Genomic DNA, 112828 nt, shown 5'->3' with positions numbered 1-112828 from the left:
CAGGGCGAAGCCGACGACCAGGATGATCGACCCGGCGACGATGTACGGCTTGATCTTCCCGGAGGACGTGATCAGCCGGCCGGCGACGATCGAGGAGAGCAGCACGCCGGCCATCATCGGGATGGTGAGCAGGCCGGCCTCGGTCGGGCTGTAGCCGCGGCCGATCTGGAAGTACTGGCCGAGGAAGACCGCGCCGCCGAACATCGCCATGCCGACCGCGAGGCTGCCGAGGATCGCCAGCGCCGTGGTGCGTTCCCGGACGATCTCCAGCGGCACGACCGGCTCGGCGGCCCGGGACTCCACGAGGACGGCGAGGGCGAGCAGCAGCACCGAGCCGCCGACCATCGCGCCGGTCTGCCAGGACAGCCAGGCGAACGAGTCGTCGACGAACGAGATCCAGATCAGCAGCAGGCTGACGCCGGCGGCGATCAGCGTCGCGCCCAGGTAGTCGATCTTCACGTTGTCCCGCCGCGCGGTGGGCAGGTGCAGGGTGGCCTGGAGCAGGAGCAGCGCGACGGCCGCGACGGGCACGCCGACGAAGAAGCACCAGCGCCAGCCGAGCCAGGAGGTGTCCACGATGAGGCCGCCGAGCAGCGGGCCGCCGACCGTGGCGAGGGCCATCACGCCGCCCAGGTAGCCGTTGTAGCGACCGCGCTCCCGGGGCGGGATCATCGCCGCGATGGCCACCTGGACCAGGGCCTGGAGACCGCCGACGCCGATGCCCTGGAAGGCGCGGGCGGCGATGAGCTGGCCGGCGGAGTGCGCGAAGCCGGCCGCGACCGAGCCGGCCAGGAAGACCACGATGGCGACCTGGATGAGCAGCTTCTTGTTGAACAGGTCGGCGAGCTTGCCCCAGATCGGGGTGGTCGCCGTGGCGGTGAGCAGGGTGGCGGTGACCACCCAGGTGTACTGGGTCTGCGAGCCGTTGAGGGCTCCGATGATCTTCGGCAGGGCGGTCGAGACGACCGTGCTGCTCAGCATGGCCACGAAGAGCACCAGCAACAGGCCGCTGAGGGCTTCCAGCGTCTTCCGCCGGCTCATGGGCGCGGCGTCCGCCGTCGCGGTGGGTGCGCTCATCGCGCGTCCTCCAGGTTGTCGTGTCGGGTGAGGGCGACCTCGAGGTCGCGGGTGAGGCGGCCGAGCGCGGCGGACAGGGCCGCCACGTCGCCGGGGGTCCAGTCGGCGAGCGCCCGGGAGAGCACTCCGCCGTACCAGTCGTAGGCCTCGGTCATGGCCGCCCGGCCGGCCGGGGTGAGCGTCAGGTGGCTGGCCCGCCGGTCCTGCGGGTCGGTGCGCCGGTCGACCAGGCCGTCGGCGACCAGGGCGGCGACCGCCCGGCTGACCGTCGACGGGTCGAGCCGGCTCCGCTCCGCCAGGTCCCGGGCGTGGCAGCCGGTGGCACCGTCCTGGTCGATGTGCCGGAGCAGGCCCACGAGGCCGGGCGGCACGGCCGGCCGGTCGTCGGCACGCCGCTGCTTGAGCACCCGCACCCCGGTCAGCAGGTCCTGCAACCGGGCGACGAGCTCACGGCTGGTCGCGTCCACTCTTCCCCTCCCCTGCCTTGGTTGCCTCAAGCAATCATTCGCGAATCTTGCGCATCAGGCAAGTTTGCTCATTGAGAAACGAATCACGTACGCTGGGGAGCCATGGAGGAGTCCACCGGGCTGCGCGAGCGGAAGAAGGCGGCCACCCGCCTCGCCCTGCACGAGGCGGCCCTGCGTCTCGCCGCCGAGCAGGGGCCGGACCGGGTCACCGTCGAGGCGATCGCCGACGCCGCCAACGTGTCCCGGCGCACCTTCTCGAACTACTTCTCCAACAAGGAGGAGGCCCTCTTCTACGGCGACACCATGCGGCTGCGCCGGCTGCTCGACCTGATCGCCGAGCAACCCGCCGACCTGACGCCGTGGGCGGCGCTGAGCGGAGCCGCCCTGCGCCAGGCCGACGAGATGTACGACGAGCCCGCCGAGTCCTGGCTCAACCGGCGCCGCCGGCTGCACGGCAACCCGGGCCTGCTGGCCCACCAGGTGGCCGCGTACACGGCGATCGAGCGCGAGCTCGTCGGGGAGATCGCCCGCCGGCTCACCGGCCCCGACGTGCCGCTGCGCGCCCGGATCCTGGCCGCGACCCTCCTGGCCACGCTGCGGGTCGCCGTCCAGCAGTGGATCGAGCAACCGGACCACCCGCTGACCGACACCCTGCGGGCCGCGCTCGCCCACGCCGCCCCGGCGGCCGGCTGACTGTCGCACCGTGGGGCTAGCGTTCTCGGCGTGGTGACCGTCGACGACGTCCGCGCCCTGGCCCGCACGCTGCCCCGCACCAGCGAGCACCTGATCCACGACCGGGTCAAGTTCCGGGTCGGCGCGATCGTCTACGTCGCGTTCAGCCGCGACGAGCAGACCATGGGCTTCGGCTACCCGAAGGAGCAGCGCGACGGGCTGATCGCCGCCGAGCCGGCGCTGTTCTTCCTGCCCCGCCCCTCCGACCTGAGGTTCAACTGGGTCTGCTGTCACCTGGAGCGGCTCGACCACGCCCAGATGACCGAGCTGGTGTGCGAGGCGTGGCGGATGGTGGTGCCGAAGTTCCTGGCCCGCCAGCGGCTGGGCGGGTGAGCCACCGGCGGGGCTTCGGTGAGAGCGATACCACGCCGTACGGTCCCGGCATGAGCGGCACCACGACATCCACGGCGGCCGTGCGGCCGTACCGGCCCGCCGACCACGACGCGGTCTACGACGTCTGCGTCCGCACCGCCGACGCCGGCGGCGACGCCCGCGGGAGGTACGCCTCCGACGACCTCATGCCTGACCTCTTCGCCGGCCCCTACGTGCACCTCGAGCCGGATCTGGCGTTCGTGCTGGCCGACGCCGGCCGGGTGGTCGGCTACGTGGTCGGCACCGCCGACACCCCCGCCTTCGTCCAGGCCTACCGGCGCGTCTGGATCCCCCGGCTGGCCCACCGCTACCCCGAGCCGTCCGGCACCCCGCGCACGCCGGACGAGGAGATGATCGCCCTGCACCACCGCCCCGAGCGGATGCTCCTGCCGGAGCTGGCCGACTATCCGGCCCACCTGCACATCGACCTGCTCCCCAGCCACCAGGGGCGCGGCCATGGCCGGCGGCTGCTGGAGACGTTCCTGGCCGCCGCCGCCCGGGCCGGCGCGCCCGCGCTGCACGTCGGCATGGTCACCGCCAACGTCCCCGCCCGCGGCTTCTACGACCGGCTGGGCTTCCACGTGATCCCGGTGCCGGACGCGGGCCCGCTCACCTACCTGGGACGGCCCACCACCTGAGCGGCGACGACGGTCCGGGCGAGGCGCAAGGGCGATCGATTCCGCCCCGCCGGCCGGTCCGGCGCTGACAGACTCGTGCGGTGGGCGGCGACCGGTGGCGCAAGGGGCTGGGTCCCGCCATGCCGATCGCCCCGGCCGCCCGGGTGGACAAGTTCGAGATCTTCTTCGACCTCGTCTTCGTGGTGTCGTTCTTCCTCATCACCCGGGCCACCGCGGCGAACGTGACCGGGCGCGAACTGCTGCACGCCATGCTGGTCCTCGCCGTGCTCTGGTGGTGCTGGGTGGTGCACAGCGTCGTGGCCAGCCGGCTCCGGCTGGGTGAGGGTTTCGTCCCCGCGCTCATGGTGATCGGCATGATCGCGCTGTTCACCTTCGCGCTGGCCCTGCCGCAGACCTTCGGCGACCTCCAGCAGGGCACCGCCGGGCCGATGCTGGTCACCGTCAGCTACGTGGTGATCCGCGCGGTACACCTGTCGCTCTACGTGTACGCGACCCGGGGCGACCCGCCGGGCCGGCGCAAGCTGTGGCAGTTCGTCCCCGAGGTGCTGATCACCACCTGCCTGCTGCTGGTCGCGGCGCTGCTCCCACCGAGGGTCGCGGACCCGGAACTCGGGTTGTGGCTGCGCGACGGGCTCTGGATCGGCGTGGTGGTCGTGCAGTACGCCAGCGGCCTGCTGTCCGGCACGAAGGGCTGGCAGATCACCTCCGCCGAGCACTGGACCGAGCGTTACGACCTGATCCTGATCATCGCGCTGGGTGAGTCGGTGATCTCGGTCGGCGTCGGCGGCAACCTGCTCGGCAAGCCGGTGACCTGGCCGGCCATCCCGGCGGCGATCTTCGGCATCCTGTTCACCGCGGCGCTCTGGTGGGCGCACTTCGACATGGTCGGCCCGGCCGCCCGGATCGCGCTGCACGCCGCCGAGGGCCGGCCGCGCGTGGCGATGGCAAGGGACGCGTACGCCTATCTCTACCTGCCCATGATCGCCGGGGTGATCCTGTTCGCGATCGGCGCGGAGGAGCTGGTGCGGACGATCACCGACCCGGTAGGCGGGGTGGCCGAGCGGGGCCACGGACCGGCCGTGCCGCTGCTCTTCGCCGGAGTGATGATCTATCTCGTCGCCGACATGGCGTTCCAGCTGCGCACCCTGAAGACCGTGTCGTGGAGCCGGATCGCCGCCCTCGCGGCGCTCGCCGTCGGGCTCCCGGTCGCCCGGCAACTGCCCGCGCTCGCCGCGCTCGGGCTGCTCACCGCGATCTGCGTCGCGCTCGTCGCGGTCGAGCTGGCGATTATGGCGGATGCCCGCACCGCGCTGCGCGGGGCGGTGTACGAGGAGAAGGCCAGCCACGAGGCGGGCGAGGCGGCGTTCCGTGCCCGCTGGCACGACGGCGGCCCGGACCGGTACACGGAGTAGCCGGTCGCCCGTTCCCCATGCTGGGACGGGCTGGCCTTAGAGTCTCCGCGTGATCGAGATCGCCACCGAGGTCGACCTGTCCCACCCGCCGGCACGAATCTGGCGGGCGCTGACGGAACGGGCGCTGCTCGCCAAGTGGTTCGCCGGCAGCGAGTCGCTGGGCGACCGGACGCTGCTGCGGACCGGAGGGCTGCCCGGCTACGACGCCGACACCGAGGTGGAGGTGGTCGAGCTGCGCGCGCCGGAACGGCTGGTGCTGCGCTGCCGCGAGGGCGACCGCAGCACCCGGCTGGCGTGCGACCTGGTCCCCATCGGCCACGGTTCGCGGCTGTCCGTGCGGGAGGTGCTGGAGGAGGGCGACTGGGACGCCGACCGGCGCGCCGAGCAGCACCAGCGGGCGGTGACCGGACGGCTCCCGGCGATCCTCGACTGGGTCGCGTTCCAGGAGATCGACCTGCGCCGGGCCGAGGGCGGGCTGACCGCCGAGCTGCCGGTGGTCCGGCCCGGTGAGGCGCGCAGGCGGGCCGGTCGCCGGCGGGCGCTGCTCGTGGCCGCGGTGCTGGCGGTGCTCGGCATGGCCGCCGGGGTGACGCTGTGGGCCACCCGACCCGCGCCCACGGCGCCGGCCGCCCAGCCGGCGTCGACACCGTCGGCGTCGCTGACCGCGTCCACGGCGAGCAGCGCGCCGCCCCGGGCCACCCCGTCCCGGCCCACGCCGTCGGCCACCCGCCGCAGCGCCTCGCCGAGCCCGACCGCGTCCGCCTCCCCCACCCGTACGCCCAGCCTCAGCCCGACGCCGGCCGCGCCGCTGGCGGCCAGCTACGAGACCGTCTCCGACCGGGTCTTCGGCTACCGCGGCCAGGTGGTGCTGAGCAATCCCGGTCCGGCGGCGAGGTCCGGCTGGACGGTGACCGTGACGCTCGGCGACGACGCGACGGTCAGCGGCGTCAACGGGGCCGAGGCGAAGCAGGACGGCACCGTGGTGACCTTCACCGGGGCGGCGGTGCCGCCGGGCGGCTCGGCCACCATCCGGTTCGACGTGCGGGATCCCAACCTGGCGGCCACGGAGCCGGAGGGCTGCACGGTGAACGGCACGGCCTGCGCCGGGCTGTGAGCGGGCAGCCCGGCGCCGCCGGGAGGACGGGGCCTCCCGGCGGCGCCGCTGATCCGAGGATCAGTTCCGGTTGATGGTGAACGTGCTGGTCGTGTTCCGGATGTCCTGGTAGTTGTCGGTGAGCCGGAGGTTGGTGAAGGTGGCGGAGCCGACCGCCGGGCCCTGCCCGGCCTCGGGCATCTCGTTGACCCAGATGCCGAAGCCCGACTTGGCGTCGAACGCGTCACCGCTGCGCTTCGCCCCGGAGATCGACACGTTGGTCAGGACCGTGTCGGTGACCGGGTTCTCCGGTTGGCTGCCGTTGTACTTGGTCTGGAACATGATCCCGGAGTACGTCGGGTCGACGATGTCCACGTCGGAGATCCGGATGCCGCGGAACTCCTTGGAGGCGGAGAAGAGCCACAGGGCCGGGAAGGTCTGCTGACCCCAGAAGTGCCCACCCGCCCGGATCAGCGAGACGTTCTGGAACTGGGTGGGCGGACTGGCCCCGAAACCGACGAACGGGTAGCCGAAGTCCAGCGAGCTGACGGTGATTCCCGAGTACGTCAGCATGTCGGCGATGTACAGGTTGCGGAAGACGTTGTCGTAGCCGCCGTACACCGCCACCCCGGCCGCCCGCCACGTCAGTGTGGCGGTCAGGTTCTCGAACACGTTGCCGTGGTTGCCGCCCGAGGCGCCCTGGTCGGTCGCGGAGAACAGCGCGAAGGCGTCGTCGCCGTTGGAGCGGCCCTCCGAGTTGGTGACCAGGTTGTTCGTGCTGCCGTTGGTCATGTTCACCGCGTCGGCGAAGGTGTCCCGGAAGCGGCTGTCCCGGATGGTCAGGCCGCTCACGCTCACGCCCCAGTAGGCGCAGACGGTGTGCTCGACCCAGACGCTGTCCAGCGTCATGTTGTCGACGTCCTTCAGCTCGCCCCACACCTTGCCCGGGCCGTCGATCCGGTTGGTGTAGTTGCCGAAGAAGGCCAGGTGGGCGAAGGTCGACCCGCTCGCCGACGACTCCACCCGGAAACCGGCGTCGGTGTTCTGCTGGTTGGTGGGCGTCTGGAAGCGGGTGTACCACATGCCCGCGCCCACCACCTTGACCGGCTTGCCGTACACCTGGAACTTCTGGGCGGTGTCATAGGTACCCGGCGGCAGGTAGACGCCGACCAGGTTGCCGGTCGGGTCCATCCGGACGGCGTCCAGCGCGTTCTGCACGTCGGCGTGGCTGAAGCCGTTCGGCACCGCGTACCGGGCCGGGTCCGGGTTGGCCCGGGGCGACACCAGCTCGGTGTTGACGAAGTCGATCGCGTACGTGGTGCTGTTGGCCGGGTCCTTCTGGAGCCGGATGGTGGCGCCGGCCGGGACCGTCGAGTTCAACATCACGTTGGCCTCGTCGTACAGGTGGCGGGGCGCGCCGGCGCCCGGGGAATCGCTGGGGCCGGCCTCGGCTCCGTAGAGCCAGATGTGCTTCGAGGTGAGGTTGATCGGCTTGTGCAGCACCCCGTTGACGTAGATGTTCAACGTCGAGTCGATCCCGCCGCCGCCCGGGGCGTCCGGGATGGAGAAGCGGGTCACCAGGGTGTTGGTGGGCGCCCGGGTGGTCCACTCGACGTACGCGCCGGTGGTGTTCAAGGTGACCGCCCGGCGGCCGGACGCCTCGCCGGCCAGGTCGCCGATGGTCCGGTTCGGCCCGAGCACCTGCGCCCCGCCGCCGACCCGGCCGTCCTCGGCCTCGTACATGTCGTACGGGACGTTCGCGCCCCGCCCGACGAAGAGGGGCCGCTCGCTGGTGTTGTTCTGCTGCTTGACCGGCAGCTCGTTGGCGTCGGCGGCGAGCACCACCCGTACGGTGTACCGCCCGTTCGCCGCCGTCCAGCTGCCCAGGCTGACCGCCGGGCTGGTCGCCCCGGCCGCCAGGGTGCCGCTGTACGAGCCGGTCAGGGTGCGCACCACCGCGCCGGTGTCGCTGAGCACGGTGAGCGTGATGCCGTGCGCCCCGCCGGCCGAGGCGACCGTGCCCTGGTTGCGGATCGACACGGTGAAGCCGACCGTGGCCCCGGCACTCGGCGTGCCGGGTGACCAGGCCACCGACCCGGCGACCAGGTCGGAGCTGGGCACCGCGCTGACCGTCAGCGAGGCGGTCCGGCTGTTGTTCGACTCGTTCTGCTCGATGACCGTGTTCGCCTCGTCGGCCGTGGCGGTCACCTCGTAGGTGCCGGCGTTGCGGGCGCCGATGTTCACCGACACGGTCGCGGACGCCCCGGCCGCGAGCGCGCCGACGGCCGCGGTGCCGACCTTCGTCGTACCCAGGGAGAAGGTGACCGCGGACGCGGCGGCCGGCGCCGTGCCGGCGTTGCGGACGGTGGCGGAGAGGGTGACCGGGTCGGTCTCCACCGGCGCGGACGGCGCCGCGGACAGGGCCGTGACGGTGAGGTCCGGGTTCGGCGCCGGGGTGCCGATCACCTGGAACTCGGCGACCTGCCCGTTGGACGAGCCCGAGTTGGCGGTGAACTGCAGCCGCACGTCCGCGGCGGTGGCGCTGACCGGGATGGTCACCGTGTTGCTGCTGGTCGGGTTGAACGAGTACGTCGCCGAGCCGACCACGGAGGTGAAGCCGGAGGCGGACTGCTCTCGGCCGAGCACCTGGAAGGTCTGGGTGCGCGGCCCCCACACCGGGTCCGGGTTGAGCTTGACGACGACCGCGCTGATGCTCGCGTTGGCGCCCAGCGCGACGGTCAGCGTGCTCGGGTACGCCCCCGGCGCCCCCTCCCAGTAGGTCGTCACGTCGCCGTCGTTGGCGTTGACCGCGGTGAACACGTGCACCACCGACGAGGCGGTGATCGGCTTGCCGGCGGCCAGGTTGGTGCCGCCCGGGGTGCTGCCGGTGCGGGTGACCGTGTTGGAGGTCGCCGAGACGTTCCCGGCCGCGTCCCGGGCCCGGACGTAGTACGAGACGGTCGCGGTGTCCGGCTGGGTGTCGGTGTACGTCAGGGTCGTGCCGTTGACGCTGCCGCGCAGCGCGTTGTTGGCGTAGACGTCGTAGCCGGTGACACCGACGTTGTCGGTCGACGCCGTCCAGGCCAGCCGGATCTGACCGGCCGCCGGCTGGGTGTACGCCAGGTTGCCCGGCGCGGTCGGCGCCGTGGTGTCCCCGGTGTTGCCGGTGCGGGTGACGGTGTTGCTGGGCGCCGACTGGTTGCCGGCCGCGTCGCGCGCCCGGACGGTGTAGGAGACGGTCGCGCCGGCCGGCTGGGTGTCGGTGTACGTGAGGGTCGACCCGCCGACGCTGGTGCGCAGCGTGCCGTTGGCGTACACGTCGTAGCCGGTGACGCCGACGTTGTCGGTGGACGCCGTCCAGGTGAGCCGGACCTGGTCGGCGGCGGGCTCGGTGAGGGCCAGGTTGCCGGGGGCGCTCGGCGGCTGGGTGTCGCCGGTGGCCGGACCGTAGACCTCCAGCTCGGCGAGCTGACCGGCGGGCCAGCCGGTGTTGGCGGTGAACAGCAGCCGCACATACCGGGTGGTGGCCGTGCCGAAGGTGACGGTGACCGTGTTGCCGCTGCCGGGGTTGAACGCGTACCCGGCGGAGCCGGCAAGGGTGCCGAAGGTGGACCCGTCGGTGCTGCTCTGCACGGTCAGCGTCTGGGTGCGCGCCGGCCAGCCGGCGGGGAGCTTCAGCACCACCTTGTTGACCGCCACGGCGGCGCCGAGGTCGACCCGGATCCACTGCGGGAACGCGTTGTTGGCGCTCTCCCAGTAGGTGGCCGGGTTGCCGTCGTTGGCGTTGCCCGCACCGTAGACGTCGGAGTGGCCGCTCTCCGCCATGGTCCGGCCCAGGGCCAGGTTCGTGGAGGAGTTCGCCGCCCCGTACACCTCCAGCTCGGCGAGCTGCGCGGCGGCCCAGCCGGTGTTGGCGGTGACGGTGATCCGGACGTGGCGGGTGCTGGTGGCCGGGAAGCTCAGCGCGACCGTGTTGCCGTTGGCCGGGCTGAACGTGCGCCCGGCCGAGGCGACCAGGGTGGTGAAGGTGCTGCCGTCGGTGCTGCCCTGCACCGACAGGGTCTCGGTGCGGGACTCCCAGCCGGTGGGGAGCTTCAGCACGACCTGGTCGACCGACTGGGCGGAACCGAGGTCGACCTGGGCCCACTGGGGGAACGTGCCGCCGGCGCTCTCCCAGTAGCTGCCGGCGTTGCCGTCGGTGAGGTTGCCGGCCGCGTAGGGGCCGTTGGCGCTGCTGGCCGTGGCGGTGCGGCCGAGCGCGAGGTTGGGGCCGCCGGCCGCGGCGGCCGGGGAGGGGGGCGGGGCCGTGACGGCCAGCGCGACCGCGGCGAGCACCGCGACCAGCCGGGTACGGAATCTGGACATGGTGGAGGGACACCTTCTTCCGGGGACGTGGAGAGGTGGGTGTGGTGGGGGGTGGACGGGGTCCCCGCCGCGCCGCGGGGACCCCGGGGCGGTCAGGTGGCGTACACCTCGAACTCGCCGAGCTGGCCCGCGGGCCAGCCGGTGTTGCCGGTGAAGGTCAGCCGCAGGTGCCGGCGCCCGGCGGACGGGAAGGTGATGGTGGCGGTGTTGCCGGTGGCCGGGTTGAACGTGTAGCCGGCCGACGCCTTCATGGTGGTCCAGGTCGACCCGTCGGTGGAGCCGAGCACCGACAGCGTCTGGGTGCGGGTCTGCCAGGCCGACGAGGGCGGCAGCTTCAGCACCACCCGGGACACCGGGTACGTCGCGCCGAGGTCCACGGTGAGCGACTGCGGGAACGCGTTGTTGGCGCTCTCCCAGTAGGTGCCGGCGTTGCCGTCGACCGTGTTCGCCGCGCCGTACACGTCGGCGTGGCTGGTCTCGGTGACCGGCCGCCCGGCGGCCAGGTTGCCGCTGGGCGGCGGCGGGGTGGTGGTCGGGGGCGGCGTGGTGGTCGGCGGCGGGGTGGTGCCGGTGCTTCCGTACACCTCGAACTCGGCGGCCTGGCCGGCCGGCCAGCCGGTGTTGCCGGTGACGCTGAGCCGCAGGTGCCGCCGCTCCCCCGCCGCCAGCGGGATCGTGACGGTGTTGCCGGTGGCGGGGTCGAAGGTGTAGCCGGCCGACGCCTTCAGCGTGGTCCAGGTCGACCCGTCGGTGGAGCCGAGGAGCGACAGGGTCTGCGTCCGCCGCTCCCAGCCGGGCGGCAGCTTGACCACGACCCGGTCGACGGTGCGCGCCGACCCGAGGTCGACGGTCAGCGTCTGCGGGAAGGCGTTGTTGGCGCTCTCCCAGTACGTCCCGGCGTTGCCGTCCACGGCGTTCGCCGCCGCGTACGTCTGGGTGCTGCTGGACGCGGTGGCCGGACGGCCGAGCGCCAGGTTGCCGCCCGACGGCGGCGGGGTGGTCGGGGTGGGGCTCGGCGTCGGGGTGGGGCTCGGCGTCGGGGTGGTCGGGGTCGGGGTGGGCGGGGTGGACGGGCCGTTGCCCCACTGCGGCTCGGGCCACGGCCCGCAGTACGGGTTCGCCGAGTACCAGCCGGAGTTGCCGGCGCCCTGGGTGATCTGGAAGCCGCTGCCGACGCAGTTGTACATGGGGTTGGCCTGGGCGATGCCGGTGGCCCGCACGTTCGTGAAACTGACCTGGCTGGGCGCCTGCACCTGGAGCGCGAAGGTCCCCGCGCCGTCGATGCGCACGTTGTTCAGGTTGATCCCGCTGGTCTGCCCCTCGATCCAGTGCAGCGCCGCGTAGGAGCTGTCCAGGATGTCGGTGTCGGTGACGTTGATGGTGGCGCCCTGGATCGGCTCGTTGAGCGCCGAGAACCAGAGCGCACCGACGCCGAAGCGCCAGTTGTAGTCGGAGTTGCCGTTGCGGATGAGGGTGTTGCGGGCGACGGTCACGGTGCCGGCGACGGCGGTCGGGCCGTTCACGCCGGGATAGCGGTTGGCCACGTGGATGCCGCCGCCGTTGGTGACCGAGTCGGCGGTCACGTTGTCGGTGATCCGGATGTCCCGGCCGCCGTAGGTGACCAGGTTGTTGGCCAGGATCGTCACGCCGACGGTGTTGAAGGTGAAGGCGTTGTTGACGTTCGGGACGCTCTGCGCCCACATGGCCAGGCCGTCGTCGCCGGTGTTGCGGACGAAGGTGTTCGTCACCGTGGAGTTCGTGACACCCCAGTGGAAGTTCACCCCGTCGGCCGTCTGGTCGAGGATCCGGCTGTTGCGGATGGTGAAGTTGTCCATGGGGCCGTCCATCCAGGCGCCGACCTTGGTGTGCTGCAACCAGAGGTTGTCCACCACCGAGTTCGACATGGCCCCGCCCAGGGCGTTGACCTGGTCCTCGTCGACCCGCTCGCGGATGTCGCCGATGATGGCGAAGTCCCGCAGGGTGACGTTGCGGCTGGGCCCACCGGCCTCGTGCGACCGGATCTCGCCGCCGTAGCCACCGCCGGGCACGTACTTGCCGTAGATGCCGGCGGCCCGCTTGCGGTCGGTGGGGTGCCGGCCGCCGAGCACCGAGTACCAGGGCCCGGCGCCGCGCAGGGTCACCCCGTCGACCACCACGTGGTCCCAGAGGGTGAAGGTGCCGGCGGGGATCCAGACGGTCCTCCCCTGCGCCCGGCCGGCGTCGACCGCGGCCTGGAACTTCGCCGTCGAGTCGGTGGCGCCGGTGGGGTCGGCGCCGAAGTCGGTGACCACGTCCAGCGCGCCGGTGGGCTTGGCGATCTGCCCGCCGACCAGCTCGAAGTCGGCCAGGTCGATGGTGAAGGTGGGCGACTGGGCGGTCGAGGAGACCTGGAGGCGGATCTTCGTGCCAGCCGGGTACGTGGTGCCGAACAGGGTGCGGGTCTCGTCGTAGAAGTGGTGCGGGTTGGTGTCGCCCGGGTTGTTGTTGAACGGGTAGCCGCCGTAGTACCAGCCGTACCGGGAGGTGACCGGGACGGACTTGACCAGGGCGCCGCCGGCGCGCAGGTCCATGCTCGCGTCCCGGCCGGTGCCGGCGGCGTTGTCCGGCAGGCTGTACCGGAAGGTGACCGCGTTGGCCGGCGCCGTGAGGGTGAACTCGACGTACTCGCCGACGGCGTCGAGGGTGACCGCCTCCCGGCCGGACGCCTCCGACGGGAGGGTGCCGTAGCGGCGGTCGGGGCCGATCCGGGTGCCGGTGTGGGCGGCGTTCTCGGCCTCCTGCTCGACGAAGGGAACGGTCGCGCCGCGACCGGCGATGTCGAACGGGGACAGCCCGGCGGCGCGGGCCGGGGTGGCGGTGGTGGTGAGCGCCACGACGGTGACGGAGGTGGCGGCCAGCGCGGCGCCGGCGAGGACGGCGAGCCCCGCGCGGAGCCGGCTGCGGCGGGGGTGGTGCGGGGTGGTGTGATCGGCCATGAGGGGTGCGCTCCCTTTCGTCGGATGGCCAGGTCCCCCGTGCGGTGCGGTGGTTCCTCCCCTCCCTCCTGTTCGGGTGGCGCGGCGGACGGCGCCGGCGGAGGGGCCGCCGGCGCCGGGGACGGGTCAGCCGGTGCGCAGCCAGACCGCGGTGTCCGGCGGCAGCCGGTCGTCGTCGAGCGGACCGCTGGCCAGCAGCAGCCGCTCGTGCCCGGGCAGGGGCACGGCGGCAGCGGAGAGGTTGGCCAGGCAGGTGAAGCCGGGCTCCCGGGCGAACGCGAGCACCCGGTCGGGGGCGGGCAGCCAGGTGAGCGCGCCGTCGCCGAGCGCCGCCTCGGAGCGGCGGATCGCGAGGGCCGCGCGGTAGAGCTCCAGCATCGAGTGCGGGTCGCCGGTCTGGGCACGGACCGTGCGGTCCTTCCAGTCGGCCGGCTGCGGCAGCCAGGGCCCGGCCGCCGCGCCGTCGGGGCTGAACCCGAACGGCGGGGCGTCACCGGCCCAGGGCAGCGGCACCCGGCAGCCGTCCCGGCCGGGGTCGACCCGGCCGGACCGTTCCCACATGGGGTCCTGGCGCAGCTCGTACGGGATGTCCTCGACCTCCCAGAGCCCCAGCTCCTCCCCCTGGTAGACGTACGCGGCGCCGGGCAGCGCCAGGGAGAGCAGCGCGGCGGCGCGGGCGCGGCGGGTGCCCAGTTCCAGGTCGGTGGGGATGCCCTCGCGCTTGGCGGCGAAGCTGAACCGGGTGTCCGCCCGGCCGTAGCGGGTGACGTGCCGGGTGACGTCGTGGTTGGAGAGCACCCAGGTGGCCGGCGCGCCGACCGGCGCGTGCGCGTGCAGCGTCCCGTCGATGCTCTCGCGCAGCGCCGAGGCGTCCCAGGCGCAGCCGAGGAAGTCGAAGTTGAAGGCGGCGTGCAGCTCGTCCGGACGCAGGTAGTTGGCGAACCGCTGCCGGTCCGGCAGCCACACCTCGCCGATCAGCGCCCGGTCGCCGGGGTAGGAGTCGGCGACCCGGCGCCAGCCCCGGTAGATCTCGTGCACCCCGTCCTGGTCGCGGAAGGGGTGCGGCCGGTCGGGCCGGGTCTCGGGCAGCGTGCCGTCCTTGACCAACAGCCCGGCCGAGTCGATCCGGATGCCGTCGACGCCCCGGTCGAACCAGAACCGCAGGACGTCCTCGAACTCGGCGCGCACCCGCGGGTGGTCCCAGTTGAAGTCCGGCTGCTCGGGGGCGAACAGGTGCAGGTACCAGTCGCCGGGGGTGCCGTCCGGGTTGACGGTCCGGGTCCAGGTGGGGCCGCCGAACTCGCCGACCCAGTCGGTGGGCCGCTCGTCACCGTTCGGGCCGCGACCCGGGCGGAACCAGAACAGCTCCCGCTCGGGCGCGTCCGGCCCGCCGGCGAGGGCCGCCTGGAACCAGGGGTGCGCGTCGGAGCAGTGGTTCGGCACGATGTCGACGATGCTCCGGATGCCCAGCGCGTGTGCCTCGCTGATCAGCGCCTCCGCCTCGGCGAGGGTGCCGAAGACCGGGTCGATGTCGCGGTAGTCGGCCACGTCGTAGCCGGCGTCGGCCATCGGGGAGGGGTACCAGGGGCTGAACCAGATCGCGTCGATGCCGAGCTCGGACAGGTAGCGGAGCCGGGACCGGATGCCGGCGATGTCGCCGACGCCGTCGCCGCCACCGTCGGCGAAGCTCCGCGGGTACACCTGGTAGATCACCGCTCCACGCCACCACGGACCGCTGTCTGCTGTGGACACGAGCACCTGCTTTCTGCGTCGGTACGTCGGCGGGTTCGCCGGACCTGGATGTGTCGGGCGAACGGTCGTCGGTCGCCGCGGGGGGTTTCGCCGGTGGTGTCCGGCGTGGTCAGCCCTTGAGGCTGCCGGTGGTCAGGCCGGACATGATGTTGCGCTGGAAGATCAGGAAGATCACGACGGTCGGGATCGCGGCGATGACCGAGGCGGCGATCACCACGTTCATGGGGGTGCCACCGGAGAAGGCGTAGATGCCGACGCTGACCGTCCGGGTCTCGGGCGACGGCATGACCAGCTTCGGCCAGAGGAAGTCCTTCCAGACCGCCGTCACCGCGAAGATCGAGACCACGCCGAGGATGGGCCGCGACATCGGCAGGATGATCGACCAGAGCGTGCGCAGCGGGGTCGCCCCGTCCACGAAGGCCGCCGCCATGAGGTCCTCGGGGATCGAGTCGAAGAACCGTTTCAGCAGGAAGATGTTGAACGCGTTGGCGACCAGCGGCAGCCAGATGGCGAACGGCGAGTCGAGCAGGTTGACGTGCAGGATCGGCAGGTCGATCACGGTCACGTACTGCGGCACGATGAGGACCATGGCCGGGATCATGAGCGTCGCCAGCATGAGGCCGAGGATCGCGTTGCCGAAGATCGGCCGGAGCTTCGACAGCGAGTACGCCGCCGCCGTGTCCAGGACGAGTTGGAACAGCACCGCGCCGGTCGCGTAGTAGAACGTGTTGAACAGCAGCTTGGCGAGGTCCAGGTTGCGCCACGCGTCGACGTAGTTCTGCGGCTGCGGGTCCTTGGGAAACAGCGACGGCGGCGTCTGCGCGATCTCCTGGCCGGACTTGAGCGCGCCGGTGACCATCCAGTAGAGCGGCCCGACGAAGACGAGCGTGAACCCCACGACGACCACGACGAGCAGCGTCCAGTAGATGATCCGGCCGCGCCCCCGTTCGAGCTGGGCCTGGGAGATGAGGGTCCGGGTCCCGGAGTCCTGTGCCATTCCTCGTCCGTCCTAGTCCTGTCTCGCGGTCAGCCGCACGTACACGGCGGAGAAGCCGGCCAGCACGACGAGCATGATCACGCCGAGCGCCGCGGCGCCGTTGAGGTCGTTCTGGAAGAACCCGTGCTGGTAGATGAGGTACGCCACCGACGTCGCCGAGTCCCCGGTGCCCGCGCCGTTGGCGAGGATCAGCGGCTCGATGAAGAGCTGCATGGTGGCGACGATCTGCATCATCGCCAGGAGCGCGAGGATCAGCCGGGTCTGCGGGATGGTGACGTGCCGGATCCGCCGCCAGATGCCGGCGCCGTCGAGTTCGGCCGCCTCGTAGAGTTCGCCGGGGATGTTCTGCAACGCCGCCAGGTAGATGAGCACCGCGCTGCCCATGTTCATCCAGGTCGACGCGAGCACCATGGCCGGCATGGTCATCCCGGGTGACTGCATCCACTCCGAGGTCGGCAGGTGCAGCGCCGCGAGGACCGCGTTGAACAGGCCCGCCTCGCTGGGGTCGTAGGCGTAGAACTTGAAGAGGAACAGCGCCGAGGCGGGCGGCAGCATCACCGGCAGGTAGACCAGGATCCGCAGGTAGCCCTTGGCGTGGCGGAACTCGTTGAGCAGGATCGCCACGAAGAACGGCACCGCGTACCCGAGGACCAGCGCGAGGAACGTGAAGTAGAACGTGTTCTTCCAGGCGGTCCAGAAGCTGGGGTCCGCGATGATGCGGGTGTAGTTGTCCCAGCCCACCCAGGTGGTCTCGCCCCGGCGGGTGCGCTGGAAGCTCATCACGATGCCGCGGACCATCGGGTACCAGGAGAAGACGGCGAAGCAGACGAGCGCCCCGATCAGGAACGTGTGCCCGGTGAGGTTGTCCCGGACCTTGCGGCCGAGGCTCGTCGCGCGGCGGCTCGACGGGTACGGCGGCTCGGGGCGGCCCGGTTGCCTGGTGGTACCCGGGACGGTGGTGATCGCCAAGGCTTCTCCTGCGGAAGTCGGTGGCCGGACGGGACGGGGCGGGGCGTGGGGGCCGGTGCGCCGGCCCCCACACCCGTGGGCTCAGCTGGCGGTGGCCAGCAGCTGGTTGACCTTGTCCTCGGCCGTCTTGAGCAGCGCGTCGATGTTCGCGTTCGGGTTCGTCAGGACCCCGGACATCGCGGCGTCGAGCACCGCGTAGATCGCCTGCGCGTTGCGGGGTTCACCCTTGATCGGGACCGGGTTCGCCTCGAAGATCGCGAAGTTCGCCGTGTCGACGTTGGCGTTCGCCTTGCGCAGCTCCAGCTCCTCCTTCTGGGCGTCGCTGCCGTTGGCGAACAGCAGCGGCTGGGGCAGACCGACCGGGTAGTTCTGCGGCTTGGCCCGGACGTAGTCGAACTGGCCCTTGCCCGGGGTCAACTTCTGGTAGGCGATCCACTTCAGACCGGCCTTGACCTGCTCGGGGGTCAGGCCCTTCTTGAAGAAGTAGCCCTCGCCGCCGCCGAGCGTCGCCTTCGCCGCGCCGTCCTGGCCGGGCAGCGGGCCCATGGCCCAGTCCTGGAACTTGCCCTGGAACTGGCTGACGATCGCCTGGGTGGCGTCCGGGGCGCCGATGAACATGCCGACCTTGCCCGCGCCGGCGTTGGTCAGCAGGTCACCCCACTGGAGCAGCTGGCGGCTGCCCATGCTGTTGTCGCCGTACCGCATGTCCTTGAGGTTCTGCAGGACCTGCTTGCCCATCGCGTTGTTGAAGTCGGCCTTCTTGCCGTCCTCGCTCAGCACCTGGCCGCCCTGCGAGTAGAGCAGGGAGGTGAAGTGCCAGCCGCCGGTGTTGCCGGCGCTGTACTCGGAGTAGCCGGCGATGCCGTTGCCCAGCGCGGAGATCTTCTTGGCCGCCTCCCGGACCTCCGCCCACGTCTTGGGTGGGTTGTTCACGTCGAGGCCGGCCCGCTGGAACAGGACCTTGTTGTAGACCAGGCCCATCGAGTAGTTCTTCACCGGGACGGCGTAGAGCTTGCCGCCGTCGGTGAAGACCCCCTTGAGCGCCGGGTCGACGCTGTCCCAGGTCGGGATGCTGTCCTTGTTGGCGTACTCCGTGATGTCCATGGCCTGACCGGAGTCGAGCACCTGCTGGAGATCGGTCATGTACCCGTAGAACACGTCGGTCACCGTGCCGCCGGCGAGGCGGGCCGTGAAGTCCGGCGGGTTGTTGCACTGCTCGCCGACGCTGACGCTCTTGATGACGATGTTCGGGTTCTGCTTCTGGAACTCGACCACGTCGTCGTTCCAGTTCTTCAGCAGCTCTTTCTGGGCGCCGACCGGCTGGCAGTCGACGGTGATGGTGACCTTGCCGCTGGCGTCCTTCGCCGCGTCGTCGCTCTTCGTGGAGCAAGCCGTCAGGCTGAGCCCCAGGCCGGCCACGAGCGCTATCGCCGCAGCCTTCCGGTACTGCGGTACGGACATCTGTCCATCCCTTCGGGGAACGGGGTATCCATGGCCTTCGCTTGATTTGCCGTGATCGCCACCGCCCGGCGTCGAGGCCGGGTGTGAGTGGAGTCACTGTAGCGAGGCCGACTAGTTGCGGCAAGGTTTCGATCGCGATGTGAAAGGACACGACTTTGTGACGACAGATGTCGACAGCTTCCCGCGTGCGCCTCGGTTCCGGCTCCAGTCCGCTTCGTTCCCAGCTCGGTGGGCCACGACGAGAACGGCCGCCGACCGCGGTGCAGCGGTCGACGGCCGGAAGGTCGCCGGGAGGTCAGGCAGCCGGTCGAGGGCCGGGCGCCCGCTCGGCGCCCGGCGCGGTGGTCAGCGGCCGGGGACGGGCGCGGTGGAGCCCCGCACCACGAGTTCGGGCTCGAACAGCAGCTCGTCGCGCAGCACGCCGGCTCCCTCGATCTGGGTGACCAGCAGGTCCACCGCGGCCTGCCCCATGGTCTCGATCGGCTGCCGAACGGTGGTCAACGGCGGGTCGGTGCAGGTCATGAAGGCGGAGTCGTCGAAGCCCACCACGGACACGTCGGCGGGCACCGCACGGCCCAGCCGCCGCGCGGCGCGGATGGTGCCCAGGGCCAGCACGTCACTGGCGCAGATGACACCGGTGACGCCACGCTCGATCAGCTTCGTCGCGGCGACCCGCGCCCCCTCCATCGAGAAGCTGGAGCGCTCCACGTACGCGGTGTCGTCGGCCCAGCCCGCGGCCTGGATCATCGCGGCCAGCTTCCGCCGGGACGGGACGTGCCCCTCTGGACCGAGCACCATGCCGATGCGTTCGTGCCCGAGCGAGCGCAGGTGCCCGTACGCCTGCTCGACCGCCACCGCGTCGTCGGTGGAGACCCGGGGGAAGCCCAGCTCGTCGACACCCGCGTTGACCAGCACCACGGGCAGGCCCCGGTCGGTCAGCCGGCGGTAGTGCTCGTGCGTGGCGTCGGCCAGGGCGTACGACCCGCCCGCGAAGATCACGCCGGACACCTGATGGTCGAGGAGCATCTCCACGTAGTCCGACTCGGACACCCCGCCGATCGTGCGGGCACAGAGAGCCGGTGTGAAGCCGCGCTGGGCGAGGGAGCCGGTCACCACCTCGGCGAGCGCCGGGAAGATCGGGTTCTGCAGCTCGGGCAGGACCAGGCCGACCAGCCGGGCCCGCTCGCCGCGCAGCTTGGTCGGACGCTCGTAGCCGAGCACGTCCAGCGCCGTCAGCACCGCGGTCCGGGTCGCCTCGGACACGCCCCCGCGCCCGTTGAGCACGCGGCTCACGGTGGCCTCGCTGACGCCCGCCTTGCGGGCCACCTCCGTCAAGCGTTTCGTCACGGCCGCAATCGTACGTCGTGTTCTTGCAAGAAATGAACAAGGGCTGGCGGCTCGTTGCTGCTCCGGGTCGCCGGCCGCCCACCACGCCGGGTCGCCGGGCCAGTTCTCGTCCTCGAAAGATTCGAACAAACAGGCGCTTGAATATTGACAAACCCCAGGAATAACATGAGGCACCTTTCGGCGGGCGCGTCCGAGCCGCGCCGACGCCACCACCGTCTCCCCCGTCCCCCGGCGAAAGTGGGTAGTCCGATGCAGCGGAGCGTGGAAGGCGCGGCGGGCCGTCGCCCGGCCGTGCCGATCGCCAGGATCCTCGCAGTGGCGGCCGTCGCCGTCGCGCTGGCCGTACCGTCCGGGAGCGCCGCCCTGGCCGCCGGCCACGCCGGCCCGACCCCCGTGGTCACCCGGGCCGGGCTCGACCCGGCGCTGGTCACCGGCCGGGGCGCCACCGTGGACTTCGTCGAGCAGGAGGCCGAGCACGCCCGGACCAACGGCACGGTCATCGGCCCGGACCGCGCCGCCTACACCCTCGCGGGCGAGGCGTCCGGGCGGCGGGCGGTCCGCCTCTCCCCCGGCCAGTACGTCGAGTTCACCCTCCCGAGGGCCACGAACGCGCTCACCGTCCGGTACAGCATCCCCGACGCGCCCGGCGGCGGCGGGATCACCGCGCCGCTGCGCGTCGCCGTCGGGCACGGACCGGCCCGCACCATGACGCTCACCTCGCAGTACGCCTGGCTCTACAACCAGTACCCGTTCACCAACGACCCCGACGCCGACCTGCTTCACCCGGACTGGTGGATCACCGAGTGCTCCTGCGTGCCGGCGGCCACCACACCCACGCCCACCATCACCAAGCCGTTCCGGCCGCACCACTTCTACGACGAGCAGCGCCTGCTGCTGGGCCGTACCCACCGGGCCGGCGAGGTGGTCCGGCTGACCGCCCCGACGGGCACGGCCGCGGCGTGGACGGTGATCGACCTGCTCGACGCGCACCTCGTCGCCCCGCCTCGGGTGCTGCCCCGCGCGGTGAACGTGCTGGCCTTCGGCGCCGACCCGACCGGCCGCCGGGAGTCCGCCGACTCCTTCGACCGGGCGATCGCGTACGCCCGCCGCCTGGACCGCACGCTCTACCTCCCGCCGGGCACGTACCAGGTGAACCGGCACATCACCGTCGACGACGTGACGATCGCGGGCGCCGGCAGCTGGTACACCGTCGTCAAGGGCCGCGAGGTCGCCCTGGACACCCCCGCCCCCGACGGCTCGGTGCACACCGGCGTCGGCTTCTACGGCCGCGACGCCGCCGACGGCGGCAGCAGCGACGTCCACCTCTCCGGCTTCGCCATCGAGGGCGACGTGCGGGAGCGTATCGACACCGACCAGGTCAACGCCATCGGCGGGGCGCTCAACCACTCCAGCGTCGACGGCCTCTACCTGCACCACACCAAGGTCGGCCTGTGGTTCGACGGGCCCATGACCGACCTGCGGGTCACCAACACGGTCATCGCCGATCAGATCGCCGACGGGCTGAACTTCCACACCGGCGTGACCCACTCCTCCATCTCGCACAGCTTCATCCGCAACACCGGCGACGACGCCCTGGCCATGTGGTCGGAGCGGACCGGCAACGCGCACAACACGTTCGACCACAACACCGTGCAATCCCCGGTCCTGGCCAACGGCATCGCCCTCTACGGCGGCAGCGACCTCACCGTCTCGCACAACCTGATCGCCGACCCGGTCCGCGAGGGCAGCGCCATCCACGTCGGCTCCCGGTTCGGCGCCGAGCCGTTCGCCGGCCGGCTCCGGATCACCGGCAACACCACGGTCCGGGCCGGCACGTACGACCTGAACTGGAACCTCGGCCTCGGCGCCATCTGGTTCTACGCGCTGGACCGCAGCATCGACGCCGACATCCAGGTGACCGGCGACCGCTACCTCGACAACACCTACAACGCCATCATGCTGGTCAGCGACTGGCCGGTGAAAGACGCCGTAGCGATCGACAACGTCCACTTCCGGGACATCCGGGTCGACGGCGCCGGCACCTCGGTGGTGAGCGCCCGCACCGCGGGCTCGGCCTCCTTCGCCAACGTGGACGCGCGCAACGTCGGGGCGGTCGGGGTGAACAACTGCGGATCGTTCCACTTCACGCCGGCCGGTTCGGAGTTCGCGCTCACCGACCTCGGCGACAACGACGGCGGCTGGCTCGCCCCCTGGCTCCTGCCCAACACCATCACCTGCGACGACCGCCCACCGGTGGTGCCGCCGCCACCCCCGGCACCGTGGTGAACTGAACCACCTCCGGAGCGGCCCGGCCGGCGACCTGCCCGCCGGGCCGCCCCCCGGCAAGCGCTAATTCGGGTCGGTCCCCGCGCAGCACCTGTTGGAGGGTCCTGACGTGGTGATTCAGGGCAACCGGGTGCTGCACCTGCGCTACCGGGTACGCCGTTGACCGATCTGAGCGGGGACGCGAAGAAGTCCACTGCGGACGGCGCCACAAGATCGCCGGCCGGCCTGGGGACGGCGCAGGTCGACGGACGTCCACGGCGGTGTGACATATTGCCCACACCCAGGGGCCAGCGAATGCGACAGCCGATACCTACAGTCGGGCCATGAGCACCGACGAAGGCGTGCGGGTCTGGCTCCGCCGGCATGGAGCTGAGCAGATCCCGCATCCCGGGGGCAACCTGTACGCCCACCTGTGTCGAGTCAGCGAACGGCTCGCCGTGCTCGGCTGCGGCAGTGACGTGCAGGCCGCGGGCCTCACCCACGCCGTCTACGGCACCGACGGGTTCGACCTCACCCTGCTCGATCGGGCCGATCGCGCCGTGCTGCGGGATTTCGTCGGCGCCGACGCCGAGGAGCTCGTCTATCTGTATGGCGCCTGCGACCGTGGACGCAGCTGGCGGGAGCTGGCACAGACCGGCCAGGTGTTCGACCGCTTCGTACGTCAGGTGAGGACGCCGGATGCGGCTCAACTTCGGTCGCTTGTGGACCTGAGCATCGTCAACGAACTAGACGTCATCGAGCACGATCCCGCGGTGGCGGAGCGGCACGGCACCTACTTCCGGGAACTGTTCGCCTCCTGGGCCCCGTTGGCCTCGGAGCAGGTCGTCCGCGATGCGCGGCGGGTCTTGCGGCCGTGACACCCGAACCATCGCCGGGACCGGGTTCGACCGCACGCACCCTCGGGCGCGCACGCGTGCGAGCCGTCTACCCGGGCAGCTTTGATCCCTTCACTCCCGGGCATCTGGATGTGGTGAACCGGGCACGCAACCTCTTCGACGAGGTGGTCGTGCTCGTCGCGGTCAACAGCAGCAAGCATCCGGGCACCGACGAAGAGCAGCGAGCGGCCGCTGTCCGGGCCATTCTGCCGGTCGACTGGACCTCCGTCACCGTTGCGGCCTGGAGCGGGCTGACCTCCACCTACTGCCGTCGCCACGAAGTAGGAGTGATCGTCCGCGGCGTGCGTAACACCACCGACCTTCGGACCGAGTACCAGCTCGCCGCGATGAACCAGTCGCTGGGTGTCCCCACCGTGTTCCTGCCCGCGCAGCCCGAACTGGCCGCGGTGTCCTCGACCGCGGTGCGCACGCTGGGCCGCGGGGTCACCGGCCCACGAACGCCCATGGCATAAGCAGGAGACATCGCGAATACTGACGGTGCTCGGCGGGTCGCGGATCACGGGAGGGGCCCCCATGTGGCAATTGACGTTCGCTGCCCGGACGGCGGGTCGTCGCCCGAGAGGACGGACACGTCGTCGAGCTGCCGGCTGGCGTCTGGGCCTGGTCCTGCCGCTCGTCGCCACCGCGGTGCTCGCCTGCGACTCCACCGGCGGCGAGCGGGTGACAGCCGAAGTGGTGGACGGCGCGCTCGTCCTGCGGTTCGACCGCGCCTGCCCGATCAGCTATCTGCGCCTCACCATGCCACCAGGGGAGGGCGAGACCGACACCCGCACCGTGTGGGAGATCGTCGCGGAGGGGGATGCTCCCGTGGTGGAGTCGGTGACCGCCGGTGTGCCCCCCGACGGCTTCCGGGAGGTCACTGACGAGACCGCGGACGGCTTCCCGGCTCCCGTCTCCCTGGTCGTCAAGCACGGTCTGATGTTCTCGGCCAGGATCGACACCGCCGAGCTGGCGGACGGTCGACACGACTATGCGCTGACCCAGATGATGAACGAGATGGTTCCGCACGAATCCCGCTGCTGAGGCGAGGGTCAGCTGGTCAGCCAGCGGTGGATGCAGGTGAGGAGGTCCTCCGCGTCGACCGGCTTGGTCACGTAGTCGCTGGCGCCGGAGGAGATGCTCTTCTCCCGGTCCCCGCGCATCGCCTTCGCGGTCACCGCGATGATCGGCAGGTCCGCGTAGCGGGGCATGGCCCGGATCGCGGCGGTGGCCGCGTACCCGTCCATCTCGGGCATCATCACGTCCATCAGCACCAGGTCGATGTCGTCGTGCCGCATCAGCGTCTCGACGCCCTTGCGGCCGTTCTCCGCGTAGACCACATCCATGCCGTGCAGTTCGAGGATGTTGGTCAGGGCGAAGACGTTCCGAGCGTCGTCGTCCACCACGAGCACCTTGCGGCCGGACAGCTCCCGGACCACCGGATCACCGACCGGGCTGCGGTCGGCGGCCGGCGCCGTGAACGACGGCACCCGTTCCGGGGCGTCCGCCGTCAGGTGCAGCACAATCCGCTCCCGCAGCTCGTCGAGGCTGCCGAGGATCTCCAGCGGGCGGTCCGCGGCCATCCCCTGGAGCAGGGTCTCCTGCCCGGCGGCGAGCGGCTGCCCGTGGTACGCGAGCACCGGCAGGCCGCGCAGGTCGGGATGTTCGTGCAGCGCCTTGAGCAGCGCGGTGCCGTGCTCGTCGGCCGGGTCGAGCTGCACCACGAGCAGGTGGTGGCGGTGCCGGGCGAGCGTGCCGACCGCCGCCTCGACGTCCACCGCCGTCGACACCTCGACCGGGCCGCCGGTCTCCGCGGCCACCCCGCGGACCAGCAGGGTGAGCAGGCCCTTCTCGTGCGGTTCGAGCACCAGCACCCGCCGCTGCTGCTGCGCCACCCAGCGCTGGGCCTCCGACTCGACCGGAGCCGCCGTCGTCGCGGCCGGGACGCCGAGGCCGGTGTCGGGCAGCGGCGCGGTGACCGTGGCGGGCAGGTAGAGGGTGAAGGTGCTGCCCTGGCCGAGGACGCTCTCCGCGGTGATCTGCCCGCCGAGCAACCGGGCGATCTCCCGGCTGATCGACAGGCCCAGGCCGGTGCCGCCGTAGCGCCGGCTGGTGGTGCCGTCGGCCTGCTGGAACGCGTCGAAGATGGCGGTCAGGTGCTGCTCGGCGATGCCGATGCCGGTGTCGACGACGCGGAACGCGATGACGGTCTCCGCCGGCGGCATCCCGGCCGGCAGCTCGTCCGGGCGGGCCCGCTCGATGCGCAGCTGCACCCGGCCCTTCTCGGTGAACTTGACCGCGTTGGAGACCAGGTTGCGCAGCACCTGCCGCAGCCGCTGCTCGTCGGTGTGCAGCCGGGCCGGCACGTCCGGGCCGGTGACCAGGTCCAGCTCCAGGCCGCGCGGCGTGGTGAGCGGGCGGAACGTGGCGTCGACGTAGTCGCGCAGCGTGGACAGCTCGAACGTTTCCGGGTTGATGTCCATCTTGCCGGCCTCGACCTTGGACAGGTCGAGGATGTCGTTGATGAGCTGGAGCAGGTCGGCGCCGGCCGAGTGGATGACGGTGGCGTACTCGACCTGCTTCGGGGTCAGGTTGCGGTTGGGGTTCTGGGCCAGCAGCTGGGCCAGGATGAGCAGCGAGTTCAGCGGCGTACGCAGCTCGTGGCTCATGTTGGCGAGGAACTCCGACTTGTACTTGGAGGCAAGGGCGAGCTGCTGGGCTCGGGCCTCCAGCTCCTGGCGGGCCTGCTCGATCTCGGAGTTCTTCGTCTCGATGTCGTGGTTCTGCCGGGCCAGCAGGGCGGCCTTCTCCTCCAGCTCGGCGTTGGAGCTCTGGAGTTCCTCGGAACGGGCCTGCAGCTCCTCGGAGCGGGCCCGCAGCTCGGCCGCCAGCCGCTGCGACTCGGTCAGCAGCACGTCGGTGCGGGCGTTGGCGACGATGGTGTTGACGTTGACGCCGATGGTCTCGGTGAGCTGCTCGAGGAAGTCGCGCTGGATCTCGGTGAACCGGCCCATGCTGGCCAGCTCGATGACGCCGAGGACCTGGTCCTCGAACAGGATCGGCAGCACCACCAGGTGCAGCGGCGCGGCCGCGCCGAGGCTGGACGAGACGGTGACGTAGTCGGCCGGCACGGCGTCCACCACGATGGCCCGCTTGCTCAGCGCGGCCTGCCCGACCAGCGAGTCGCCGAGGGCGTACCGGCGGCGGGTGGCGTCGTGGCCGTAGCCACCGACCACCCGCAGGCCACGGCCGTCGGTGGTCTCGTCGACCAGCAGGAAGGTGCCGAGCTGCGCGGAGACCAGCGGGGCCAGCTCGTTCATCACCAGCCCGGCGACCACCTCCAGGTCCCGGTGGCCCTGCATGAGGCCGGAGATGCGGGCCAGGTTGGTCTTGAGCCAGTCCTGTTCCTGGTTGGTCCGGGTGGTCTCGCGCAGCGACTCCACCATGGAGTTGATGTTGTCCTTGAGCTCGGCGACCTCGCCGGAGGCGTCGACCGTGATCGAGCGGGTCAGGTCGCCGGTGGCGACCGCGCTGGTCACCTCGGCGATGGCGCGCACCTGCCGGGTCAGGTTCCCGGCCAGCTCGTTGACGTTCTCGGTGAGCCGCTTCCAGGTGCCGGAGACGCCCTCGACCTCGGCCTGACCGCCGAGGCGGCCCTCGCTGCCGACCTCCCGGGCCACCCGGGTCACCTCGGCCGCGAAGCTGGAGAGCTGGTCGACCATCGTGTTGATGGTGGTCTTGAGTTCCAGGATCTCGCCGCGGGCGTCCACGTCGATCTTCTTGGTGAGGTCGCCCTGCGCCACCGCGGTGGTCACCTGGGCGATGTTGCGCACCTGGCCGGTGAGGTTGTTCGCCATCGAGTTGACGTTGTCGGTCAGGTCCTTCCAGGTGCCCGCCACGTTCGGCACCCGGGCCTGACCGCCCAACTGCCCCTCGGTGCCGACCTCGCGGGCCACCCGGGTCACCTCGTCGGCGAACGCGCTGAGCGTGCCGACCATCGTGTTGATGGTCTGGGCGAGCACGGCGACCTCGCCCTTGGCCTCGACGGTGATCTGCCGGCTTAGGTCGCCCTGGGCCACCGCGGTGGCGACCAGCGCGATGGAGCGCACCTGGTTGGTCAGGTTGTTCGCCATCTCGTTGACGTTGTCGGTCAGGTCCTTCCAGGTGCCGGCCACGTTGGAGACGCGGGCCTGACCGCCGAGCCGACCCTCGGTGCCGACCTCGCGGGCCACCCGGGTGACCTCGTCGGCGAAGGCGGAGAGCTGGTCGACCATCGTGTTGATGGTCTCCTTCAGGGCGAGGATCTCGCCCCGGGCGTCGACCCGGATCTTCTGCGTCAGGTCACCCTTGGCGACCGCGGTGGTGACCTCGGCGATGCTGCGGACCTGGGCGGTGAGGTTGTCCGCCATTACGTTCACCGACTCGGTGAGGTCCTTCCAGGTGCCGGAGACGCCCTTGACGTCGGCCTGGCCGCCGAGGCGGCCCTCGGTGCCGACCTCCCGGGCCACCCGGGTCACCTCGTCGGCGAACGAGGAGAGCTGCTCCACCATCGTGTTGATGGTGTTCTTCAGCTCCAGGATCTCGCCGTGCGCGGTGACGGTGATCTTCTGCGAGAGGTCGCCCCGGGCCACCGCCGTGGCCACCTGGGCGATGCTGCGCACCTGGTCGGTCAGGTTGACGGCCATCGAGTTCACCGAGTCGGTGAGGTCGCGCCAGGTGCCGGCGACGCCGCTGACCTGGGCCTGCCCGCCGAGCCGGCCGTCGGTGCCGACCTCCCGGGCCACCCGGGTCACCTCGTCGGCGAACGAGGAGAGCTGGTCCACCATCGTGTTGATGGTGCTCTTGAGCTCCAGGATCTCGCCCCGGGCGTCGACGGTGATCTTCTGGGACAGGTCGCCCCGGGCCACCGCCGTGGTGACCTGGGCGATGTTGCGCACCTGGCTGGTCAGGTTGCCGGCCATGAAGTTCACCGAGTCCGTCAGGTCGCGCCAGGTGCCGGCGACGCCGGGCACCTCGGCCTGGCCGCCGAGGCGGCCCTCGCTGCCGACCTCCCGGGCCACCCGGGTCACCTCGTCGGCGAACGAGGAGAGCTGGTCCACCATCGTGTTGATGGTGACCTTCAGCTCCAGGATCTCGCCGCGCACGTCGACGGTGATCTTCTGCGAGAGGTCGCCCCGGGCCACCGCCGTGGCCACCTCGGCGATGTCGCGCACCTGGTCGGTCAGGTTGCCGGCCATCGCGTTGACCGAATCGGTCAGGTCCTTCCACGTGCCGGAGACGCCCGGCACGTCGGCCTGCCCGCCGAGCTGCCCCTCGGTGCCGACCTCCCGGGCCACCCGGGTCACCTCGGAGGTGAACAGGGAGAGCTGGTCGACCATCCCGTTGAAGACGGTGGCGATCTCGCCGAGCAGCCCGTCGGCGTCCTCCGGCAGCCGCGTGCCGAAGTCGCCGTCCCGGACCGCGGTGAGGCCGGCCAACAGCTGCCGGAGGCCCGGATCGGCCACCGGGCCACCGGCCGCCGGGGTCGTTTCGCGTCGCCGCGGGATCGTCTGGTCGACCACCACTACCGCCTCTGGGACAGCCGGGTGCCCCCCGGCAACGATTGCAACGGCGCAAGTATGCACAGACCCGCCCCGGCCCGCTGGACGGGCGAGGCGGGGTGGAGAGGAAGACGCACCGCCACCGAGGGGAGTCGGCGGCGGTGCGCGGGTCCGGGCGAGGCGGCAGCGCTCGCGTGAACCGGGTGTGAACGAGCCGGGCGGCGGGCCGCCCGGGACCGATCAGGCCTCGGTGAGCTGGCCGCGCAGCTTGGTCAGCGCGCGGGCGAGCAGCCGGGACACGTGCATCTGGGACACACCGACCCGGGCGGCGATCTCGCTCTGGGTCAGGTTGCCGTAGAAGCGCAGGGTGAGGATCTTCTGCTCGCGCTCGTCGAGGGTGGCGAGCGCCGGGCCGAGGGAGGCGCGCAGCTCGGCCAGCTCGTACTCGTTGTCCTCGGTGCCGAGGGTGTCGCCCAGCTCGGTGGCGCTGTCGCCGTCACCGATCGGGGTGGAGAGCGAGACGGCGTTGTAGGCGCGGGCGCCTTCCAGGCCCTCGAGCACCTCTTCCTCGGTGACGTCGAGGTGGCTGGCGATGTCGGCGACCGTCGGGGCCCGGTTGAGGGTCTGGGTCAGCGTGCTGTTGGCCTCGGAGATGCGCAGCCGCAGCTCCTGGAGGCGGCGCGGGACCCGGATGTTCCAGGTGCGGTCGCGGAAGTGCCGCTTGATCTCACCGAGGATGGTCGGGATGGCGAAGCCGGCGAAGTCCACGCCCCGGGAGGCGTCGAACCGGTCCACCGCCTTGATCAGACCGAGGGCCGCCGTCTGGGCCAGGTCGCCGGCCGGCTCGCCCCGGCCGCTGTAGCGGGCGGCGAGGTGGTTGGCCAGCGGCAGCCACGCCTCGATGACCTGGTTGCGCAGCGCCGGCCGCCCCGGGTGGCCCTCGGGCAGCTCGGCCAGGGCCGCGATCAGCTCGCTGGCCCGGGTCTCCTCGCCGGTCACCGCCGTGCGGTGCACCTCGGCGGTCGTCGTCGGCGCGATGGTCATCGTGGTCATGCTGCCCTTCCTGTCCTGAGGAGAACGGGTGCCTCCCGAGCACCGGTCGTGCCAGTCACCCTAGACCAAAGTCTGCCACCTAATCAACCGAACGGACGATGGCGATTTCGCCCAGCAACGGACAAAGGCGCCGTGGCCCGCACCACTTTGGCCGTCAGCGGCGCACCAGCGGCCGGTAGTCGGCGGCGGTGAGCGGCAGCGAGGACACGTTGCCGTCGGCCCGGGGCACCTCCAGCGGCTGCCCGTCGCGGCGGAACGCCACGCTGTCCACGTCCGGGCGCTGGGTCAGCGTGCAGACGATCTGCCCGAAGGCGAGGACCTCGTCGTTGCGGCCGGTCTCCTCACCGGCCTGCCGCACGTCGACGGTGGCCACGGTGCCGGCCAGGGTGGCGCCGGCCACCGCGACCGTGCCCGGCAGGGCGGTGGCGAGGCCGCGGTTCCGCTCGGCGCCGTCCGGCCCGGCCAGCAGGTGCTGCAGGTGCGCGTCCACACCGGGCAGGCCGTCCACCCGGCGGGTGACCGCCGCCAGCCCGTCGCCCCGGACGAAGCAGAGCGGCTCGTCCACCCGCCCGTCCGGCTCGGCCGTCGCCGTGCCCACGGGGGTCGGGAAGCTGCCCGGGGGCCGCTGCACCGGGCGGGGCTCGTCGTCGACCGGCACCCCGCAGCCGCCGAGCAGCGCGGCGGCGAACAGCGCCGGGAGCAGCCGCCGGGTCATTCGCCCGCCCCCGGCAGCTCGACCCGGAACCGGGCGCCCCGCTCCCGGTCCACCACGCCGGCCTGCCCGCCGTGTGCGGCCGCGTGCTGGGCCACCAGGGCGAGACCGAGGCCGGTGCCGTCGGTGCGGGCCCGGGCGTGCGCCGCCCGGCCCCGGACGAAGCGGTCGAAGATGATCTCCCGGTCGACCGCCGGCACGCCCGGCCCCTCGTCGTCGACCTCCAGGACGCCGATCCCGTCGTGCATGCCGAGGCGTACGGCGACCGGGCCGCCGCCGTAGCGCACGGCGTTGTCGAGCAGGTTCAGCAGGATCTGCTCCACCCGGCGCCGGTCGACCCGCCACTGCGCCGGGGTGCCGGCGGCCACCTCGACGAGGCTCTCCGGCAGCTCCCGCTCCCGGCAGGCGGCCCGGGCCAGCTCGGCGACGTCGACCGTGTCGCGGTGCGCGGGCTGCTCGGTGCGGGCCAGCTGGATCAGGTCGTCCACCAGGCGCTGGAACCGGGCCACCTCGTCGGCGACCAGTCCCGCCGCCGTCGCGGTACGCGCGTCCTGGTGCTCCTGGCGGCGGGTCAGCACGCTCGCGGCCGCGGCCAGGGTCTGCAACGGCGAGCGCAGCTCGTGGCTGACGTCGGCGGCGAACCGGCGGTCCCGGTCGATCCGCCGCACCAACTGGTCGACCATGTGGTTGAACGAGGTGGAGAGCCGGGTGAGGTCCGGGTCGGTGGTGGGGTCGAGCCGGGTGGCGAAGTCCCCGGCGGCGATCCGCTCGGCGGCGTCGGCGACCGCGGTGAGCGGCCGGACGCTGTGCCGGGTGGCGTACCAGCCGAGGGCCGCGCCGGCCCCGGCCACCATGATGGCCACCGCGGTCAGCGCCAGCCCGACCACCTGGAAGGTCCCCTCGACCTCGCGCAACGAGGTCAGCTCGTAGTAGCCCAGCTCGCCGGCGAGCGGGACGCCGACCAGCAGCGTCGGCTGCCCGTCGAGGCGGACCAGCTGCACGGCCGGCTGGCCGGCGGCGACCATCCGTTGCAGCTCCACCGGGACCGAGCCGGCCCCGACGTCGGCGGTGCGGGCGTACCAGCCGTCGCGCAGGTGCAGCAGCGGGCGGCGGCTGCTGCCGGTGTCCAGCGAGCGCAGCACCGCCACCACGTCGGGGGTCCCGGTGTCCAGCCCCGACCGGACCACCGCGGCGTCGTAGTAGGCGGCCCGGACGGCGGTGCGCTCCCGCTCGTCGAGCAGCGAGCGGCGGGTCAGGTCGTACGAGAAGAGGGCCATCACCGCGGCGAGCAGCAACGCGCCGACGGCGAAGGCGGCGGTGACCCGGGCGCGCAGTCCGAGGCGGGTCATCGCTGGAGCTTGTAGCCGAGGCCGCGGAGGGTGACCAGGTGCCGGGGGTTGGCCGGGTCCGGCTCGATCTTCTGCCGCAGCCGGCCCACGTGCACGTCGACGAGGCGCTCGTCGCCGGTCTCGTACCCCCAGACGCGGCGCAGCAGCTGCTGCCGGGACAGCACCCGGCCGGCGTGCTCGGCCAGCTCGCAGAGCAGCCGGAACTCGGTCCGCGTCACCGGGACGGGACGGCCCGCGCGGCGGACCTCGCCGGCCTCGGGGCTGATCTCCAGGTCACCGAAGACCTGGGCGGGGACGGCGTCCGCCACGACCCGGCCGCGCCGGCGCAGGGCCCGCAGCCGGGCGGACAGCTCCTTGATCGCCACGGGCTTGACCACGTAGTCGTCGGCGCCGGCCTCCAGCGCGGCGACGATGTCGTGGGTGTCGTCGCGGGCGCTGACGACCACGATCGGGACGTCGTCGTCGCGGCGCAGCCGGCGGATGCACTCGAACCCGTCGAGGCCGGGGAGCATGAGGTCGACCAGCACGTTGTCCGCCGGGTCCTCCCGCTGCCGGCGCAGCCCCTCCTCCGCGGTCGCCGCCCCGGACGCGGAATAGCCCTCCTCCTCCAAGGCGAGCAGGAGTGCGAGCCGGATGCGGTCGTCGTCCTCGATCACCAGTACGGCCGTCATATGCGCATCATGACCGCCCGCGCACGGGTCACCCAAATGCGTCAGCCGTTCCCGGCTTTTGTCATGGAAATGACATACAACCGCGCGACGCCCTCCACGATCCCTGCGGAGGGTGGAGCGGACCGGACATGCGGGGCCGCGAGGGAGGAACCGTGAACGGCAGCACGCTGGTCGGGGCGCTCGTCGTCGGGCTGGCGATCGGCGCGGTGGGCCGCCTGGTCGTGCCGGGCCGCACGGCCGCGCCGGTCTGGCTGACCCTCGCGCTCGGGGTCGCCGCCGCGCTGCTCGGCGCGATCGTCGCGGGCCTGGTGGACAGCGGTCCCGGCGGACCCGCGGTGTGGCCGCTGGTCGTGCAGTCCGGCTTCGCCGCCATCGCGGTCGTCCTCGCGGTCATCGCCGCCGGCCGCCCGGTGACCGGCAAGGAACCGCCGTCCCGGTCGGGCGCGCGGCGGAAGGAGGGATCGTGACGGTCGTACCCTCGGAGCACCTGATGCTGCTCATCTGCGACGGCTGCGGTGACAGCGTCACGGGCACCGGCTGCATCCTGCCGGACGCCGAGGTGGTCTGGACGCTGGTGTTCGAGAACGGCTGGGTCGGCTCACCCTTCGCCTCCGGGCCGCACCACTGCCCGCGGTGCGGCGCGCGGGCCACCGTCGAGGCCGGCGGCCTCGGCGTCGACGACCTGGACGAGGTCGGCGGCGCCCCCGCCGTCCCCGAGACCGACTCCGCCGACCGGATACGCCGGGCGCTGGCGGAGGCCGCCACGGTCGGCGACCGGGTGCTGGTCGACCTCACCGAGGTCGAGGTGATCGACTCGGCCGGGCTGGGGCTGCTGGTCCGGGCCCGGCAGGAGGCCCGGCGCGACGGGCGGCGGCTGTGCCTGGTGGCGCCGTCCCGGTTCGTGCGCACCGTGCTGCACACCATGCGGCTGGACGGGGTCTTCGCGGTCTTCGACAGCCGCGCCCGGGCGCTGGGCGGTCCGGTCGTGGCGGCGGCGCCCCGCCGGCCCGAGGCGCCGGTGGAGAGCCGCGAACGAGTCGAAGGAGCCCGCAGCTCGTGATGTCCTGGCCGTACCCCGACTTCCCGTTCGCCAACGACGGGCCCGCGCCCGACGACGCGGACGTGCGGCTCGCCGCGCTGGTGGCGCAGCGGTTGAGCATCGACTGGACCACCCGGCGACAGCAGATCACCGTGACGGCACAGAACCGGGTGGTGATCCTGGCCGGGATGGTGGCCGACCCGGAGACCCGCCGGGTGGCCGGCGAGCTGGCCTGGGACGTGTCCGGCGTGTTCGACGTCTGCAACGCGCTCCGGCTGCGCTCGGCCGGGTGGCGCCGCAACCGGTGACCTACACCGGTGACGGCGCGGTCGACACGGCCAGCAGCACGGCTTGGCTCGACCTGCTGGACCGGCTGAAGATCAGCTACTCGAACTGGACGTATTCCGACGCCGGTGAGGGCAGCGCGGCGTTCCGGCCGGGCACCTGCGCGGGCGGCACCTACGCCGGCACGGCCGTGCTCACCGACTCCGGCAACTTCATGCGCAGCCGCATCCGCACCCCGGACAACTTCCCCACGTCCTGACCGGCGCGACCGGCGGCGGCCCTCCCCGGGCGGGCCGCCGTCGGTCAGTCCTCCAGCAGGCCGGAGCGGCGCCAGAGCAGCCGGCCCGGCCCGGCGATCAGGCCCAGCTCGGTGAGGTGCTCGGCGATGCGCTGGGCGGACCAGCGCAGGGTGGCCCGCCAGTGCGGGTTGGCCCGGGCCGCGGCCACCCCGACGGCCGGCGCGATGCCGACGGCCGCGTAGGCCCGCGGATTGACCAGGCGGCGGGTGATCGAGTACGCGGCCCGCCCGATCACCAGCCGCGCGTAGCCCAGCGCGACGGGGCCGGCGGCCTCGACCTGGCGGGCCAGCTCGTCGCGGGCGAACCGCACGTGCCGGGCCTCCTCGACCACGTGGATCCGGGACACCATCCGGATCAGCGGCTGAATCGTCTCGTCCGCCATGGCCTCCCGCTGGAAGGCGTCAAGGATCTCCTCGGCGATGAGGATGGCCGCGTACATCTGCGGGCCGGTGGCGGTGGCCTTGAGCCAGCGCCCGAGCAGGTGGTCGACCGGATCGGCCCGGTAGACCGGGCAGCCGATGGCCTCGATGAGCCGACCGAACATGATGGAGTGCCGGCACTCGTCGGCGACCTCGGTGAGCGCGTACTGGGCGTGCCGGGTGGTCGGGTCGGCGTCGTAGTAATGCCGGATGAGCATCTGCATGAGGATCGTCTCGAACCAGAGCCCGGCGCTGGCCGCGCTGGCCACCTCGTGCTTGGTCAGCTCGATCCGCTGCTCCTCGCTCATCCCCTCCCACAGCGCCGTGCCGTAGAGGCTGCTGCGCCGCGGCGGCATCCAGTACGCCCCGGGGGTGTGCGGCGCCGACCAGTCGATGTCGACGACGGGGTCGTAGCTCGTACGCACCGAGGCGGCGAGCAGGCGGGTGGCCACCGCCTCGCGCGGGAATCCGGCCGACGTCCCCTCCATGGCCCCTCCTGGTTGACGTAACTTCAAGTAACTGTTACGAGTGGTAGCATGCGACGCACCTCCACCGATGTCAATGGCTCGGACGCACCGCCGGACCCGGCCGCACCTCCGCGCACCGGCCGGCGCGACCGCTGGGCCGACCACCGCGAGCAGCGACGGCAGGAGCTGATCGGGGCCGCCGTGCAGGCGCTGCTGCGGCACGGGCCGACCGTCGACATGGACCAGGTGGCCGCCACGGCCGGGGTCAGCAAGCCGGTGCTCTACCGCTACTTCGCCGACAAGGCCCAGCTCTGGCTGGCCGTCAGCGAGGTGGTGGCGGCCCGGGTCGTCGACGCCGTGGCACCCGCCGTAGAGCAGGTCCGCGAGGAGCGCGCACTGGTCGAGGCGACCATCGACGCCTACCTGAGCATCATCGAGTCCGAGCCGACGCTCTACCGGTTCCTGCTGCACGAGGCCGGGCATCCCGGCATCCAGCAGGTGGTGGCCGGCACGAGCCGGCAGGTGGCCACCGGCCTGGCCCGGGTCATCGGCGACCGGCTGCGCGCGCTCGGGCTCGACGCCGGCCCCGCCGAACCCTGGGCGTACGGGCTGGTCGGGTTCGTGCAGGCGGTCGGCGACTGGTGGGCCACGCACGGCCAGCCGATCCGCCGGGCCGCGCTCACCGACTACCTGACCACCCTGCTCTGGAGCGGCATCGAAGGGGTCCGGCGCGGCGCCGACCTGCCCCACGAGCTGACCCGCGCCCACGAGCGGATCGACCAGTGAGCTGGCAGGGCCCGGCCGAGATCGCCGGCACCGCGGTCCGCCTGCACGCCAGCGGGCGCTGGGAGCCGGTCGACGGGCGCTACCACTGGGCCGGGCGGATCGAGCCGGAGCCCCGCGTGCTGCGGCTGCTCCGCTCGGGCCGGCGCGACGTCGAGGTGCGGGTCGGCGAGCGGGTCGCCCGGGGCCGGCTCGCCGAGGCCGACCCGTGGGGTGGGGTGCGGATCACCGGCGTGGGCGAGCCACCGTGGCCGCCCGGCGCCGACGAGGACTGACCGCCACGCGGCCCCGGCCTGGGTCACGTCGTCGCGTCCCAGACCTGCGACTCGAACTCCCTGAGCCGTTGCCCCATCTCCTCCGGCCAGGCCGTCCGGAAGGGATGATGGTCGGCCGGGATCACCCGGACCATCTCCTCGACCATCTCCCGCGGGTCGCGCTGGTGCTTCAGGTAGTCGGCGAAGTCGGGCCGATCCAGCAGGGCGGTCGACGGATCCCACCACTGGGACATCGCCTCCACCCCGGTGTCGTTGTAGCCGGTCCGGTAGGGGCCGGGGTTGACCACGGCGACCCGGACGCCGCGCGATTCGAGCTCGCCCTTCATGGCCCAGGCCAGCGCCTCGATGGCGTGCTTGGTGGCGGCGTAGACGCCGACGAACGGCCGGGTCCGGATGCCGACCGCGGAGGACACCCAGACGATCTTGCCGGCGCCGCGCTGGAGCATCGGCGGCACGAGGTCCTGCACGAGGTGCAGGTGCGCGAAGACGTTCACCTCGAAGGACCGGCGGACGCGGTCCATGGGGATCTCCACCACCGCCCCCGCCTCCTGGACTCCGGCGTTGAGCACCAGGATGTCCACCCGGTGCCGCCGGGCGGCGGCGCGGTCGGCCGCGTCCGTCACGTCCAGCTTGATCGCGTCGAGGGTCACGCCGGTGCGCTCGGCCTCGGCGCGCAGCTCGCGTACCTGCGGCCAGATCTCGGCGCCGGCGACGACGTGGTGGCCGGCCCGGGCCAGGCCGAGCGCGGCGCCTCGGCCGAGGCCGCTGCCGGCCCCGGTGATGAGGATGTCGGCCACGCCGGTCAGCCCTGCCGGGCCTTCTGCCGGGGATCGGCCTTGTTGAGCACGAACACCTTGCCGCGGCGGCGTACCACGATCGAGTTGGCCTTGCGCTTGAGCGCGCGCAGGGAGCTTCGGACCTTCATCCCGTTCCTCCGTTCCCGCTGGTTCCCCGTTCGGGGTCGCGTACCCGCCGGGGCCCCCGTCATGCGCGGGGGCGGCGGGTCTCCCCACCGCCCCCGGCACGGTCACGGGTAGCTGACCACGTTCACGGGAACGGTGTTCGTGCCCTGCGCGGTGCCGCCGGTGTCGTTGATGACGTGGGTGATCGAGCCGTTGCCGCCGAGCGAGACGGTGAGCAGGCTGTGGAACCGTACGCCCGCCCTGGTCGGCGCCTCGAAGCCGTGGTACGCCGCGATGGTCGGGTCGACGTTGAAGTAGCAGTAGCTGCCCATCCCCCAGCCCTCGAACGAGGTGACCGCGTCGGCCACCTTGAACGCGGCGTAGCCGACCCGGGAGCCGTTCATCCAGGCCGACGCGCTCGGCGGGTCGTACGGCAGCTCGTTCTGGAAGAAGATGACGCGCCCGTTGTTGCCGTTCCAGATCACCTCGTGCTTCTGGTAGTGCTCGACGAACAGGCCGAGCCCGGTGACGTTGTTCCCGTTGACGATGAGGCCGGTGTCGGCGGTGTTCACGGTCCAACCGATGCCGGTGCCGTGGTCGCCGCGCCACGCCCAGATGTGGTCGATCAGCGCGTCGTTCTGGTTGACCACCAGGCTGGTGGTGGCCTTGCCCGCGCCGGCGCCGCCGATCCGGAAGAAGACGTCCTGGATCGAGGTCGGGTTGGCGGCGTGGCTCGCGGTCGAGCCGGCCGCGCCGACCTGGAGCAGCACCGGCGAGTTGACCGGGCCGGCGTCGAAGAGCAGCCCGGCCAGCCGGACCCCGTCGACGTCGGCCACGGTCATGGGAGTCACCCCGTTCTGCGGGATCAGCGTCGGGTAGCCGACGCCGAGCACCACGGTGCCGGGGCGGTTGACCGTGATGGTCTGGTTGACCGGGTAGACACCGGGGGTGAAGAGCAGGTTCAGGCCCTGCGCCAGCGCCGCGTTGATGGTGGCGGCCGAGTCGCCCGGCTTGGCGACGTAGAACTGGCTCAGCGGCACCGAGGTGCCGGGGGTGGCGCCGCCCAGCCAGGACGCGCCGCTGGCGTTGGTCCGGGTGGACGGGACGAACACCTGGTAGCTGCCACCGCCGTCGAGGTACAGGTATGGGATGTCGCGGCTGACCGGGGTCTGCGCCAGGGTGGTGTACGCCGGGTTGGGGAAGCTGGTGGCCGGCGCACCGGCCACGCCGGAGTTGGTCATGTTCCACACGGCGTTGAGGTAGCCGCCGACGTTGCTGTCCCGGGTGTACCACTGCTGCTGCGAGTACGGCTGGACCACGCCGGTGACCCGGCTGTCCGCGATGTAGCCGCCGCTGGCCCAGCCGTAGCCGTTCGGGGCCAGGTTGAGGTCACCCTGGATGTCCATGCGGCGGAACGGCGCGGCCTGCGAGACGGCCCACCGGGTGAACCCGGCCGACGGGAACACCTGCATGTTCGACGCCGACCGCCAGAAGTTCTGGGTGGCGTTGCCGTTGAACCAGCCGGCGTCGACGGTGACGTCGCCGTGGATCCGGACGTCGCCGGGGTTCCGGCCGAGTCCCATGATCGAGGTGTAGAAGCCGATCTGCGCGTTGATGCCCGAGTAGTCGCCGGGCTTGAACATGAGCGCGTACCGCTGGGTGCCGAACTGGTTGGACTCCTGGGTGCGGAAGACCGCGTCGAGCTGGCTCTGGATGCTCGCGCTGGACATCGACGGGTCGAAGGTGATGACGTTCGGTCCGAGCGAGCCGCCGCCCGGGATGGTGCCGCCGCCGGTCGTGTTCACGGTGAGCTCCCAGAGCGAGTATCCCCAGCCGGTGGCCCGGGCGGTGCCGTACATCCGCACGTATCGGCCGGAGCCGCTGACGGTGAGGGTGTCGGTCCCTCCGTCCCCGGTGGTGGTGGCGTACACGGTGGTCCAGGCGGCGCCGTCGGTGGAGGTCTGGATCTGGTACGCCCGCCCGTAGGCGGCCTCCCAGTTCAGAACGACCCGGCACAGGGTCCGGACGCTGCCGAGGTCGACCTGGAGCCACTGGGGATCGCTGGCGGCGCTGGCCCAGCGGGTGGTGGCGCTGCCGTCCACCGCCGCCGTGGCGGGGGTGCCGGCGTTCTCGGTGGACGAGGCGGTGGCGGGCCGGCCCTGCGCCGCGTTGGTCGCGGTGTCGCAGCCGGCGCCGCCGCCGGTGACGCCGTAGACCTGGAACTCCCACAGCGAGTAGCCGTAGGCGGTGGCCCGGGCCGTGCCGGTCATCCGCACGTAGCGGCCGGTGCCGGTGACCGTGAGGTCGTCGGTGCCGCCGTCGCCGGACGCCGTGCTGAACACGGTGGTCCAGGCCGCGCCGTCGGTCGAGGTCTGGATCTGGTACGCCCGCGCGTACGCGGCCTCCCAGACCAGGGTGACCCGGGAGACGGTGGCGGTGGCGCCCAGGTCGACCTGGATCCACTGGGGATCGTCGAAGGCGCTGGACCACCGGGTGCCGGTGTTGCCGTCAGTGGCGTTGCCGGCCGGGGTGCCGGCGTTCTCCACCGAGGAGGCGGTGGTGGGCCGCCCCTGGGAGAGCAGCGGGTCGGCCGCCCGGACCGGGGACGGCGGTGCCACCAGTGCCACGGTGGCGAGCAGCGCGGCCAGCACGGCGAGCGGCCGGCGCAGCGGTGGACGGGATGGACGGTGGTGCGGCGGGACGGGTGACATGGGCGTCTCCGTGGCGGGGGTGGTGGGGGCGGAACGACGGACGGGCAGCAACGTGTCGCGGCCGTCGTTCCGCTGGACCCTTCCCCCGGACAGGGACACATGTCAATTCTTCGACGCCGTGTCCGAGACTTTTTTCGCGCCTTGTGAAAAGTCCGGAACTAAGCCCGGGGCGGCCGCCGGGAACGCCCTCCCGGCGGCCGCCGCGGGGAGCTCAGGCGACCGTGCAGGGGGTGCCGTTGAGGGCAAAGGAGGTGGGCCTGCCCGTGTTGCCCGTGTGGGTGGCCTGGAAGCCGATGCTCACCGAGCCGTTCGGGGCGATGGCGCCGTTGTAGGAGACGTTGCGGGCGGTCACCGCCCCGCTGGCCGGCGCGTACGTGGCGTTCCAGCCGTTGGTGATGCTCTGCCCGGCGGGCAGGGTGAAGGCGAGGCCCCAGCCGTTGACCGCCGTGGCGGCCGTGTTGGTGATCGTCACGGACGCGGTCAGCCCGGTGTTCCACGCGCTCACCGCGTACGCGACCCGGCATCCGCCCGCCGGCGGCGGCGTGCTCGGCGGCGGCGTCGTGGGCGGGGGGCTCGTCGGCGGTGGGCTGGTGGGCGGCGGGCTCGTCGGCGTCGTGGTGTCCAGGCCGAAGAAGCGCACGGCCTGGGCCGCGTCGACCGGCAGGTTGTGCGAGACGCCCTGCATGCTGATCGCCTCGACCGTCGCGGTGCCGCCGGTGCCGCCGTAGCGGGTGCGGGTGTAGCCGGCCTGCGGGCTGTCCGTGTACGCCGGCGTCTGACCCAGCCCGTTCACGTCGGTCCACTGCTTGATCTCTTCGGTGAAGTTCGGGTAGCGCAGCGTCTCGTCGTTGGTCCCGTGCCAGAGCTGCATCCGGGGCCGCCGCCCGCTGTATCCCGGGTACGCGTTGCGCACCAGGTCACCCCACTGCTGCGGGGTCTTCACGACCTGGCCGTTGGCGCACTCGCTGTTCCACTCGGAGCCGTTGGTGGTGGCGAAGCAGCCGAAGGGCACCCCGGCGTAGGCCGCACCGGCGTTGAACACGTCCGGGTAGAGCCCGAGCAGCACGTTGGTCATCATCGCGCCGGAGGAGACGCCGGTGGCGAAGATGCGGTTCGGGTCGACGGGGTACCGCTGCCGCACGTGGTCGACCATCGACTTGATGCCGACCGGGTCGCTGCCGCCGTCGCGGCGCAGCGCCTGCGGGGAGGAGACGTCGAAGCACTGGCTGCTCCGGGTCACCGACGGGTAGACGACGAGGTAGCCGTACCGGTCGGCCAGCGCCGCGAACTGGGTGCCGGAGTACATGGCCGGCCCGGTGCCGGTGCAGTAGTGGTTGACCACGAGCAGGCCCGGCCGGGCGGCGACGGTGTCCGGGACGTACAGGTACATCCGCAGGTTGCTCGGGTTGGCGCCGAAGTTCGTCACCTCGGTCAGCGCGGCCGCCGCGGCGGGGCCCGGGGCGGTCACCGCCGCCAGGGCGGCCAACCCGGCGGCGACCACGGCGGCGCCGAGCAGTCGGAGCCTTCTCCTTCTGGGCAGCATGGCATCTCCTCAGGTGGTGGGGACGCCGCGCAGGGCGGGGTGCGCCCGCGGCGTGCTCGCCGGCGAGGCGCCTTCGACGGCGGCCCGGACCCTCGGAGACGAGATAGACGACCGCGAATCGACGCGGTCCGAGTCGGAGTCTAGGCCCCGGCCACGGGGCCGACAACAAGTTCCGGAAACGCTCGGGCCGCCGGCCCGGATCCGGTCAGGCGGGGAACAGCTCGGCGAGGAAGCGGTCGAGCAGGGCCACCTGCCGGTGGGCCGGAAACGCCGCCGGGTCGAAGAGCGCCTGGACGACCAGGCCGTGCGCGAAGGCCGCGCAGGTGGCCACCAGGTCGTCGGGGTCGAGCCCCGGCCCGGGCAACGCGGCATCCACATGGGACCGCAGCCGCGCCCGCCACCGGTCGTAGCGGCGGCGCTGGTCGGCGGCGAACTCCTCGTCGGCCAGCGCGCCGTCCCAGTAGCTGACCCAGACCCGGCTCATCACGGTCGCCTCGTCGGTCAGCGGCAGCACGTCGAGCAGGGCGGCCCGCAGCGCGGGTCGGCCTTCCCCCGCCGCGGCGTGGCGGTCGCGCGCGTCGGTGTGCCGCTCCGCCACGTCGACGGCGTGCCGCACCAGGGCCCGCTTGTTCGGGAAGTAGTGGGTCAGCAGCCCGGTGGAGACCCCCATCTCGGCGGCGACGGCCCGCAGCGTCAGCCCGCCGAAACCGCGGGCGGCCAGCACCCGCCAGACCGCCGCCGAGACGTCGGCGCGGCGGGCGTCGTGGTCACCTCGGGCCGGCATGGGGCTAGAGTACATAACAAACGTTCGGTACGCACCTTGGAGCGACATGTTCTCCCTTCCCCTCACCGACCGGGCCACCCTGCAGCCGCTCGCCCCGTGGCAGGCGGCGGAGTTCGCCGAGTTCGTCGCGCGCACCCGCCCCCACCTCGCGCCCTGGCTGCCCTGGGCGCACACGATCACCGACGCCGACACCGCCCGCGCCTTCCTCCAGCGCTACGCCGACGCCCAGGCCCGCGACGCCGGCTCCATCCACGGCATCCGGCTGGACGGGAAGCTGGTCGGCGGCACCCTGTTCCGCACCTTCGACGCCGCGGCCGGGGTCTGCGAGATCGGGGTCTGGCTCGCGCCGGAGGCCGAGGGGCACGGGCTGGTGACCCGGGCCGCCCAGCGGATGATCGACTGGGCGCTCGGCGAGCGTGGCCTGGCCCGGGTGGAATGGCGGACCGTGCCGCACAACGCCCGCAGCCGGGCGGTGGCGCGGCGGCTGGGCATGACCCGGGAGGGCGTGCTGCGCGCCGCGTTCCCGTTCCTCGGCGAGCGGCTCGACATCGAGGTCTGGTCGCTGCTGGCCACCGAGTGGCGTGCCGCCTCGCCGGCGGGCGGCGCCTAGACGCTGATGACGACCTTCGCCCGGGCGTGCTCGCCTTCGAGGTACCGGATGGCCTCGGGCACCTCGTGCAGCGGATAGGTCCGGTCGATGACCGGGGTGAGGCGGCCGGCCTCGGCGTGGGCGCGCAGCGTGTCGAGGTGCTGCCGGCCGGGCGCGGCCGCCAGCGTGGCGATGCGCTGCCGGACGAAGGGAGCCAGCAGCCGCCCGCGCGCGATGAGCCAGACCGGTCCGACGAGGCTGCCGCCGCGGTACACGCCGCCGCCGGAGAGCACCAGCGTCCCGGTCGGGGTCAACACCCGCCGGAGCGCGGTGAGTGAGCGGTTGCCGACCAGGTCCAGCACGACGTCGTGGCGGCGGGCGTCGCGGGCGAAGTCCTCGCGGGTGTAGTCGACGACGTGGTCGGCGCCGAGCGAGCGGACCAGGTCCACGTTGCGGGTGCTGCACACCCCGGTCACGGTCGCGCCGAGCGCCTTGGCCAACTGGACCGCCAGGGTGCCGACGCCGCCGGAGGCGCCGTTGATGAGAACGCGGTGGCCGGGCTCCACCTGCCCGACGTCGCGCAGTCCCAGGAGGGCGGTGACGCCGGCCAGCGGCAGGGCGGCCGCCTGCTGCGCCGTCAGGTTCGCCGGCGCCGCCGCGACGAGGGTCTCGGGCACGCACACGTACTCGGCGAACGCGCCGTTGGCCTCGCCGAGGTCACCGAAGACCGCGTCGCCCGGGCGCACCTGCCGAACGCCGGCGCCGACGGCCTCGACCCGGCCGGCGAAGTCCCGGCCACGGACCCGCGCCCGGGGCGCCGACCGGCCCATCGTCAACCGCGCCAGCCGCGGATCGCCGCGCATGGCGTGCCAGTCGTACGCGTTGAGCGCGGCGGCCTCCACCCGTACGAGCACCTCGTCGGCGGCGGGCACCGGTGTGTCCAGCTCCGCGAGCGTGAGCGTCTCCGGCGGGCCGTATCGGTCCTGGACGATCGCCTTCATGTTGCCCTCCTCGGGTGTACGGCGTACACCTCACGGTAGGTGTACGCCGTACACTCGTCAAGGGCGTTATGGTTCAACCGCCGCCGGAAGACGAGGAACGAGATGGCTGAGCAGGCTGAGACGCTGCGCCGGACCCCGTTGAGCAGGGACCGGATCCTGCACGCCGCCGTCGCGCTCGCCGACCTGGCCGGAATCGAGTCCCTCAGCATGCGCAACCTCGCCCAGGATCTGGGCGTCGTGCCGATGGCCCTCTACAAGCACGTGGCCAACAAGGACGAACTGCTCGACGGCATGATCGACGTGGTCGTCGGCGAGATCGACCCGCCGGTGCGCGACGCCGGCTGGAAGCACACCGTGCGCCGGCGCATCCTCTCGGCGCGGGAGATGCTTCGGCGCCACCCCTGGGCGCCGCTCGCGATCGAGTCGCGGAACATGGCGACGCCGGCCCTCCTGGCCTACCTCGACTCGATGGTCGGGGCGTTGCGGGCCGGCGGGTTCTCCACCGACCTCGCGCACCACGTGATGCACGCGATGGGCAGCCGGATCCTGGGCTTCAGCCAGGAGCTGTTCGACGCCTCCCGGCGCGCCGGCCGGTCCGGCGCGACCGACCCGGAGCCACCGGCGGCCTTCCCGCCGGAGGTCGCGGCCCGATTCCCGCACCTCGCGGAGATCGCCGTGGCGGCGTCCCACGACGACGCGTCGGTCGTGGGGCAGGGCTGTGACGACCAGTTCGAGTTCGAGTTCGCACTGGACCTGCTGCTGGACGGCATCGAACGGCTGCACCAGGAGGGCTGGACGTCGTCCCGCCGACCCCGGTGAGCGGCAGGACGTCTAGGCGGCCTCGGCGGCGGTGCGGCGGCGTACCTCGGCGAGCATCCCGTCGACCGAGCCGGCCGGGTCGGTGACCGGGAACTGCACCGCCCGCACCACCGCCTCCGGATCGAGCAGCAGGGTGAGCCGCTTCAACCGGGTCACGCCACCGGCCCGGAAGGTCGGCAGCAGCAGGCCGGCGGCGAGCCGACCGTCCTCGTCGGACAGCAGCGGGAACGGCAGCCGGGCGTGCGCGGCGAAGGCGGCGAGCTGGTCCGGGCGTTGCGTGCTCACCCCCCGCACCTCGGCCCCGGCCGCCCGGAACAGCGGGTGCCGGTCGGCGTACGTCCGTGACTCCAGGGTGCATCCGGCGGCGCCGGGGATCTCGCCCCAGCCCGGCGGGAGGGCCGGTGTGCCCGGCGCGAACGCCCCCGGGAAGAGGTAGAGCACGGTCCACCGCCCGGACGCCGCCGGCGACTCCGCGCCGCCGTCGTGCCGGGGCAGGCTCATCGGGGGTACGCGGCGGCCCACCAGCCGGTGCGCCCGGCGTGCCTCGGCCGAGTCCTCGCCGGCCGTGGCGGTCAGCGCGCCGTCACCCATCACGTGCCGGGTGCCCCAGTCCTGGAGGGCGACCAGCACCGGCAGCAGGGCCTCCCCCTTTGCGGTGAGCAGGTAGTCGTGGCGCGGCGGGTGCGCCGAGTAGGGGTCGCGGCGCAGCACGCCGTGCGCGACCAGCCCGCCGAGCCGCTCGGTGAGGGCCCGCCGGCTGACGCCCAGCTCGCGCTGCAGCCCGTCGAACCGGGTGACGCCACCGGCGATCTCGCGCACGATCAGCACGGTCCACCAGTCGCCCAGCACACCGAGCGCCTGCGCGATGCCGCAATCGGCGTCGCCGAGGTCCGCCCGTCTCACATCCCACCTCCCGCTCGGCCCGCACCCCCGACTATAGTCCGTTTCAGATTGGAACTCACTGGCTCGGATCGGGGGTTGACGGCATGTCCGTCGAGCAGGGGGCCGGAGTGTTCTGGCGCTGGTGGACCGCCGGCACCACCAGTTCGGTGGGGTCGGCGGTCGGTGCGGTCGCGTTGCCGCTCACCGCGCTGACCGTGCTGGACGCGTCCGCGTTCGAGATGGGCCTGGTGGCGGCCGGGAGCTATGTCGCCTGGCTGGTGATCGGACTGCCGGCCGGCGTCATCGTCCAACGGCTGCCACTGCGCGGGGCGCAGGTCGGCGCCGACCTGGCCCGGGCCACCGCGGTGGCCTCCGTGCCACTCGCCTGGTGGTGGGGCCGGCTCACCGTGGCCCAACTGGTGATCGTGGCGCTGGTGGTCAGCTTCGCCAACGTGCTGTTCGACGTCGCCAACGCCACCTTCCTGCCGGCCATCATCGGCCGCGACCAGCTGCACGCCCGCAACAGCCTCACCTCGGCCACCCACGCCGCCACCCAGCTCAGCGGCCCCTCCCTGGGCGGCCTCGCGGTGCAGGCCCTCGGCGCGGTGCCGGCCGTGCTTGTCGACACGGTCAGCTACCTGGTCTCCGCGGCGCTGCTCGGGTCGCTGCCCGCCCGCCGGGTCGACGCGCCGGACCGCTGGCCCCCGGTCCGCGCCATGATCGGCGAGGGCTGGCGGTACGTCACCCGCCACCCGGTGATGGGCCCGACCATGTGGACGGCCACCGCGGTCAACTTCGTCTGCGGGGCGCAGCTCGCCGTCTACCCGCTCTACCTGGTCCGGGAGCTGCACGCCCCGGCCGCCCTGGTCGGTGTGCTGCTCGCGGTGGAGGGGGTCGGCTCGCTGGTCGGCGCGACCCTGACGCCCTGGATCACCCGGCGGTGGGGCACCGCCCGGTCGCTGCTGGTCGCCTGCGTGGTGGCCGTCGGCGGCGCGTTCCTGGTGCCGCTGGGCGCCGGCTGGCCGGCGTATCTCGCCTTCGCCGCCGGCAACGTGGTCTTCGCCGGTGGCGTGGTGGTGCTCAGCGTGACCACCCGCACCTACCGGCAGACCGCCAGCCCACCGGACCTGCTCTCCCGGGTGATGGCCACGGTCCGCTTCGTCTCCTGGGGCGCCATCCCGGTGGGCGGGCTGCTCGCCGGTGCGCTCGCCGGGGTCGCCGGAGGCCGGGTCACCCTGTTCTGCTTCGCCGCGGCCACCGCGCTGGCTCCCCTCGCGCTGCTGCTGTCCCCCGTGCGCCGCCTGCGCGACCTGACCGACCTGCGGATCGAGGAGCCGGCCGACCGGGAGAGCGTTGCGGCCCGCTGAGCCCGGCCAGCTAGCCGGCCTCCGCCGCGCCCCAGTCCCACAGCGCCCGGAGAACCGGCAGCAGGGCCCGGCCACGTTCGGTGAGCGTGTAGGTCACCCGGGGCGGCCAGGACGGGGTTCGGTGGCGGGCGACCACACCGGCCGCGGTCAGCTGGACCAGGCGATCGGTCAGCACCTTGTCCGACAGGGTCGGCAGCGCGTGTGCGAGGTCGCTGAACGAGTGCGGACCCCGGGCGACCGCGCCGATCACCAGGGCGGTCCACCGGCCGCGCAGCGCGGCCAGGGTGACCTCCACCGGACAGGACGGATCGGGGCGGGCGTCCCTGCCGGCGCAGAGCCGGCGCAGGTCCACCCCGTCGTGGCCAACCGTTTGGTGAGTCACGAGACCGCCTCCTAGCGTTCGGCACGGCCGTTCGTCGCCAGCTCAGGGGGAACCATGCGCATCCACCATCTCAACTGCGGCTCCATGCGGGAGGTCGCCCCGCCGTCCGATCCGGACGGCGTGCTCCGGCCGTTGCCCGCAGTCTGCCACTGCCTGCTCGTCGAGACCGACTCCGCCGGCTTGGTGCTCGTCGAGACCGGTTTCGGCACGCTCGACGTCCAGGACCCGCAGGGGCGGCTCGGCCCCGACTTCCTCGCCTGGGCGCAGCCCGTCCTCGACCCGGAGGAGACCGCCCTCCGCCAGCTTCAGCGGCTCGGGTACGGCCCGGCCGACGTACGCCACGTCGTGGTGACCCACCTGCACCGGGACCACACCGGCGGGCTGGCCGACTTCCCGCACGCGCGGGTGCACCTGCACGAGGCCGAGCACCGCGCCGCCACGGTCGTCGGCCACGACCGCTACCTGTCGGCGCACTGGGCGCACGACCCGAGCTGGGTCACCTACTCCAGCGACGACGGGGAGCGCTGGCTGGGATTCGACGGAGTCCAGCAGCTCGACGGCCTACCGCCGGAGATCCTGCTGGTGCCGCTGGCCGGGCACACCCCGGGACACGTCGCCGTGGCGGTGCGACGCCCCACCGGCGGCGGCTCGGCGTGGCTGGTCCACGCCGGCGACGCCTACTTCTACCAGGGGGAGGTCCAGCCGGGGATGCCGCCAACCCCGTCGATGTTCGACGTCCTGCAGGCGTCCGTCGAGACGGACCGCCCGCTGCGGCTGCGCAACGTGGGACGGCTCCGGGCCCTCCTCGCCGAGCAGCCGGATCAGGTCGACGTCGTCTCCGCGCACGACCCGTGGGAGTTCGCGCGGCACCGGCAGGAGGCTCCGCCGAACCGGGCCTGACGGCCGGCCGGACCGTCGGCGCTCAGTCCGGCAGGACGGCGTCGGCGACCCGGCGGGCCCGCGCCGGGCGGGTGAGCACGTCGACGTTGTCGAGATACTGGTCCACCGCGCCGACCGGCGGGCGGGCGCGCAGCACCGGGTCCGCGATCGCGGCGCGCAGCGCGGCGGTGAACCGCTCGGCGTGCAGGACCAGGAACGGCCGGTCGTGGAACGGCCGGGCGGCCGGGTCGACCGGCGCGGCCAGCCCGGTGTCGTTGGTCCACGCCGCCACCGTCTCCAGCGCCTGGACCAGCCCCGCCTGCCGCCGGGGCCACCCGCCCGGCCCGAGGGCGACGGTCAGCGCGTCCACCACGGGCGCCGCGGCCGGCAGCGCCGCGAAGACCGTGCCGAGCCATTTCGCGTACGGGGGCCAGCGGCGGTGCAGCAGCAGGCCGAGGCGCATCAGGTCGCGGGCCAGCCCGGCGATCACCACCCGGCTGCCCAGCTCGTCACCGACCTCGGCGCAGCGGCCGGCCAGGTGCTCGGCCTGCCCCACCCGCTGCCACCCGGCCGCCAGCACGTGCCGCCAGACGTCGTCCGGATACCACGCCAGGCGGGCCCGGACGCCGGTGAGCGCCCCGCCCAGCCCGTCGTGGAACACCGCCCCGCCGGTCAGCTCGGCGAGCCGCTGGGTGGGCACGGCCAGCCAGTCCGCCACCGTCATGCCGGCCCGCGGGTCCCCGCCCAGCCGGTCCCGCAGCCACGCCCCCAGCTCGTCGACGCTCACCCCGAGCCGCTCGCCGTCGGCGCGGGCCACGCCGAGCCGGACCGTGGGGCCGCCGGTGAACCGGGTCGGCCAGCCGAGGAACTCGGCCGGCAGCCCCGCGTCGAGAACCGCCCGCACCGGCGCCACCTCGGCCGCGGCGGCGACGAAGAGCTGGGTGCGCGGCCCCCAGTCGTGGTCGGTCGACCGGGGCGTGTCCAGGCCGAGCAGCTCCGAGCCGCCGTCGAGCAGCCCGGCCGCGTAGCGCAGGCCGGGCAGCCGGCGGGCCAGCAGCGGGGCGACCACCTCGTCGTGGAACCGGTGCGCCAGGGTCAGCCCGGGTACGAACGTCACCCCGCCAGTCTGCGCACCCGGCGGCGGCCGCGCCGCCCGGTTTCGACCTCGGGCCCGGTCAGCGGGGGTGGTGACGGTCCCGCCGCCCGGTTTCGCCCTCAGGCCCGGTCGGTGGAGGTGATGGGTCCCGCCGCCCCGGTTTTGACCTCGGGCCCGGTCAGCGGAGGTGGTGGCGGTCCGCCCAGGCGGAGATGGCGGCGGCGATCTCGGCGGGACGGTCCTCCGGCGCGTGGTGCCCGGCCGGCCCGCAGGCGACCGTCTCCAGGGCCGCCAGGTTCCGCGCACACCAGTCGGCCAGCTCCGGGGTGATCAGCAGGGTCGGTGAACCCTCGAAGGTCAGCAGCAGCTTGGGCACGTCGTCGCTGGCGGCCAGCCACCGGTCGTAGGCCTCGATCCGGGCGACCAGCTCGGCCGGCTCGCCACCGAGCGGCATCTGGCGCGCCCAGGCCAGCAGCGGCCGCCGGCTCTCCCGGGTCGGGTAGGGCGCGAGGTAGGTCTTCAGGTCCTCCTCGCCGACCGGCTGGAGCACCCCGCCGGTGAAGGCCTGCCGGACCAGCAGGTCCTCATCGAGCACGAGCTGCTCGCCGACGCCCGGTGTGCGGATCGCCTCGGAGCGGGCCCGGGCCTGCGGCGAGAGGTCGCTCCACGCCATCGGCTTGACCATGGTCTCCAGGAACGCCACGCCGCGGACCCGATCGGGGTGCCGGGCCGCCCAGTCGAAGGCGAGCGCGCCGCCCCAGTCGTGCCCGACCAGGACCACCCGGTCCAGGTCGAGCGCGTCGAACCAGGCGTCGAGGTAGCGGGCGTGGTCGGCGAAGAGGTACGGCGAGTCCGGCTTGCCGGAGCGGCCCATGCCGATGAGGTCGGGCGCGAGCAGCCGGCCCGCCCCGAGCCGGGGCAGCACCCCACGCCAGGTGTGCGACGAGCCGGGGTTGCCGTGCAGGAGGACGAACACCGGCCCGGTGCCGGTCTCCTCGTGGTGGATGGTCGAGTCGAGCACCTGCGTCTCGGGCATGTCCGGCACTCCTTCGTCAGTCGGGTGGGTCGAGTGGGGTGTCCAGCAGCGCGGTCAGGTCCCGGACGAACCCCGCCGTCCGCGGGTCGTCCCGGCCGCCGAGGGGGGCGAGCAGCTGGCCGAGCAGCGCCTGGACGGTGTCGATGGCGGGGCGGACCACCTCACGACCCCGGTCGGTCAGGGTGAGCCGGACCGCGCGGGTGTCGGCCGCGTCGCGCTCGCGTCCGACGAGCCCGTCGGCCTCCAGGGCCCGGGCCAGCTTCGACACGTAGAGCGGCTCCAGGCCGGTGTGGTCGGCCAGCTCGCGCTGGCTCGGGTGCAGGCCGGCGCGGCGCATCCCGTGCAGCGAGGAGAGCAGCACGTACTGCGCGTGGGTGAGGCCGAGCGGGGCGAGGGCCCGGTCGACCGCCACCCGCCAGCGCATCGCCAGCCGCCAGACCAGATGGCCGGGGCTGGGACCGATCGGGGTTCCCTCCATGGCCGAAACAGTACATGTACATGATGTACATGGCTAGTATTTTGCGGTCGCGTCCCCCACCTCGTCAGTGGGCTGTGCCAGGCTGTCGGCGTGGCACACCGACCCCCGATCCTGCTGATCGACTCCCCGAGCCTCTACTTCCGCGCCTACTTCGGCGTCCCCGAGTCGGCGGCGAAGACGGACGACGGCCAGCCGGTCAACGCCGTCCGCGGCTTCCTCGACATGCTGGCCCAGCTGGTCCGCACCCGGCGGCCCGACCGGATGGTCTGCGCGCTCGACCACGACTGGCGGCCGGCGTGGCGGGTGGAGCTGCTGCCGTCGTACAAGGCGCACCGGGTGGCGCCGCAGGGCGGCGAGGTGGTGCCGGACACGCTCTCCCCGCAGGTGCCGATGATCCTGGAGGTCCTCGACGCGCTCGGCATCACCGCGGTCGGCGCCACCGGCTACGAGGCCGACGACGTGCTCGGCACCCTCTCGGTCACCCAGCCCGGCCCGGCCGAGGTGGTCTCCGGCGACCGTGACCTGTTCCAGCTCGTCGACGACGAGCGCCAGGTGCGGCTGCTCTACGTCGGGCGTGGCGTGGCCAAGCTCGACGACTGCGACGACGCCGCGGTGCGCGCCCGCTACGGCGTCCCCGCCGACCGCTACGCCGACTTCGCGGCGCTGCGCGGCGACCCGAGCGACGGCCTGCCCGGCGTGCCCGGGGTGGGCGAGAAGACCGCGGCCCGCCTGATCGAGCGCTACGACGGCCTGCCCGGCATCCTCGCCGCGCTGGACGACCCGGGCTCCGGCTTCGCCCCCGGGCTGCGCACCAAGCTCAACGCGGCCCGGGACTACCTGGCCGTCGCGCCGAAGGTGGTCCGGGTCGCCCTCGACGTACCGCTGCCGGACCTGGCCACCGCGTTGCCGGCGGCGCCGGCGGACCCGGACCGGCTGCTGGAGCTGGCGCAGCGGTGGAACCTCGCCGGCTCGTGCCGGCGCCTCGTGGACGCGCTCGCCATGCCCCGGTCCTGACGGCCCGGCCGGGCCGCCTCGGCCCGGCCGGATCAGGCGGCGGCGTGGTAGGCCAGCACACCCCGGTTGACCGCGGCGATCGCCTGCCGGGCGGTGGAGCGCAGCTCGGTGGAGGCGCCGCCGGAGTCGGCGAGCTGGCCGAGCAGGTCGACCACCTGCCGGGCCCAGCGGACGAAGTCGCCGGCCGGCATCTCGCCGTCGATCTGGTGCCCGCTGGCGAGCACCTTGGCGAGGGCCTCGCCGCGCGCCCAGCGGTAGATCGGCCAGGCGAAGCCGAGGTCCGGCTCGCGGGTGACGGCCAGTTCGCGGGAGGCCTCGTCCGACTCGATGTCCCCCCACAGCTTCAGCGTCTCGTCGACCGCGTCGACGACCGCGCCGCGCGGCAGCGAGGCCCGCTCGTCGACGTCGCGGCGGGCCTCGAAGACCACCACCGAGACGGCGGCGGCCAGCTCGGCCGGGGAGAGCCCGTCCCACACCTTGCGGCGCAGGCACTCGGCGACCAGCAGGTCGGCCTCGGTCCAGATCCGGCCCAGCATCCGGCCCGCGTCGGTGACCTCGCCGTCGGCGGACAGGTAGCCACGGGAGGTCAGCAGCGCGACGATCCGGTCGAAGGTGCGGGCCAGCGAGCCGGTCCGCCCGGCCACCCGCTGGCGCAGCTCCTCGGTGTCGCGCTCCAGGCGGCGTCGCCGCTCGGCCCAGCGGGCGTGCTCCTCCCGGTCGGGGCAGGCGTGGCAGGGGTGCCGGCGCAGCTCGGTGCGGAGCTGGCTCAGGCGGTGGTCCTCGCCGACCGCCTGCCGGGAGCGCCCGCCCCGCCGGCCCCCGTGCCGGTCCAGCCCGGTGCCGCTGACCTCGGCGGCCAGGTCGCGGCGGGCCGCCGGCGAGCGGTGGTTGAAGTGCTTGGGCACCCGGATCCGGGCGAGCACCTCCGCCGGGGTGGTGAAGTCGCCGGGGGTGACCCGCCCGGCCCACCGGTCCTGCGTGAGCACCAGCGGGCGGGGCTCGCCGAAGCCGCCGGTGGCCGGGTCGAGCACCACGGCCAGGCCGGCCCGCCGGCCCGAGGGCACCCGGATCACGTCGCCCACCCGCAGCCGTTCCAGCGAGGCGACGGCCGCCGCCTTGCGCTGGGTCTGGCCCTGCCGGGCGATGGCGCGCTCCCGGTCGGCGATGGCCACCCGCAGGGCGAAGTATTCGTCGAAGTCGCCCTGGTGGCAGGACGCGTCGGCGCCGTACGCCTCGATGGTCTCGGTGTTGCGCTGCACCTGCCGGGCCAGGCCGACCACCGACCGGTCGGCCTGGAACTGCGCGAAGGAGGACTCCAGCAGGGCCCGGGCCGGCTCCGCGCCGACGGTGCCGACCAGGTTGACCGCCATGTTGTAGGAGGGCCGGAAGCTGGACCGCAGCGGGTAGGTGCGGGTGGAGGCGAGGCCGGCGACGTGCCGGGGGTCGGTCTCCGGCGACCAGACCACCACGGCGTGGCCCTCGACGTCGATGCCACGCCGGCCGGCCCGCCCGGTGAGCTGCGTGTATTCGCCCGGGGTGAGGTCGACGTGCGCCTCGCCGTTGAACTTGACCAGGCGCTCCAGCACCACGCAGCGGGCCGGCATGTTGATGCCCAGGGCGAGGGTCTCGGTGGCGAAGACCGCCTTGACCAGGCCGCGGACGAACAGCTCCTCGACGACCTCCTTGAACGCGGGCAGCATGCCGGCGTGGTGCGCGGCGAGCCCGCGCTCCAGCCCGTCGAGCCACTCCCAGTAGCCCAGCACGGTCAGGTCCTCGCCGGGGATGGCGGTGATCCGCGACTCGACCACCTGGCGGATCTCGGTGCGCTCCTCGGGCGAGGTGAGCCGCAGCCCGGCGGCGAGGCACTGCTGGACGGCCGCCTGGCAGCCGGCCCGGCTGAAGATGAACAGGATCGCCGGGAGCAGGTTCTCCCGGTCCAGCCGCTCGACGATGTCGGGGCGCATCGGGCCGCGCCAGCGGGGTCCGCGCCGGCCCGCGCCGGGGCCGGCGCTGCGCCCCTCCCCCAGCTCCAGCCGTCGCACGGTGTCGCGGGTGTAGCGCAGCAGCTCGGGGTGGACGTCGTGCTTGCGGGCCGCGTCCGCGTCGTGGAACAGGTCGAACATCCGCTTGCCGACCAGCATGTGCTGCCAGAGCGGCACCGGGCGGTGCTCGCTGACCACCACGGCGGTCTCCCCGCGCACGGTGACCAGCCAGTCGGCGAACTCCTCGGCGTTGGAGACGGTGGCGGAGAGCGAGACGAGGGTGACCGAGGCGGGCAGGTGGATGATCACCTCTTCCCAGACGCCGCCGCGGAACCGGTCGGCGAGGTAGTGCACCTCGTCCATCACCACGTAGGCCAGGCCCTCCAGGGTGGCCGAGCCCGCGTAGAGCATGTTGCGCAGCACCTCGGTGGTCATCACCACCACGGGCGCGTCGCCGTTGATCGCGTTGTCGCCGGTGAGCAGGCCGACCTGCTCGGCGCCGTAGCGGTCGACCAGGTCGTGGTACTTCTGGTTGGACAGCGCCTTGATCGGCGTGGTGTAGAAGCACTTGCGCCGGGTGGTCGGCCCGCCGCCGCCGTCGGCCGCCGCCGGCTTCCCGGGGGCGCCGCGCAGCGCCAGGTGTACGGCGAACTCGCCCACCACGGTCTTGCCGGCGCCGGTGGGCGCGCAGACCAGCACGCCGCTGCCCCGTTCCAGGGCCTCGCACGCCTCCCGCTGGAAGTCGTCCAGGTCGAACCCCAGATCGAGCGCGAACTCGTCCAGGGCCGGAAAGGCGGAGGCCTGCGCGGCCCGGCGGCGCGCCGCGGCGTACCGCTCGGCGGGACTCGACATGTCCCCAAGATTAGTTGGTGCCGACGACGGCCACCGGCCAAGGCCGTCCGGCAGTGGGGTCGGAGCGGGTCGGTAGGGTGCACGACGTGCCGGATCATGCCGAACCGCCCCGAGTCTCGAGCGGCGCCGACGACGCCGTCCGCCCGAGCCCGTCCCGTCGCCCCGTGGCGGCGGTGCTCTTCGACTTCCACGGCACCCTCGCGCAGGTGGAGGAGCCCCGCGAGTGGGTGCTCGCCGCCGCCGCGGCCTGCGGGGTCGAGCTGGACCGGATGCGGGCCACCGCGCTGGCCGACCGGCTGCTCACCGCCGGCCGGGCGGGCGGGCCACTGCCGGCCCGGGTGCCGCCCCGGCTGGCCGAGCTGTGGGCCGACCGCGATCTCTACCCGCACGCCCACCGGGGCGCCTACACCGGGCTGGCCGAGACGGTCGACGCCGGCATCGACGGGTTCGCCGACGCGCTCTACGAGCGGCTGCTGGTGCCCGAGGGCTGGGTGCCGTACCCGGACACCGAGCCGGTGCTGGCCGCGCTCCGGGAGGCCGGCGTGAAGGTGGCGCTGGTCAGCAACATCGGCTTCGACCTCCGGCCGCTGTTCGCCGCCTGGAAGCTGGACGGGCTGGTCGACGCCTGGGCCCTGTCGTACGAGGTGGGGCGCTGCAAGCCGGACCCGGGGATCTTCCTGCGGGCCTGCGGGATGCTCGGCGTCGACCCGGAGCGCGCCCTCATGGTGGGCGACAGCCCGGCCGACGCGGGGGCCGTGGCGGCGGGCTGCGAGGTGCTGGTGCTGCCCGGCGCCGACCCGGGCCGGCCGAACGGGCTGGGCGCCGTGCTCGACCTCGCGCTCCGGCACTGACCGCGCGCCCGCCCGCACCGGATGCCGCACCCCGGCCGTCCGGCGGTTGCCCCACGCGCGGCGGCCGGCGGTTGCCCCACGTTCGGCGGGCGGCAGTTGCCGCACGATCGGCGGCCGGCGGTTGCCGCACGTTCGGCGGCCGGCAGATGCCGCACGCCGGGCGGGCGGCGGTTGCCGCACGTCGGACGGCCGGCGGCCCGGCGGCACCGGGGCTGGCCAGCGGCGCTAGCGTAACGGCATGACGCCCGACCGCTCCTTTCGTGCCCGGGTCCCCGGACGGCTGTCCAGCGGCCGGCCGGGCGCCGTCGGGCTGGTGCTCGGCGGGGCGCTGTCGGTGCAGTTCGGGTCGGCCGTGGCCACGCTGCTGTTCCCGCGTACCGGAGTGGCCGGGGCCGTCACCCTGCGGCTGACCATCGGCGCGCTGCTGATGCTGGCCGTGTGCCGGCCCAGCCTGCGCGGGCACGGCCGGGGCGGCTGGGCGGCCGTGATCGCCTTCGGGCTGGCCCTGGCCGGCATGAACTCGATCTTCTACCAGGCGATCGAGCGGATCCCGCTCGGGCCGGCCGTGACCCTGGAGGTGCTCGGCCCGCTGGCGCTGTCCGTGGTCACCGCCCGGCGGCTGGCCGCCTGGTGCTGGGCCGGGCTCGCGCTGGCCGGGGTGGCCCTGCTCGGGCAGGGCGGGTTCGACCGGCTGGACCCGGTCGGCGCCGCGCTGGCGCTGGTCGCGGGCGCGCTCTGGGCGGCGTACATCGTCTGCTCGGCCCGGGTCGGCGGACGGTTCCCCCGGGCCGACGGGCTGGCGCTGGCGCTCGCGGTGGCCGCGCTCGTGACCCTGCCCATCGGGCTGGTGGGGTCGGGCGGCCGGCTCTGGCACCCGGCGGTGCTCGGGCTCGGCATCGGGCTGGCCCTGCTCGCCTCGGTGCTCCCGTACACCCTGGAGCTGCTGGCGCTGCGGCGGCTGCCCACGGCGACGTTCGCCGTGCTGATGAGCCTCGGGCCGGCCATCGCCGCGCTCGCCGGGTGGCTGGTGCTCGGCCAGGCGCTGCGCCCCGTGGAGGTGCTCGCCATCGGCCTGGTGATCGCCGCGAGCATCGGCGCGGTACGCGCCGGCGCCCCGGCCGCCGCGCCACCGCCCGCCCGGGCGGGGCGCCGAGGGCGGCGCGCTGGTCAGCGCAGCAGCCGCAGCGCCGCCGGTGCGGCGCTGACCCGCACCGGCAGGTCGAACGCCCGCTCCCCGTCGACGTACGTGGTGATGCCCTCGGCGTCCAACTCCACCGTCCGGGCCCGGTAGCTGCGGACCAGCGGGTGCGTGACGTGGGTGCCCTGGTAGATCCGGGGCTTGACCCGCATGAGGGTGCGCCGGTCGAAGCGACCACCGACCACCACGTCCAGCAGGCCGTCGTGCGGGTCGGCGTCGGGGCAGATCCGCATGCCGCCGCCGTAGCTGGCCGCGTTGCCGACCGCCACCAGCACCGCGTCCATCTCGTGCTCCACGCCGTCGAGGCGCAGCCGGTAACGGCGCGGCCGCAGCCGGGCCAGCTCGACCAGGATGGCCAGGTCGTAGCGGCGCGGGCCGCGCGGCCAGCGCATCCGGTTGGCCCGCTCGTTGACGATCGCGTCGAAGCCGGCGGCCAGCACGGCGCCGTACCAGCGGTCGCCGCCGCCGGGAGTGGTCAGCCGGGCCAGGTCCACCGGGCGGGTGCGGCCGGCGCGCAGCGCGTCGGCGATCACCCCGACGGCGGCGAGGGGGTCCGCCGGGAAGCCGGTGTCCACGGCGAAGTCGTTGCCGGTGCCGGCGGGCACCGGTCCGAACGGGACCGCCGTGCCGGCGACCGCCTGCAACGCCCGGTGCACCGTGCCGTCCCCGCCGACGGCGACCAGCGCCCCGGCGCCGGCCGCGACCGCCGCGTGGCACGCCGCCTCCGCCTCCTCCGGGGTACCCGCCCGCAGCAGCTCGACCGGCCGGCCGGCGCCGCCCAGCCGCTCCAGCACCTGGGGCAGCAGGCCACGGTGCCGTCCCCGGCCGGCGGTCGGGTTGGCGAGCACGGCCACCGGGCCGGGCGGGACAAGATCGTGCGCGGTCACGGCGAGCACCGTACGGCACGAACCACGCCGCTCACCAGGGGCGACACCCCTACCGCGGCCGCCGCGCCTCAGAAGGTGATGCACACCTTCAGTGCGGTCCGCTCGTCCATGGCCCGGTAGCCGTCCGGCACCCCGTCGAGGGTCACCGACCGGTCGAAGACCGGGGACGGGTCGATGGTGCCGTCCAGCACGTCGGCCAGCAGCTCCGGGATGTAGGCGCGGGCCGGCGCGACCCCACCGGCGAGGGTCACGTTGCGGTCGAACATCTGCTGGATGTCCACCCCGGCGCTGCCGCCGTGCGGGACACCGACGTAGCCCACGGCGCCGCCGTCCCGGGCGATCGAGATAGCGGTCCGCATCGACTCCTCGGTGCCGACCGCCTCCAGCACGGCGTGCGCGCCCTGCCCCTTGGTCAGCTCCCGGACCGCGGCGATCGCCGCCTCGCCCCGCTCGGCCACCACGTCGGTGGCCCCGAAGGAGCGGGCGATGTCGGTGCGCGCCGTGTGCCGGCCCAGCGCGATGATCTGCTCGGCGCCGAGCCGCTTCGCGGCGAGCACCCCGCAGAGCCCGACCGCGCCGTCACCGACCACGGCGACGGTGGCCCCGGGGCGGACCCGGGCGGCGCGCGCCGCGTGGTGCCCGGTGGCCAGCACGTCGGAGAGCGCCAGCAGCGCGGTGAGCAGCCGCTGGTCGCCGGCCGCCTCGGCGGGCAGCTTCACGAGGGTGCCGTCGGCGTGCGGCACCCGCACGGCCTCGCCCTGGCCGCCGTCGGAGCCGACAGAACCCCAGAAGCCGCCGTGCGGGCAGGAGGTGTGCAGGCCCTCGCGGCAGAAGTCGCAGGTGCCGTCGGACCAGACGAACGGCGCCACCACCAGGTCGCCGACCCGCACCGAGCCGACGTCGGCGCCGACGGCCTCGACCACGCCGAGGAACTCGTGCCCGATGCGCTGCCCCGGCTGCCGCTGGGCCACCCCCCGGTACGCCCACAGGTCACTGCCGCAGATGCAGGCCAGCACGGTGCGGACGACGGCGTCGGTGGGGGTGCGGACGGCGGCGTCCGGCACCTCCTCGACCCGGATGTCGTTCGGGCCGTGGATCACGGTGGCGCGCATGGGCGGGGTCCTCCCAGATGGGCGGGGCGGGCGCCGGGCCGGTGGTGCGGCCGGCGGCGGGGCGGCGGCCCCGGGCGAACCCTAGACCGCCCGGGACGCGCCCCGAACCCGTTCCACCGGCCGCGTGGCGGGGCTCACCGGTCAGCGCACCACGAGCCGCCTGCTGACCGGGGCGGCGCCGTCGCCCTTGACCTTCAGCGTCCAGTTGCCGGCGCCGCCGAGGGTCACGATTGCCTCCGCCGTGCCGTTCGGTTCCGCCTTGACCCGGGCGGCCCGCTTGCCATCCGGGCCGAGCACGTCCAGCGTCCGGGCGGCGGTGGTCTTGTTGGTCACCCGGAACTGGATCTTCTCGCCGGGCTCGGCGATCAGCCCCTCCGCGCCGGTGATCCCGGCCGCCGTCAGCTCGACGGCGACCGCCCGGTCGTACGCCGTCTCGGCCGCGGCGCTGGCCACGGCGCCGTCGTCGGAGACGGTGATCCGGGTCCGCACACCGTCGCCCTGCCGGCCGGGCTTGCAGGCGACCTCGTACAGGCCGGTGGCGAGGGTGGCGGGCAGGTCCCCGGTCTTCCCCGGCGCGACCTCCCCGGCCTCGGCGACCACCTTGGTGAATCCGTCCCCCTCACGGCCGTACAGGTAGACGCCGGTGGCCTGCTGCCCCCGGTTGGTCACCGTGAAGGTGACCGCGCCCGGGTTGAAGAGCGTGGTGGCGACCTCGCAACTGGTGTCGGTGGCGGTCACCGGGACCTCGACACCCTTGGGGGCGGGGTCGTCGTCACCGCAGGCGGTGAGGGCGGCGGTGGCGCAGATCGCGGCCACGACGGCGGCGGTACGGCTCTTCATCGGCTCTCCGGGGCGGAGGTCAGCGCGCTGACCAGGACGGACGCCGACAACCACCCCCGGAACACCGCCCGGGGGGACTTCGGCGGAGTCAGGAGAGTCTAAGCGGGCTGGCCGTCCTGGCAAGGGGACAGGTTGGCGCGACCTCCGGACCCGCCGAGGCGGGTCAGTGGCCGACGTGGGCCAGCCCGCTGGCGATCACGTCCCGCCGCCCCCACCGGCCCGGCACGTCGAGCAGTTCCACCCGGCCGAACCGGGCCGGCACCCGCGGCGCCATGAGCAGGTGCTCGCCGGCCGCCTCCAACCCGAGCAGGGCGCGCAGCAGCAGGAACGGGCTCGCCGTCGCCATCGCCTGAGGGTTGTTCGCGGTCGGGTAGCGCACCGGATACTCGGTCAGCTCGCGCGGATAGCCGGCGAATGCCTCGGGCAGCCGGCCCTGGAAGTACCGGGACACGTCCACCATGGCCTCGGCGATCCGCCCCGCCTCCTCGGCGAAGCCGTACCGGCGCAGACCCCAGGTGACCAGCGCGTTGTCGAACGGCCACACCGCACCGACGTGGAAGCCGAGCGGGTTGTAGCGTTCCTGCCCGGTGGCCAGGCTGCGGATGCCCCAGCCGGAGAAGAGCCGGGGCCCGACCAGGTGGGCGGCCACCTGTGCGGCCCGCTCCGGCGGGATGATCCCGCTCCACAGCAGATGCCCCATGTTGGACGCGAGCGCGTCGACCTGCCCGCCGTCACCGTCCAGGGCCAGCGCGTAGTAGCCCCGGTCGGCGATCCAGAAGTCCCGGTCGAAGCGTTCCCGCAGCGCCGCGGCCTCCCGCTCCAACCGGTCGGCGTACGCCGGGTCGCCCCAGAACTCCCGGGCCATCCGCGCGCCCCGCAGCTTCGCGTCGTACGCGTACCCCTGGAGTTCGCAGGTGGCCAGCGGCGGGCCGGGCAGCCGTCCGTCGGCGTAGCAGATCGCCTCCGGCGAGTCCTTCCAGCCCTGGTTCGCCACCCCCGAGCGCTCGTTGCGCCGCAGGTACCGGACGTAGCCGTCGCCCAGCAGGTCGCCGTACTCGTCGATCCAGCGCAGGGCCGCCCGGGCCTCGTCCTCGAACTCCCGCACCAGGTCGACGTCGCCGCTCCACCGCTCGTACTCGTCGAGCAGGATCACGTAGAGCGGGGTGGCGTCGGCGCTGCCGTAGTACGGGGACTCCGGGCGCTCCTCGAAGGCCACCATCTCCCCGTAGCGGAACTCGCGCAGGATCTTGCCGGGCTCCTCGTCGCGGAAGTCGTCGAGCACCGCGCCCTGGTCGATGCCGAGCATCCGCACCGTCGCCGACGCCAGCTCGGGCGCGACCGGCAGCGCCATGAAGCTCGTCAGGATGCTGTCCCGGCCGGTGATGGTGGCCGCCCACGGCAGGCCCGCGGCGGGCATCACCTGGTTGGGCAGCGTCAGCGGCGAGTAGCGCAGCGCCGCCAGGTCCACGAGGCTGCGCTGGTAGGCCTCGGTCAGCGCCTCCCAGTCGCAGCTGAGCTGCGGCGTCCGGGACAGCCACCCGGTCAGGTCGTGCTGCCGTTCCTCGGCGCCGGCCCGGGGCCGCCGCTCCAACCGGTCCCGAACGTCCACCCCATCCGGACGCAGCACCACCCCCCGCACCCGCAGGGTCGTCGTCCAGGCCTGCTTGGGCGCCAGCCGCACGGCCCAGGTGAAACCCCGCTCGTCCACCCGCACCGGTTCGCTGCTGGTCACCACCGTCTCCCGCTGGAACCTCTCCCGCTGGTAGCCGAGGCACAGTCCGCGCTCCTCGATCCGCTGGTAGAGCCGCCCCGGCGCCGTCCGCTCGGCGGCGACGCCCAGGATCGGCGCGAAGTCGCTGCCCACGTCGAGCCGGACGGTGAACTCCTCCGGCTCGTGGTGGTGGTTGAACACCGTCAGCCGCTCCTCGAAGGCGCCGCCGGTGATCGCGCGCTCCCGGATGAGCGACGACTTGGCGTCCACGTAGTGCGTCGGGGCTCCCGGGACCAGGAAGAACCGCAGCTGGAGATGGTCCCGCTCGGCCACCGACAGCGCATTCAACCGCTCCCCGTTCAACGTGAGGCGCCAGACCGACAGGAACCTGGTGTCGAAGTCGAAGAAGCCCACCGGGTTGGCCACGGTCGCCTCGATGTCGCCGTTGTCCTCGCTGAGCACGAAGACGTTGCCGTCCAGCACGCGGACCAGGTTCGGGTTCATCCGGGCTCCCCACGCCCGCCGGCGCGGACCCGAGGATGCCGCGCCCCGACCGGCGCCGGGAAGAGCCGCTCCAGCAGCACCACGAACCGGAAGCGCCCCTCGGCGGTGATGTCGTTGCGCAGCCAGGCGGTGAGCGGCTTCGCCTCCCCCCGACACATCCGGAGGAAGAAGTCCCGGCGGGTCCTGATCACCGTGTCGGCGTGCCCCGCCCGGCGGTCCACCGCGATCCGGCCGTGGTTGATGGTCAGGTGCCAGACGTCGAGCCCGTCGGCCCCCTCCAGCTCGAACCGGATCGTGCCCGCGGTGCGGCGCAGCAGCCGTTCGGGTGCCTGCCGGGCGAGCTGCGCGAAGAACTCCTCGATCGGATCGGACACCGCACCGCCTCCCGGGAGAGGACCGTCGCGCCGCCGCCACCGATGCTCCGGCCGGCCGCGACGACGGACGCGTCCGCACCGCCTCGGGCGCCGCCCCAGACTATCGCCGGGCACCGGCACGGACCCGGGGATCGGGGGAACTGCGGCGGCCGGCAGGATGGCGGGATGCGCCTGGTCTCCCTGCTCCCCTCGGCCACCGAGATCGTCTACGCGCTCGGGCTCGGCGACGACCTGACCGGGGTCACCTTCGAGTGCGAGGTGCCGGCCGCGTACCGGGCCGGCACCACGGTCGTGGTGGGCGGCCGGGACACCCGGGGCATGAGCCCCGGCGAGATCGACGCCTACGTCAAGGGCCAGCTCGCCGCCGGCGCGGACCTCTACACCCTGCACGCCGGCGCGCTGGCCGGGCTGGACCCGGACCTGATCCTCACCCAGGATCTGTGCCGGGTCTGCGCGATACCCTCGGGCCGGGTGGCGGACGCCGTCGCGCACCTCGGCTGCCGGGCGGAGGTGCTGTCGCTCGACCCGTACACCCTGGGGGACGTGCTGGGCACGATCCTGGCCGTGGGCGCGGCGGCCCGGGTGCCCGACCGCGCGGAGGCCCTGGTGGACGCGCTGCGGGCGCGGCTCGCGGCGGTCCGCACGGCGGTCGCCGGCCGGCCCCGGCGGCGGGTCGCCGTGGTGGAGTGGGTGGACCCGCCGTTCGGCGCCGGGCACTGGATCCCCGACCTGGTCGAGGCCGCCGGTGGCGAGCCGGTGGCCACCCACCCCGGAGCCCGGTCCACGCCGACCACCTGGGCCGCGCTGCGGGCCGCCCGGCCCGAGGTGGTGCTGGTCGCGCCGTGCGGCTTCCACCTGGACGGTGCCGCCGCGCAGGCCACCGAGGTGGCCCCGCACTTCCCCGGCGCGGAGGTCTGGGCGCTGGACGCGGACGGGCTGATCGTGCGGGCCGGCCCGCGCCTGGTCGACGGCGCCGAGGCGATCGCCGCGATCCTGCACCCCGGCGCCGTCCCCGCCCCGCCGGAGGGCGCGGCCCGCCGGGTCGCCTGACCGGGACGGCTGCGCCTCCCCACTCACCGCGCTGGCGGCGTTCCCCGGCCCCGGCCACCACCCTCGATGCGGTGGTGTCGATCAGGCGCCGGCCGGTTGGCCGTCGCGGCCGAGCGGGGCGAGCCGGCGCCAGCGGGGCAGCTCGGTCACCACCGTGGCCGCCACCAGCAGGGTCACCGCGACCGCGACCGGCCGCGGCCAGGCCGCCCAGGCCCCGAGCGCCGCGGCGACCAGCTGCAGCAGCACCAGCGCGACGGTGACCAGCCCGGGCACCGGCACGATCGCGTGCCGCTTGTCGCCGGGGGTGGCGAACACGGTGGGCAGGCCGATCAGCAGCACCACCGAGGCGACCGCCAGCACCACGGAATGCCGGGCGAGTGCCCACGGGGTGGCGACCCAGGCGACCAGTTCGGTCAGGAAGCGCAACGCGGACGGCAGGTCGGCACGCCCGGGCCGGTCGTTGTCGGTCACGGCGCCAGTATGCCGAGCCACCGAGCCGGACAGTGCTCCAGGGAAACCCTCTTGCCGCCCTCCGCCCGGCCCGGCAGGGTGGCGACGTGGACCTGCACACCGCCCTGGCCGACGCGGCGGGCCTGGCCGCCGGCACGGTGGTGCTGGTCGAGGGCGACAGTGACCGCCGCGCCATCGAGGCGGTGGCCCGCCGGCAGGGCCACACCCTGGCCGGGGTGGCCGTGGTCCCGATGGGCGGCGTCACCAACCTCCGGCACTTCCTCGACCTGTTCGCCGGCCGCCGGATCACCGGCCTCTACGACGCCGGCGAAGAGGAATACGTCCGGCGCGTCCTGTCGGCCCCCGGCGCCGACCTGTCCCCCGCCGGCATCGCCCGGCTCGGCTTCCACGCCTGCCGCGCCGACCTGGAGGACGAACTGATCCGGGCGCTCGGGACGGCCCGGGTCGAGCAGCTCGTCGAGGCCGCCGGGGACCTGCGGTCACTGCGGCGCTTCCAGCAGCAGCCCGCCCAGCAGGGGCGGCCGCTGGCCGGCCAGCTCCACCGGTTCATCGGCACCCGGTCCGGCCGCAAGAGCCAGTACGCGACGCTGCTCGCCGACGCCCTCGACCCGGCCCGCACGCCCGCGCCGCTGGACCGGCTGCTGACCCTGCTCTGACCGCCGTACGTGCGCGAACGCCGCCCCCAAGCTGCGGGGACGGCGTTCACGTCGGTGCTCGGGCGGAACCGGTCAGGTCATGTCGTCGTAGCGGCGCTCGATCGGCGCCGGGGCGGCGATCGGCTCGGGCGCCCCGACCGGGGCGGTCGCCTCCACCCCGCCGGCGGCCCCGACCGGCTCGACGGACAGGTCCAGCGGCGACACCTCGTCGTCGGCGACGCCCGAGTAGAGGTCCCGGCCGCGCCCCCGCCGCCGGTCGTTGATGAAGGCCACGCCGACCGCGCCGAAGTAGAGCGCGGCGAGGCAGATGGCCAGCGCCGTCATGCCGAACGGGTCAGGCGTCGGCGTGACCACCGCGGAGAACGCGAAGAACACGAAGATCGCCACCCGCCACCAGCCCAGCAGCCGCTTGGCGCTGGCCAGCCCGACGAAGTTGAGCATCAGCACGATCAGCGGGAACTCGAACGCCACCCCGAACAGCAGGATCAAGTTCGTGACGAACCCGATGTAGCGGGTGATGTCCAGCGTCGTGGTGACGTCGCCGCCGCCGGAGACGTTGAGCAGGAACTCCAGGCCCTTGGACGTGACGAAGAACGCCAGCACCGCGCCGGCCGCGAACAGCGGCGCGGCCAGGGCGGTGAAGAAGTAGGCGTACCGCCGCTCGTGCCTGTGCAGCCCGGGCGCGATGAACGCCCAGAGCTGGTAGAGCCAGATCGGCGCCGCGATGATCAGGCCGACCCAGAGCGCGACCTTCATCTGCAACAGGAACAGGTCGGCCGGGCCGAGCTGGACGAAGTTGCAGTCGCCGTTGGCGAGTCGCGCCTTCGGCAGGTTGCAGTAGGGCATCTGCAGCACGTGCAGGACCCGGCCGGAGAGCCAGACGCCGAACCCGAAGCCGACCAGGATCGCCAGGGACGCGCGGAACAGTCTGGTGCGGAGCTCACGGAAGTGCTCGATGAGCGTCATCGAGCCGTCGGCGGCCCGCTCGAACGTGCTCGGGCCGCGCTTCTTCAACCCGAAGGCCACGGTGGTGGGGCCCTCTCGGATCAGTTCTCGCGGACGCGCTGCACCGGGTCGACCGGCGGGGCGACCGGCTGCTGCTGCGGCTGCGCGAACTGCTGCTGCTGCGGCGGGAGCGGCTGGTAGCCGGTCTGCGCGTCGGCCTTCTCGGCCAGGTCACGGTCGTCGTCGTGCAGGCTCTTGGTCTCGGCCTTGATGATCCGCAGCGAACGGCCCAGCGAACGGGCCGCGTCGGGGAGCCGCTTCGCGCCGAAGAGCAGGATCAGCACGACCACGAGTACGGCGATGTGCCACGGCTTGAGGGCACCCATGGGAAGCTCCAGTCGCTCTGTGTCGGTGAGGGTGGTCGGAGCCCATCGTACGTGCGTCGAAGGCGGTTGCCACCCTGCCGGGCCCCCGGTTGCGGGCTCGGTCGGTGAAGTCTCGGACAACCCGGAGTGTCCCGTCAACCACCCACGGGGGCGCAATCGTGCGCGGATCCGGCCGCGAACGCGCAGCTATCGAACAGCGGACCGACCGGCGTCGATCACTTCCCGCGCCTGGCCTTGATCAACATCGAGTGCTCCTGCGCGACGCCCACCCGCTCCTGGAGGGATTCGGCCCGCGCCTGGAGTTCCTCGGCGGCGGAGCGCAGCGACTCCGCCTCGGCCTGGCGCCGCTGCAGGGCCAGCGCCGTACGGCGCAGCCGGGGCAGGCGCGCCAGCACCGGCCGGACCGCGAGGGCCAGCACGATCAGCGCGAACAGCACGACCCCGAGCACGATCCACGTCACCACGGCGGTCAGCTTACGCCGGAGGCGCCGGCCACCGCCGGGTCGGCGCGGTCGACCGGGGTGGCGTACGCGTCGAGCGCGGCGGCCGCCTGGGCCCGCACCTGCTCGGCCAGCTCGGTCGGCGCGACCACCGTCACGTCGGACCCGAGCCCGAGCACGAACCGGCGGGCCCAGCCCAGGTCGGTGACCCGCAGCGACACCAGCCACTGCTCGCCGTCGGCCTCGACCCGCTCGCACGGGTAGTACTCGGTGATCCACCGCTCGCCCCGGCCGACGCGCAGGGTGATCAGCGGCAGGTCCGGCGAGGGGCGGAACACCCCGTCGCTGAGGTCGTGCGGGCGGGCCTGCGGCGGGACCACCGCCTGCTCGGCCAGCTCGCTGACCGCGTCGATCCGGTCGGCGCGGAACAGCCGGACCGCCTCCGCCCGGCGGCACCACGCCTCGACGTAGGCCCGGCCGCCGACCATCAGCATCCGCAGCGGGTCGATGGTGCGCTCGGTGGTCTCGTCCCGGGCGGCGGTGTAGTAGGTGATCCGCAGCGCCCGGCCGCGCTCGACGGCGGCGCGCAGCTCGCGGACCCGGGCCGTGTCGCCGGGCAGCCGCACCTCGACCGGCGCGCCGGCCAGGTCACCGGCCGCGCTCTCGATCTTGGCGAGGGCCCGCTCGACCGCCTCCCGGTTGGCGACCCCCGGCGTCTCGGCGAGCATCCGCAGGGCCACCACCAGGGCCAGGGCCTCGTCCGGGGTGAGCCGCAGCGGGCGGTCGATGCCGGCGTCGTAGGTGATGGTCACGCGGTCGCCGTCGAACGCCATGTCGATCAGGTCACCGGGGCCGTAACCGGGCAGCCCGCACACCCAGAGCAGCTCCAGGTCCTCGCGGAGCTGCTTCTCGGTCACCCCGAGGTCGTGCGCCGCCTCGGCGATCTCGATGCCGGGGCGGGCCAGCAGGTAGGGCACCAGGTTGAGCAGCCGGGCCAACCGGTCCGCCGAGGTGCGGCCGCCGCGGGCCGCCGGGCGGGTCACCGGGCACCCCCGGTCACGGCCAGGTCCTCGTGTCGGGTCGCGATCTCCTTCAGCCGCTGGATGACCGCCTCGCGGACCTCCGGCGGCTCCAGCACCCGCACGTCCGGGCCGTAGCCGACGATCTGGCCGGCCAGGAAGTCGGCGTCGGCGTAGGGCAGGACGAGGCGGTCGCCCTCCGGCCCGGCGTGGGTCTCCACCGCCCAGCGGCGCAGCCCCGCCGCGCGGCCCGCGGCGACCAGCACCGTGGCCCGGCCGGGGCGCTCCACCGGCCCGGACCAGCGGGCCACGTGGCTGATCAGGTCCACCCCAACGGGCGGCTCGTAGGCCGCGGGCTGCCCGGTCACCCGGACCGTGCCCACCACCCGCGAGAGCCGGAAGCAGCGCGTCGCCGCCCGGTCCAGGTCGTGGCCGACCACGTACCAGCGGCCGCGCCAGCAGACCACGCCCCACGGCTGGACCCGGCGGCGGGTCGGTGCGTCCCGGTCGGGCACCCGGTAGTCGAAGTTGACCTCGCGCCGGTCACGGGCGGCGGCGGTCAGCGGGGCGAACGCCGGGTCGACCGTGACCATCGGCTCCAGGCCCAGCGTGGCCTGCGGGTCCACGTCGATGCCGGCGGCACGCAGCTTCGCCAGCCCGGACGAGGCGGCGGCCGCCAGGCCGGCGTGCTGCCACAGCCGGGCCGCGATGCCCACCGCGGCGGCCTCGTCCGGTTCGAGGGGGATGTCCGGCAGGGCGTATTCGCGGGGCGCGATCCGGTAGCCCGGCTCGGCGTCGAAGACGCTGGCCGTGCCGGTCTCCAGCGGCACCCCGAGTTCCCGCAACTCGGCCTTGTCCCGCTCGAACTTGCGCTGGAACGCCTCGTGGTCCTTGGCGTCGTCCGGATCGTGCTCGTAGCCGGGCACGGTCGCGGCGATCTGCGCGGCGGTCAGGAACCGTCGCGTGGACAGCAGGCAGATCACCAGGTTGACCAGGCGTTCGGTACGGGTCCGCGACACGTGGGAAACGCTAGCAGCCCGCACGTCCGCAGCGCGCACCCGCGCGGGCGCGGCGCGCGGGAGTCCGGCCGCGGAGGCGATCCGCACCACACCGGCCGGGCCCGCGCCGCTCGCCGGGCGGCGGGCCGACGGCGGCCATAGGGTGAGCCCATGGCGGAGGCGCAGATCAAGAACGAGAGCGTCGGCACGGTCGTGGTGGCCGGCGCCGCGAACCTCGCCATCGCGATCGCCAAGCTGATCGCGGGCCTGATCTCCGGCTCCGCGGCCATGCTCTCCGAGGCCGCCCACTCGGTCGCCGACACCACCACCGAGGTCCTGCTCTACATGGCGTTGCGCCGCGGGGCGCGGCCCGCCGACACCCGGCACCCCTTCGGGTACGGCAAGGAAAGCTACGTCTGGGCGTTCCTCGCCGCGCTGTTCACGTTCGTGGTCGGCGCCGGCTTCGCCATCACCCACGGTGTCACCACCATCCTCGTGCACGAGCACACCGGCGACTTCCTGGCCTCGTACATCGTCCTGGCCGTCTCCTTCGCCATCGAGTCGGTCTCGCTGGCGCGGGCCGTGCGGCAGGTCCGCAGGGAATCGCGGCGCTGGCGGGCCAGCCCGCACCGCTACCTGCGGCTGACCGCCGACACCACGGTCAAGGCGGTCTTCCTGGAGGACAGCGCCGCCCTGATCGGCCTGCTGCTCGCGGCCGCCGGGCTCACGCTGTCGCACCTGACCGGCGACGAGCTCTACGACGGTGTCGCCTCGATCCTCATCGGCGTGCTGCTGCTGGTGGTCGCCGGCGTCCTGGCGCGCAGCAACATCTCGCTGCTGGTCGGCCGGGCGGTGTCCGACCGGGTGCACCGCCAGATCGAGCACGAGTTGGCCGGGCTGCCGGCGGTGGACCGGATCGACACCCTGATGACCATGTTCCTCGGCCCGGAGGACATCCTGGTCGCCGCCAAGGTCGACTTCCAGGACGAGGCCACGGGCGCCGACATCGAGGCCGCCGCCGACGAGGCCGAGCGGCGGCTCACCGACAAGTTCCCGGAGATCGGGTACGTCTTCCTCGACCCGACCCGGTCGAGGCGCGGCAGCGGCGGGCACCGGGCCCGGACCACCCAGGACGAGGACGAGCGGGCGGTGGACCAGGACCCGGGCGGAGTGCCCTGACCCGGCGGGCCTCCCACCCGGCCGCACCCCGGCCCGGCGCCGGCCGATAGCGTGCCCGGCATGGTGCGATGGCGGTCCGGCACGGTCACGGCGGTACGGCGACGGTGGGCCGGCGCCGCCGAACTCGACGTCGACCTGCCCGACGGCGGCCGGATGCGCGCCCTGGCCTACCCGGCGCTGGTCGGTGACCCGGAGCCCGGCGACCGGGTGCTGCTCAACGCCGGCGCCCTGCTGATGGGCCTCGGCACCGGCGGGTACGCCCTCGTCGTCGCCCTGCCCGACCGGCTCCCCGCCGACCCGCCGCAGGCCGCCGACACCCGCGCGGCGGGGCACCTGGTCAAGGCCCGCTACACCCCGCTGCAGCCGATCCTGCTCGGCGTCGACGAGGAGGCCTCCCCGCACCACGCGCGGCTGGCCGCCGCGGAGTCCGTCGACGGGATGCCGGTGGTGACCGCCGACCTGCACTCCGCGCTGCCGGCGATCCTGGCCGGCGTCCACGCCGACGCCCCGGACACCCGGGTGGCCTACCTGCTCACCGACGGCGGCGCGCTGCCCGCCTGGTTCTCCCGCACCCTCGCCGGGCTCGCCGACCGCCTCGCCGGCACGGTCAGCGTGGGCCAGGCGTTCGGCGGTGACCTGGAGGCGAGCACCCTGCACAGCGGCCTGCTCGCCGCGCGCCACGTGCTCGGAGCCGACGTCGCGATCGTCGCCCAGGGTCCCGGCAACCTCGGCACCGGCACCCGCTGGGGCTTCTCCGGGGTGGCCGTCGGCGAGGCGGTCAACGCGGTCGCCACGCTGGGCGGGCGGCCGGTCGGCTCGCTGCGGATCTCCGCCGCCGACCCCCGCCCCCGGCACCGCGGCGTCTCCCACCACAGCCTCACCGCGTACGGCCGGGTGGCCCTGGCCCCCGCGGAGCTGGTGGTGCCGGACGGCCTGGACCCGGCTCTCGCGGCCGAGGTGACCGCCGCGCTGGCCCCGCTCGCGACGCGGCACCGGATCGTCACCGTGCCCACCGACGGCCTGGACCCGGCGCTGCGGGCCAGCCCGGTCGGCCTGTCGACGATGGGGCGCGGGCTCGACGGCGACCATGCCTACTTCCTCGCCGCGGCCGCTGCCGGCCGGCACGCCGCCCGCCTGCTCGGCTGAGGCCGGTCAGCGCGCCGCGTAGCCGTGCGCGACGATGTGCTCCGCGGCCCGGGTGTAGCCCGCCGGATCGGCCGGTGCCACCGTGCCCAGGCCGTCGACGTAGCGGTTGAACATGCAGAAGGCGGCGGCGATCAGCACCGCGTCGTGGATCTCCAGGTCGGTGGCGCCGTCGGCGCGGGCGGCCTCGACCAGCTCGGTGGTGACCTCCCGGCCGCTGCGCTGCACCGCGCCGGCGATCCGGAGCAGGGCCCGTAGCTTCGCCTCGACCGGCGCTCCGTCCAGGTCCTCGCGGACCTGCCGCACCAGCGACATCCCCGCCGGCAGCTGGGCGGCCGCGAACGCGGAGTGCGACTCGCAGCAGAACGTACAGGCGTTCAGATCCGACACGTAGGCGGCGATGAGTTCCCGCTCTCCCGGGGTCAGCGTGGGATGCGGGGCGTGCAGCAGCGCGTCGGCGAGGTCCTGCAGCGGCGTGCCGCTCTCCGGGCGGTAGCGGGTCAGCCCGTTGATGCCGGGGTAAGCCTGCTCGTCCAGACCGAGGTCGATGTGTGCGATGCCGTCACGCTCCCTCGTCGTCGGCCGGGAGGACGCGGCGACACCCGCCGGTTTCCCCGTGGGCCATAGACGAGCATGGTGCCCGGCGACGCGTCAAGACCCCGGCTCGGCGACCCGGACGTCGCCGCGCCGGCTGGTCGCCCAGGGCACCGCCCACTGAGACAGCAGCAACGCTCCGGACGGTGTGGCGCCTCAGCCGGCCAGGAAGATCAACGCCAGCCAGGCGACCACGATCAGCACCAGCGCCGCCGCCAGCACCCAGGTCGGCACGGCGAACTCGCCGCGGCGGTTGCGCTCGATCTCGGCGCGGATCTTCTCCCGGCGCCGCTCGACCCAGTTGAGCTTCTCGGTGCCGCCGTCGCGGCCGGCGGACGTGTCGCGGCCCGGGCGGCCGGCAGGTTCGGAAGTGTTCATCGCGACGCCAGCGTACCCGTGGGCGCGGCGGCCGGCGCCCCGGCACCGGCCGCCCACCCTCGGGTCACATGCTCGCGATGAGCCGCTCCACCCGCTCGTCGTACGCCCGGAACGGGTCCTTGCACAGCACCGTGCGCTGCGCCTGGTCGTTCAGCTTCAGGTGCACCCAGTCCACGGTGAAGTCCCGCCGCTTCTCCTGGGCGTGCCGGATGAACTCGCCGCGCAGCCGCGCCCGGGTGGTCTGCGGCGGGGTCTCCTTCGCCTCGAAGATCTCCGGGTCGGTGGCCACCCGGTCCACCTCGCCGCGCCGCTCCAACAGCCCGTAGAGGCCCCGGCCGCGGCGCAGGTCGTGGTAGGCCAGGTCCATCTGCGCCACCCGCGGGTGCGACAGCGGCAGGTCGTGCTTGCGCTGGTAGCGCTCGATCAGCCGCAGCTTCGTCACCCAGTCGATCTCCCGGGACACCGGGTCCAGGTCACCGGTCTCCACCGCCCGCAGCACCCGCGCCCACAGGTCCACCACCCGCTTCGCGGTCTGGTCGCCGCCGCGGCGCTCCACGAACTCGGTCGCCTTCGCCAGGTATTCCTCCTGGATGTCCAGCGCCGAGACCTCCTTGCCGGAGGCCAGCCGCACCTTGCGCCGGCCCGTGATGTCGTGGGACACCTCCCGGATCGCCCGGATCGGGTTCTCCAGCGTGAGGTCCCGCATCACCACGCCGGCCTCGATCATCCGCAGCACGATGTCGGCGGTGCCGACCTTCAGCAGCGTGGTGACCTCGTTCATGTTCGAGTCGCCGACGATGACGTGCAGCCGCCGGTAACGCTCGGCGTCGGCGTGCGGCTCGTCCCGGGTGTTGATGATGGGCCGGCTGCGGGTGGTCGCCGAGGAGACGCCCTCCCAGATGTGCTCGGCCCGCTGCGACAGGCAGTAGACCGCGCCGCGCGGCGTCTGGAGCACCTTGCCCGCGCCGCAGATCAACTGCCGGGTGACCAGGAACGGGATCAGCACGTCGGCCAGCCGGCCGAACTCGCCGTGCCGGGACACCAGGTAGTTCTCGTGGCAGCCGTACGAGTTGCCGGCCGAGTCGGTGTTGTTCTTGAACAGGTAGATCTCACCCGCGATGCCCTCGTCGTGCAGCCGCTTCTCCGCGTCGACGAGCAGCCCCTCCAGGATCCGCTCCCCCGCCCGGTCGTGGGCCACCAGGTCGGTGACCGAGTCGCACTCCGGCGTCGCGTACTCCGGGTGCGAGCCCACGTCCAGGTAGAGGCGGGCTCCGTTGCGCAGGAAGACGTTGCTCGACCGGCCCCACGACACCACCCGCCGGAACAGGTACCGCGCGACCTCGTCGGGGGACAGTCGGCGTTGCCCGCGATAGGTGCAGGTGACGCCGTACTCGGTTTCGAGGCCGAAGATTCGCCGCTCCATGATGTGACATTAGCCGCCCGGGGCCCCGGATGGGCAGCGCTCAACCCAGCGGTCTCCTCCGCGCCGGGCCGGGCATTCCCCGCGTACGCACGTCCCACCGCCGGGTACGGTCCCAGCCGTGAGAGTCCTCGTCACCGGCGGCGCCGGCTTCATCGGCTCGGCGTACGTCCGGCGGCTGCTCACGGGCGCCGAGCCGGACCTCACGGCCGACGCCGTCACCGTGCTCGACGCCTACACCTACGCCGCCACCGAGGGTGCCCTCGACGCCGTCCGCGACGACCCGAGGCTGCGGGTCGTCCGCGGCGACATCCGCGACCCCGCCCTGGTCGACGCCACCGTCGCCGGCCACGACGCCGTCGTGCACTTCGCCGCCGAGTCGCACGTGGACCGCTCCATCGCCGCCGCCGCCGACTTCGTGACCACCAACGTGGTCGGCACCCAGACCCTGCTCGACGCGGCCCTGCGCCACGGGGTGCGCCGCTTCGTCCAGGTCTCCACCGACGAGGTGTACGGCTCCATCGCCACCGGCGCGTGGACCGAACAGGCCCCGCTGGACCCCAGCTCCCCGTACTCGGCCAGCAAGGCCGCCGGCGACCTGCTCGCGCTGGCCTACCACCGCACCCACGGCCTCGACGTCGTGGTCACCCGCGGCGCCAACACCTACGGGCCCTACCAGTACCCCGAGAAGATCGTCCCGCTGTTCGTCACCAACCTGCTCGACGGGCACGACGTGCCCCTCTACGGCGACGGCGGCAACGTCCGGGACTGGCTGCACGTCGACGACCACTGCCACGGCGTCGCGCTCGCGCAGGCGCGCGGCCGGGCCGGCGGCGTCTACCACCTGGGCGGCGGCGCCGAACTCACCAACCGGGAGCTCACCGGCCGGCTGCTCGCCGCCTGCGGCGCCGGCCGGGAGCGGGTCCGGCCGGTCGCCGACCGCAAGGGCCACGACCGCCGGTACGCCCTCGACACCACCACCACCCGGCGCGACCTCGGCTGGACGCCCACCGTCGACCTCGACCGCGGGCTCGCCGCGACCGTCACCTGGTACCGGGACAACCGCGCCTGGTGGACCCCGCTGAAGCCGCACCGCTGACGGGTCCCCTCACGCGCCGGCCGCCGGACGCCGCGCTCGTGGCGGCCCCGGCGACCGGGCACGGGTCACTCGCCGGGCTGCTCCTCCTGCGGCTGACCCTCCAGGTCCGCCGAGCCCGCCGACGTGGTCGGCTTCTTCGCCTCCTCGGTCGGCACCGTCGGGGTCTTCGCCCGCCCGGGCGCCGGCGCGGCGTCCGCGCCCGCGTCACCGTCCAGCAGCGCGGTCAACGCCGCCCCGGTGATCCGCCGGAACGTCCGCCCCACCCGGCGCCGGTCCAGGACCGCCACCTCCAGCTGGTTCGCCGCGATCGTGCGGGCCGCACCGCCCTCGCCGCCGACGCTGCTCAGCGCCTTCACCGCCGCCCGGACCGCCTCCGACAGCGACATCTCCGGGCGGTGCTCGTCCTTCAGCACCCCGGTGATCGCCTCGGCCTGGCCACCCATCGCCATGCGGCCCGGCTCGTCGTTGACCGACCCGTCGTACGTCAGCCGGTAGAGCGAGTCGTCGTCCGACGTGGCGCCCACCTCGGCGACGCAGATCTCCACCTCGAACGGCTTCGACTGCTCCGTGAAGATCGCGCCCAGCGTCTGCGCGAACGCGTTCGCCAGGCCCAGCCCGGTGACGTCCCGCCGGTCGTAGCTCAGGCCGTTCAAATCGGCCATCCGCACCCCGGCCCGGCGCAGGTTCTCGAACTCGTTGTACCGGCCCACCGCGGCGAAGCCGATCCGGTCGTAGATCTCACTGACCTTGTGCAGGGTGCTGGACAGGTTCTCCGCGACGAAGAGCACCCCGCCCTCATAGCTCAGGACCACCGCGCTGCGGCCCCGGGCGATGCCCTTGCGGGCCAGCTCGGAACGGTCGCGCATGATCTGCTCGGGCGAGGCGTAGAACTGCATGGCCACGGCGGCGGTTCTCCTTCGGGCGCTGTGCTGCGGACTGCTGACTCAGGTCGGTGGGAAGCGGGGTCAGCCGCCCGGGTTCTCCATCCGGGCGGACACCACGCCCTCCGCGATCGCCGCCGTCTCGGCGTCGGTGAGCCGGTGCGTGCCCTCGGCGGTCGCGGTCATCACCACCGGGTAGATCCGGCGGGTCAGGTCCGGGCCACCGGTCGCGGTGTCGTCGTCGGCCGCGTCGTAGAGCGCCTCCACGGCCAGCCGCGTCGCGTCGTCGATCGACAGGCCCGCCCGGAACCGCTTCTTCAGCGCGGACTTGGCGAACAGCGAGCCGGAGCCGATCGCGTCGTAGCCGGTCTCCTCGTAGGGGCCGCCGGTCACGTCGAAGCTGAAGATCCGCCCGGCCCGGGCCGGGTCGGCGGCGGCCAGGTCGAAGCCGGCGAAGAGCGGGATCACGGCGAGGCCCTGCATCGCGGCGCCCAGGTTGCCCCGGATCATCGAGGCCAGCCGGTTGGCCTTGCCGTCGAGCGAGAGCATCGCGCCCTCGATCTTCTCGTAGTGCTCCAGCTCCACCTGGAACAGTCGCATCAGCTCGATGCCGATGCCCGCGGTGCCCGCGATGCCGACCAGCGAGTACGCGTCAGCCGGGTGGACCTTCTCGATGTCCCGCTGGGCGATCAGGTTGCCCATCGTGGCGCGCCGGTCGCCGGCCATCACCACGCCACCGCTGGCCGAGATGGCCACGATGGTCGTCGCGTGCGGCGCCATGTCGGCGGCCATGCCGGGCGGCAGCGGCCGACGGCCGGGCAGCATCTCGGGGGCCACCTTGCTCAGGAACGCTGTGAAGGAGGACGTCCCCGCGTTGGTGAACACATCTGGAAGACGCCCGGATGGATCAAAACCCGCTGCCACGTGGTTCCTCTCAGGTACGTGATCGCCCTGGCCAGACTCTCGGGGCTGTCCTTGAACCGGCCAAGACCACCGTTGCAGTTGAAGCAGAGTATCCCGCGCACCCACCCGGTGCGATGATCGTGGTCCACATGTTCCGGGTCGGGTGAACCGCAGATCGCGCACACGCCCCCCTGCTCGGCGAGAAGCTCGCCGAACTCCTTCTGCCCGACCCCATACCGCCGCCGCAGGTGGTAATCGCGATTGCCACCGTAGAGCCGCTGCTTGGTCTCACGAGTGCGGCTGTTGTGGCACGGCTTGCAGTAGGTGGCGTAGCCCGTGCTGTCGGAGCGGTTGCGGGGAAAGTCGGCCACGGGCTTGACGGTTCCACAGTCGGCGCAGAAGCGGTGGCCATCCGGCACTTCGCGCGCCGGCTTCACCTCACGGTCGTATTGCTTCTTCACCCGCTTGGCGTAGCTCGCCTTGGAGCGTGCGTTGAAGCCAGGCTTGCAGTAGCTGCCGCGACCGCTGGGACGCTTGCTGCTCGCACAGAACTCGTCGAGCGGCTTCCAGTCCCCGCAGTCGCGACAACGGCGTCGGCCGTTCTGATCATCGAGAGGAAGCAGCATGTCCGTTTCGGCTCGATATGTCTACTGGCCGCCCTTTTGTACGTAACCCCTGACAAATTCCTCGGCGTTCTCCTCCAGGACGGAGTCGATCTCGTCGAGCAGGTCGTCGACGTCCTCGGTGATCTCGGCGTGCCGCTCGGCAACCTCGGGGTTGGCCTGCGCGGTGACCTCCTCGACCTCCTCGTGCGACTTGCCGGACTGGGTCTGGCCGCCTTCTTGGGTCGCCATGGTGTGCCTCCTCCACGATCGCCTGCGATCAACTTACCTCGCGCGGACGACGAAAAGCCCGTCGCGCGCCGGGTCCGGCACTCGACGGGCCTTCCGGCATCCGGCTCAGCCGCCGGTGAGCATCTCCAGCAGGTCCTTGGCGCTCTCACAGCGGTCGAACAGCGCCCCGACGTGGGTGCGGGTGCCCCGCTCCGGCTCCATCATCGGCACCCGGACGAGCGACTCCCGGCCCACGTCGAAGATGACCGAGTCCCAGCTCGCGGCGACCACCTCGGAGGCGTACTGGGCGAGGCAGCGGCCACGGAAGTAGGCCCGGGTGTCCTCCGGCGGCTCGGTCATCGCCGAGCGGGTCTGCTCGTCGGTGAGCAGGGTCTTCATCGAGCCCCGCTGCACCAGCCGGTGGTAGAGGCCCTTCTCCGGCCGCACGTCCGAGTACTGGAGGTCGACCAGCTGGAGCTTGTGCGAGCCCCAGCCGAGCTTCTCCCGCTCCCGGTAGCCCTCCAGCAGCCGCAGCTTGGCCACCCAGTCCAGCTCGTCGGCGCATTCGAAGGCGTCCCGGCCGAGCCGGTCCAGCACGCTCTCCCAGCGGTCGAGGACATCGATGGTCTGCGCGTCCGCGTCCGCCCCGTAGCGGTCGTCCACGAAGGACCGCACCCGCTCCAGGTACGCCCACTGCACGTCCAGCGCGGTCAGCTTGCGGCCGTCGCGCAGCCGCATGCGGTGCTTGAGCGACGGGTCGTGGCTGACCGCGCGCAGCTCGCTGACCGGGTCGGCGATGCCCAGGTCGGGGCCGAGCGCCTTCTCCTCGATCATGGTGAGGATCAGCGCCGTGGTGCCGACCTTGAGGTAGGTGGAGATCTCCGAGAGGTTGGCGTCACCGATGATGACGTGCAGCCGCCGGTACTTGTCGGCGTCGGCGTGCGGCTCGTCCCGGGTGTTGATGATGGGCCGCTTGAGCGTGGTCTCCAGCCCCACCTCGACCTCGAAGAAGTCGGCGCGCTGGGAGATCTGGAAGCCGCTCTGGCCCCCGTCCTGGCCGATGCCGACCCGGCCGGCGCCGCAGACGATCTGCCGGGTGACGAAGAACGGCGTCAGGTACGCCACGATGTCGGCGAACGGGGTCTGCCGCCGCATCAGGTAGTTCTCGTGGGAGCCGTAGCTGGCGCCCTTGTTGTCGGTGTTGTTCTTGTAGAGGTGGATCGGGTGGGTGCCCGGGATGGTGGCGGCCCGCTTGGACGCCTCGGCCATCACCCGCTCGCCGGCCTTGTCCCAGCGCACCACGTCGAGGGGGTTCGTCACCTCGGGCGTGGAGTATTCCGGGTGCGCGTGGTCGACGTAGAGGCGGGCGCCGTTGGTGAGTATCACGTTGGCCAGCCCGAGATCCTCGTCGGCGAGCGCCTCGGCCGGGTCGTAGGCCGCCCCGGAGTAGGTGAAGCCGCGGGCGTCGCGCAGTGGCGATTCCTCCTCGTAGTCCCAGCGGGCCCGGCCGCCCCGGTTGAGTTCCGGCCGCGCCCCGTAGGCGTTGACCACCTGGGAGGAGGTGACCATCGGGTTGGCTCCGGCCTGGCCGGGCACGGAGATGCCGTACTCGACCTCGGTGCCCATGATCCGTCTAACGCTCATCGACCTGCCCGCTCCGCTCGCCCGTCCCGGTCCCCCCGTCACGTCGAGAGTAGTCGCCGCTTCGACGGTAGGTGGCGCGCCGGGCCCCGGCGAACGTCGTTGCCTCGTGAGCCGGCTGGCCGGGGCTGGCGCCGCGGCCCCGGCCACGTCCGCCGGAACGGGTCAGAAGTACCGGTACACCTCGGCCGCCGCGTCCTCGGTCTCCGACGCCGGCGGGACGCTGATGGCGAGCGGCTCACCGAAGCTGTGCAGCTTCAGCTCGTTCCTGAGCGCACCGGCCGCGGTGTCGAACGTGTACGTGAGCATCGTGAGCCGCCCCTCGGCGTCGAGGGTGGCCTCGAACGGCACCGACTTCTGCCTGATCACCTTGAAGGCGTTGCGGAGGGTGGCGCGCTGACTTTCGCTCGTCGCCGCGGCGACGGCCTTCTCCGAATCGGCGACGCCCGTGTAGCGGCCGTCGCCGGTCCGCTCGGCGGAGACGACCCCGCCGAGGATGCCGGCCTGTGCCCGGATCTCAAGTCCCTGGGCCAGTTGTCCTTCCGGCCGGAGGCGGTCCCGGTCGAGCTTCACCCAGGGTTTGCCGTCCGACTCGTCCTGCTGGATGTAGACGGCGTCCTGGGTGACGGCCATGGTGATCGGCTCGGGAGTCTTCATGTGCAGCGTCATCCGGCCGGTGGCCGGCTCGACGGCCGACCGCATGGTGACGGTCTGGCCGGCCGCGCTGATGGTGACGTCCAGCGTGACCGTCCGCTCCAGGCTCCGGTCGAAGGCCTGCCGGATCGCGGCAACCGGGTCGGCCACGACGGTGCTGGCGGTGGAGGCGGGTGCCGAGGCGGCCGGCGCGGGGTGGGCGTCGCCGGCGGTGCCGCAGGCGGTCAGCACGGCGGCGAGGCCGACGGCCAGGGCCGGGACAAGTGATCTTCGCACGGGAGGGACCTTAGCGGGTGCGCCCCGCCTTCGTGGCCCACGAAAACGACGGCCGGGGCGGCGCCTGTGTGGCGCCGCCCCGGCCGGTCGATCTCAGAGGTACTGGCCGGTGTTGCTGGCGGTCTCGATGGACCGGCCGGCCTCGGCGCCCTTGCCGCCGGAGACGAGCGTGCGGATGTAGACGATCCGCTCGCCCTTCTTGCCGGAGATGCGCGCCCAGTCGTCGGGGTTGGTGGTGTTCGGCAGGTCCTCGTTCTCGCGGAACTCGTCGACGCAGGCGTCGAGGAGGTGCTGGAGCCGGAGACCCTTGCGCCCGGAGGTGAGGAACTCCTTGATGGCCATCTTCTTGCCCCGGTCGACGATGTTCTGGATCATCGCGCCGGAGTTGAAGTCCTTGAAGTAGAGGACTTCCTTGTCGCCGTTGGCGTAGGTGACCTCGAGGAAGCGGTTCTCCTCGGTCTCCGAGTACATCCGCAGCACGACCGCGTCGATCATCGCCGCCACGGTGGCCTGTGGGTCGCCGCCGTGCTCGGCCAGGTCGTCGGGGTGCAGCGGCAGGCCGGAGAGGATGTACTTGGAGAAGATGTCCTTCGCCGCCTCGGCGTCCGGCCGCTCGATCTTGATCTTCACGTCGAGCCGGCCGGGGCGCAGGATCGCCGGGTCGATCATGTCTTCCCGGTTGGAGGCGCCGATGACGATGACGTTCTCCAGGCCCTCCACGCCGTCGATCTCGCTGAGCAGCTGCGGGACGATGGTGTTCTCCACGTCCGAGGAGACACCGGAGCCGCGGGTGCGGAAGACGGAGTCCATCTCGTCGAAGAACACGATCACCGGCGTGCCCTCACCGGCCTTCTCCCGCGCCCGCTGGAAGATCAGCCGGATGTGCCGCTCGGTCTCGCCGACGTACTTGTTGAGCAGCTCGGGGCCCTTGATGTTGAGGAAGAAGCTGGTGTGCCTCTCCTTGCCCTCCCGCTCGGCGATCTTCTTGGCCAGCGAGTTAGCCACCGCCTTGGCGATCAGCGTCTTGCCGCAGCCGGGCGGGCCGTAGAGCAGGATGCCCTTCGGCGGCCGGAGCTGGTGCTCGCGGAACAGGTCGGCGTGCAGGAAGGGCAGCTCGACCGCGTCGCGGATCTGCTCGATCTGCGAGTGGAGGCCACCGATGTCGGTGTAGCCGACGTCGGGCACCTCCTCCAGGACGAGCTCCTCGACCTCGCTCTTCGGGATCCGCTCGTACGCGTACGCCGAGCGGGGCTCGATCATGAGCGAGTCACCGGCCCGGATCGGCGAACCGATCAGGGTCTCGGCGAGGTGCACGATCCGCTCCTCGTCGGAGTGCGAGACCACCAGCGCCCGGTCGCCCGGCGCGCCGTCGGGACCCGCGAGGATCTCCTTGAGCATCACGACCTCGCCGACCCGCTCGTAGCCGAACGCGTCGACGATGTTGAGCGCGTCGTTGAGCAGGACCTCCTGGCCCCGGCGCAGCTCGTCGACCTCGAGCGAGGGCGAGACGGCCACCCGGAGCTTGCGCCCGCCGGTGAAGACATCCACCGTGCCGTCGTCGTGCTTGGCCAGGAAGACGCCGTAGCCGCTCGGCGGCTGGGCGAGGCGGTCGATCTCCTCCTTGAGCGTCACGATCTGCGCGCGAGCCTCCTTGAGGGTGCTCACGAGCCGTTCGTTGTTCTCGGTCAGCCGCGCCAACTGCGCCTGGGTGGCCGCCAGCCGCTCCTCGAGCTGCCGGACGTGTCGGGGGCTTTCGGTCAACTTGCGCCGCACCAGGGCGAGTTCCTCTTGAAGGAACGCAACCTGCGTGGAGAGATCGTGGGCCTCCTTCTCCCACCGTGCGGCGCGCGAGTCCGCGTCGTCGCTGCGTGCCACGTCCCACCTCCCCGGGGGGCTTGAACGTTCTGACCTAACACTAGCCGCTATGAGCCCGATTCGGTCCTCCGCAACGCGCTCGTCACCGAAGCTTGATCGCCAAGGGCTGGTCGTCGGGCGGGTACGGGCGTTCGGGTACCGTCGGAGCGTGGGACGGGAGAACATGGGGGGTGCTTCGTGACCGACGTCGCGACGGACCAGCTGCAGGTCTGGGTCGATCAGGACCTGTGCACGGGTGACGGGCTGTGCGTGCAGTACGCGCCGGAGGTGTTCGAGTTCGACGTCGACGGCCTGGCGTACGTCAAGGGGCCGGACGGCGAGCTGCGCCAGGCCCCGGGCGCCCGGGTGGACGTGCCCGAGCACCTGCGCCTCGAGGTGATCGACTCGGCGAAGGAGTGCCCGGGCGAGTGCATCCACGTGGTGCGCGCCGGCGACGGCACGGAGGTGGCCGGCCCGGAGGCCGACGACTGAGCTGACGGACACAGCGCGGGCCGGGGACGACGTCCCCGGCCCGCGGCGTGTCTCAGAGCATCGGGCGGCCGACGACCGAGGCGACCAGCCGGGCGAACTCCTCCAGGCGGGCGATCTGCCCGGCGCCGCCGTCGTCGAGGGTCTTGCCGAAGCGCAGCGCGTCGTGCCGGGGCGCACCGGTCACCTCGTCGCTGGGCGGCGCCTCGTCCAGCGAGCTGAGCAGCAGGTAGACGTCGATGCTGTCGACCCGGACCTCGCCGGTGTCGGCGCGGGTGAGCCGCCGGCGGCAGCCGACCTCGGTGACCGTGGAGACCGGCACCACCCGCAGCGAGGAGGTCATCGAGCCGGGCGGCCCCTCCCCCGGCGGGACGTCCTCCCCGTGCCAGAGCACCAGCCGGCTGCCGTCGCAGACGACGACCTCCTGCCACACCCCGTTGACCTCGTTGACGAAGCGTTCCAGCGTGAAGCCGAGCACGGAGGCGCCGCGCAGCACCCCGCCGAGGGCGTCCAGGGCGATGTCGGGGTCGCGCAGGTAGGCCCGGGCGGCCGACTCCAGGTCGGTGTAGGGCGACCAGTCGGGGAAGACGGCGGGCAGGTCGCCGTTGCCGTAGCCCGGGTTGCTCATGCCACCGCCTCCCGGCCCGTACGCCGCCGCCGGTCCGGACCGCCGGGACGGGCGCGGCGCCCGCCGCGTGCCCCGATCCGCTCGCTCATGCCACCGTCTCCACCCGCTCGGTGTCGTCCCCGCCGGCACCCATGATCCGCCCGCTCAAACCCGTCCGCGCCGCGGGGTCACGCCCGGTCCGGCTCCTCGCCCTCGGCGGCCGCCCGCCGGGCCGCCTCGGCGGCGCGCAGCGCGTCGCGGCGCTGGGCGTACGCCTCGGCGCCCTTGCTGGGCTTACGCCGCCGCGGCGGGGCGGTGACCCCGGGGGCGAGCTTGCGCGCGGAGACCAGGAAGGCGGTGTGCGCGATCATGCGGTGGTCGGGCCGGACCGCCAGCCCCTCGGCGTGCCAGTCCCGGACCAGGGACTCCCAGGCGCGCGGCTCGGTCCAGCCGCCCCGCTCACGCAGCGCCTCGACCAGCTCGGACAGCTGCGGCGTGGTGGCCACGTAGCCGATCAGCACGCCGCCGGGAACGAGGGCCCGCTCGACCATGTCGAGCATCTCCCACGGGGTGAGCATGTCCAGGATGATCCGGTCGAACCCCGTCTCGGTGCAGTCGGCGACGTCGCCGACGTGCAGCCGCCACGCGGGGTGCGGGCCGTTGAAGAACGCCTCGACGTTGCGCCGGGCGATCTGGGCGAAGTCGTCGCGCACCTCGAACGAGTGCAGCTCCCCCTCGGTGCCGACGGCCCGCAGCAGGGAGCAGGAGAGCGCGCCGGAGCCGGCGCCGGCCTCCAGGACCTTCGCGCCGGGGAAGATGTCGCCCATGGCGACGATCTGCGCCGAGTCCTTCGGGTAGATCACCTGGGCGCCGCGGGGCATGGAGAGCACGTAGTCGGACAGGAGCGGCCGCAGGGCCAGGAACGCGGTGCCGCCGCCGGCGGTGGTGACCACGCTGCCGTCGGGGAGGCCGATCAGCGTGTCGTGGCTGAGGATCCCCCGGTGGGTGTGGAACTCCTTGCCGGGCTCCAGCGTCACGGTGTGCATCCGGCCCTTCGGGTCGGTCAGCTGGACCCGGTCGCCGGGGCGGAACGGCCCCCGGTGGACGGGGGGCAGCGCCGGGACGGTGGAGGTATCTGCGGTCACGTGTTCGTCTTCCGTTTGGGTTCGAGGAGCTGGGCGAGATCCGCGATGTGCAGGACGCCGACCACATCTTCGCCTGCCGTCACGACGTACTGTGCGCCCGGGTGGGTGCGCACGGTCTCCAGCACCCGCTCGCCGTCGGCCTCGACCGGCAGCGTGGGCACGCGGCCCAGGTCACGGGCCACCGCGTCCACCGCGAGCCACGGACGCCGTTCCGGGGGTACGGCGGCGACGCGGGCCGGGTCGACCAGCGCGACCGGGCGGCCGGCGGAGTCGACCACGGCGAGCGCGGCGTCGGGCGTGGCCCCCTCGGCGCGGCGGCGCTGCGCCTCGGCGAGCGGGGTGCCGGTGGGCACCGGCAGCAGCGGGCGGGCCAACCGGGCCAGGTCGACCAGCGGCAGGCGGCGGCCGATCCGGGCCATCCGGATGGACTGTCCGGCGCCCCGCCAGAGGGTGAAGGCGACCAGCAGCATCAGCGGCAGGGCTAGTGGGGCGAGCGCCCGGCGCAGGGTGAGCAGCACGACCAGGGCCACGGTGGCGACCGCGACGGCCCGGCCGATCCAGCCGGCCACCTCGGTGCCCCGGTGCCGGTCCCGGGTGATCGCCCAGACCGCGGCGCGCAGCGCCCGGCCGCCGTCCAGGGGCAGCCCGGGCAGGCTGTTGAAGACGGCGACCACGACGTTGCTGACCGCGAGCTGGAAGGCGAGCTGGTGGGCGAGGGTGCCGGCGGGCAGGGTCAGGGTGGCGGCGACGGCGCCGGCGCCGAGCACCGCCGAGACGGCCGGCCCGGCGAGGGAGACCAGCAGGTCGACCTTGGGGCTGGGCGCGTCCCGGTCCATCTCGGTGTAGCCGCCGAGCAGCTCCAGGGTGATCCCCCGCACACCGATGCCGTAGTGCCGGGCGGTCAGCGCGTGCCCCAGCTCGTGCAGCAGCACCGAGCCGAGCAGGGAGACGACGAAGCCGAGGCCGACCAGGTAGCCGCCGAGGTGGCCGAGGTCGAGCTGGCGGCGGGCCAGCGCCGCGTAGAGCACCGTGACGACCACGGTGAGCAGCAGCATCGAGGCGTCGGCGCGCAGCGGCACCCCGAAGACCCGGCCGAGGGTCAGACCCGGCCGGCGTGACGGTCTGGTCCGCTGCTCCACCGGCCCGATGCTACGTGAGCCGGTTCTGCGAGCCCCGCAGTCGCCAACGAAGGACGGCAGCCCAGCGCCGATCATGCACCGGTGCGGCGACGGCCGCCCTGTCACACCGGTGCCCTAACCTTCCGGGCATGACGGCGGAACCGGTGATCGACACCCAGCACGGCCCGAGAGCAGAGGCACCGGCCACCGTCCGGGCGTCGCTGTCGCCGTCGAGGGCGGCCGACTTCAAGACCTGCCCCCTGCTCTACCGCTTCCGCAGCATCGACCGGCTGCCCGAGCGGCCCACCGTGGAGCAGGTCCGGGGCACGCTGGTGCACGCCGTGCTGGAGCGGCTGTTCGACCTGCCGGCGGGGGCTCGCACCCCGGAGTCGGCCGGCGACCTGGTGGCCCCGCAGTGGGACCGGCTGGTCACCGAGCAGCCGGAGCTGGCGACGCTGTTCGCCGAGGGCGACACGGCGGCGGTGGAGGGGTTCCTCCGCTCGGCGGCGGCGCTGCTGGAGGGCTACTTCGCGGTGGAGGACCCGCGCCGGCTGGAGCCGGCCGAGCGGGAGGCGTTGATCTCCGCCGTGGTCGACGACGAGCTGCTCATCCGGGGCTACCTCGACCGGCTCGACGTGGCGCCCGACGGCGCGCTGCGGGTGGTCGACTACAAGACCGGCGGCGCCCCGCGCGAGGCGTTCGAGGCGCGGGCGCTGTTCCAGCTGAAGTTCTACGCCCTGGTGCTCTGGCGGACCCGGGGGGTGGTGCCGCGGGTGCTGCGGCTGCTCTACCTCAAGGACGCCGAGGTGTGCGACTACTCCCCCGACGCCGAGGAGCTGCTGCGCTTCGAGCGCACGGTGGTGGCGCTGTGGCAGGCGATCGAGCAGGCCACGGCCCGGCAGGATTTCCGTCCCCGGCCGAGCCGGCTCTGCGACTGGTGCAGCCACCAGGCGCTGTGCCCGAGCTTCGGCGGCACTCCGCCGCCGTTCCCGGTGGCCGGGCCGGCCGACCCGCTGACCGACGCCCGTTCCCGGCCGGCCGCCCCCGGCGCGGACGAGTGATCCTCCTCCTCGGGGAGGAGACCGGATTCGGCATCGGCGACGAGGGCCCGCGCCGGGTGGCGGCTAGCGTCGGAGCATGACCAACCGGCTACGCGCGTGGGCGCGGGACCGGCCGCTGGCCGTGGACGCCGCCACGGCCGTCGCGCTTGCGCTCGTGGACGCCGCGTTCCTGCTGCTGACCCCGCGGGAGCTGCGGCCTGAGCAGCTCTGGGCCGCGCTGGGCTGGAGCGTGGTCTGCGCCGCCCCGGTGGTGATCCGCCGGGTCGCACCGTGGCCCGCGGTCGGCGCGGCGGTGGCCACGCTGGCCGTGCCGGTGCTGTTCGCGCTGGCGCCCACCACCCAGGGGCTGGCGTTCATCGTTCTCACCTACACCATGGCGGCGCACCGGCCGCTGCGCTCGGCCGCCCTGGCGGCGCTGCTGCTCTGGGTGCCGGTGGTCCTGGCGAACGTGGTCGCGCCGCTGGACGGGGTGCTCGACATGGGCCCCGGCGTGCTGGTGCTCGACAACCTGCTCACCGCGTCGGTGGCGTTCGCGGTGGGCCGGGCGGTGCAGGCCCGCCGGCAGTCCACCCGGATGCTGCGGGAGCGGGCCCGGATCGCCGAGACCACCCAGCGGTCGTTGGCCGAGCAGGCGGTCGCCGACGAGCGGCGCCGGATCGCCCGGGAGCTGCACGACGTGGTGGCCCACCACGTCAGCGTGATGGGTGTGCTGGCCACCGGGGCGCGCCGGGTGCTGCGCCGGGACCCGGACGCGGCGGACGAGGCGATGGCCACGGTCGAGGAGACCGGCCGGGCCACCCTGCGGGAGCTGCGCCGGCTGCTGGACGTGCTGCGCACCGACGCCGAGCCGGCCGCCGAGCTGACGCCGCAGCCGGGGCTGACCGGCATCGAGGCCCTGGTCGAGCAGGTCCGCGAGGCCGGGCTGCCGGTGACGCTGCGGGTCGACGGCACGCCCGGGCCGATGGAGGACGGGGTGGCGTTGACCGTCTACCGGATCGTGCAGGAGGCGCTGACCAACGCCCTCAAGCACGCCGGCCGGGCCACCGCGCTGGTCCGGCTCACCGTCACCCCCGGCTTCCTGGCGGTGGAGGTCACCGACACCGGCCGCGGCCCGGCGCCGGTGGCCGACCGGATCGGGCACGGTCTGGTCGGGATGCGGGAGCGGGTCGCCCTCTACGGTGGGGTCCTGCGGACCGGCCCGCGACAGGGCGGCGGCTTCCGGGTGTACGCGCGGATTCCGCTGGAGCCGGCCGGGGCGGTCCCGGCGTGACACGCACCCGGCCGAACGAGGGGGACCGATGACCGACAGCACCGCGGGCCGACCGGTGCGGATCCTGCTCGCCGACGACCAGCCGCTGCTGCGTACCGGCTTCCGGATGGTGCTGGGCACCGAGGACGACCTGGACATCGTGGCCGAGGCAGGCGACGGGGTGGAGGCGGTGGAGCTGTCCCGGCGGTTGCTGCCGGACGTGGTGCTCATGGACATCCGGATGCCGCGGATGGACGGGGTGGCGGCCACCCGGGCGATCGTGGACGCCCGCCTGCCGGTGCGGGTGCTCATCCTCACCACCTTCGACCTGGACGAGTACGTGGTCGGCGCGCTGCGCGCCGGGGCCAGCGGCTTCCTGGCCAAGGACGTGCCGGCCGAGGACCTGGTGACCGCGATCCGGACGGTGGCGGCCGGGGAGGCGGTGGTGGCCCCGCGGATCCTGCGCCGGCTGCTGGACCGCTTCGCCGACGTGCTGCCCGATCCGGCGGCCGCCCCGCCGAAGGCGTTGAACGCGCTGACCGAGCGGGAGCGGGAGGTGCTCGTGCAGGTGGCGCGCGGGTTGTCCAACGCCGAGATCGCCCGGGAGCTGTCGGTGAGCGAGACCACCGTGAAGACCCACGTCGGTCACGTGCTGACCAAGCTGGGGCTGCGCGACCGGGTGCAGGCGGTGGTGCTGGCGTACGAGACCGGGCTGGTCCGGCCCGGCGGGTGAGGTGGCACCGGTCACCTACCGTGACCATCGGCGGCGCGGCGGGGTTGACCATGACGCGACGTGAGGTCCTAGCGTCGGCGGCGCCGTCCGGTCAGGGATCACCCTGAGTGGGCCTCGGGGGTGACCCCAACGGAAATTCCGGCGAGGGTTCCGCCCGGGGGTGGACGGATCCGCGCCTGGCGGCGCCGAGGATGGGACTTGCCGCATCGGCCAGCGGGGGCGATGCGGATCAGCATGCTGACGGAAGAGGTAGATGACGTGACCGCGACGGTAGGGCAGCAGGCGCAGGCCGCGGCCCGGGCCAGCGACGTGTGGAAGGTGTACGGCAGCGGCGAGGCGCAGGTCATCGCGCTGCGGGGGGTGAGCGCCGAGTTCGAGCGGGGCCGGTTCACCGCGATCATGGGCCCGTCCGGCTCGGGCAAGTCGACGCTGATGCACTGCCTGGCGGGCCTGGACTCGGTGACCAAGGGCACCGTCATGATCGGTGACACCACGGTGACCGGGCTGGGCGACGCCGGCCTGACGAAGCTGCGCCGCGACAAGGTGGGTTTCATCTTCCAGCAGTTCAACCTGCTGCCCACGCTCACCGCTCAGGAGAACATCCTGCTGCCGCTGTCGATCGCCGGCCGCAAGCCCGACCCGGCCTGGTACGACACGGTGATCGACACGGTCGGCCTGCGGGAGCGGCTCGGGCACCGCCCGGCGCAGCTGTCCGGCGGCCAGCAGCAGCGGGTGGCGTGTGCCCGGGCCCTGGTCGCCCGCCCCGAGGTGATCTTCGCCGACGAGCCGACCGGCAACCTGGACTCCCGCTCCGGCGCCGAGGTGCTCAACTTCCTGCGCAACTCGGTCCGCGAGCACGGCCAGACCATCGTCATGGTCACCCACGACCCGACCGCCGCCGCGTACGCCGACCGGGTGGTCTTCCTCGCCGACGGCGAGATCGTCTCCGAGCTGATCGAGCCGACCGCCGACACGGTGCTGGACACCATGAAGAAGCTCGACGCGCCGGCCGAGGTGGGCAACTGATGTTCCGGGCCACTCTGAAGAGCCTGCTGGCGCGCAAGCTGCGCCTGCTGTTGTCCGGCCTGGCGGTGGTGCTCGGCGTCATGTTCGTCTCCGGCGCGTTCGTGCTCACCGACACCCTCGGCCGCTCCTTCGACGCGGTCTTCGCCGACGCGTTCTCCGAGGTCGACGTCAACGTGGCCGCGAAGCCCAAGGTCGCCCTCTCCGAGGTCGAGGGCGAGCAGGTGGCCGCCCCGGTGCCCGCGTCGGTGGTCGACCGGGTCAAGGCGGTGCCGGGCGTGGCCGACGTCCAGGGCGTGGTCAACGCCGACGGGGCCCGGCTGATCGGCAGCAACGGCAAGGTGGTCACCTCGTTCGGCCCGCCGCAACTCGGCGAGAACTGGCTCGGCGAGGGCGACCTGCTGAAGCTGCGCGAGGGGCGCGCGCCGCAGGCCGACGACGAGATCGTGGTCAACGTGGCGCTCGCCGACGCGGCCAAGGTCAAGGTCGGCGACCGAGTGGGCGTGCTGACCCTGGCGCCGAAGAAGGAGTTCACCCTGGTCGGCGTCTTCGGCTACAGCGGCGGCCGGGACTCGGTCGGCGGGGTCAACGAGGTGGCGTTCACCACCCCGGTCGCCCAGCAGCTGATGCTCGGCAAGCCGGACGTGTTCTCCAACGTGACCGCGCAGGCCGCCGGCGGCACGACGCCCGAGGCGCTGCGCGACGAGGTGGCCCGGTCGCTGGGCGCGGACTACGAGGTGCGAACCGGCAAGCAGCTCGCGGACGACGCGGCCGCCAGCCTGAAGGAGGGCCTGTCCTTCTTCAACAAGATCCTCCTCGGCTTCGCCGCGGTCGCGCTGCTGGTCGGCACGTTCCTGATCCTCAACACCTTCTCGATCATCGTGGCCCAGCGCACCCGCGAGCTGGCGCTCATGCGGGCCATCGGCGCGAGCGGCCGGCAGGTCATCGGTTCGGTGGTGCTGGAGGCCGTCGCGGTCGGTCTCATCGCCTCGGTGCTCGGGCTCGCCGCCGGCATCGGGGTCGGCGCGCTGCTGGCGTACCTGTTCGGCAAGCTCGCCGGCGGGCTCACCCTGGCGGGTCTGGGCGTGCCGCCCGCGGCGGTCATCGGCGCCTTCGCGGTGGGCACGCTGATCACGGTGGTGGCGGCCCTGCTGCCCGCCCTGCGGGCCTCGCGCATCCCGCCGATCGCCGCCATGCAGGACGTCGCCACGCCGGACCGGCCGCTGACCAAGGTGACCGTCGGCGGGTCCGTGGTCACCGCGATCGGCGCCGGCCTGCTCTTCCTCGGGCTCGGCGGCCACGCCGGCGACAACACCCTGGCCACCATCCTCGGGGGCGTGCTGTTCGCGTTCATCGGCGTGGCGCTGCTGACCCCGCTGATCAGCCGCCCGGTCGTCGCCCTGCTGGGCGCGATCTTCGCCTGGTCGGTGCCGGGCAAGCTGGGTCGGCTGAACTCCGGGCGCAACCCTCGCCGCACGGCGATCACGGCCGCCGCGCTGATGGTCGGCATCGCGCTGGTGACCGGGGTGACGGTGATCCTCGACTCGGCCAAGGGCAGCATCAGCGCCCTGGCGGAGGACACCATCAAGGCGGAGCTGGTGATCTCCGGCGCCCAGACCGGCCCCCGCCCGGCGAGCTTCGACCCGGCGGTGCTGGAGAAGGCCGCCGCCATCCCCGGGGTGCGGCTGGTCGACGGCGAGTACGGCGACATGGCCACGCTGAACGGTGAGCGGACCTGGGTGGCCGTGTCCAGCGACGTGACCGCCCTGGAGCGGATCTTCGGGGCGAAGGCGAACGCCGGTGACATCAGCCGGCTGAACCCGGACCAGATGCTGCTCAGCTCGGACACCGCGAAGTCCCGCAACCTGTCGGTCGGCTCGACGGTGAACGTGCAGCTGTCCCGGGGCGACGCGCGCACCTACACGGTCAGCGGCATCTACGAGAGCTCGCAGCTGACCAACCCGGTGGTGCTGCCGCCGCAGGCGGCCGCCGACTTCGCCATCCCGCAGCCCATCCAGGGCTTCGTGCAGCTCGCCCCGGGCACCTCGGTGGCCGCGGTGCAGCCGCAGATCGAGCGGCTGCTCGCGGACAGCCCCGAGGTCGCGGTGGCGGACCGGGCCGCGTTCATCAAGCAGCAGACCAGCCAGCTGGACACCCCGCTGCGGATGATCCAGATCCTGCTGGCGCTGGCCATCGTGATCGCGGTGCTGGGCATCATCAACACCCTCGCCCTGTCGGTGCTGGAGCGCACCCGGGAGCTGGGGCTGCTGCGGGCCATCGGCCTGCGCCGGGCGCAGACCATGCGGATGATCACCGTCGAGGCCGTGGTGATCTCGATCTTCGGCGCGCTGCTCGGCGTCGTGGTCGGCACCGGTCTGGGCGCGGCCGTGGTGCGGGCGCTCAAGGACGAGGGCATCACCGACCTGGTCCTGCCCTGGGGCCAGATGGTGACCTTCCTGGTCCTGGCGGCGATCATCGGCGTGGTGGCCGCCGTGCTGCCCGCGATCCGCGCCGCGCGGATCAACGTGCTGGGCGCCATCGCCCACGACTGATCCGCCGCAACACCGGAAAGGGGCCCCGCCGCCGGCGGGGCCCCTTTTCGCGGGCCGGTCAGGCGGGGCGTTCGCCGAGCAGGGCTGAGAGCAACTCCAGGTCCGCCGCGGTCAGGCTCTCCAGCTGGTGTACGCCGTCGGCCGGCGGCAGCGGCACCTCGGCCGGTACGGCCAGCACGGCGGCCCCGGCCGCGAGGGCGCTGGCGACTCCGGTCGGCGAGTCCTCGATCGCCACGCAGCGCTCGATCGGCACACCGAGCAGCCGCGCCGCGGTCAGGTACGGCTCCGGGTGCGGTTTGGCCGCCTCGACCTCGTCGCCGCAGACCACTGCGTCGAAGCTGTCCCGGCCCAGGGTGTCGAGGGCGACCTCGACCAGAGGCCGGGTGCTGGAGGTGACCAGGGCGGTGGGGATGCCCGCGGCCCGGACGGCGCGCAGCAGCGCGAGGGCCCCGGGCCGCCAGCGCAGCCCGTCGCGGAACAGCTCCAGGATGCGGGCGTTGATCCAGTCGGCGCTGGCCTGCGGGTCCCGCTCCGGCTGGCCCAGGTCGTCGTGCACGATCCGCATGGAAACGGCCATGCTGGTGCCGATGATCGCCTTGCGCGCGTCCTCGGACAGGGTGCCCCCGTAGACCGCCGCGAGCTCCTGCAACGCGACGTCCCAGAGCTTTTCGCTGTCGACCAGGGTGCCGTCCATGTCGAAGAGCACGGCGGCGGGATGGGTGCTGCTCAGCGGGGGCCTCCCTCGGGTGCGGGTACCCGCCGATCCTCTCAGCCGCGCCCCGCCGGCCGGCCACCGTCCCCGCAGAGGGTGACCTGCGGCATCAGCCGAGGCCGCAGGCGTCCAGCGAGTTCTCGTAGCCGCGGAAGAACGACTCGCTGCGCTGCTCGGCGGTGCCGTGCGAACCTTCGGCGAACCAGGGCTGGTCGGGGTCGTCGCCCACCGCCAGCAGCCCCTCCCGGAACTCGTCCAGGTCGCCGTCGGCCAGGGTCAGCGTCCCCGAGCGCACGTTGTCGCCGATGTACGCCCCGGCCATGCAGTCGGCCTGCAACTCCTGCTGGATGGTGAAGTTGTAGCGGATGCCGAGGCGGACCTGGACGCCGTGGGCGTACTCGTGGCCCAGCAGGTAGAACAGGAAGGCGTCGCCGACCTGGCGGAACGCCCCCACCGACCAGTTCACGTCGTAGGCGATGAAGTCGCCGGCCGAGCAGTAGACGGCGTTGTTGCGGGGCAGCCCCTCGCCGCCGCACGACACCTCACCGGACCTGGTGTACGGCACGACCCGCCGGATCGGCTGGAACTGCTTGCCGGAGGCCCGGAACTGGTCCGTCCAGTAACGCTGGGCGATGCCGACCGCGTCGGAGAAGTCCTGCTTGAACTCGGCCACGCTGGTGGTGCCGTCGGCCCGGGTCGCGTCCGCTCCCGGTGAGGCCGGCTGGCCGCTCTGCCGCGGGCGGGGCTGCTCCGGCTCACCCTGGTCGAGCCCGCCGCCCATGCAGCCGGCCGCCACGACCACGGCGACCAGCAGCCCGGCGAGCGGTCCCGGCCGCCGGCGTCCCGCGTACTCCCCCACCGTTGCCTCCCGGCTTGTTCGCTGTGTCAGCGCAGTACCCCGACCGTGCGCCGTTGATGCCCACCGGGGATCACGTGTGCGCGCCGGCCTTCGTTCACCGGTCGGCGGGGCCGGGATGCGCTGACCGCGCCGGACGGCGTCAGCCGGTGAAGCCGTGCCCGCCGTTGTTCCAGCCGTCGTGCTGCGCGTGCGCCTGCTCGGCCGCCCGCCGGTGCTGCTCCCCCCGGGCCGCCCGGACCACCGCGGGATCCTCGTCGGTGGCACGCCGCCGCCGGTCCCGCCAGGAGACGAACCCCACCACCACGGCCACGAGCGCGGCCATCACCGCCAGCGTCACCAGCACCGTCGTCATGTCGCCACTGTAGGACCGCCGCGCACCCCGTTCACCGCTACGCTGCGGCGATGATCGACACGGACTTCGACGCGCACGAACGGTCCCGGTGGGCGGGCCGCGCCGGGGCGTACGCGCGCAGCTTCGGCCGGCTCTGCGCGTACCCGGCGGAGGCGCTGCTGGACGCCGCGGCGGTGCGGGCCGGGCGGCGGGTGCTCGATGTGGGCACCGGGCCGGGCACCGTCGCGGCGGCGGCGCTGGACCGCGGCGCCGAGGTGGTGGCGGTCGACGCGGAGCCCAGCATGCTCGACGCGGCCCGGCGCGGCGCCCCCGGCGCCGAGGTCCACGCCGCGGCGCTGCCGCGCCTGCCGTTCCCGCCCGGCGGCTTCGACGCGGCGGTGGCGAACTTCGTGCTCAACCACGTCGGTGATCCGGCCGCCGGCGTGGCCGAGCTGCGCCGGGTGGTCCGCCCCGGCGGCCGCGTCGCGGTGACCGTCTGGCCGTCGCCGCTCCCACCGCTGCAACGGCTCTGGGGTGCGGCCCTCACCGCGGCCGGTGTCGCGACACCACCCGACCTGCCCCGGCTCGCGTCCGAACAGGACTTCCCCCGCACCGAGGCGGGCCTCGCCGGGCTGCTGGCCGCGGCCGGGCTGGCCGACGCCCGGTGCGTGACACTGACCTGGGCCCACCGCACCGACCCGGAGGACTGGTGGGCCGGCCCGGCGGCCGGCATCAGCACCATCGGCCTCGTGCTGGAACGGCAGCCGACGGCCGCGCGCGAGCGGGTCCGCCGGGAGTACGACCGGCTCGCCGCCCCCTACCGGCAGGCCGACGGAAGCCTGGCGCTGCCCACCGCCGCGCTGCTCGCCTCCGGCCGGGTCGACTGATCCACCCCTAGGCTGGTGTCCGGGGCGGCTTCGCGGCTCCGACGTCCCGGGTGAGCGGCGCCGCGGGGCGCCGGCCGAGAGGAGACACCGTGAAGTACCTGATCATGCTCTACGGCAGCCAGCGGGACTACGACGTCATGGCCGGGCGGCCCGGCGACCAGCCGCCGATGAGCCCGGAGCAGCTCGCCGCCATGCACGCCCACATGGAGGCGGTCCACAAGGAGCTGACCGAGACCGGCGAACTGGTCGACGCGCAGGGGCTGTCCGCGCCCGTGCACGCCCGCCGGGTCCGGCTGCGCGGCGGCGCGCCCGTGGTCACCGACGGCCCGTACGCCGAGACGCAGGAGGTGCTCGCCGGCTACACGGTGGTCGACTGCGCCAGCTTCGACCGGGCCACCGAGATCGCCGCCCGGTTCGTCAACCCGGACGCCGAGGGCGAGTACGTCGACGTGCGGCCGGTCGTGGACGGCATCGAGGAACTCCAGGGCTGACCGGTGCCCACCGCGCGCGTCGAGGACCTGCTGCGCGCCCTGGCGCCGCAGGTCCTCGGCGCGCTCGCCCGCCGCTACGGGCACTTCGACACCGCCGAGGACGCCACCCAGGAGGCACTGCTCACCGCCGCCACCCGCTGGCCCGCCGACGGGCTGCCGGACGACCCGAAGGCGTGGCTGATCACCGTGGCGTCCCGCCGGCTGACCGACCTGCTGCGCGCCGAGCAGGCCCGGCGCCGCCGGGAGGACGGCGTGGCCCGGGAGGCACCCGCGGACCGCTGGCTGGCGCCGCCCGCCGACAGCGCACCGGACGACTCCGACGACAGCCTGGTCCTGCTGTTCCTCTGCTGCCACCCGTCGCTGCCGCCCGCCGGGCAGATCGCGCTGACCCTGCGCGCGGTCGGCGGGCTGACCACCGCCGAGGTCGCCCGGGCGTTCCTGGTGCCCGAGGCGACCATGACGCGGCGGATCACCCGGGCCAAGCAGCGCATCCGCGACAGCGGGCTGCCGTTCGCCCCGCCGGCCGGCCCCGAGCGGGCCGCCCGGCTCGACGCCGTGCTGCACGTCCTCTACCTGATCTTCAACGAGGGGTACGCGAGCACCGGCGGGGAGCGGCTGCACCGGCCCGACCTGCGCGCCGAGGCGATCCGGCTGGCCCGGCTGCTGCACCGGCTCACCGACGACGCGGAGGTGGCCGGGCTGCTGGCGTTGATGCTGCTCACCGACGCGCGCACGCCGGCGCGTACCGGCCCGGACGGGACGCTCGTGCCGATGGCCGAGCAGGACCGGCGGCGCTGGCGGGCCGACCGGATCGCCGAGGGGACCGCCCTGGTCACCGCCACGCTGCCCCGCGGCGCGGTCGGGCCGTACCAGCTCCAGGCGGCGATCGCCGCGCTGCACGACGAGGCGCCCAGCGTCGAGGCGACGGACTGGCCGCAGATCGTCGCGCTCTACGAGATGCTGCTGACCCTGCACGACAACCCGGTGGTCCGCCTGAACCACGCCGTGGCGGTGGCCATGGCGCGCGGCCCGCGGGCCGGCCTGGCGCTGCTCGACGCGCTGGGAACGGACCGCCGGGTCGCCGAGGACCACCGCCGCCACGCGGCCCGGGCGCACCTGCTGGAGCTGGCCGGCGAGCCGGACGCGGCCCGGGCGGCGTACCTGGCGGCGGCCCGCCGGTCGATGAACCTGGCCCAGCAGCGCTACCTGCACGCGCGCGCGGCCCGCCTGGGATCTGACGATTGATCCAGGGCCGGATCACCCGGAAATCATCGAGGCTCGTGCACCTCGGCGGCGCCCCGGTGCTCGTCGCGGAGCCGGGTCGCGCCCGGCTGCCCCCACGGGAGCGGCCGGCGAGTTTAGAGTCGTCGATCGTGACCAATGCGACGCGACACCTGGGACTGGGGCACGGTAGCGCGTTCGGCGAGCGCGGGGTGGCCAAGCGGTTGGGCACCCTGGGCCGCCACACCCCACTGACCGGCCGGCGGCTGCTGGAGATCGGCTGCGGAGACGGCACCTACACGATGCGGCTGGTCGACGCCTTCGCGCAGATCGAGGCGATCGACATTCAACAGGATCGGCTGGAGCTGTTCCGGGAACGGCTGGCCGCCGACCCGGCGGCGGCCCAGAAGATCAACGTGCGGGAGCTGTCCGCCACCGAGCTGGACTACCCGGACAAGAGCTTCGACCTGGTCACCGCCATCGAGGTGGTGGAACACATCGACGATCTGGATGCCGCTCTCCGGCAGGTGCACCGGGTGCTCGCCCCCGGGGGCCGGTTCGCGCTGACCACGCCCAACCGGTGGTTCCCCTTCGAGACGCACGGTTTCCTCATCCGCGGGAAGCGTTACCGGCCGGCGCGGGGTCCGTTCCTGCCGTGGATCGTGCCGCTGCACCGGCGGCTGGCCGACGCCCGCGCCTTCACCGCCCGTGGCCTGTCCGCACAGCTACGCCGGGCCGGGCTGGAGCCGGTGGCGACGGACTACATCATGCCGCCGTTCGACCGGTCAGGCTTCGGGCGTCGCATCCGGCCGGTGACCGACGGGATCGAGCGGTCGCCATTGAAGTTCTTCGGCATGGCCCTGGCGGTGGTCGCCCGCCGACCGGACTGACGGCCCCGCCGCCGGACGAGGAGAGCCCGCGACGTCGGCCGACTCACCTGCTTGCCCGGCCGGACCGACGTCGAGCACCAGTGATCGACGACGCCCGGATTCCGGCGCCCGCGCGGGGGCGCCTGGGGTGAGGCGGGACCTCAGTCCAGGCCGCGCATGATGTGCGGTTCGCCGTCGTCGTCACCGAAGCAGCGGTGCAGGGTCTGCGCCCGGGCCCACAGGTCCAGGCTGCTCGGCGGCCCGACCTGCGGTGGACCCGCCGGTGCGCTCAGCACGGGGGCCGGGTCCGGCGGAACCTTCGAAGCGATGTCGTCGGTCATCTCCGCCCCTTTCGTCGTACCCCCATGCTCGTCCTCGGACGTCACAGCCGCATCTCCCGGGCTGCGCCGCCGTGGACGGCGGCCGCGGCACGCGCTGCGGGTCGGGGGCGCTTACCCGCCCGGGCCGGGCCGGTAACCGTACTCCGGTCACCGTAGCGGGCCGGACCGTGCCGCACAGCGGTTTCTCCCGCCGGGGCGGTCAGCCGCGGGCGTCGAGAAGCCGGTCCAGGTTCGCCGCGGTGCTGATGAGGGAGAGGTGGCTGAACGCCTGCGGGAAGTTGCCGGCCTGCTCCCCGGTCGGGGCGATCTCCTCCGAATAGAGGCCGACCTGGCTGCTGTAGGTGAGCATCTTCTCGAAGGTCAACTGCGCGTCGTCGAGCCGGCCGGACTCCGCGAGGGCCTGGACGTACCAGAAGGTGCACATGGTGAAGGTGCTCTCGCCGCCGGCGAGGCCGTCGACGCTGGCGCCCGGGTCGTACCGGTAGACCAGGCTGTCGGAGACCAGCTCGCCGTCGATGGCCCGCAGCGTCGCCTGCCACATTGGGTCGGTGGGCGCCACGAAGCCGAGCGAGGGCATGGCGAGCAGCGACGCGTCGAGCAGGTCCGTGCCGTAGTGCTGCACGAAGGCCCGGCGTCCCGGATGGAAGCCGCGCGTCATGATCTGCTCGTAGATCCGGTCCCGTGACTGTGTCCACCTGGCGACGTCGGCGGGCCGGCCCTGCCGGTGGGCCAGCCGGATCGCCCGGTCGAGCGCCACCCAGGACATCAGTCGCCCGTAGGTGAAGTCCTGCCGGCCGGAGCGCGTCTCCCAGATCCCGTCCTCGGGCTGATCCCAGTGCGCGCAGAGCCAGTCCATCATCCGGGTCAGGTTCTGCCAGCCCTCGCGGGAGTCCTTCAGGCCGTGGTCGTTGGCGAGGTGGAGGGAGTTGAGCATCTCGCCGTAGATGTCGAGTTGCAGCTGGTTCGCCGCGCCGTTGCCGATGCGCACCGGCGCGGACCCCCGGTAGCCCTCGAAGTGGTCGAGCACCTCCTCGGTGAGGTCCGGTGAGCCGTCGACGCGGTACATGATCTGCAACGGCACACCGTCCGCCTGGGCCGCCCGGATCCGGTCGTCGACCCAGTGCTGGTACTGCCAGGCCTCGTCGGTGAAGCCGAGGCTGAGCAGGGCGTGCACCGAGAAGGCCGCGTCCCGGATCCAGGTGTAGCGGTAGTCCCAGTTGCGTTGGCCGCCCACCCGTTCGGGCAGCCCGGCGGTGGGTGCGGCGATCAGCGCGCCGGTCGGCGCGTACGTCATGAGCTTGAGCGTCATGGCGGACCGCTCGACCATCTCCCGCCACCGCCCGGTGTAACAGGAGCGGCCGAGCCAGCGCCGCCAGAAGTCCCGCGTCCGTTCGAGCAGCTCGCGGGCCTCTTCTGCCCGGTAAACCCGCGGTGGTCCCGGGGATCCCGTCTCGAGGATGACCCCGCCGGCCTCGCCCTCGTGCAGGGTGGCGACCAGGTGGATGCCCTCCTCGGTTCGTTCGAACTCGTGCTCGTCGGAGAGGCGCTCGGCGTACCGGATGGGATTCAGGGTGAGGGACTGCCCGGCACTGCGGAAGACCGTGCCGGCCGGGTGCACCTCCAGCTCGTGCCCGTCGCGCCCGTAGTTGAACCGGGGGCGGCACTCGAACCGGAACCGCATGCTGCCGCGGACCATCCGCAGCATCCGGACCAGGCGGTGGTGGCCGGTGGCCCGGTCGCCCGCGACCGGCATGAAGTCGACCAGCTCGCCCACCCCGTTCGCGCTGAGGAAGCGGGTGATGAGGATCGGGGTCCCCGGCAGGTAGAGCTGTTTGCTCGTGTAGTCGACGCCGTCCGGTGAGACCTGGAAGTGGCCACCGCGACGCCGGTCGAGCAGGCCGCCGAAGATGCTCGGCGAGTCGAACCGGGGCGCGCAGAACCAGTCCACCGTGCCGTCCTTCGTGATCAGCGCCGCCGTCTGCAGGTCGCCGACCAGGCCGTGGTCCTCCACCGCGGGGTACGAGTCCACCGGACCTCCACCTCGTCTCGCCGTCGCCCGGCGTCTACCCCTGGCCCGTCGGCACACACCTGACCGGCCGCCGGTACGCCCGGTTCCGTGCCCGAAGCGACGTGCGTCCGGTTCCGGTCATCCACTGTTCACGGAATCTGATCTGGACCGTTACTTCCATCTCTGTCTATATGGGTGCCACATGCCAATCCCATCCGGATGGAGCCCCATGACCCGCACGCTGCGCGCCACGGCCATCAGCCTCGCCGCGATCGTGGCCGCCACCCTCGGCCTCACCCAGCCCGCCTCCGCCGCCGGCTACTCCGCCTCCCTGACCAGCGCCGTCGCCGGCCTCCCCGTCGCCACCGAGGTCCGCACCGGCTACAACCGCGACCTCTTCCCACACTGGATCGACGCCGACGGCGACGGCTGCAACACCCGCAACGAGGTCCTCCAGGCCGAGGCCACCACCAAACCCACGACCAGCGGCACCTGCACCCTCTCCGGCGGCCGCTGGTACTCCTACTACGACAACGCCTACTGGACGCTCACCGGCGACCTCGACATCGACCACATGGTCCCGCTCGCCGAGGCGTGGGACTCCGGCGCCCGCAACTGGACCACCAGCCGCCGCCAGGCGTACGCCAACGACCTGGGCGACTCCCGGGCGCTGGCCGCGGTCACCGACAACGTCAACCAGGCCAAGGGCGACCAGGACCCCGCCACCTGGCTGCCGTCGTACGCCTCCGCGCGCTGCCGCTACATCGGCGAGTGGGTCGCCGTGAAGCTCCGGTGGCGCCTCAGCGTAGACAGCGCCGAGAAGAGCGCCCTGACCAGCTGGGCGAACAACTGCCCCGCCACCACCATCTCCGTCACCTACGCGTACTGACGCTCCTCGTTCTGGATCGTGGAGAGTTGACGTTCGCATCGAACGGCAACTCTCCAACATCCCCGCGTGTGGCGGGCTTCAATGGGAGCATGCGGGCGATGAAGGACGGCCGGGAGTGGCGGATCGGCACCGCCGCCGAGGTGGACTGGATCAGCGGCCACACCACGGCCGGCCTCTCGATCACCACCGCCGTCCCGCCGGTCTTCGACGCCTACGCCACCACCTGGCGCAGCGACGACATCCCCGCCGCCGCCTACGAACGCGCCCTCGTCGACGACCTCATCGCGCACACCCCGGAGCAGCCGTGGTGGCTGGGCTACCTCGACACCGGCGCGCACGACATCGTCTTCCCCCGCGCCCCGACGGTGTCGCTCTACTGGGACTGGCGGTACGTGCTCATCGAGGCCGGACCGGAGCAGGCCCTCACCTGGCGATCCGGCCACATGCGCGGCGACGGCTCACTGCCCGACCTGTTCTTCCCGGCCGACCGGTCCTGGCTGGTCTCCGCGCTCTGGGACGACGCGTGGACCTGCGTCGGCGGGCCGGAACGGCTGATCGACGCCCTTGAGCACGACCCGCTGGCAAACGGGCGCCGGGTCACGCCCGACCAGGACGCGCTGCCACCCGGCCTCACCCGCGAGTGACCCCCGGGCTCATGGACCCGCACTCATCGGCGTCGCCGACGTGGGCACCCGCACGACGGTGTCGCCTGGCGCCGCCTCGCTCGACGGGTTACGCGATGGCCGGTTCGCTGGCGACCGACGGTGCGACCTCCGGTCGGAGCCCGTCGACCTGACGGCCGACCGCTAACCTCCGAGGCTCTTCGTCATGAGGTGCTCGCGGCGCACACCGTCGGGCATGAGGTCGCCGAGCTCACCCGTGTCACGGAAACCGTTCCGCCGGTAGAGGGTCCAGGCGTTCTTGTTGCCTTCCACTACGGCCAGCCGCAGCGTCCGCGCGCCCACCTGCCGGGCCCACTGCTCGACCGCCCGCACGAGGTGGTCGCCCACGCCCTGGCCACGTCCCATGGGTGCCACGTACATCGAGATCAGCTCGACGATCCCGTCGTGCTCGGTCGGCACCCCGCTGGCCATCCCGACGGCCTGCCCGTCGAGCATCGCCAGGATGTTGTACGAGCCGGGGATGGCCAGCCGACTGCGCCAACGTTCCTCGCGGTCGCCGTCGCCCTGCCAGTCCGCCAGCTGGGAACCGAAGGCGTACCCGGCCTCCGCGAGCGCCGCGAGCCGCAGTTCCCGCCACAGCTTCCAATCGCCCTCGCCAAGCACGCGCGTATCGATCATGCGGAGAGGGTTCCGCAAGCGTGGCGAGCAGGCAACCCGGTATCCCGTGACGCGGCCGCATCAACTGGAGCCCGACGGCTCAGCACCGATGACGTCGGGTCTCAGGACCCGCGCGACAGGTCCGTCTCCGGGCGTGGATGACACGTCTGGCCAGATGACGTCTCGCGAGCGGGACCGACAGACGTGCGGGTTCGTGATAGACCGCCATGGTGAGGATGACGTGATGAACCACGGCCCCGAACGGAGCTGAGGATGCCAGACCCCCGCGCCTTCTGGCTCGATGAGCACTTCGACCGTGAGCACGGCGCAGACGGGCGCGGTCGCTTCGAGGCCGAGGTGCTGAGGCGCATCGATGAGTTTGCCGACACGTGGGGCGACATCGCGCCCGTCACCTTCGCTGCCACAGCGTGGCGACTGGCAATCGAGCTGTCACCCGGCTACGTCCGTTGGCACAGCCGGATCATCTCCGCGACCTGTACGCCGAGCCGGTGGGACGGGAGTATGACCTGCGCCGTATCGGTGATCTCGCGGTGGCCCGCCGAACTCACTTGGACCAAGCAGTGGCAGCGTGACCGTGGTTGGCGCGACTGGCCGCAGTTGTTTGGCCAGTACACGACACCCTCGGACCAGGACCTGACGCGCAGCCCACATCTACGCGCGACGCTGCAGGTGGAAGCCCCGGTCCCCCTCGATGACCTACCTCCGGCTCCCGACGGTCCGGACAGTTCCGTAGCGCCCGCAGCGCGTAGAGCGGTAGTCGTGCTCGTTCGGGAACTCAACGAACTCCTGGCCCCGATGATCGGCCAACTGCAAGCCGGTGTACCAGCGGACTCCTGAGCGTCAAGCAGATCCGGATTTCGGGACGTGGGTGACACGTCCGGCTAGACGATCTTGTCATTGGGCAGGGTAGCGGGACTGCTCGGTCGTCGGGACTACGGGCGAGCCCAGCCGGCGAGTTCTCTGGCCCCGGTTGCGGTGGTGGGGTCGGGGTCTTGGGCCAGGGCGTCGCAGAGGATGAGGAAGTCGTCCACGATGCCGGCGAGCTGGCCGAGCCAGTCGGGCATGAGGTAGTTCACGACGGCGGCGTGGAGGTGGTAGAGGTGGTCGAGGTGGTCGGGAAGATCCTGGGCTGTGGTGGTTGCTCGTGCGACGAGTCGGGTGCCGTGAATGTCGTTGCGGCGTAGCAGGGCCAGGCAGGTCGCTTCGACAACGGCGGTGTCACCGTGGTCGAGGAGGAGCCGCTGGAGGATGTCGGCGATGTCGTCTTGGTTGGCCCAGGAGGCGAGTTGTTGTCCTGCGGCGGCCCGGGTTGACCAGTCCGGGCTGTTGGCGGCCGTGACTGTTTCCTGAGGTGGAGCAGGGGCCTGCATGGGCTCAGACTTCCACAGGGGGTTGTGCTGTGAGGGTGCGCCGGCTGGTTCTGAGGAAGGGCGCCCGCGCCTAACCAAGGGCACGTATCAGTGCGGAGGCGCCCGCCGCGTCGGCTGTGAAAATCGCTGTCCGGTTGTCGGAGCACAGTGATAGAAAGCCGGGGTGCACAAGATTCTCACGTTCTCTGATCATCTGCGGCTGATTGACGAACGGTCGACCGCCTTCCGCGCCGCGGTCGCTGCGGCGCCCAGCCTCGACGTGCCGGTGCCGAGCTGTCCGGAGTGGACGCTGTTCGATCTCGTGCAGCACCTGGGCATCGGCCGCCGCAGGTCGGCTGCCATCGTCGCCGCAGGGCCGGCCGACGCTCCCCCGGAGAAGTCCGCTTGGGAGGACGGCACGGGTGCGCCTCGGGAACGCGAGGCTCTCCTGGCCTGGTGGACCGAGTCCGTCGAGCGACTGACGAGCGCGCTGCGTGAGGCCGGCCCGGACCGCGGTTGTTGGACGTTCTGGGGTGACTCGCAGTCACCGCAAACCTCCGGTGCATGGGCTCGGCGCCAGGTTCCCGAGATAGCGGTGCACACCTACGATGTCCAGCTCACCGTGGGGGACCCGGAGCCGCTACCGGACGAGGTCGCCCTCGACGGTTTCGACGACTGCCAGTTCACCCTCTGCTCGACGGATGTCGCCTGGCCGCACGAACCCGCCGTCGTCGACTACTACGCCACCGAGGGCCGCTCCTGGCGCCTTCGGCTGTCCCGCGACGGCGCATGGGCCGCCCGCCTCGGCGCGCCGGCTGCCAGCGAGGACCCGGGCCCGGACACGGCCGACGCCTCCGCCCGGGGCACGGCCAGTGACCTGGTCCTGTTCTTTTACGGCCGCATACCGCCGGATTCTCCGAAGCTGGAGCTGGACGGCGACCGTCGCATCTTCGACCAGCTCATCGCCTGGGACCCGTCCGTGTGACAACCGACGACACATAGCAGACCTGCTGTGTGAGTCCGGTTTGGCGGCCTGGAGACGTCATGATCATGCGAATCAGCGCCGTTTCCGGTGCTGCACCGCAGGTCAGCGTGCACCGGTGATCACTTGGCGTTGAAGTAGCTCGCCTCCGGGTGGTGCACCACGATCGCGTCGGTGGCCTGCTCCGGCATGAGTTGGAACTCCTCCGAGAGCTGGACGTTGATCCGCTCCGCGCCGAGCAGCTCCACGATCTTCGCCCGGTCCTCCAGGTCCGGGCAGGCCGGGTAGCCGAACGCGTAGCGGCAGCCCCGGTAGTCGGTGCGCAGCAGGCCGGCCACGTCCGCCGGGTCTTCGTCGGCGACCGTGCGCCCGCCCGGCAGGACCAGCTCGGCGCGGATCCGCCGGTGCCAGTACTCGGCCAGCGCCTCGGTGAGCTGCACCGACAGGCCGTGCACCTCCAGGTAGTCGCGGTACTCGTTGCCGGCGAACATCTTCGCCGTGTACTCGCTGATCGGCTGCCCGACGGTGACCAGCTGCAACGCCACCACGTCCAGCTGCTCGCCCTTGGGGCGGAAGAAGTCGGCCAGGCAGAGCCGGCGCTCCTGCCGCTGCCGCGGGAACGAGAACCGGGCCCGCTCGGAATGCCCGTTCTCGTCCAGCACCACCAGGTCGTTGCCCTCGGAGTAGGCCGGGAAGTAGCCGTAGACCACGGCCGCCTCGAGGACCTGGTCGGCGATGAGCCGGTCCAGCCAGTAGCGCAGCCGCGGCCGCCCCTCGGTCTCCACCAGCTCCTCGTACGACGGGCCCTTGCCGCCCCGGGCCCCGCGCAGCCCCCACTGGCCCAGGAAGGTGGCCCGCTCGTCGAGCAGCGCCGCGTAGTCGGCCAGCGGCACACCCTTGACCACCCGCGTGCCGAAGAACGGCGGGGTGGGCACCTCCACGTCCGCGGCCACGTCGGAGCGGACCGACGCGTCGTCCAGCTCCGGCAGCGCCTCGCGGACCAGGGCCCGCTGCCGCTCCCGCCGCTCCCGGCGGGCCGCCAGGGCGGCCTCCCGCTCCGGGTCGATCACCGGCGCGCCGCCCCGCTTGGCCGTCATCACCCGGTCCATGAGGGACAGCCCCTCGAACGCGTCCCGGGCGTAGTGCACCTGCCCGGGGAACGCCGAGCGAAGGTCGTCCTCCACGTAGGCGCGGGTGAGCGCCGCGCCGCCGAGCAGCACCGGCCAGCGCTCGGCGACGCCGCGGGCGGCCATCTCGGCCAGGTTCTCCTTCATGATGACCGTGCTCTTGACCAGCAGGCCGGACATGCCGATGGCGTCGGCCCGGTGCTCCTCGGCCGCGTCGAGGATCGCGTTGATCGGCTGCTTGATGCCGATGTTGACGACGTCGTAGCCGTTGTTGGACAGGATGATGTCGACCAGGTTCTTGCCGATGTCGTGCACGTCGCCCTTGACGGTGGCGAGCACGATCCGGCCCTTGCCGTCGTCGTCGGTCTTCTCCATGTGCGGCTCCAGGTAGGCCACCGCGGTCTTCATCACCTCGGCGGACTGGAGCACGAACGGCAGTTGCATCTGGCCGGAGCCGAACAGCTCACCGACCACCTTCATGCCGTCCAGCAGCAGGTCGTTGATGATGGACAGCGGCGTGCGCCCCTCGGCCATCGCCGTGTCCAGGTCGGCCTCCAGGCCGTTGCGCTCCCCGTCGATGATCCGCCGCTTGAGCCGCTCGTCCAGCGGCAGCGCGGCCAGCTCCTCGGCCCGGGTGGCCCGCGCGGAGGCGGCGTCGACGCCCTCGAAGACCTCGATGAACCGCTGCACCGGGTCGTAGCCCTCCCGACGCCGGTCGTAGACCAGGTCGAGCGCGATCTCGCGCTGCTCGTCGGGGATCTTCGACATCGGCAGGATCTTGCTGGCGTGCACGATGGCCGAGGTGAGGCCGGCCTGCGCGCACTCGTGCAGGAACACCGAGTTGAGCACCTGCCGGGCCGCCGGGTTCAGGCCGAAGGAGACGTTCGAGATGCCCAGGGTGAAGTTGACCCCCGGGTAGCGGGCGGCAATCTCCCGGATCGCCTCGATCGTCTCGATGCCGTCGCGGCGGGTCTCCTCCTGCCCGGTGGCGATCGGGAAGGTCAGCGCGTCGATGAGGATGTCCTCCCGGCGCAGCCCCCACCGGCCGGTCAGGTCGTCGATGAGCCGGCACGCGACGCGTACCTTCCAGTCCCGGGTGCGGGCCTGGCCCTCCTCGTCGATGAGCAGCGCCACCACGCCGGCGCCGTGCTCCCGGACCACCGGCATCACCCGGGCGTAGCGGGACTCCGGGCCGTCGCCGTCCTCGAAGTTGACCGAGTTGACCACGCAGCGGCCGCCGAGCATCTCCAGCCCCGCCTCGACCACCGCCGGCTCCGTCGAGTCCAGCATGATCGGCAGCGTCGAGGCGGTGGCGAACCGGCCGGCCAGCTCGCGCATGTCCTGCGTGCCGTCCCGGCCCACGTAGTCGACGCAGAGGTCCAGCAGGTGCGAGCCGTCCCGGGCCTGACCGCGGGCGATCTCGACGCAGGCCTGCCAGTCGGCCGCGAGCATCGCCTCGCGGAACGCCTTGGAGCCGTTGGCGTTGCTCCGCTCCCCCACCATCAGGATGCTGGCGTCCTGGGCGAACGGCACGTGGTGGTAGATCGACGAGATGCCCGCCTCGGGGCGCGGCTCCCGGGCCACCGGCCGCCGGCCGCGCAGCCGCTCGACCAGCACCCGGATGTGCTCCGGGGTGGTGCCGCAGCAGCCGCCGACCAGGGCCACGCCGTAGTCGGTGACGAACTGGTCGAGGGCGTCGGCCAGCTCGACCGGGCTCAGCGGGAAGTAGGCCCCGTCGGCGGTCAGCACCGGCAGGCCGGCGTTCGGCATCACGGAAACCGGGATGCGGGAGTGCTGGGACAGGTAGCGCAGGTGCTCGCCCATCTCGGCCGGGCCGGTCGAGCAGTTGAGGCCGATCAGGTCGACGCCGAGCGGCTCGATCGCGGTCAGCGCGGCGCCGATCTCGCTGCCCAGCAGCATGGTGCCGGTGGTCTCGACGGCCACCTGGCAGATGATCGGGACGTCCCGCCCCAGCTCGACCCGGGCCCGCTTCGCGCCGACCACCGCGGCCTTGACCTGGAGCAGGTCCTGGCAGGTCTCGATGATCAGCGCGTCCGCCCCGCCGGCGATCAGGCCGGCGGCGTTCTCCTGGTACGCGTCCCGCAGGGTCGCGTACGCCGCGTGCCCGAGGGTGGGCAGCTTCGTGCCGGGCCCCATCGAGCCGAGCACGAACCTCGGCTGCTCCGGCGTCGAGTGCGCGTCGGCGGCCTCCCGGGCGAGTCGCGCGCCCGCCTCGGACAGCTCGCGGATCCGCTCGGCGATGCCGTACTCGGCGAGGTTGGGCAGGTTGGCCCCGAAGGTGTTGGTCTCCACGCAGTCCGCGCCGGCGGCCAGATAGGCCTCGTGCACGCCGCGGACCACGTCCGGCCTGGTGACGTTGAGGATCTCGTTGCAGCCCTCAAGGCCGTCGAAGTCGTCCAGGGTCAGGTCGGCCGCCTGCAGCATCGTCCCCATCGCCCCGTCGGCGATCAGGATCCGGTCCGCCAGCACATCGAGCAACGAAGTCCGCACAGGGCCAGGTTAGTGCGGCGCGGCCTGGACGGGTCACCGCAACCTGGGCTTCCCACATACTGTCAGCGGAATCACCGCGCACCTTTCATCCGGTTCGCCCGAGTGGTCGGCCCGGCCGACCGGCGCGGCCGACGGGCCCCGCCCGGCGGCGGCACGTAGGCTGGCGGACGTGAAGGACATCAGCGACGCGACCGTACGACGGCTTCAGGTCGCGACGCGGCGTCAGACGCGCCGAGCTGAAGCGCGATACCCGGGTGCCGCTCGCGACGAGCAGGGTGAGGTGACGGCGTGACCGAGTTCGACGGACTGCCGGTGCTGCGGTCCCCGGTCGCCATCGCGGCCTTCGAGGGGTGGAACGACGCCGCCGACGCCTCGACCGCCGCCGTGGAGCACCTGGAGCAGGTCTGGCAGGCCCGCCAGGTGACCGAGCTGGACCCGGAGGACTTCTACGACTTCCAGGTGAGCCGGCCGACCATCACGATGGCCGACGGGGAGACCCGCCGGGTCGAGTGGCCGACCACCCGCTTCATGGTGGCCAGCCCCGAGGGCACCGAGCGGGACGTGGTGCTGATCCGGGGCATCGAGCCGAGCATGCGCTGGCGCACCTTCTGCGAGCAGGTGCTGGAGATCTGCCACAGCCTGGAGGTCGAGCGGGTGGTGCTGCTCGGCGCGCTGCTGGCGGACGTGCCCTACACCCGGCCGCTGCCGATCAGCGGCAGCGCCTCGGACGCCGACGCCGCGAAGCGCTACCAGCTCACCCCCACCCGCTACGACGGGCCGACCGGCATCGTCGGGGTCCTGCACGACGCCTGCACCCGGGCCGAGGTGGACGCCGTGTCGTTCTGGGTGCACGTGCCGCACTACGCCAACAACCCGCCCTGCCCGAAGGCCACCCTGGCGCTGCTGCACCGGGTCGAGGAGGTGCTCGACCTGCCGGTGCCGATGGCCGACCTGGCCGAGGAGGCCGCCGAGTGGGAGCAGCGGGTGCGCAGCGCCGCCGAACAGGACGCCGAGCTGGGCGAGTACGTCCGTGAGCTGGAGGAGCGGGTCGGCGACGCCGGCATCACCCCGCTGACCGGGGACGAGATCGCCCAGGAGTTCGAGAAGTACCTACGCCGCCGGGGCGGCTCCGCCGGCCCCACCGCCGGCTCCTGGTAGCCGCTCTTCCACGAAGGCCGGGTCCTCGCGGGCCCGGCCTTCCGCGTGTCCGGGGTCGCGAGGTCACCCCCGCTAGGGCATCCTAGGAACCTAGCTGTCGTGAGGAGGCGGGCATGCAGATCAACCCCGGCGCGGCCGAGTTCCCGCACCGGCAGATCGCCGCGCAGCTCAAGGCCCAGGTCCGCCGCGGTGACTGGGGGCCCGGCGAGCGGCTGCCGTCCATCCCGGCCATCGCCGAGATGTTCGGCGTCGCGAAGCAGACCGTGCAGCGCGCCGTCGACCAGCTGCGGGTCGAGGGCATCTTGATCACCAAGCCCGGCTCCGGTACGTACGTCCGGGGCACCCGGCGCCGCCTCAACCGACTCTCCCGGGGCCGGTACGGCGGCTTCCGCGGCTACCACACCGACCTGGCCGCCCGGTACCGGCAGCAGCTCGTCTCGGTGGGCCGCGCCGCCGCCCCGCCCGAGGTGGCCGACGCGTTCGGGGTGGCCGACGGCACCGAACTGCTCTGCCGGCGGCACCTGGTCCGCACCGACGACTCACCCGTCGAGGTGGGCGCCTCCTGGTTCCTGCCCGCCGACACCGCCGGCACCTCCCTGGAGCGCGCCGAGGCGTTCGGCCGCCCGCTCTACCAGGAGGCCGAGGAGGCCACCGGCCGCCGGTACGTCACCGCGACCGACACGATCAGCGCCCGCCAGCCCAGCCGGGAGGAGGCGGAGATCCTCCAGATCCGCCCGGACACCCCGGTGCTGCACCTGCTGCACGTCGCCTACGACGCCCAGCGCAAGCCCATCGAGGTCGCCCACGCCACCTGGCCCGGCCCGATGACCACGCTCACCGAGGAGTACCGGATTCCCGCCCCGCAGGCGGAGCCCGACCCGGACCCCGGCCTCGTCCTCGGCTGACCGCGGCCGATCCTCTCGCCGTCGGGCTTGACCCTGCCCCAGGGTCAGGGTTCGACGATCGTCGGCATGAACGACAACAACAGCGCCCTGCACACCGTCGGGGCCCAGATCCGTGAGCAGATTGCCGCCTACTGCGAGTCCCACCACGTCCCCGGGTTCGTCGCCGGCGTCCACCACGCCGGCGAGCAGATCGTCGTCGCCCACGGCACCGCGAACATCGCCACCGGCGCGCCGATGCGCGAGGACACCGGATTCCTCTTCGGCTCGGTCACCAAGGTGCTCACCACCACGCTGGTCCTGCAGCAGGTCGACCGGGGACTGCTGGACCTCGACGCGCCGGTGGCGCACTACCTCCCCGAATTCGCCCTGACCGCACCGGGCGCGGCGGAGAAGATCCTCGTCCGTCACCTGGTCTCGCACACCAACGGCATCGACGCCGACCTGTTCTTCCCGGACGCGGGGGGCAGCGACGCCCTGAAGACCTACGTCGACGGCCTTGCCGGGAGCTGCGGCGCCCTGTTCGAGGCCGGTGAGCGGCTCAGCTACTCCAACGGCGGCATGATCGTCGCGGGCCGGCTGCTGGAGGTCGTGACCGGCCTGTCCTTCCCCGACCTGCTCGCACGCGACGTCTACGGGCCGGTCGGCATGACGGACTCCGGCACTTCGGCCGAACGGGCCATCCTGCGCAGCACGGCCGTCGGCCACTTCCCCGACCCGGAGACCATGGCGGCCCGGCCCACCGGCATGTTCATGCTGCCCGACACCTGGGGGCCGGCCGGGGGCACGCCGATCGGCACCGTCGCCGACCTGCTCGCCTTCGGGCGCACCCACCTGGCCGGCGGCGTCTCCCCCGCCGGCACGCGGGTGCTGTCGACCGCGTCGACCGCGCTGATGCAGCAGGTCGCGTACGACATGGCGACCCCGAACGTCCCGCCGATGGGCCTTGGCTGGGTGCGGTACCCGTTCGGCGACACCACCGTGCTCGCCATGTCGGGTGCCTCGCCCGGCGGCGTCTCCATCCTCTGCGTCGTCCCCGAGCACGACCTGGTCTTCACCGCCTTCGGCAACACCCCGGGCGCGATCCTCCTGCACGACCAGCTCCTCCAGCGGCTCCTGCGGGAGCTTCTCGGCGTCGAGATCCCCGCTCTGGTCACCGCACCGACGCCGGACGTGGACCTCACCCCGTACGTGGGCACCTACCGCTCGAACCAGCTCCGCATCGACGTCAGCGTCGTCGACGGCCAGCTCGAGGAGCGGATGACCTACGAGCCGGCGGACGATTCGCAGGAGCGGATCTTCACCGCGTTCGCCGGCGGCGCGACCTCCGCCCCGCCGCAGCGCTACCTTCCGGTCGGGCCGGGTCTCTTCGCGCCGGTCGGGTACCCGTGGGAGACGTTCGACGGGTACCTGCGACTCCTGCTCGTCTCGTACCACGACGTGATCGACGGCCGGGCGCGCTTCCGCAACGGCGGTGGCCGACTGACCCGGCGGGCCTGACCGCCCCGTCCCGACCCGACCCTCGGTGGAAGGATGTCCGCCATGATCACGATTGGCCAGCTTGCGGAGTACGCCGGAGTGACCGTCAAGGCCGTCCGCCACTACCACCAGCGTGGTCTGCTCGCCGAGCCGGAGCGCGACTCGTCCGGCTACCGGCGGTACACCGCGGAGGACGCGATCGCCCTCGTCAAGATCAGAACCTTGGCCGAGGCCGGGGTGCCGCTGGCCCGCATCGGAGACCTGCTCGACGCCGACCCGGACGCCCTCACGGCGGCCATCGCCGAAATCGACCACGGCCTCCGGGAGCGCATCGCGCAGCTGCGACGGACCCGCGACCAGCTCGCCCAGCTGCGCGGCGGCGACCGGCTCTTCGTCTCCCCGGAGGCCGCCGCCCTCCTCGACGAGCTGCGCGAACTCGGCGTCAGCGAACGCCAGATCCGGCTGGAGCGCGACGGCTGGATCCTCATGCGGACCGCCTCGCCCGAGGATGCCTCCCGGTGGACCGCCGAGAAGCGCGAGCTGCTGATCGACTTGGATTTCCGCGCCCTCTACCTCGACCACGACGCCGCCTACGACTGGTCGCCGGACGACCCCCGCCTACCCGCCCTCGCGGAGCGCACCCGGACCTGGTTCGACGACCGGCACCACCGATCGGAGACGCGCCCCGTCCACAACCCGACCATCGCCCGGCTGGCGGCCCAGTCCCAGCCCGAAGCCTCGTCCCCGGCGTGGGACCGCCTGGCCCGGCTCATGGGCGCCTGAGCCGCCGGGTCGGCCGCGGCCGGCCCCGCTCGGCCGGCCGCGGGGCTGCCGCCAGCCCGACGGTTCGGGACGGCCCTCGCTCGGCCGGCCGTCGGGCTGCGCTGCCGCCAGCCCGACGGTTCGGGACGGAGCCCCCGTCAGAGACGGATGCCCAGGAGCGCGTCGACGGTGTCCGCGAAGAGCTTCGGGGCCCCGGCGTCGTCGGCCACCCCGGCGAGCGCCTGCTCCACCCAGGCGTCCACCAGCGCCAGGGCGCCCGGCGTGTCGAGGTCGTCGGCGAGGCGGGCGCGTACCCCGGCCAGGAGCTCGTCGCCCGACGGGCCGGCCGGCGCGGCGGCAGCCCGGCGCCAGCGGGCCAGCCGCTCCTGCGCCTCGGCGAGCAGCTCGTCGGTCCACGAGCGGTCGCTGCGGTAGTGCCCGCTCAGCAGGGCCAGCCGGACCGCCATCGGGTCGACCCGGTCGGCGCGGAGCCGGGAGACGAAGACCAGGTTGCCCCGGGACTTCGACATCTTCTCGCCGTCCAGGCCGATCATGCCGGCGTGCACGTAGTGGTCGGCGAACGGCGCCTGGCCGGTCAGCCGCTCGGCGTGCGCCGCCGAACACTCGTGGTGCGGGAAGAGCAGGTCGTTGCCGCCGCCCTGGACGGCGATCCGGTCGCCGAGCAGGTTGAGCGCGATCACCGCGCACTCGATGTGCCAGCCGGGGCGGCCGGCACCTAGCTCACCGCCCGGCCAGGAGGGCTCGCCCTCGCGGGCGCCGCGCCACAGCAGCGGGTCGAGCGGGTCCCGCTTGCCGGCCCGGTCCGGGTCACCGCCGCGCTCCGGGAAGATCTCCAGCATCTGCTCCCGCGACAGGTTGGACTCGTAGCCGAACGCGGGGGCCGCGGCGACGTCGAAGTAGACGTCGCCGGTGCCGTCGTCGAGCCGGTAGGCCGCGCCGTCCTTGAGCAGCACGAGCACCTTCTCGGCGATGTCCGGGATCGACTCGACCGCGCCGACGTAGTGCGCCGGCGGGATGATCCGCAGCGCCTCCATGTCCTCGCGGAACAGGGCGGTCTCCCGCATGGCCAGGACCTTCCAGTCCTCGCCGTCGCGCTCGGCCCGCTCCAGCAGCGGGTCGTCGATGTCGGTGACGTTCTGCACGTACCGCACGGTCAGGCCCGCGTCCCGCCACATCCGCTGCACCAGGTCGAACGTGATCATGGTGGCGGCGTGGCCGAGGTGGGTCGCGTCGTACGGGGTGATGCCGCAGACGTACATGCTGGCCGCGCCGTCGGGCTGACTGGGGTGGAGACCTTGCCGCGCCGAGTCGTACAACCTCAGTGGTGTGCCCTTGCCCGGCAGCCGTGGCACCTCATGTCCCGCCCAAGACTCCATGATTGCCAGCCTAACGAGCCGTCAGGCGCTCGGGTGGCGCGCCTCGGGTGATCAACGCGACAACGGCTCACATGGGCGGCCACGGCATGGCCGGCCATTCCTCCGGCGGCAGCGGGAACAGCCCATTCTCCCGCAGCCGGTCCACCCGGGCCGCCACCTCGGCGACCTCGCTGATGGTGAGGTGCTCGGCAAGCTCGTCGCCGAGCGTCCCGGTGAGCTGCCCGGCCAGCCCTTCGAGCATCTCCACCGCGTCCGGCGGGAGCTGCCGGCCGGCCCAGCCCCAGAGCACGGTGCGCAGCTTCTCCTCGACGTGGAAGCAGACCCCGTGGTCGACCCCGTAGACGCGGTCGTCGGGGCCGACGAGCACGTGGCCGCCCTTGCGGTCGGCGTTGTTGATCACGGCGTCGAGGACCGCGAGGCGGGCCAGCCGGGGATCGTCGGCGTGCGCCAGCGCGTACGCGGCCCCGTCGTCGTCGCGCGCCGCGGCGACCGGGAACCAGCGCGGCGGCACCGTCTCGGCCGGCACGAACCCGACCAGCGGCTCGGCGTCCTCCGGCTCGTCGATCCAGAGCTGGCACGAGCCGGGACCGAACGGCCCGTCCCGCAGCACGGTCGGCGGCACCAGATCCCAGCCGGTGGCCTGCGAGACCAGGTAGGCCGAGACCTCCCGGCCGGCGAGCGTCCCGTCCGGGAAATCCCAGAGCGGGCGCTCACCGCGGACCGGCTTGTAGACGCAGCGTGCGGTCACCCCGTCGAGGGTGATGACGCCGCGCAGGGTGGTGTTGGAGGCGTCGACCAGCCGCCCCTCCAGGGTGAGCTCACCGTCGCTGAGCAGTCGCAGCGACGCGGCGCCCTCCTGTCGGGGCTGAAGTTCGGACGAGGTCACCGGTGGTAGCCGTTGTGCCGGGGGCAGAGGTGACCGGCCGGGTCGAGCGGCTGGCCGCAGAGCGG

Annotated in this window: 106 protein-coding genes and 2 pseudogenes (2 of these 108 cut by a window edge); 46 read left to right on the top strand and 62 right to left on the bottom strand. The window is 73.1% G+C overall.

Annotated elements, in window-relative coordinates:
* Positions 1-1077: the 5' portion of an MDR family MFS transporter gene (locus ABZ452_RS20795; protein WP_357945217.1), read on the bottom strand. 564 nt of this gene lie to the left of the window's left edge; 1077 of the gene's 1641 nt are visible here — the first part of the coding sequence; the start codon lies at positions 1075-1077; its stop codon lies beyond the left edge, outside the window.
* Entirely contained in the window at positions 1074-1544 is a 471-nt protein-coding gene (locus ABZ452_RS20790) for a MarR family transcriptional regulator (protein WP_357945214.1), read from the bottom strand. Before ABZ452_RS20790 ends, ABZ452_RS20795 begins: the two co-directional genes overlap by 4 nt.
* Positions 1545-1646: 102 nt before the next feature.
* Between ABZ452_RS20790 and ABZ452_RS20785 the strand changes: the two genes are divergently transcribed.
* The 5 genes from ABZ452_RS20785 (at position 1647) to ABZ452_RS20765 (ending at position 5812) form a co-directional block, all read left to right on the top strand.
* On the top strand, positions 1647-2237 hold the full coding sequence (locus ABZ452_RS20785; RefSeq protein WP_357945212.1) for a TetR family transcriptional regulator: 591 nt from the start codon (positions 1647-1649) through the stop codon (positions 2235-2237).
* Positions 2238-2267: 30 nt separating this feature from the next.
* Complete coding sequence (locus ABZ452_RS20780; RefSeq protein ID WP_357945210.1) at positions 2268-2609, top strand: MmcQ/YjbR family DNA-binding protein; 342 nt, start codon at positions 2268-2270, stop codon at positions 2607-2609.
* Between the two features lie 50 nt (positions 2610-2659).
* Positions 2660-3286 (top strand): GNAT family N-acetyltransferase, encoded by a 627-nt coding sequence (locus tag ABZ452_RS20775; protein ID WP_357945207.1) that lies wholly within the window; start codon positions 2660-2662, stop codon positions 3284-3286.
* 80 nt (positions 3287-3366) lie between these two features.
* Entirely contained in the window at positions 3367-4698 is a 1332-nt protein-coding gene (locus ABZ452_RS20770) for a low temperature requirement protein A (protein WP_357945204.1), read from the top strand.
* Positions 4699-4747: 49 nt separating this feature from the next.
* Entirely contained in the window at positions 4748-5812 is a 1065-nt protein-coding gene (locus tag ABZ452_RS20765; RefSeq protein ID WP_357945201.1) for an SRPBCC domain-containing protein, read from the top strand.
* 60 nt (positions 5813-5872) lie between these two features.
* Here ABZ452_RS20765 and ABZ452_RS20760 read toward each other — a convergent pair whose 3' ends face one another.
* The 7 genes from ABZ452_RS20760 to ABZ452_RS20730 all read right to left on the bottom strand — a co-directional run bounded on the left by ABZ452_RS20760 (position 5873) and on the right by ABZ452_RS20730 (position 19657).
* A complete protein-coding gene (locus tag ABZ452_RS20760) occupies positions 5873-10156 on the bottom strand; it encodes a discoidin domain-containing protein (RefSeq protein ID WP_357945197.1) in 4284 nt (1427 codons plus the stop codon).
* Positions 10157-10248: 92 nt separating this feature from the next.
* A complete protein-coding gene (locus ABZ452_RS20755; protein WP_357945194.1) occupies positions 10249-13131 on the bottom strand; it encodes a discoidin domain-containing protein in 2883 nt (960 codons plus the stop codon).
* A gap of 126 nt (positions 13132-13257) precedes the next feature.
* On the bottom strand, positions 13258-14883 hold the full coding sequence (locus tag ABZ452_RS20750; protein ID WP_357945191.1) for a glycoside hydrolase family 13 protein: 1626 nt from the start codon (positions 14881-14883) through the stop codon (positions 13258-13260).
* A gap of 109 nt (positions 14884-14992) precedes the next feature.
* Positions 14993-15880 (bottom strand): carbohydrate ABC transporter permease, encoded by an 888-nt coding sequence (locus tag ABZ452_RS20745; RefSeq protein ID WP_357945188.1) that lies wholly within the window; start codon positions 15878-15880, stop codon positions 14993-14995.
* A gap of 12 nt (positions 15881-15892) precedes the next feature.
* Positions 15893-16849: a sugar ABC transporter permease gene (locus ABZ452_RS20740; protein WP_357945186.1), complete on the bottom strand. Its 957-nt coding sequence runs from the start codon at positions 16847-16849 to the stop codon at positions 15893-15895.
* Between the two features lie 81 nt (positions 16850-16930).
* Positions 16931-18310 carry an extracellular solute-binding protein gene (locus tag ABZ452_RS20735; RefSeq protein ID WP_357945184.1) on the bottom strand — a complete coding sequence of 460 codons (1380 nt, stop codon included), beginning with the start codon at positions 18308-18310 and terminating at the stop codon, positions 16931-16933.
* Between the two features lie 345 nt (positions 18311-18655).
* A complete protein-coding gene (locus tag ABZ452_RS20730; RefSeq protein ID WP_357945182.1) occupies positions 18656-19657 on the bottom strand; it encodes a LacI family DNA-binding transcriptional regulator in 1002 nt (333 codons plus the stop codon).
* Positions 19658-19906: 249 nt separating this feature from the next.
* Between ABZ452_RS20730 and ABZ452_RS20725 the strand changes: the two genes are divergently transcribed.
* The 5 genes and pseudogenes from ABZ452_RS20725 (at position 19907) to ABZ452_RS20705 (ending at position 23862) form a co-directional block, all read left to right on the top strand.
* Positions 19907-21943, top strand: a complete 2037-nt coding sequence (locus ABZ452_RS20725) for a glycosyl hydrolase family 28-related protein (protein WP_357945179.1) — start codon at positions 19907-19909, stop codon at positions 21941-21943.
* Positions 21944-21998: 55 nt separating this feature from the next.
* A pseudogene (locus tag ABZ452_RS20720) lies at positions 21999-22106 on the top strand (dihydrofolate reductase); the annotation flags it as partial.
* Positions 22107-22266: 160 nt separating this feature from the next.
* A complete protein-coding gene (locus tag ABZ452_RS20715; RefSeq protein ID WP_357945177.1) occupies positions 22267-22800 on the top strand; it encodes a DUF6817 domain-containing protein in 534 nt (177 codons plus the stop codon).
* 56 nt (positions 22801-22856) lie between these two features.
* The gene (gene coaD, locus ABZ452_RS20710; protein WP_357945174.1) at positions 22857-23291 is read left to right on the top strand and encodes a pantetheine-phosphate adenylyltransferase; all 435 of its coding nucleotides are present in this window, start codon (positions 22857-22859) and stop codon (positions 23289-23291) included.
* 61 nt (positions 23292-23352) lie between these two features.
* On the top strand, positions 23353-23862 hold the full coding sequence (locus tag ABZ452_RS20705; protein ID WP_357945172.1) for a hypothetical protein: 510 nt from the start codon (positions 23353-23355) through the stop codon (positions 23860-23862).
* 8 nt (positions 23863-23870) lie between these two features.
* Here the strand turns inward: ABZ452_RS20705 and ABZ452_RS20700 are convergent, their stop codons facing one another.
* The 5 genes from ABZ452_RS20700 to ABZ452_RS20680 all read right to left on the bottom strand — a co-directional run bounded on the left by ABZ452_RS20700 (position 23871) and on the right by ABZ452_RS20680 (position 32143).
* The gene (locus tag ABZ452_RS20700; RefSeq protein WP_357945170.1) at positions 23871-28322 is read right to left on the bottom strand and encodes a HAMP domain-containing protein; all 4452 of its coding nucleotides are present in this window, start codon (positions 28320-28322) and stop codon (positions 23871-23873) included.
* A 276-nt stretch (positions 28323-28598) separates the two neighbouring features.
* Positions 28599-29411: a SigB/SigF/SigG family RNA polymerase sigma factor gene (locus tag ABZ452_RS20695; protein ID WP_357945168.1), complete on the bottom strand. Its 813-nt coding sequence runs from the start codon at positions 29409-29411 to the stop codon at positions 28599-28601.
* A 154-nt stretch (positions 29412-29565) separates the two neighbouring features.
* A complete protein-coding gene (locus tag ABZ452_RS20690) occupies positions 29566-30126 on the bottom strand; it encodes a GerMN domain-containing protein (RefSeq protein WP_357945166.1) in 561 nt (186 codons plus the stop codon).
* On the bottom strand, positions 30123-31472 hold the full coding sequence (locus tag ABZ452_RS20685) for a HAMP domain-containing sensor histidine kinase (RefSeq protein ID WP_357945163.1): 1350 nt from the start codon (positions 31470-31472) through the stop codon (positions 30123-30125). The genes ABZ452_RS20690 and ABZ452_RS20685 overlap by 4 nt, the downstream gene beginning before the upstream one ends.
* Positions 31469-32143, bottom strand: a complete 675-nt coding sequence (locus ABZ452_RS20680) for a response regulator transcription factor (RefSeq protein ID WP_357945161.1) — start codon at positions 32141-32143, stop codon at positions 31469-31471. The genes ABZ452_RS20685 and ABZ452_RS20680 overlap by 4 nt, the downstream gene beginning before the upstream one ends.
* A 152-nt stretch (positions 32144-32295) precedes the next feature.
* Between ABZ452_RS20680 and ABZ452_RS20675 the strand changes: the two genes are divergently transcribed.
* The 4 genes from ABZ452_RS20675 to ABZ452_RS20660 are packed head-to-tail and all read left to right on the top strand — an operon-like array spanning position 32296 to position 33726.
* The gene (locus ABZ452_RS20675; protein ID WP_357945159.1) at positions 32296-32610 is read left to right on the top strand and encodes a hypothetical protein; all 315 of its coding nucleotides are present in this window, start codon (positions 32296-32298) and stop codon (positions 32608-32610) included.
* The gene (locus ABZ452_RS20670) at positions 32607-33203 is read left to right on the top strand and encodes an STAS domain-containing protein (RefSeq protein WP_357945156.1); all 597 of its coding nucleotides are present in this window, start codon (positions 32607-32609) and stop codon (positions 33201-33203) included. Before ABZ452_RS20675 ends, ABZ452_RS20670 begins: the two co-directional genes overlap by 4 nt.
* Positions 33203-33490, top strand: coding sequence for a BON domain-containing protein (locus tag ABZ452_RS20665; protein ID WP_357945371.1), 288 nt, complete (start codon positions 33203-33205; stop codon positions 33488-33490). The genes ABZ452_RS20670 and ABZ452_RS20665 overlap by 1 nt, the downstream gene beginning before the upstream one ends.
* Positions 33472-33726: a hypothetical protein gene (locus tag ABZ452_RS20660; RefSeq protein WP_357945154.1), complete on the top strand. Its 255-nt coding sequence runs from the start codon at positions 33472-33474 to the stop codon at positions 33724-33726. Before ABZ452_RS20665 ends, ABZ452_RS20660 begins: the two co-directional genes overlap by 19 nt.
* Before the next feature lie 44 nt (positions 33727-33770).
* On the opposite strand, the gene ABZ452_RS20655 is transcribed toward ABZ452_RS20660, so the two are convergent.
* Complete coding sequence (locus ABZ452_RS20655) at positions 33771-34673, bottom strand: diiron oxygenase (RefSeq protein ID WP_357945151.1); 903 nt, start codon at positions 34671-34673, stop codon at positions 33771-33773.
* A 48-nt stretch (positions 34674-34721) separates the two neighbouring features.
* Between ABZ452_RS20655 and ABZ452_RS20650 the strand changes: the two genes are divergently transcribed.
* Positions 34722-35438 (top strand): TetR/AcrR family transcriptional regulator, encoded by a 717-nt coding sequence (locus tag ABZ452_RS20650; protein WP_357945149.1) that lies wholly within the window; start codon positions 34722-34724, stop codon positions 35436-35438.
* Positions 35435-35710: a DUF4873 domain-containing protein gene (locus tag ABZ452_RS20645; RefSeq protein WP_357945146.1), complete on the top strand. Its 276-nt coding sequence runs from the start codon at positions 35435-35437 to the stop codon at positions 35708-35710. The genes ABZ452_RS20650 and ABZ452_RS20645 overlap by 4 nt, the downstream gene beginning before the upstream one ends.
* A 23-nt stretch (positions 35711-35733) precedes the next feature.
* On the opposite strand, the gene ABZ452_RS20640 is transcribed toward ABZ452_RS20645, so the two are convergent.
* The 5 genes from ABZ452_RS20640 to ABZ452_RS20620 form a co-directional block, all read right to left on the bottom strand.
* Positions 35734-36507 carry an SDR family oxidoreductase gene (locus tag ABZ452_RS20640; RefSeq protein WP_357945144.1) on the bottom strand — a complete coding sequence of 258 codons (774 nt, stop codon included), beginning with the start codon at positions 36505-36507 and terminating at the stop codon, positions 35734-35736.
* 5 nt (positions 36508-36512) lie between these two features.
* Positions 36513-36635 carry a 50S ribosomal protein L36 gene (locus tag ABZ452_RS20635; RefSeq protein WP_091265774.1) on the bottom strand — a complete coding sequence of 41 codons (123 nt, stop codon included), beginning with the start codon at positions 36633-36635 and terminating at the stop codon, positions 36513-36515.
* Between the two features lie 102 nt (positions 36636-36737).
* Positions 36738-39323 carry a discoidin domain-containing protein gene (locus ABZ452_RS20630; RefSeq protein ID WP_357945141.1) on the bottom strand — a complete coding sequence of 862 codons (2586 nt, stop codon included), beginning with the start codon at positions 39321-39323 and terminating at the stop codon, positions 36738-36740.
* A gap of 211 nt (positions 39324-39534) precedes the next feature.
* Positions 39535-40866 carry a PHB depolymerase family esterase gene (locus ABZ452_RS20625; protein WP_357945138.1) on the bottom strand — a complete coding sequence of 444 codons (1332 nt, stop codon included), beginning with the start codon at positions 40864-40866 and terminating at the stop codon, positions 39535-39537.
* Positions 40867-41071: 205 nt separating this feature from the next.
* Positions 41072-41650, bottom strand: a complete 579-nt coding sequence (locus ABZ452_RS20620; protein WP_357945135.1) for a TetR/AcrR family transcriptional regulator — start codon at positions 41648-41650, stop codon at positions 41072-41074.
* A gap of 46 nt (positions 41651-41696) precedes the next feature.
* Between ABZ452_RS20620 and ABZ452_RS20615 the strand changes: the two genes are divergently transcribed.
* The gene (locus tag ABZ452_RS20615; RefSeq protein ID WP_357945132.1) at positions 41697-42260 is read left to right on the top strand and encodes a GNAT family protein; all 564 of its coding nucleotides are present in this window, start codon (positions 41697-41699) and stop codon (positions 42258-42260) included.
* On the opposite strand, the gene ABZ452_RS20610 is transcribed toward ABZ452_RS20615, so the two are convergent.
* On the bottom strand, positions 42257-43240 hold the full coding sequence (locus ABZ452_RS20610) for an NAD(P)-dependent alcohol dehydrogenase (RefSeq protein ID WP_357945129.1): 984 nt from the start codon (positions 43238-43240) through the stop codon (positions 42257-42259). The two genes, ABZ452_RS20615 and ABZ452_RS20610, sit on opposite strands and share 4 nt — an antisense overlap.
* 102 nt (positions 43241-43342) lie before the next feature.
* Between ABZ452_RS20610 and ABZ452_RS20605 the strand changes: the two genes are divergently transcribed.
* A complete protein-coding gene (locus ABZ452_RS20605) occupies positions 43343-44059 on the top strand; it encodes a TetR/AcrR family transcriptional regulator C-terminal domain-containing protein (RefSeq protein ID WP_357945125.1) in 717 nt (238 codons plus the stop codon).
* A 12-nt stretch (positions 44060-44071) separates the two neighbouring features.
* Here the strand turns inward: ABZ452_RS20605 and ABZ452_RS20600 are convergent, their stop codons facing one another.
* Entirely contained in the window at positions 44072-44962 is an 891-nt protein-coding gene (locus tag ABZ452_RS20600; RefSeq protein WP_357945122.1) for a winged helix-turn-helix transcriptional regulator, read from the bottom strand.
* 83 nt (positions 44963-45045) lie between these two features.
* Here ABZ452_RS20600 and ABZ452_RS20595 point away from each other — a divergent pair, with 83 nt between their 5' ends.
* Complete coding sequence (locus ABZ452_RS20595; protein ID WP_357945119.1) at positions 45046-46308, top strand: MFS transporter; 1263 nt, start codon at positions 45046-45048, stop codon at positions 46306-46308.
* Positions 46309-46318: 10 nt separating this feature from the next.
* Here the strand turns inward: ABZ452_RS20595 and ABZ452_RS20590 are convergent, their stop codons facing one another.
* Positions 46319-46690, bottom strand: coding sequence for a helix-turn-helix domain-containing protein (locus ABZ452_RS20590; RefSeq protein ID WP_357945116.1), 372 nt, complete (start codon positions 46688-46690; stop codon positions 46319-46321).
* Positions 46691-46744: 54 nt separating this feature from the next.
* Between ABZ452_RS20590 and ABZ452_RS20585 the strand changes: the two genes are divergently transcribed.
* Positions 46745-47590, top strand: coding sequence for an MBL fold metallo-hydrolase (locus ABZ452_RS20585; RefSeq protein WP_357945113.1), 846 nt, complete (start codon positions 46745-46747; stop codon positions 47588-47590).
* A 22-nt stretch (positions 47591-47612) separates the two neighbouring features.
* On the opposite strand, the gene ABZ452_RS20580 is transcribed toward ABZ452_RS20585, so the two are convergent.
* From ABZ452_RS20580 to ABZ452_RS20570, 3 genes are all read right to left on the bottom strand, one after another.
* On the bottom strand, positions 47613-48686 hold the full coding sequence (locus tag ABZ452_RS20580) for a DUF4037 domain-containing protein (RefSeq protein ID WP_357945110.1): 1074 nt from the start codon (positions 48684-48686) through the stop codon (positions 47613-47615).
* A gap of 157 nt (positions 48687-48843) precedes the next feature.
* Positions 48844-49701, bottom strand: a complete 858-nt coding sequence (locus ABZ452_RS20575; RefSeq protein ID WP_357945107.1) for a haloalkane dehalogenase — start codon at positions 49699-49701, stop codon at positions 48844-48846.
* Between the two features lie 16 nt (positions 49702-49717).
* Positions 49718-50179 carry a MarR family transcriptional regulator gene (locus tag ABZ452_RS20570; protein WP_357945104.1) on the bottom strand — a complete coding sequence of 154 codons (462 nt, stop codon included), beginning with the start codon at positions 50177-50179 and terminating at the stop codon, positions 49718-49720.
* A 90-nt stretch (positions 50180-50269) separates the two neighbouring features.
* On the opposite strand from ABZ452_RS20570, the gene ABZ452_RS20565 reads away from it, so the two are divergent.
* On the top strand, positions 50270-51193 hold the full coding sequence (locus tag ABZ452_RS20565) for a 5'-3' exonuclease (protein ID WP_357945101.1): 924 nt from the start codon (positions 50270-50272) through the stop codon (positions 51191-51193).
* Positions 51194-51225: 32 nt separating this feature from the next.
* Here the strand turns inward: ABZ452_RS20565 and ABZ452_RS20560 are convergent, their stop codons facing one another.
* Positions 51226-54027, bottom strand: coding sequence for a DEAD/DEAH box helicase (locus ABZ452_RS20560; RefSeq protein ID WP_357945099.1), 2802 nt, complete (start codon positions 54025-54027; stop codon positions 51226-51228).
* Positions 54028-54104: 77 nt separating this feature from the next.
* Between ABZ452_RS20560 and ABZ452_RS20555 the strand changes: the two genes are divergently transcribed.
* On the top strand, positions 54105-54878 hold the full coding sequence (locus ABZ452_RS20555) for an HAD-IA family hydrolase (RefSeq protein WP_357945097.1): 774 nt from the start codon (positions 54105-54107) through the stop codon (positions 54876-54878).
* 238 nt (positions 54879-55116) lie between these two features.
* Positions 55117-55914 (top strand): annotated as a pseudogene (locus ABZ452_RS20550) (EamA family transporter); the annotation flags it as partial.
* Positions 55915-56045: 131 nt separating this feature from the next.
* Here ABZ452_RS20550 and ABZ452_RS20545 read toward each other — a convergent pair.
* The 5 genes from ABZ452_RS20545 to ABZ452_RS20525 form a co-directional block, all read right to left on the bottom strand.
* Entirely contained in the window at positions 56046-56972 is a 927-nt protein-coding gene (locus tag ABZ452_RS20545) for a diacylglycerol kinase family protein (RefSeq protein ID WP_357945095.1), read from the bottom strand.
* A 59-nt stretch (positions 56973-57031) separates the two neighbouring features.
* Positions 57032-58075 (bottom strand): zinc-dependent alcohol dehydrogenase family protein, encoded by a 1044-nt coding sequence (locus ABZ452_RS20540; RefSeq protein ID WP_357945092.1) that lies wholly within the window; start codon positions 58073-58075, stop codon positions 57032-57034.
* A gap of 141 nt (positions 58076-58216) precedes the next feature.
* Entirely contained in the window at positions 58217-58915 is a 699-nt protein-coding gene (locus ABZ452_RS20535) for a hypothetical protein (protein WP_357945089.1), read from the bottom strand.
* Between the two features lie 163 nt (positions 58916-59078).
* Entirely contained in the window at positions 59079-61130 is a 2052-nt protein-coding gene (locus ABZ452_RS20530) for a glycogen debranching N-terminal domain-containing protein (RefSeq protein ID WP_357945086.1), read from the bottom strand.
* Complete coding sequence (locus ABZ452_RS20525; protein ID WP_357945084.1) at positions 61127-61504, bottom strand: SCP2 sterol-binding domain-containing protein; 378 nt, start codon at positions 61502-61504, stop codon at positions 61127-61129. Before ABZ452_RS20525 ends, ABZ452_RS20530 begins: the two co-directional genes overlap by 4 nt.
* A gap of 165 nt (positions 61505-61669) precedes the next feature.
* On the opposite strand from ABZ452_RS20525, the gene ABZ452_RS20520 reads away from it, so the two are divergent.
* Positions 61670-62554: an ABC transporter substrate-binding protein gene (locus tag ABZ452_RS20520; protein WP_357945081.1), complete on the top strand. Its 885-nt coding sequence runs from the start codon at positions 61670-61672 to the stop codon at positions 62552-62554.
* Between the two features lie 81 nt (positions 62555-62635).
* Here the strand turns inward: ABZ452_RS20520 and ABZ452_RS20515 are convergent, their stop codons facing one another.
* Positions 62636-63025 carry a hypothetical protein gene (locus tag ABZ452_RS20515; protein ID WP_357945078.1) on the bottom strand — a complete coding sequence of 130 codons (390 nt, stop codon included), beginning with the start codon at positions 63023-63025 and terminating at the stop codon, positions 62636-62638.
* A gap of 86 nt (positions 63026-63111) precedes the next feature.
* On the opposite strand from ABZ452_RS20515, the gene ABZ452_RS20510 reads away from it, so the two are divergent.
* Positions 63112-63681 carry a TOPRIM nucleotidyl transferase/hydrolase domain-containing protein gene (locus ABZ452_RS20510; protein ID WP_357945075.1) on the top strand — a complete coding sequence of 190 codons (570 nt, stop codon included), beginning with the start codon at positions 63112-63114 and terminating at the stop codon, positions 63679-63681.
* 72 nt (positions 63682-63753) lie between these two features.
* Here ABZ452_RS20510 and tatC read toward each other — a convergent pair whose 3' ends face one another.
* The 5 genes from tatC to ABZ452_RS20485 form a co-directional block, all read right to left on the bottom strand.
* Positions 63754-64707: a twin-arginine translocase subunit TatC gene (gene tatC / locus ABZ452_RS20505; RefSeq protein WP_357945072.1), complete on the bottom strand. Its 954-nt coding sequence runs from the start codon at positions 64705-64707 to the stop codon at positions 63754-63756.
* A gap of 20 nt (positions 64708-64727) precedes the next feature.
* On the bottom strand, positions 64728-65012 hold the full coding sequence (gene tatA, locus ABZ452_RS20500) for a Sec-independent protein translocase subunit TatA (protein WP_357945069.1): 285 nt from the start codon (positions 65010-65012) through the stop codon (positions 64728-64730).
* A 215-nt stretch (positions 65013-65227) separates the two neighbouring features.
* A complete protein-coding gene (locus ABZ452_RS20495; RefSeq protein WP_357945066.1) occupies positions 65228-65476 on the bottom strand; it encodes a hypothetical protein in 249 nt (82 codons plus the stop codon).
* Positions 65477-65481: 5 nt separating this feature from the next.
* Complete coding sequence (locus ABZ452_RS20490; RefSeq protein WP_357945063.1) at positions 65482-66495, bottom strand: WYL domain-containing protein; 1014 nt, start codon at positions 66493-66495, stop codon at positions 65482-65484.
* Positions 66492-67490, bottom strand: coding sequence for a WYL domain-containing protein (locus ABZ452_RS20485; RefSeq protein ID WP_357945061.1), 999 nt, complete (start codon positions 67488-67490; stop codon positions 66492-66494). The genes ABZ452_RS20490 and ABZ452_RS20485 overlap by 4 nt, the downstream gene beginning before the upstream one ends.
* A 150-nt stretch (positions 67491-67640) precedes the next feature.
* Here ABZ452_RS20485 and ABZ452_RS20480 point away from each other — a divergent pair, with 150 nt between their 5' ends.
* Entirely contained in the window at positions 67641-68648 is a 1008-nt protein-coding gene (locus tag ABZ452_RS20480) for a cation diffusion facilitator family transporter (protein WP_357945058.1), read from the top strand.
* Positions 68649-68708: 60 nt separating this feature from the next.
* Positions 68709-69794 (top strand): DUF3866 family protein, encoded by a 1086-nt coding sequence (locus ABZ452_RS20475; protein WP_357945056.1) that lies wholly within the window; start codon positions 68709-68711, stop codon positions 69792-69794.
* 6 nt (positions 69795-69800) lie between these two features.
* Here the strand turns inward: ABZ452_RS20475 and ABZ452_RS20470 are convergent, their stop codons facing one another.
* The 3 genes from ABZ452_RS20470 to pafA form a co-directional block, all read right to left on the bottom strand.
* On the bottom strand, positions 69801-70181 hold the full coding sequence (locus tag ABZ452_RS20470; protein WP_357945053.1) for a hypothetical protein: 381 nt from the start codon (positions 70179-70181) through the stop codon (positions 69801-69803).
* Positions 70182-70541: 360 nt separating this feature from the next.
* Positions 70542-70763: a hypothetical protein gene (locus ABZ452_RS20465; RefSeq protein ID WP_357945050.1), complete on the bottom strand. Its 222-nt coding sequence runs from the start codon at positions 70761-70763 to the stop codon at positions 70542-70544.
* A gap of 64 nt (positions 70764-70827) precedes the next feature.
* On the bottom strand, positions 70828-72186 hold the full coding sequence (gene pafA, locus ABZ452_RS20460; RefSeq protein ID WP_357945048.1) for a Pup--protein ligase: 1359 nt from the start codon (positions 72184-72186) through the stop codon (positions 70828-70830).
* A gap of 118 nt (positions 72187-72304) precedes the next feature.
* On the opposite strand from pafA, the gene rfbB reads away from it, so the two are divergent.
* Positions 72305-73282 (top strand): dTDP-glucose 4,6-dehydratase, encoded by a 978-nt coding sequence (gene rfbB / locus ABZ452_RS20455; protein ID WP_357945044.1) that lies wholly within the window; start codon positions 72305-72307, stop codon positions 73280-73282.
* A gap of 65 nt (positions 73283-73347) precedes the next feature.
* Here the strand turns inward: rfbB and prcA are convergent, their stop codons facing one another.
* The 7 genes from prcA to arc all read right to left on the bottom strand — a co-directional run bounded on the left by prcA (position 73348) and on the right by arc (position 80345).
* On the bottom strand, positions 73348-74184 hold the full coding sequence (gene prcA / locus ABZ452_RS20450; RefSeq protein ID WP_357945042.1) for a proteasome subunit alpha: 837 nt from the start codon (positions 74182-74184) through the stop codon (positions 73348-73350).
* Between the two features lie 63 nt (positions 74185-74247).
* On the bottom strand, positions 74248-75087 hold the full coding sequence (prcB, locus tag ABZ452_RS20445) for a proteasome subunit beta (protein ID WP_192579831.1): 840 nt from the start codon (positions 75085-75087) through the stop codon (positions 74248-74250).
* Positions 75006-75692 carry an endonuclease VII domain-containing protein gene (locus ABZ452_RS20440; RefSeq protein ID WP_357945039.1) on the bottom strand — a complete coding sequence of 229 codons (687 nt, stop codon included), beginning with the start codon at positions 75690-75692 and terminating at the stop codon, positions 75006-75008. Before ABZ452_RS20440 ends, prcB begins: the two co-directional genes overlap by 82 nt.
* A 21-nt stretch (positions 75693-75713) precedes the next feature.
* The gene (locus ABZ452_RS20435) at positions 75714-75920 is read right to left on the bottom strand and encodes a ubiquitin-like protein Pup (RefSeq protein ID WP_073836803.1); all 207 of its coding nucleotides are present in this window, start codon (positions 75918-75920) and stop codon (positions 75714-75716) included.
* Positions 75921-76025: 105 nt separating this feature from the next.
* On the bottom strand, positions 76026-77543 hold the full coding sequence (dop, locus tag ABZ452_RS20430; RefSeq protein WP_357945036.1) for a depupylase/deamidase Dop: 1518 nt from the start codon (positions 77541-77543) through the stop codon (positions 76026-76028).
* A gap of 162 nt (positions 77544-77705) precedes the next feature.
* A complete protein-coding gene (locus tag ABZ452_RS20425) occupies positions 77706-78470 on the bottom strand; it encodes a hypothetical protein (protein ID WP_357945034.1) in 765 nt (254 codons plus the stop codon).
* Between the two features lie 93 nt (positions 78471-78563).
* Positions 78564-80345 (bottom strand): proteasome ATPase, encoded by a 1782-nt coding sequence (gene arc / locus ABZ452_RS20420; RefSeq protein ID WP_357945031.1) that lies wholly within the window; start codon positions 80343-80345, stop codon positions 78564-78566.
* 177 nt (positions 80346-80522) lie between these two features.
* Between arc and ABZ452_RS20415 the strand changes: the two genes are divergently transcribed.
* Positions 80523-80816 carry a ferredoxin gene (locus ABZ452_RS20415; RefSeq protein ID WP_262286122.1) on the top strand — a complete coding sequence of 98 codons (294 nt, stop codon included), beginning with the start codon at positions 80523-80525 and terminating at the stop codon, positions 80814-80816.
* A 52-nt stretch (positions 80817-80868) separates the two neighbouring features.
* Here ABZ452_RS20415 and ABZ452_RS20410 read toward each other — a convergent pair whose 3' ends face one another.
* The 3 genes from ABZ452_RS20410 to ABZ452_RS20400 form a co-directional block, all read right to left on the bottom strand.
* Entirely contained in the window at positions 80869-81441 is a 573-nt protein-coding gene (locus ABZ452_RS20410; protein WP_357945028.1) for a hypothetical protein, read from the bottom strand.
* A gap of 167 nt (positions 81442-81608) precedes the next feature.
* Positions 81609-82565, bottom strand: a complete 957-nt coding sequence (locus ABZ452_RS20405; protein ID WP_357945025.1) for a tRNA (adenine-N1)-methyltransferase — start codon at positions 82563-82565, stop codon at positions 81609-81611.
* Complete coding sequence (locus ABZ452_RS20400; protein ID WP_357945368.1) at positions 82562-83620, bottom strand: M50 family metallopeptidase; 1059 nt, start codon at positions 83618-83620, stop codon at positions 82562-82564. Before ABZ452_RS20400 ends, ABZ452_RS20405 begins: the two co-directional genes overlap by 4 nt.
* Positions 83621-83832: 212 nt before the next feature.
* Between ABZ452_RS20400 and ABZ452_RS20395 the strand changes: the two genes are divergently transcribed.
* From ABZ452_RS20395 to ABZ452_RS20375, 5 genes are all read left to right on the top strand, one after another.
* Complete coding sequence (locus tag ABZ452_RS20395; protein WP_357945022.1) at positions 83833-84744, top strand: PD-(D/E)XK nuclease family protein; 912 nt, start codon at positions 83833-83835, stop codon at positions 84742-84744.
* 76 nt (positions 84745-84820) lie between these two features.
* Complete coding sequence (locus ABZ452_RS20390; protein ID WP_357945020.1) at positions 84821-86014, top strand: sensor histidine kinase; 1194 nt, start codon at positions 84821-84823, stop codon at positions 86012-86014.
* Between the two features lie 28 nt (positions 86015-86042).
* Entirely contained in the window at positions 86043-86726 is a 684-nt protein-coding gene (locus tag ABZ452_RS20385; RefSeq protein WP_357945018.1) for a response regulator transcription factor, read from the top strand.
* Between the two features lie 258 nt (positions 86727-86984).
* Positions 86985-87752 carry an ABC transporter ATP-binding protein gene (locus ABZ452_RS20380; protein WP_357945016.1) on the top strand — a complete coding sequence of 256 codons (768 nt, stop codon included), beginning with the start codon at positions 86985-86987 and terminating at the stop codon, positions 87750-87752.
* The gene (locus ABZ452_RS20375) at positions 87752-90301 is read left to right on the top strand and encodes an FtsX-like permease family protein (protein WP_357945013.1); all 2550 of its coding nucleotides are present in this window, start codon (positions 87752-87754) and stop codon (positions 90299-90301) included. The genes ABZ452_RS20380 and ABZ452_RS20375 overlap by 1 nt, the downstream gene beginning before the upstream one ends.
* A gap of 58 nt (positions 90302-90359) precedes the next feature.
* Here ABZ452_RS20375 and ABZ452_RS20370 read toward each other — a convergent pair whose 3' ends face one another.
* The 3 genes from ABZ452_RS20370 to ABZ452_RS20360 form a co-directional block, all read right to left on the bottom strand.
* Positions 90360-91007, bottom strand: coding sequence for an HAD family phosphatase (locus ABZ452_RS20370; RefSeq protein WP_357945011.1), 648 nt, complete (start codon positions 91005-91007; stop codon positions 90360-90362).
* A gap of 115 nt (positions 91008-91122) precedes the next feature.
* Entirely contained in the window at positions 91123-91872 is a 750-nt protein-coding gene (locus tag ABZ452_RS20365) for a neutral zinc metallopeptidase (protein ID WP_357945008.1), read from the bottom strand.
* A 139-nt stretch (positions 91873-92011) separates the two neighbouring features.
* Entirely contained in the window at positions 92012-92224 is a 213-nt protein-coding gene (locus tag ABZ452_RS20360) for a hypothetical protein (RefSeq protein ID WP_357945005.1), read from the bottom strand.
* Positions 92225-92274: 50 nt separating this feature from the next.
* Here ABZ452_RS20360 and ABZ452_RS20355 point away from each other — a divergent pair, with 50 nt between their 5' ends.
* The 4 genes from ABZ452_RS20355 (at position 92275) to ABZ452_RS20340 (ending at position 95692) form a co-directional block, all read left to right on the top strand.
* Positions 92275-93090 (top strand): class I SAM-dependent methyltransferase, encoded by an 816-nt coding sequence (locus ABZ452_RS20355; RefSeq protein WP_357945001.1) that lies wholly within the window; start codon positions 92275-92277, stop codon positions 93088-93090.
* Positions 93091-93179: 89 nt separating this feature from the next.
* A complete protein-coding gene (locus ABZ452_RS20350) occupies positions 93180-93581 on the top strand; it encodes a YciI family protein (RefSeq protein ID WP_357944998.1) in 402 nt (133 codons plus the stop codon).
* A gap of 3 nt (positions 93582-93584) precedes the next feature.
* Positions 93585-94826 (top strand): sigma-70 family RNA polymerase sigma factor, encoded by a 1242-nt coding sequence (locus ABZ452_RS20345; RefSeq protein ID WP_357944995.1) that lies wholly within the window; start codon positions 93585-93587, stop codon positions 94824-94826.
* A 128-nt stretch (positions 94827-94954) separates the two neighbouring features.
* Positions 94955-95692, top strand: a complete 738-nt coding sequence (locus ABZ452_RS20340) for a class I SAM-dependent methyltransferase (RefSeq protein WP_357944991.1) — start codon at positions 94955-94957, stop codon at positions 95690-95692.
* A 140-nt stretch (positions 95693-95832) separates the two neighbouring features.
* Here ABZ452_RS20340 and ABZ452_RS20335 read toward each other — a convergent pair whose 3' ends face one another.
* Positions 95833-96012, bottom strand: coding sequence for a hypothetical protein (locus ABZ452_RS20335; RefSeq protein ID WP_151462895.1), 180 nt, complete (start codon positions 96010-96012; stop codon positions 95833-95835).
* A gap of 199 nt (positions 96013-96211) precedes the next feature.
* Positions 96212-98041, bottom strand: a complete 1830-nt coding sequence (locus tag ABZ452_RS20330; RefSeq protein WP_357944988.1) for a glycoside hydrolase family 15 protein — start codon at positions 98039-98041, stop codon at positions 96212-96214.
* A 208-nt stretch (positions 98042-98249) separates the two neighbouring features.
* Between ABZ452_RS20330 and ABZ452_RS20325 the strand changes: the two genes are divergently transcribed.
* Positions 98250-98909, top strand: coding sequence for an HNH endonuclease family protein (locus tag ABZ452_RS20325; RefSeq protein WP_357944985.1), 660 nt, complete (start codon positions 98250-98252; stop codon positions 98907-98909).
* Positions 98910-98998: 89 nt separating this feature from the next.
* Complete coding sequence (locus ABZ452_RS20320; protein ID WP_357944982.1) at positions 98999-99553, top strand: hypothetical protein; 555 nt, start codon at positions 98999-99001, stop codon at positions 99551-99553.
* 162 nt (positions 99554-99715) lie between these two features.
* On the opposite strand, the gene ABZ452_RS20315 is transcribed toward ABZ452_RS20320, so the two are convergent.
* Positions 99716-100210 (bottom strand): GNAT family N-acetyltransferase, encoded by a 495-nt coding sequence (locus tag ABZ452_RS20315; RefSeq protein WP_357944979.1) that lies wholly within the window; start codon positions 100208-100210, stop codon positions 99716-99718.
* A 252-nt stretch (positions 100211-100462) separates the two neighbouring features.
* On the opposite strand from ABZ452_RS20315, the gene ABZ452_RS20310 reads away from it, so the two are divergent.
* Positions 100463-101047: a hypothetical protein gene (locus ABZ452_RS20310; RefSeq protein ID WP_357944977.1), complete on the top strand. Its 585-nt coding sequence runs from the start codon at positions 100463-100465 to the stop codon at positions 101045-101047.
* Between the two features lie 95 nt (positions 101048-101142).
* Here the strand turns inward: ABZ452_RS20310 and ABZ452_RS20305 are convergent, their stop codons facing one another.
* Positions 101143-101580: a hypothetical protein gene (locus tag ABZ452_RS20305; RefSeq protein WP_357944974.1), complete on the bottom strand. Its 438-nt coding sequence runs from the start codon at positions 101578-101580 to the stop codon at positions 101143-101145.
* Between the two features lie 163 nt (positions 101581-101743).
* Here ABZ452_RS20305 and ABZ452_RS20300 point away from each other — a divergent pair, with 163 nt between their 5' ends.
* The gene (locus tag ABZ452_RS20300; RefSeq protein ID WP_357944971.1) at positions 101744-102544 is read left to right on the top strand and encodes a maleylpyruvate isomerase N-terminal domain-containing protein; all 801 of its coding nucleotides are present in this window, start codon (positions 101744-101746) and stop codon (positions 102542-102544) included.
* Between the two features lie 119 nt (positions 102545-102663).
* Here ABZ452_RS20300 and metH read toward each other — a convergent pair whose 3' ends face one another.
* Positions 102664-106179, bottom strand: a complete 3516-nt coding sequence (metH, locus tag ABZ452_RS20295; RefSeq protein WP_357944968.1) for a methionine synthase — start codon at positions 106177-106179, stop codon at positions 102664-102666.
* 288 nt (positions 106180-106467) lie between these two features.
* Between metH and ABZ452_RS20290 the strand changes: the two genes are divergently transcribed.
* The 4 genes from ABZ452_RS20290 (at position 106468) to ABZ452_RS20275 (ending at position 110501) form a co-directional block, all read left to right on the top strand.
* Positions 106468-107337: a PAC2 family protein gene (locus ABZ452_RS20290; protein WP_030504102.1), complete on the top strand. Its 870-nt coding sequence runs from the start codon at positions 106468-106470 to the stop codon at positions 107335-107337.
* A 113-nt stretch (positions 107338-107450) separates the two neighbouring features.
* The gene (locus tag ABZ452_RS20285; RefSeq protein WP_357944965.1) at positions 107451-108242 is read left to right on the top strand and encodes a GntR family transcriptional regulator; all 792 of its coding nucleotides are present in this window, start codon (positions 107451-107453) and stop codon (positions 108240-108242) included.
* Between the two features lie 66 nt (positions 108243-108308).
* Complete coding sequence (locus tag ABZ452_RS20280; protein WP_357944963.1) at positions 108309-109739, top strand: serine hydrolase domain-containing protein; 1431 nt, start codon at positions 108309-108311, stop codon at positions 109737-109739.
* Positions 109740-109781: 42 nt separating this feature from the next.
* Positions 109782-110501 carry a MerR family transcriptional regulator gene (locus ABZ452_RS20275; protein WP_357944961.1) on the top strand — a complete coding sequence of 240 codons (720 nt, stop codon included), beginning with the start codon at positions 109782-109784 and terminating at the stop codon, positions 110499-110501.
* A gap of 137 nt (positions 110502-110638) precedes the next feature.
* Here ABZ452_RS20275 and mshC read toward each other — a convergent pair whose 3' ends face one another.
* The 3 genes from mshC to ABZ452_RS20260 all read right to left on the bottom strand — a co-directional run.
* Positions 110639-111877 carry a cysteine--1-D-myo-inosityl 2-amino-2-deoxy-alpha-D-glucopyranoside ligase gene (gene mshC, locus ABZ452_RS20270; RefSeq protein ID WP_357944959.1) on the bottom strand — a complete coding sequence of 413 codons (1239 nt, stop codon included), beginning with the start codon at positions 111875-111877 and terminating at the stop codon, positions 110639-110641.
* Positions 111878-111944: 67 nt separating this feature from the next.
* Positions 111945-112763: an SCO1664 family protein gene (locus ABZ452_RS20265; RefSeq protein WP_357944956.1), complete on the bottom strand. Its 819-nt coding sequence runs from the start codon at positions 112761-112763 to the stop codon at positions 111945-111947.
* Positions 112760-112828, bottom strand: the end of a protein-coding gene (locus tag ABZ452_RS20260) for a DUF3090 domain-containing protein (RefSeq protein WP_262286146.1). Its footprint extends 513 nt past the window's final position; the window shows 69 of its 582 coding nt (coding positions 514-582); its start codon lies beyond the right edge, outside the window; it ends in the stop codon at positions 112760-112762. Before ABZ452_RS20260 ends, ABZ452_RS20265 begins: the two co-directional genes overlap by 4 nt.

The organism is Micromonospora sp. NPDC005707, assembly GCF_040631005.1.
Taxonomy (GTDB): Bacteria; Actinomycetota; Actinomycetes; order Mycobacteriales; family Micromonosporaceae; genus Micromonospora.
The sequence above is the reverse complement of the archived record's forward strand: the minus strand, read 5'-3'. Positions and strand labels throughout refer to the sequence as shown.

What these genes read in the sequence shown, in the direction of transcription:
- ABZ452_RS20440 (WP_357945039.1), bottom strand. Translation starts at nt 75,692, where the DNA reads ATGCTGCTTCCTCTCGATGATCAGAACGGCCGACGCCGTTGTCGCGAC.
- ABZ452_RS20275 (WP_357944961.1), top strand. Translation starts at nt 109,782, where the DNA reads ATGATCACGATTGGCCAGCTTGCGGAGTACGCCGGAGTGACCGTCAAG.
- ABZ452_RS20695 (WP_357945168.1), bottom strand. Translation starts at nt 29,411, where the DNA reads ATGACCACGATGACCATCGCGCCGACGACGACCGCCGAGGTGCACCGC.
- ABZ452_RS20530 (WP_357945086.1), bottom strand. Translation starts at nt 61,130, where the DNA reads ATGAACCCGAACCTGGTCCGCGTGCTGGACGGCAACGTCTTCGTGCTC.
- ABZ452_RS20540 (WP_357945092.1), bottom strand. Translation starts at nt 58,075, where the DNA reads ATGCGCGCCACCGTGATCCACGGCCCGAACGACATCCGGGTCGAGGAG.
- ABZ452_RS20745 (WP_357945188.1), bottom strand. Translation starts at nt 15,880, where the DNA reads ATGGCACAGGACTCCGGGACCCGGACCCTCATCTCCCAGGCCCAGCTC.
- ABZ452_RS20375 (WP_357945013.1), top strand. Translation starts at nt 87,752, where the DNA reads ATGTTCCGGGCCACTCTGAAGAGCCTGCTGGCGCGCAAGCTGCGCCTG.
- ABZ452_RS20480 (WP_357945058.1), top strand. Translation starts at nt 67,641, where the DNA reads ATGGCGGAGGCGCAGATCAAGAACGAGAGCGTCGGCACGGTCGTGGTG.
- ABZ452_RS20305 (WP_357944974.1), bottom strand. Translation starts at nt 101,580, where the DNA reads ATGCAGGCCCCTGCTCCACCTCAGGAAACAGTCACGGCCGCCAACAGC.
- ABZ452_RS20605 (WP_357945125.1), top strand. Translation starts at nt 43,343, where the DNA reads ATGGCTGAGCAGGCTGAGACGCTGCGCCGGACCCCGTTGAGCAGGGAC.
- ABZ452_RS20465 (WP_357945050.1), bottom strand. Translation starts at nt 70,763, where the DNA reads ATGAACACTTCCGAACCTGCCGGCCGCCCGGGCCGCGACACGTCCGCC.
- ABZ452_RS20705 (WP_357945172.1), top strand. Translation starts at nt 23,353, where the DNA reads ATGTGGCAATTGACGTTCGCTGCCCGGACGGCGGGTCGTCGCCCGAGA.
- ABZ452_RS20285 (WP_357944965.1), top strand. Translation starts at nt 107,451, where the DNA reads ATGCAGATCAACCCCGGCGCGGCCGAGTTCCCGCACCGGCAGATCGCC.
- ABZ452_RS20625 (WP_357945138.1), bottom strand. Translation starts at nt 40,866, where the DNA reads ATGCTGCCCAGAAGGAGAAGGCTCCGACTGCTCGGCGCCGCCGTGGTC.
- ABZ452_RS20395 (WP_357945022.1), top strand. Translation starts at nt 83,833, where the DNA reads ATGACGGCGGAACCGGTGATCGACACCCAGCACGGCCCGAGAGCAGAG.
- ABZ452_RS20650 (WP_357945149.1), top strand. Translation starts at nt 34,722, where the DNA reads ATGCGACGCACCTCCACCGATGTCAATGGCTCGGACGCACCGCCGGAC.
- ABZ452_RS20595 (WP_357945119.1), top strand. Translation starts at nt 45,046, where the DNA reads ATGTCCGTCGAGCAGGGGGCCGGAGTGTTCTGGCGCTGGTGGACCGCC.
- pafA (WP_357945048.1), bottom strand. Translation starts at nt 72,186, where the DNA reads ATGGAGCGGCGAATCTTCGGCCTCGAAACCGAGTACGGCGTCACCTGC.
- ABZ452_RS20615 (WP_357945132.1), top strand. Translation starts at nt 41,697, where the DNA reads ATGTTCTCCCTTCCCCTCACCGACCGGGCCACCCTGCAGCCGCTCGCC.
- ABZ452_RS20715 (WP_357945177.1), top strand. Translation starts at nt 22,267, where the DNA reads ATGAGCACCGACGAAGGCGTGCGGGTCTGGCTCCGCCGGCATGGAGCT.
- ABZ452_RS20630 (WP_357945141.1), bottom strand. Translation starts at nt 39,323, where the DNA reads ATGTCACCCGTCCCGCCGCACCACCGTCCATCCCGTCCACCGCTGCGC.
- ABZ452_RS20390 (WP_357945020.1), top strand. Translation starts at nt 84,821, where the DNA reads ATGACCAACCGGCTACGCGCGTGGGCGCGGGACCGGCCGCTGGCCGTG.
- ABZ452_RS20475 (WP_357945056.1), top strand. Translation starts at nt 68,709, where the DNA reads ATGGTGCGATGGCGGTCCGGCACGGTCACGGCGGTACGGCGACGGTGG.
- ABZ452_RS20725 (WP_357945179.1), top strand. Translation starts at nt 19,907, where the DNA reads ATGCAGCGGAGCGTGGAAGGCGCGGCGGGCCGTCGCCCGGCCGTGCCG.
- ABZ452_RS20355 (WP_357945001.1), top strand. Translation starts at nt 92,275, where the DNA reads ATGATCGACACGGACTTCGACGCGCACGAACGGTCCCGGTGGGCGGGC.
- ABZ452_RS20560 (WP_357945099.1), bottom strand. Translation starts at nt 54,027, where the DNA reads ATGTCGAGTCCCGCCGAGCGGTACGCCGCGGCGCGCCGCCGGGCCGCG.
- ABZ452_RS20435 (WP_073836803.1), bottom strand. Translation starts at nt 75,920, where the DNA reads ATGGCGACCCAAGAAGGCGGCCAGACCCAGTCCGGCAAGTCGCACGAG.
- ABZ452_RS20655 (WP_357945151.1), bottom strand. Translation starts at nt 34,673, where the DNA reads ATGGAGGGGACGTCGGCCGGATTCCCGCGCGAGGCGGTGGCCACCCGC.
- ABZ452_RS20325 (WP_357944985.1), top strand. Translation starts at nt 98,250, where the DNA reads ATGACCCGCACGCTGCGCGCCACGGCCATCAGCCTCGCCGCGATCGTG.
- ABZ452_RS20755 (WP_357945194.1), bottom strand. Translation starts at nt 13,131, where the DNA reads ATGGCCGATCACACCACCCCGCACCACCCCCGCCGCAGCCGGCTCCGC.
- ABZ452_RS20315 (WP_357944979.1), bottom strand. Translation starts at nt 100,210, where the DNA reads ATGATCGATACGCGCGTGCTTGGCGAGGGCGATTGGAAGCTGTGGCGG.
- ABZ452_RS20320 (WP_357944982.1), top strand. Translation starts at nt 98,999, where the DNA reads ATGCGGGCGATGAAGGACGGCCGGGAGTGGCGGATCGGCACCGCCGCC.
- ABZ452_RS20570 (WP_357945104.1), bottom strand. Translation starts at nt 50,179, where the DNA reads ATGGAGGGAACCCCGATCGGTCCCAGCCCCGGCCATCTGGTCTGGCGG.
- ABZ452_RS20735 (WP_357945184.1), bottom strand. Translation starts at nt 18,310, where the DNA reads ATGTCCGTACCGCAGTACCGGAAGGCTGCGGCGATAGCGCTCGTGGCC.
- ABZ452_RS20310 (WP_357944977.1), top strand. Translation starts at nt 100,463, where the DNA reads ATGCCAGACCCCCGCGCCTTCTGGCTCGATGAGCACTTCGACCGTGAG.
- tatA (WP_357945069.1), bottom strand. Translation starts at nt 65,012, where the DNA reads ATGGGTGCCCTCAAGCCGTGGCACATCGCCGTACTCGTGGTCGTGCTG.
- ABZ452_RS20680 (WP_357945161.1), bottom strand. Translation starts at nt 32,143, where the DNA reads ATGACGGCCGTACTGGTGATCGAGGACGACGACCGCATCCGGCTCGCA.
- ABZ452_RS20385 (WP_357945018.1), top strand. Translation starts at nt 86,043, where the DNA reads ATGACCGACAGCACCGCGGGCCGACCGGTGCGGATCCTGCTCGCCGAC.
- ABZ452_RS20775 (WP_357945207.1), top strand. Translation starts at nt 2,660, where the DNA reads ATGAGCGGCACCACGACATCCACGGCGGCCGTGCGGCCGTACCGGCCC.
- ABZ452_RS20610 (WP_357945129.1), bottom strand. Translation starts at nt 43,240, where the DNA reads ATGAAGGCGATCGTCCAGGACCGATACGGCCCGCCGGAGACGCTCACG.
- ABZ452_RS20575 (WP_357945107.1), bottom strand. Translation starts at nt 49,701, where the DNA reads ATGCCCGAGACGCAGGTGCTCGACTCGACCATCCACCACGAGGAGACC.
- ABZ452_RS20760 (WP_357945197.1), bottom strand. Translation starts at nt 10,156, where the DNA reads ATGTCCAGATTCCGTACCCGGCTGGTCGCGGTGCTCGCCGCGGTCGCG.
- ABZ452_RS20535 (WP_357945089.1), bottom strand. Translation starts at nt 58,915, where the DNA reads ATGAAGAGCCGTACCGCCGCCGTCGTGGCCGCGATCTGCGCCACCGCC.
- ABZ452_RS20585 (WP_357945113.1), top strand. Translation starts at nt 46,745, where the DNA reads ATGCGCATCCACCATCTCAACTGCGGCTCCATGCGGGAGGTCGCCCCG.
- ABZ452_RS20360 (WP_357945005.1), bottom strand. Translation starts at nt 92,224, where the DNA reads ATGACGACGGTGCTGGTGACGCTGGCGGTGATGGCCGCGCTCGTGGCC.
- ABZ452_RS20335 (WP_151462895.1), bottom strand. Translation starts at nt 96,012, where the DNA reads ATGACCGACGACATCGCTTCGAAGGTTCCGCCGGACCCGGCCCCCGTG.
- ABZ452_RS20280 (WP_357944963.1), top strand. Translation starts at nt 108,309, where the DNA reads ATGAACGACAACAACAGCGCCCTGCACACCGTCGGGGCCCAGATCCGT.
- ABZ452_RS20620 (WP_357945135.1), bottom strand. Translation starts at nt 41,650, where the DNA reads ATGCCGGCCCGAGGTGACCACGACGCCCGCCGCGCCGACGTCTCGGCG.
- ABZ452_RS20520 (WP_357945081.1), top strand. Translation starts at nt 61,670, where the DNA reads ATGCGCCTGGTCTCCCTGCTCCCCTCGGCCACCGAGATCGTCTACGCG.
- ABZ452_RS20785 (WP_357945212.1), top strand. Translation starts at nt 1,647, where the DNA reads ATGGAGGAGTCCACCGGGCTGCGCGAGCGGAAGAAGGCGGCCACCCGC.
- dop (WP_357945036.1), bottom strand. Translation starts at nt 77,543, where the DNA reads ATGAGCGTTAGACGGATCATGGGCACCGAGGTCGAGTACGGCATCTCC.
- mshC (WP_357944959.1), bottom strand. Translation starts at nt 111,877, where the DNA reads ATGGAGTCTTGGGCGGGACATGAGGTGCCACGGCTGCCGGGCAAGGGC.
- ABZ452_RS20690 (WP_357945166.1), bottom strand. Translation starts at nt 30,126, where the DNA reads ATGACCCGGCGGCTGCTCCCGGCGCTGTTCGCCGCCGCGCTGCTCGGC.
- ABZ452_RS20635 (WP_091265774.1), bottom strand. Translation starts at nt 36,635, where the DNA reads ATGAAGGTCCGAAGCTCCCTGCGCGCGCTCAAGCGCAAGGCCAACTCG.
- ABZ452_RS20400 (WP_357945368.1), bottom strand. Translation starts at nt 83,620, where the DNA reads ATGCTGCTGCTCACCGTGGTCGTCACGGTGCTCTACGCGGCGCTGGCC.
- ABZ452_RS20665 (WP_357945371.1), top strand. Translation starts at nt 33,203, where the DNA reads ATGTCCTGGCCGTACCCCGACTTCCCGTTCGCCAACGACGGGCCCGCG.
- ABZ452_RS20685 (WP_357945163.1), bottom strand. Translation starts at nt 31,472, where the DNA reads ATGACCCGCCTCGGACTGCGCGCCCGGGTCACCGCCGCCTTCGCCGTC.
- ABZ452_RS20410 (WP_357945028.1), bottom strand. Translation starts at nt 81,441, where the DNA reads ATGAGCAACCCGGGCTACGGCAACGGCGACCTGCCCGCCGTCTTCCCC.